This window comes from Amycolatopsis sp. lyj-109 (genome assembly GCF_046548995.1).
GTDB lineage: Bacteria > Actinomycetota > Actinomycetes > Mycobacteriales > Pseudonocardiaceae > Amycolatopsis.
Map to the genome: position 1 here is coordinate 1 of NZ_JAJPWR010000034.1, position 94517 is coordinate 94517.

Here is a 94517-nt window from a genome sequence, read left to right on the forward strand (position 1 = left end):
CGCAGCGGGTCGTGAGTGGTAATTCGGGTTAGAACCCGAATTACCACTCACGACCACCAGCCACGGCAAACGGTGACTTTCCCCAGGTCACGCACACAAGTGTCCCTGTAGTACTAGCTCATCGTCACGGAGAAGTCCGACAGCGTGAACCGGGCCTTGCCGCCGCCCGTCGAGCAGAACTCGATGCCGTAGCCGATCTGGTTGACCGTCGGGTTCGGGGGGATCAGGCCCTTCCCGATCGCCCACGCGATCATCGCCTTCAGGTCGACACTGCCCGAATACTGCGTCGACCGGGACACGAACGCGACATACCCCGCGTCCTCCGCCCAGACGTCGTACGTGAAGCCGCCCGCCGTGTACGTCGTCAGCTTGTCGCCCGCCGGGACCTGCTTGTGGTTCTCCGTCCAGACCATCAGCTCGCTGACGCCGGCGCCGTTGCCCACGCCGTTCAGCCAGAGGTCGTACGCCACGTCGTAGATGCCCGTGCCCGGGCCGCGGCCGGCGAAGGTGGATTTGATCACCGAATAGTCGTTGAACGGTTTGCCGTTCTGGTTGTTGATGTCCTTGTGCACGTTCGGATAGGTTTTCACCGACGTCGAATCGGGCTGGGTGGAATCGACGTACCAGTTGTCGTACGCGCACGCCCGCAGCGTTTCCGGGCCCGCTTCCCCTGCGTTCCACATGTTGTTGTGGACGTAGTAGCCGCCGTCCGACCAGCCGCCGTCCGCGTCGCTGGTGGTGAACTCGGGGGTGCGGCAGTTCCGGACCGGCGTGGTCGACGGCGGGGGCGGCGTCGGTGGCGGCGAAGTCGCAGGTCGGGACGTCGCCGGGGCCGAACTGGACACCGCGGCCGACGAGGGAGCGGCCGAAGGAGGAGCTGCCGGCGAAGGCGGCGGCACCGGCGCGGCCGCCACGCCGTCGACGGGCGTGGCGCCACACCCGGCGAGCACCGGGAAGGAAATCGCCAACAACACGGCCAGCATTCTTCGTCGCATTTTCCCGCCCGCAGCTGCAATTCCGGCAGAACGAGGCGGAACCCTACCCTGTCGATGGTTGCCAATCCAGCCGGCAGTCACGGCGGAACAACGGCACCGGTGCACGGACCTCCAGTCCGCATCCGCCTACTTTCGGCCGGATCGACAACGGGGAAATCCGGGAAATCAGCCGGGGTCGAGGTCGCCGGACGTGATCGCCCGGCCGGGTAGCGGCGAACCCGGCCGCGCGCTGAGGCCGTCGATCATGATGCCGACGCACCGGCGGGCCGCCATCTCCGCGACCTCCGGCGACTTCGCGCGCATCTGGCGCAGCAGCGTCGCGAACAGGATCGCGATGTCGCCGGCGCCGACGTCGTCGCGGAGCTTGCCCTCGGCCTTGGCTCCGGCGACGAAACCGTCGAGGACCGCCAGGATCTCGTCGCGCAGCCGGCGGACCTCGGGGTCCTGCTTGAGGATCACCAGCGCCCGGTGCGACTCCATCGCCAGCTGCACGCTCAACTGCAGCTCCACCGACTGCCGCAGCAGCCGCTCCAGCGCGCGCCACGACGACGTCTCCTCGGCCGCGATCACGCGCGCGTCGATCAGCACCCGCTCGAAGTTGTCCATGGCGACCGCCCTGACCAGGGCGTCACGGTCCGGGAAGCGGCGGTACAGCGTGCCGACGCCGACTCCGGCCGCGCGGGCGATCTCCTCCATCGGTGCCTCGGGACCGGAAACGGCGAAGATGCTCTTCGCGGCGGCCAGGATCTGGTCGCGGTTGCGGCGCGCGTCCGCCCGCAGGGTGGTCTCGGGGTCTGCCGTCATGCCGTTCGCCTTCCACTGAATCGCGCGGGGTGATTCTCGCACGGTCACCCGGCCACACACCGCCTCCTCGAATGGGTAGGCGGCATCTAGTGGACGACTTCCTTCCGCTTCGGTACCTTGGACCAGAGAACCGGAATGTAATCCTCCGCATACTTTCCGTCCGATTTAGGGGGTCCGAAATGACTGAATTGGCCGAGCCCGCGACCCGGGACGAGGTCTTCCCGCTGGCCCGCACCTGCCCGTTCGCGCCGCCGCCGGCGTACGAGAAGCTCCGCGAAGCGGGCCCGGTCCAGCGCGTCGGGCTGCCCGACGGCTCGGAGGCCTGGGCCATCACCCGCCTCGAGGAAGTCCGGCAGATGCTGACCGACCCGCGGTTCAGCTCCGACCGCTTCAACCCCGGCTTCCCGGTGCTGACGAAGGACGGCCGGCCGCAGCGCCGCCGCTTCACCGCGTCACTGATCAACATGGATCCCCCGGAGCACGGCGCCGCGCGCCGCGAGGTCGTCGGCGAGTTCACCGTCAAGCGGATGAAGGCGCTGCAGCCGCGGATCCAGCAGATCGTCGACGAGCACATCGACGCGATGCTGGCCGGCTCGAAGCCCGCCGACCTGGTCTCCGCGCTGAGCCTGCCGGTGCCGTCGCTGGTCATCTGCGAGCAGCTCGGCGTCCCGTACGCCGACCACGACTTCTTCCAGTCGCGCAGCTCCACCCTGCTGAACCGGGAGGTGACGCAGGAAGCGCGGATGCAGTCGGTCGAGGAGATGCAGAGCTACCTCGACGAGCTGGTCGCGGCGAAGGAGGCCGACCCCACCGACGACCTGCTCGGCCGCCAGGTCCTCAAGCAGCGAGAGGAGCACGGCGACGTCGACCACGACTCGCTGGTCTCGCTCGCCTTCCTGCTGCTCCTCGCCGGGCACGAGACGACGGCGAACATGATCTCCCTCGGCACCGTGGCGCTGCTGGAGAACCCGGACCAGCTCGCGATCATCAAGAACGACCCCGGCAAGACCCTCGACGCCGTCGAGGAGTTGCTGCGGTACTTCACCATCGCGGAGTTCGCGACCGCGCGCGTCGCCACCGACGACGTCGAGATCGGCGGGCAGCTGATCCGCGAAGGCGAGGGCGTCCTGGGGCTGAGCTACTCCGGCAACCGCGACGAAGCCGCCTTCGACAACCCGGACGAGCTGGACATCGAACGCGGCGCCCGCCACCACGTCGCCTTCGGGTTCGGCCCGCACCAGTGCCTCGGCCAGAACCTCGCCCGGATGGAACTGCAGATCGTCTTCGACACGCTGTTCCGCCGCATCCCGGACCTCAAGCTGGCCACGCCGGTGGACCAGCTGCCGTTCAAGCACGACTCGTCGATCTTCGGCCTCTACTGCCTGCCCGTGACCTGGTGAGGGAGACACCATGACCGCCGTTCACGAATTCCCGATGACGCGGACCTGCCCGTTCGCGCCGCCGCCGGCCTACGCCGAGATCCGCGAGGAGGATCCGGTCACCCGGGTGGGGCTGCCCGGCGGCAAGCAGGCCTGGGTGGTCAGCAGGCACGAGGACGTCCGGACCGTGCTGAACGACCGGCGGTTCAGCGCCGACCGGCAGCACCCGGACTTCCCGCAGCTGGTGCCGGGGTTCCGGCGGCCGGACGACGAGCGCACCATGATCACCATGGACGCGCCCGAGCACGGGCCGGCTCGCAAGGCCGTGCTCGGCGAGTTCACCGTGCGCCGGATGGAGGCGCTGCGGCCGCGGATCCAGGAGCTCGTCGACGAGCGGATCGACGCGCTGCTGGCCGGCCCGAAGCCGGGCGACCTGGTCGAGACGCTGTCGCTGCCGGTGCCGTCGCTGGTCATCTGCGAGATGCTCGGTGTGCCGTACGCCGACCACGACTTCTTCCAGACGCACACGGCGAAGCTGATCAAGCGCGACACGCCCCCGCAGGAGCGGCGGGCGGCCGTCGAGGCGGTGCGCGAGTACATGAGCGACCTCATCGCCGGGAAGGAAGCGGATCCGCCGGACGACCTGCTCGGGCGGCAGATCGTCAAGCTGCGCGAAGAGGGCACCTACCGGCGGGCCTCGCTGGCCGCGACCGGGTTCCTGCTGCTGGTGGCCGGGCACGAAACGACGGCGAACATGATCTCGCTCGGCACGGTCGGGCTGCTGGAGAACCCGGACCAGCTGGCGCTGATCAAGGACGACCCGGGCAAGACCCTCGAAGCCGTCGAGGAGCTGCTGCGGTACTTCACCATCGTCGACGCCGCCACGGCCCGGCTGTGCGTCGAGGACGCCGAGGTCGGCGGGCAGCTGATCCGGGCCGGCGAAGGTGTGCTGGCGCTGGGCTACGCGGCCAACCGCGACGACACCGCGTTCGAAAATCCCGACGAGCTGGACATCGAGCGCGGCGCCCGCCACCACGTCGCCTTCGGGTTCGGCCCGCATCAGTGCCTCGGCCAGAACCTCGCCCGGATGGAACTGCAGATCGTCTTCGACACGCTCTTCCGCCGGGTTCCCGGCCTGCAGCTGGCCGCGCCGGTCGACGACCTGCCGTTCAAGGACGACGCGGCCATCTACGGCCTGTACCGGTTGCCGGTGACCTGGTAGAGACGAACTGCCACCCCACCACAGGAGAAGAGGACCATGAAGATCATCGCGGACACCGGCAAGTGCGTCGGCGCCGGTCAGTGCGTACTCACCGAGCCTTCGCTGTTCGACCAGAGCGAGGAGGACGGCACGGTGATCGTCCTCGACGACCAGCCGCAGGGCGAGCTGGTCGACAAAGCCCGCGAAGCGGTGCACGTCTGCCCGAGCCAGGCCCTCTCCCTCCAGGAATAGCCCGAAGTTCGTGAAGGCCACCTTGAGGAAGTTCAAGTTCCTCAAGGTGGCCTTCACGAACTTCTACTTGACCGCGCCCATCGACAGGCCGCGGACCAGGTGGTTCTGCGCGATCCAGCCGACGATCATCACCGGCAGGGAGGCCAGCAGCGCCGCCGCCGACAGCTGTGCCCAGTACAGGCCTTCGCTGGTGATGAACCCGACCAGGAACACCGGGACCGTGCCGGCCCGGGCCGCGGTCAGGTTGACCGCGTAGAAGAACTCGGTCCAGGAGAAGATCACGCAGATCAGCGCGGTCGCCGCGATCCCGGGCGCGACCACCGGCATGATGATCTTGCGCAGCAGCGTCGGCAGGTTGGCGCCGTCGATCCGGCCCGCCTCGATCATCTCGTGCGGCACCTCGAGGAAGAACGACCGCATCATCCAGATGGCCAGCGGCAAGTTCATCGACGTGTACAGGATGACCAGCGCCCACACCGTGTCGAGCAGCTCGGTGTTCTGCGAGATGATGTACAGCGGGATGATCGCCGCCACGATCGGCAGCATCTTCGTCGACAGGAAGAACCCGAGCGCGTTCGACGTGCCCTTGACCGGCGCCAGCGACAGCGCGTACGCCGCCGGGACGCCGAAGAGCAGCACCAGCAGCGTCGACAGGATCGTGACGAACGCGGAGTTGGCGGCGTACGGCAGGAACCCGCCGCCCAGGACGTTGCCGATCTGCTCGAACGTCGGGGTGAAGAACAGTTTCGGCGGGTCGGTGTAGGCGTCCGCCTCCTGCTTGAACGCCGTGAGGATCATCCACAGCAGCGGGAAGACGAACAGGATCGCGATGATCCAGGTCGCCACGGTCAGGGCGCCCTTGCCGTACTGGCGTTTACGCGGTGCGGCGGTGGTGGTCACTTGATGCCTCCGCTCACCGAGAAGGTCCGGAACATCAGGCGCAGCGCGAAGGTCGCGACGATCATCGTCAGGATGACCACGACCACGCCCATCGCCGACGACTGGCCGACGTCGAAGCCCTCGAACGCGCGCTGGTAGATGTAGTACGGCAGGTTGGTGCTCGCCGTGCCCGGGCCGCCCTGGGTCATCAGGAAGATCGCGTCGAAGCTGTTCACGATGTAGATCGCGCCCAGCAGGGTGGCCAGCTGCAGGAACCGGGACAGGTGTGGCAGCGTGATGGAGACGAACGTCCGCCAGCGGCCCGCACCGTCCACATCGGCCGCTTCGAGGACGTCCTTGGGCTGGCTCTGCAGGCCGGCCAGGATGAGCAGCATCATGAACGGCGTCCACTGCCACACGATCTGCGCCATCACCGCGGCCAGCGGGAACTCCGAAAGCCAGTCGACGTCGGTGCCGAAGACGAAGTGCAGCAGCCCGTAGGTCGGGTCGAACACCGTCGTCTTCCACAGCAGCGCGCCGGCGGCCGGCAGGATCAGGAACGGCGTGATCAGCAGCGTCCGGACGACGCCGCGGCCGAGGAACTTGCGGTCGAGCAGGATCGCCAGGCCCAGGCCGAGCAGGAGCGCGACGAACACGCACACCACGGTCAGCACGACCGTGTTGAGCAGCGCGACCAGGAACGTCGTGTCACTGAAGACGTCGATGTAGTTGTCCAGGCCGACGAAGTGCCGTGAACCCGGCCGGACCAGGTTCCACGACTGGAACGAGTAGAACACGGTGAGCAGGAACGGCAGCTGCGTCACCGCGATGACGAAGATCAGCGCGGGCAGCAGCGGCAGCCGCCGCTTGGCCGCGGTGCTCAGGCCGCGTTTCTCCTCGACCTTCGCGTGTGTCTGGGACTGGGGCGTGTCTACGGAGAGCGTGGACATCACTGCACCGCCTTGTAGGAGTCGCCCACCGTCTGGGCGTAGTCCTGGGACTGCTTGAGGGCGTCTTCGACGGACTCGCGGCCGGCGATCGCCGCCGACAGCTGCTGGCTCACCCGGGTGCCCAGGTCCTGGAATTCGGGGATGCCGACGAACTGGATGCCGGGGTAGGGCACCGGGTTAGCCATCACCTTCTGCTGGTTCGCGTCCGCGATGCCGTCCAGCGTGGGCTTCGCGTAGGCCTTCGCCGCGTCCGCGTACTCGGGGATCGCGTAGGTCGACTGGCGGACGCCCGGCGGGACGCGGTTCCAGCCGTAGGTCTGGCCGACCTTCTGCACGTACGCCTTGTCGGTCATCCAGGCCATGAACTTCCAGGCCGCGTCCTTGTCCTTCGCGACCTTCGGGATACCGAGCGCCCAGGTGTAGAGCCAGCCGCTGGCCTGCGTCTTGACGACCGGTGCGGGCGCGTAGCCGGACTTGCCGACGATCTTGCTGCTCGACGGGTCTTCGTTGGTGCCCGCCATGACCGTGGCGTCGTACCACATCGCCGCGTTGCCCTGGGTGTAGCGCGTGCCGCACTCGGAGAACCCGGCGCTGGAAGCACCGACCTCACCGTGTTCGCGGATGAGGTTGACGTAGAAGTTCGCGGCTTCCTCGAACTCCGGCGAGGTCAGCTTGGCGTTCCAGTCCTTGTCGAACCACTGCGCGCCGAAGGTGTTGGCCACGGTCGTGAACGGCGCGAGGCTTTCGCCCCAGCCGGGCTTGCCGCGCAGGCAGATGCCCGCGACGCCGTTGGCCTTGTCGTCGAGCTTCGCGGCGAAGTCCGCGATCTGCTGCCAGGTCGGCTTGGCCGGCATGGTGAGCCCGGCCTGCTGGAAGAGATCCTTGCGGTAGGCCAGGAACGACGACTCGCCGTAGAACGGCACCGCGTACATCTGGTTCCGGTACGAAAGCGACGTCTTGATGCTGGGGATGAAGTCGCCTTCGTCGTAGCCGGGCGTGGCCGCCATGTGCGGTTCGAGGTTCTCGAGCCAGCCGTTGGCCGCCCACTGCGGGGCCTCGTAGTTGCTGATCATGACGACATCGAACTCGCCGCCCTCGGTGGCGGTCGACGCGGTGATCTTCGCGCGGGCCTGGTTTTCCGGCAGGGACACGAACTTCAGTCCGATGCCGGTGGCCTTCTCGAACTCCGGTGCGAGCGCGATCGCGTCCTTCATCTGCGGGTTGGACACGATGGCGATGACGAGCGTGCTGCTGCCGGTGCCGAGCGAGCCGGCGCCCGCGCAGCCGGTGGCCAGCAGCGACGTCGCGGCGATGAGGGTGAGGAGCTTACGCACGGCCACCTCCGGGGAGTACCTGCACCTTGAGGCCCGCGCCGCTGCGCATCTTGGCCAGCGCCTCGGGGTACTGCTCCAGCGGCAGGGTGTCGGTGAGCAGCGCGTCGGTGTCGATCGCGCCGCTCGCGACGAGGTCGAGGGCGGCGCCGAAGCTGTGCAGCACGGCCATCGAGCCGACGATGGTGATTTCGTCGTTGTAGATGCGGAACGGCGAAAGCGCGACGCGGGCTTCGGCCGGGGCGACGCCGAAGACGAGCAGCCGTCCCCCGCGCCGGATCGCGTCGAAGGCGGCTTCGATGGCGGGCGCGGCGCCGGTGCAGTCGACGGCGACGTCGAACTTCTCGCCGTTCAGGTCGCTGACGTCCGTTGCGGTCGCGACGGCACCGAGACTGTTTGCGCGGGGCAGCCGGGCTTCGTTGCGGTCGACCACCGTGACCTGCGCGCCCGAGCGCTGCAGCAGCTGCTGCATGATCAGGCCCATGGTGCCGGCGCCGACGACGAGGAAGCGTTCGCCGGCCTCGACGCCGACGCGGCGAACACCGTGCACCGCACAGGAAACCGGTTCGACGAGCGCGCCCTGTTCCCACGTCATCGCGTCGGGCATGCGGTAGCAGGTGGCGGACGGGACAGCGACGTATTCGGCGAAGGCGCCGTTGACGGTGTCGCCGGTGGCGCCCCAGTTCGCGCAGAGGTTGCCGTGGCCGGCGCGGCACGGGCCGCAGTAGCCGCAGAACAGCGACGGGTCGACGGCCACCCGGTCGCCGACCTTCCACTCGCCCGGCACGTCCGCGCCGAGCTCGACGATCTCCCCGGCGAACTCGTGCCCGGGGACGATGGGGTACGGGGTGGGCGGGAAGTGCCCGTCCGCGATGTGCAGGTCGGTGCCGCAGATGCCGCACGCTCCGACCTTGACGACGACCTCGTGTTCCCCGGGTTTCGGATCGGGCACCTCGCCGACCCTGATCTCACCGGGCCGATCGACGATGGCGGCACGCATGCCTTGCCCCTTTCTCGCGCTCAGATGAGCAACATTGACCTATCGCGTCGAGAACATGTGAAGGCATTACAGGTCTGACGTCGGCAGTACGTCAACCTTTCGGCTGGATTTCGCGCTATTATGCTCATATGAGCGCTTCTCGAAAGAGTGCTTCGCTCACTGAAGCGATGCTGCTCGCCACCGTCGCCCGGCGCTTCTACGTGCAGGGACGCTCCAAACTGGAGATCGCCGACGAGTTCGGCGTCAGCCGGTTCAAGGTGGCGCGGATGCTCGACACCGCCATGGAGTCCGGCCTGGTGAGGGTGGAGTTCTCGCTGCCGGCGCCGGTGGACCTGGCCCTGTCGGACGAGGTGCGCTCGGCGTACGGCCTGGAGCGGGCGTTGGTGCTCGAACGCTCAACCGAGCGGGAGCCGCGAGAGGTCGTCCGGGCGAAGATCGGCGCGCTGGCGGCGCAGCTGCTGGAGGAGATCGCGGTCCCGTCGGACGTCATCGGGCTGTCGTGGGCGCGGTCGGTGAACGCGATGACGGAGGCGGTGCGGTCGCTACCGCGCTGCCCGATCGTCCAGCTCTGCGGGGTGCAGGCCGGGATGGACATGCGCGGCCGCTCGGTCGAGACGGTCAGCCGGGTGACGTCGGTGTCCGGCGGCGACGCGTACCCGATCTTCGGCCCGCTGGTGCTGCCCGACCGCCGGACGACGGAGACGCTGCGGCGTCAGCCGGGGATCGCGGAAACGTTCGGCCAGTTCCGGCACCTGACCAAGGCGGTGGTCAGCATCGGCGCGTGGCAGCCGGGCGAGTCGACGGTGTACGACGCGCTGGACGAGGCCGAGCGAGCGGCGATCGCGGCCCGCGGGGCGACGGCGGAGGTCGCGGCCCGCCTCTTCGACGCCTCCGGCAACGCTCTCTCCACCGGCTTGGCCCACCACGTCCTGGCGATCAGCCACGAAGAGCTGATGGCGGTCCCGGAGGTGATCGCCCTCGGCTACAGCCGCCCGAAAGCCGCGGCAGTGGACGCGGTCCTCCGCTCGGGCATGGTCTCCACCCTCATCACCGACGCCGCCGCCGCGGTCCCCCTGCTAGCGCTGGCGGCGAAGAACCCCGTCGTGAGTGGTAATTAGGGTTAGAACCCTAATTACCACTCACGACCACCCGGGGAGTACGGCCGGTGCGGTTGCGTACTCCGGCGGGAGTAGGTGGGCGCGCCTCAGCTCCGGGGCGAAACCGGGGTCGCGCCCGATGTGTCCGCGCCGCCGCTCGGCGAGCCTGGATCCCGTGACCGCAAAGACTTCTCCCCGCTGGCGCCAAGCCGTCGTCTGGCTGCACGTCGTTTCGTCCGTCGCCTGGATGAGCCAGGCCCTCGCCCTCGTCGTGCTGATGTCGGCGGGCGCGCCCGCGATGGCCGAACGCCTCGACTCCGTCCTGCTCGCCCCCATGGCCAACGTCTCGGCGTTCACCGGCCTGCTGCTCGCCGGCGCGACGGCGTGGGGCTACTTCCGGCACTGGTGGGTGCTCACGAAGTTCGCCCTGACGCTGGTTCAGCTCTACGCCGGGATCTTCCTGCTCTCCGCCGCCCTCCGGGAATCCGCGGACACCGGCACCGTCGCCTGGCTGCAGATCGCCGGAGCGTCGCTGATGGCGAGCGCACTCGCGTTCCAGGCCTGGCTCTCGGTCGCGAAGCCGTGGAAGAAGACGTCGTGGTCTCCCGCCGCAAAACCGCCGACCGCGCCGACCTGGGTGTTCGTCGCGGGGCTCGGCGCGCCCGCCGTGGACGTCGCCGCCGGCATCACCCTCGGCTATCCGCTGCCGGCCTTGGAGCTGGTCATGCTGATCGTGTTGCTCGGGTTTGAGCGGCGACGACGTCGTCGCCGTGCTCGGCGGCCCAGCGCCCGAAGCCCTCGATCGGCTCCAGCAGCGTCGAGCCCAGCGGCGTAAGCGCGTACGCGCCTTCGCGCCGCTCGACGAGGCCGTCGAACTCCAGGCGCCGCACGGTTTCCGTGAGCACCTTCGCGCTGATGCCGCCGATGGTGCGCCGCAGGTCGACGTGCCGCTGCGGGCCGTCGCGCAGCGCCCACAGCACTACCGGGTTCCACGTGTTGGCGACCAGGTCGAAGGCGAGCCGCGTGCGGCAATCCGCGAGGAAGTCCATGGTTACCGTTCGGTTCCTTCCCGGGTTCCTACCGTCGTGCTGGTACCAGCCAAGCACAAGGAGGACGCATGCGGATCGGGATCTTCGGGACGGGCGGGATGGCGGACGCGCTCGGCACGCAGTGGGCGCGGGCGGGCCACGAACTCATGGTGAGCGGCCGGTCCGACCCCGGCCCGTTGGCCGGGCGGCTCGGCGCCACGACCGGAACCTGGCGCGAGACGGCCGCTTTCGCCGACGTGCTGCTCCTGGCCGTCCCCGCGGCCGCGATCGGCGAAGTGCTCGCCGAGGCGGGTCCGCCGGCCGGGAAGGTGCTGGTGGACTGCACCAACGACCCCGGCCTGATGGGCGCCCCGGTGGCGTCGCGGATCGCCACGGACGCCCACGTCGTGAAGGCGTTCAACCTCGCGCACGTCGACGTCTGGCGGATGACGCCACCGGTGTTCGACGGCCGCGCCCTGTCGGTCCCGTTGTGCGGCAACGACCCCGCGGCGCTCGACGCCGTGAGCACGCTGGTCCGCGACATCGGCGCCAAGCCGGTCCACGCGGGCGGCCTCGACCGCGCGGCCCTGCTGGAGGCCACCGCGGCGTTCGCCATCGGGCTGTGGTTCGCGGGCGAAGACGCCCAGGCGATCCTGACCCCGATGGGCTGAGCCTCAGAGGCCGTATTCGATGGCGGTGGCGTCGGGGCTCGCCAGCAGCGCGTATTCCACCATCGATGCGGCCGACGCGGCCGGGGCGACGGCCACGACCACTGCCGCGGCGAAGAAGATTCCGGCCAGCAGGCGCTTGAAGTTCCCCATGGTCCCTCCCGGGTCGCGAAGCCTCCACGCTAACCCCAAACCCCACCGCCGGACTGCGCCGTTGGGCGCAACCCGGCTAGTGCGCGCCCACCGCGGTCACCCGGACGACCGCCATCCCGGCCTCGTCCGACGCGGCCAGGTCGACCTCGGCGCTGATGCCCCAGTCGTGGTCGCCGGCCGGGTCGTCGAAGATCTGGCGCACCTTCCAGACGTCCGGCTGCTGGTCGATCATCAGCAGCTGCGGGCCGCGCGCGTCCGGACCGGTGCCGAGCGTCTCGTACTCCTCGAAGTAGTCCTCGATCGCTTCCTGCCACGCGTCGGCGTCCCAGCCCGACTCCGCGTCCAGCTCGCCGAGCACGTTCCACGCCCGCCGCCCGAACAGCTCGACCCGGCGGAACAGCTCGTTGCGGACCAGGACGCGGAACGCGCGCTCGTTGCGGGTGACGCCCGGCGGCTCGGGCGGCGGCCGGTGCGACACCGGGCCTTCCTCCGACGGGTGACGCAGCGCTTCCCACTCGTCGAGCAGGCTGGAGTCGACCTGGCGGACGAGCTCGCCGAGCCACTCGATGAGGTCCTGCAGCGACTCGGTCTTCGCCTCGTCCGGCACCGTGTGACGCAAGGAGTCGTAGACGTCCGTGAGGTAGCGCAGCACCAGGCCCTCGGACCGGGCCAGCTGGTAGAAGCCGATGTACTCGACGAAGTTCATCGCGCGCTCGTACATGTCCCGCACGACCGACTTCGGCGACAGCTCGTAGTCGTCGACCCACGGGTGGCCCTGCCGGTAGCTGTGGAACGCGCCCTGCAGCAGCTCTTCGAGCGGCTTGGGGTAGCTGACGTTCTCGAGCAGCTCCATCCGCTCGTCGTACTCGATGCCCTCGGCCTTCATCGCGTTCACGGCCTCGCCACGGGCCTTGAACTGCTGCTGCGACAGCACCGGCCGCGGATTGTCCACGGTGGACTCCACAGTGGACACGACGTCGAGCGCGTAGCTCGGCGACTCGAGGTCGAACAGCTCGATGGCGGCCAGCGCGAACGGCGAAAGCGGCTGGTTGAGCGCGAAGTCGAACTGCAGGTCGACGGTGAGCCGGATGATCCGGCCCTGTTCGTCCGGTTCGGACAGTCGTTCGACGACGCCGGCGGCGAGCAGCGCGCGGTAGATCGCGATGGCGCGGAGGATGAGCTTGCGCTGCGACGCCCGGTCCTCGTGGTTGTCCTCGAGCAGGTGCCGCATCGAGTCGAAAGCGTTGCCCGGCCGCGAAATCACGTTCAGCAGCATCGAGTGCGTGACCTTGAAGCTGGACGTCAGCGGCTCCGGGTCGGCCGCGATGAGGCGGTCGAAGGTGCTCTCGGTCCAGTTGACGAACCCCTCCGGGGCCTTCTTCCGGACGATCTTCTTTTTCTTCTTCGGGTCGTCGCCCGCCTTTTCGAGGGCCTTGGCGTTCTCGACGACGTGGTCGGGCGCCTGCACGACGACGTAGCCGTCGGTGTCGTAGCCCGCGCGCCCGGCGCGGCCGGCGATCTGGTGGAACTCGCGCGCCTTGAGGTGGCGCTGGCGGACGCCGTCGTACTTCGTGAGCGCCGAGAACACGACCGTCCGGATCGGGACGTTGATGCCGACGCCGAGGGTGTCGGTCCCACAGATCACCTTGAGCAGCCCGGACTGGGCGAGGGTCTCGACCAATCGGCGGTACTTCGGCAGCATGCCGGCGTGGTGGACGCCGATGCCGTGGCGGACCAGCCGCGAGAGCGTCTTGCCGAAGCCGGCGGCGAACCGGAAGTCGCCGATCAGCTCGGCGATGGCCTCCTTTTCGGCCTTCGTGGTGACGTTGATGCTCATCAGCGTCTGCGCCCGCTCGATGGCCGCGGCCTGCGAGAAGTGCACGACGTAGACCGGCGCCTGGCCGCCGTTGAGCAGCTCGGACATGGTCTCGTGCAGCGGCGTCAGCGCGTATCGGAAGGTCAGCGGGACCGGACGCTGCACCGACGTCACCACCGCCGTCGGGCGGCCGGTGCGGCGGGTGAGGTCCTTTTCGAAGAAGGAGACGTCGCCCAGGGTCGCCGACATCAGGACGAACTGGGCGTCCGGCAGTTCGAGCAGCGGCACCTGCCAGGCCCAGCCGCGGTCGGGCTCGGAGTAGAAGTGGAACTCGTCGGCCACGACCTGCCCGACCGGGGCGTCGGCACCGAACCGCAGCGCGATGTTCGCCAGGATTTCGGCCGTGCAGCAGATGATCGGGGCGTCCGGGTTGACGCTGGAGTCACCGGTCATCATCCCGACGTTCTCGGCGCCGAAGATGTCGATGAGCTGGAAGAACTTCTCCGAGACGAGGGCCTTGATGGGCGCGGTGTAATAGCTGCGGCGGCCCTGGGCGAGCGCGGTGAAGTGCGCGCCGACGGCGACGAGGCTCTTCCCGGAGCCGGTCGGCGTCGAGAGGATGACGTTCGATCCGGAGACGACCTCCATCACCGCCTCCTCCTGCGCCGGGTACAGCTCGATGCCCCGTTTGGCCGTCCAGGTCGTGAAGGCTTCGAAGAGGGCGTCGGGGTCGGGATCCGCAGGCAGGAGGTCTGTGAGAGTCATCAGGTGTCCATCGTGCCATCCGCTCGTCGCAAAGTCGGCAGGGGCGATCGCATCGCGAGTGCGAAACCCGTAGGCTTCGCGTTACCGCGCACCGACCGGGGGATACATTCGGTCCCGCGCGCACACGGGCGGTACTCCGGAGGGCTTAGGAATGGCACAGGACATCATCCCGATCGAACTCGGCCTGCCGCAGGGCGACGTCGTCACCCTGTGGGCGCCGCGCTGGCGGGAAGACGGCGAGGAGTGGGAAGCGTTCCTCGGTGACGAGGACGACCTGTACGCCTTCCCCGACGCCGCTCACCTGGCCGCTTTCGTCCGCACGGCCGAGCGGCACGACCTGCTCGACCACCCGGCCTGGGACGCGGTGCCGTCGCTGAACGTGCCCGAGCTGATCCCGGACGAGGACCACACGTACGACCTCGTCGGCGTGCCGGAGCTCGTCGCCGAGGAGCCGGACGTCTGGCACATCGCGGAGCTGGCGGAGATCGTCGGCATCGTGCGCTCTCTCGCCGATGTCTGCGACCTCGAAGAGGTCCACGAGATCCTCGACTCGACCGAGGGCTTCTCGCTGCTCGACCAGGGCACGCTGCCGTTCACCGGGAGCGTCGGCGTGCAGGTGTGGAACGACCTGTCCGAGACGGTGTCGCAGAAGTGGGACACCGTGCTCGACGCGATCGACGGCCTGGTGACCCAGCCGGAGGTCGACGAGAAGGTGCTGGAGCAGACGGCCGAGGAGCTCGCGGCGTTCCACGAGGAGTCCGCGGAAGCCGAGGCCGGCGCCGAGGGCGAAGAGGACCTCGAGGCGATCGACACGCTCGACTCTTCGGACGACGAGGACTCCGACGAAGAAGACGACGCTCCGGTCGGCTTCTGGGCCGAGGTCGGCATCGACCCGATCAAGATCATCACGTCCGGCGCGGAGTACTACACGCTGCGCTGCTACCTCGAAGACGAGCCGGTGTTCCTCGGCAGCGAGGGCGAGATCGACGTCTTCACGTCCGAGAAGGCCCTCGCCCGCGCCCTCGCCGACGGCAAGGACCTGGCCGACACCGACCTCGCCGACGTGTCCACGTGGGACGAGGTGCTGGCGAAGGCGACGGCGGGCGAGCTCGAGATCGAGGTCGACCCGGAGAACACCTACGTCCTGACGGGCCTGGACGCGGACATCGCGGAGGGCCCGGAGGCGATCGACCCGACCCAGCTGGAACTGGCGGTCGAGCTGATCACGGACGCGGCGGACTGGGCCGGCGACGACTCGGCCGAGACGGCACTGGCGGCCAACGAAAGCCTGGGCTGGCTGGTGTCCTTCGTGCTGCGTCCGGACCCGACGCGCCTGGAGCCGTCGGCGCCGTTCGACGCCGAGCAGGGCGCGTGGCGCAAGCTCGTGGAGACGTTCGAGAACCGCCTGACCGTCGCCTGAGTTACCGCTTCCGAAGGCCGCCTCCCGTGCTTGGGGAGGCGGCCTTCGCCGTGTCGTCCCTCCAGACACGCGTGTCGTCCCTCCAGACACGCGTGTCGTCCCTCCAGACACGCGTGTCGTCCCTCCAGACACACGTGTCGTCCGTCTGGGCACACGTGTCGTCCGTCCAAGTACGCGTGTCGTCCGTCCGGATCCGTGCGGAAAGGGTCAACTCACGTGATTGCGGGGTCGACACGCGTGATTGAAGGGTCGACACGCGTACCTGGGTGGACGACACGTCAGTCGGGGGGTTCGGCGCGGACCGGGACCACTGCCACGGCCAGGGCCGGGAAGATCGCTGCCACGCAGAAGGCGAGTGCGTACCTGGTGTCGCCGATCACCAGGCCCAGGAGTGGTGGGGTCAGGGAGGCCGCGATGTTCTGGCCCGTGTTCTGGGTGCCCATCGCGCGGCCCGACCACGCCAGGCCGGCCAGCTCCGCCGAGGCTGTGAAGCCGAGGCCGTTGTCCGCCACCGTGATCACCCCCGCCAGGGCCAGGGCCAGCAGCACCAGCCAGGGCCAAGTGGCGTCGCCGAGGGCCACCAGGAGCATGACGAAACAGCTCAAGACAGCGAGCTGACGCATCGGGCGGAGGCGGCTGCCGACCCGGTCGGACCACCAGCCCGACCCCAGGCGGCCGCCGGCACCCAGGACCTGGACCACCGCCAGGTACCAGCCCGCCGACAGCGGGCTCCAGTGCTGCACCGCCACCAGGTACACCGGCGCGAACGCCGACACCGCGAACTGCGGCACCACCAGCAGCGCGCTGGCCCCGTGCACCCGCCACAGCGCCGCGTGCCGGTACGGCGAAGGCGGCTTGACCCCGCCCGCCGGGCCAGGCGGCCGCGGCGGGTCCGTCACCAGCCACGCCACCAGCAGCGCCACGGCGATCGCCAGCCCGGCCGGCAGCAGGATCGCCGCCCGGTAGCCGAAGTGCGCGGCCAGCGGCGGCAGCCCCAGCGCGGCCACGCCCACGCCGAGCGGCTGGGCCGTCTGGCGGATCCCCATCGCCACGCCTCGCTCGGACTTCGCGAACCAGCCCATCACCACGCGACCGCTCGCCGCGTTCACCGAAGCCGTACAGGCGCCGGCGGTCAAAAACACCCCAAAGAGGAGCCCGACCGGGTGATTTCCTATCCCGGCGTACACGAGGAGTAACCCCGAGATGCCCAGGCCAAGGGCCATGATGAGGCGCTCTCCGTAACGGTCCGCAGCCGCGCCCCACACGATCAGGGTGAACAACAGCCCGATGCTCGGGGCCGCGACGACCGTTCCGGCTTCGGCCAGCGTCAGCCCCTCGGCGGCTCGCATCGCCGGGACCAGGAACGGGATGCCGTACAGGAACGAGCAGCTCGCGGTCTGCGCGGCGAGGCCGAGCGCGAGGATGAGCCACCGGCGTGAACTCCGCTGCAGCTGCTCACCCGCACCGCTCGCGACCTGCACCATCTTCGCCACCGTCTCAAAATCTGAGAAGTTGTTCCTACATGGTGAACGATAGTTGGCATGGCTAAGGACCGCAAGCGAGGTGCGGTCCTCAGCGGGGAGATCAGGTCAGCGCGGCGTACCCGGGCTTGATCACGTCGTCGATCAACGCGAGCCGGGCGTCGAAATCGATGAACGCGGATTTCATCGCGTTGATGGTGAACCAGCGGAAGTCGTCGATACCATAGCCGAACGTCTCGTGCAGCGCGGCAAATTCGCTGGTCATCGTGCATCCGCTCATCAGCCGGTTGTCCGTGTTCACGGTCACCCGGAAGCGCAGCTTGGTGAGCAGGCCGATGGGGTGCTCGGCGATCGAGCGGACCGTGCCTGTTTGGACGTTCGACGTCGGGCAGATCTCCAGGGGGATGCGGCGGTCGCGGACGTACGCGGCCAACCGTCCAAGGTGGACCGTGCCGTCCGCGTCGGTCTTGATGTCCTCGGCGATGCGCACCCCGTGCCCGAGCCGCTCGGCGCCGCAGTGCTGAATCGCTTCCCAAATGGACGGCAAACCGAAGGCTTCGCCCGCATGAATGGTGAAATGCGCATTGTTCTGACGCAGGTATTCGAACGCGTCGAGATTGCGGGTGGGCGGGAATCCGTCCTCCGGACCGGCGATGTCGAACCCGGCGACGCCGGCGTCGCGGTAGCGGACGGCCAGGCTCGCGATCTCGAGCGCCCGGGCGTGCTGGCGCATCGCGCAGAGCAACGTCGCGACGCGGATGGTGCCGCCGTTCGCGGCCACCCGCCGTGTGCCCTCCGTGAACCCCGCCTGGACAGCCTCGACCACCGCATCGAGTGACAGACCGCGTTCGACGAACAACTCCGGTGCGTAGCGCACCTCGGCGTAGACGACGCCGTCGGCGGCCAGGTCCTCGACCGCCTCCGCGGCGACCCTGACCAGCGATTCCTCCGTTTGCATCACTCCACAGGTGTGCGCGAACGTCTCGAGGTAGGAAACGAGTGAGCCGGAGTCGGCCGCTTGGCGGAACCAGTTGCCCAGCTCGGCCGGGTCGGAAGTGGGCAGACCGGCATAACCGGTGACGTCGGCGAGCTCGGCGACGGTGGCCGGGCGCAGGCCACCGTCGAGGTGGTCGTGCAGCAGCACCTTGGGCGCGCGGCGGAGTGTCTCGATGGGCAGAACAGGGCTTTCGTCAGGCATCCCACAACGGTAACCTCGTTGTCATTCCCCTACATGGCCGTAACTCTCAGGCTCGGGTCAACGCTCAGCGTTGACGATCATGCGACGAATCGGCCATCCGGGGGCAGCCTCCGTAATACGCGCTTCACGGGGGCCATACGCACAGCAATTTCGCAATCGTTAAGCTTCGTGGCACGTCCCTCCCATTTCCCCGCCGACGAAGGACACACAGCAGTGACCACTGACAACCACATTGCCGCCCCGTCCTTCGACCGGATGCGCAACATGCTGGTGCGCGCGGCCGAAGTGCGTGAGAGCGAGCAGCAGCAGATCTTCGACGCCCTCGACGACATCTACGCCCGCCTCGCGCCGGTGGACTCGCTGGGCGCGGTCCGCAAGCGCCTCTCCGAGATGCCCGACCGCACCGAGGTCAGCGTCCTGGCCGAGCGCCTCGACGAGACGATGTCCCGCCTCGAGGCGCAGGACTCGGCGCTCGCCGCGCTGACCCGCGCGGTCGAGAGCATCGTCGACAAGCTCGCCAAGCCCTTCGCGCAGCTCGACGGCCGCCTCGACGGCATGGCCGCGCGCTTGGAGGGTGTCGGCGGGCGGATGGACGGGCTCGAGGACAAGCTCCAGAACATCCACCGCCGGATCGACGAGGTCGGCAGCCACCTCGACAAGCAGGACGCGAAGCTCGACTCGATCCCGCAGTCGGTGCACGGCCCGGTCCGCGAGCGGATCGAGCAGGCCGAGTCGGCCCTGCGCGACCGCGTCGACCACGCCGACCACGAACTGCGGGGCAAGGTCGACGAGCTGAGCCGCGTCACGCAGGAGCGGGTCGGCGAGCTGGGCCGCACCACGCACGAGCGGATCGACGCCAACACCGAGGCGCTCAAGGTCGCCCTGACCGAGACCGGCGAGATGATCGACGCGTCCGACCGGCTGGAGAAACTGGGCAGCCGGCTCGAAACGGTCACCACTCGCCTGGACGACCTGGCCTCCCGCCTCGACAAGGTGGAGGACGGCTTCCTGTCCGGCATCGGCGACCTCGACGGCGCGCTCAAGGCCGGGCTGTCGAAGGTCGAGGGCACGCTGTCGAAGCAGCCGGACACCGACTCGGTCGACACGCTGGTCCGCAAGAGCAACGACGAGAGCGTCCGCCGCATCGGCGGCCAGCTCGACGAGGCGATGGCGACGTTCGCGGAGCTGATGCTCGGCGGCGGCCCGGCGGTCCAGCAGATCTCCCCGCCCCCGCCGGCCCCGCGCCAGCCGCGCCGCAGCTCCCGCAACGGCCGCGCCCCGAAGCCGGCCGACGCGAAGGCCAAGACGGGCGAAGGCTCGGAAGAAGCCACGGAGTAAGCAAGCCACACGTGAAGGCCCCCGCCGATCCCGGCGGGGGCCTTCTCGCATGTCGCGGCCCCAGGACGAGATCCGTGAAGGCCACCTTGAGGAACTTGTAGTTCCTCAAGGTGGCCTTCACGAACTTCTGTAGTCACTCGACCGGGTGATCATCTTCGCGATGGTGGTCACATCGGCCGCCGCGAGCGCCGGGTCAGCCTCGGATCGTCTCGCGCACGATCGGGCCCGGGGAGGGTGCCGAGGACGCGATCGTGAAGCCGCCTTCGAGCGCGGCCAGGGCCGGCGGGACCGCGGAAGGCGTGTCCGTGTGCAGCTCCAGCAACGGCTGGCCCGCTGAGACCTCGTCCCCCGGCTTGGCCAGGCACAGGATGCCCGCCGCGGCCTGGACCGGGTCCTCCTTGCGGGCCCGGCCCGCGCCGAGCCGCCACGCCGCGACGCCCACCGCGTACGCGTCCAGCGAAGCCAGCACTCCCGAAGAAGGCGCCGTCACCACGTGGACGTGCGCAGGCGTGGGCAGCGGCGCCGCAGGGTCGCCGCCCTGGGCCGAGATCATCCGGCACCAGACCTCGTACGCCTCCCCCGACGCCAGCACCGCCGCCGGGTCCGTGGCGATGCCGGCCAGCGAAAGCATCTCGCGCGCCAGAGCGAGAGTCAGCTCGACCACGTCCGACGGCCCGCCGCCCTGCAGCACCGAGACCGACTCCGCGACCTCCACCGCGTTCCCGACCGCCCGCCCGAGCGGGACGTTCATGTCGGTCAGCAACGCCGTCGTCGGGACGCCGTGGTCCGCGCCGATCGACGTCAGCGTCGAAGCCAGCGAACGCGCCTGCTCCAGGGTCTTCATGAATGCGCCCGACCCGAACTTCACGTCCAGGACCAGCCCGGACGCGCCCTCCGCGATCTTCTTGCTCATGATCGAGCTGGCGATCAGCGGGATCGACTCCACCGTCGAGGTCACGTCCCGCAGCGCGTACAGCTTCTTGTCCGCCGGTGCCAGCCCGGACGTCGCCGCGCAGATCACCGCGCCGACGTCTTCCAGCTGAGCGGCAATCTCCGAAGTGGACAGTGAAGCGCGCCAGCCCGGGATGGACTCCAGCTTGTCGAGCGTGCCGCCGGTGTGCCCGAGCCCGCGGCCGGACAGCTGCGGCACCGCCGCGCCGCACGCGGCCACCAGCGGCGCCAGCGGCAACGTGATCTTGTCGCCGACCCCGCCCGTCGAGTGCTTGTCCACCGTCGGGCGCGAGACGTCCAGCGACAGCCGCTCGCCGGAGGCGATCATGGCCCCGGTCCACCGCGAGATCTCGCCGGCGTCCATGCCCCGGAGGAAGATCGCCATGGCCAGCGCCGACATCTGCTCCTCGGCCACAAGACCGTGCGTGTAGGCGTCGACGACCCAGTCGATCTGCTCGTCGGAAAGCGTGCCACCGTCCCGCTTCGCCCGGATCACGTCCACTGCCGCGAACGCGCGCTGTGTCAATGGTTCACTCGCAAGCTCGCTCACGGCAGGTCGTCCGGGCCGAAGGCGTCCGGCAGGACGTCGGACATCGGCAGCACGCCACGCGGCGTGTCCACCAGGCACGACGAGCCGCCCAGCTCGAACAGGATCTGCCGGCAGCGCCCGCACGGCATCAGCAGATCACCCGCGCCGCTGCGGCACGCGACGGCGACCAGCCGCCCGCCGCCGGAGAGCCGCAGCTGCCCGGCCATCGTGCACTCGGCACACAGGCCGAGCCCGTAGGAAGCGTTTTCGACGTTGCACCCGGTCACGACCCGGCCGTCGTCGACGATCCCGGCCACCCCGACGTGCAGACCCGAATAAGGCGCGTACGCATGGGAAGCGGCTTCGATCGCCCGGGAACGCAGAGCGTCCCAATCCACAGTGGACATGTCAGGCACTCAGTCCTCACCCCGTCGGTACGGCTGCCCGTCGGCCTTCGGCGGCCGCAGCCGCTGCGACGCCACGGCCAGCACGATCAGCGTCACGAAGTGCGCGGTGTACGGGATCAGGTCCGACGGCAGCGTGTCGTTGGCCCAGTAGATCGCGTACAGCACGCCCGCGCCGACCACGCCGAGCCCGGCCGCGATCCACTGGCGACGGAACAGCTGCACCACGACGATCACGGCAACCAGGATCACCGCGCCGTACAGGAGCGCGAGCACCGCTTCCCCGCCGCCGGCGAGCTGCAGGCCGTCCGCGTAGCCGAACAGCGCCGCGCCGCCGAGCAGGCCACCGGGCCGCCAGTTGCCGAAGATCATCGCCGCGAGACCGATGTACCCGCGGCCGTTGGTCTGGTTCTCCAGGTAGTCCGCGCCGCCGCGCAGCAGCACCAGCGAAGCGCCACCCATGCCGGCGAACGCGCCCGAGATGATCACGGCGACGTACTTGTGCAGGTACACGTTCACGCCGAGGGACTCGGCCGCCACCGGGTTCTCGCCGCAGGAGCGCAGCCGCAGACCGAAGCGGGTCTTCCAGAGCACCCAGAAGCTCACCGGCACCAGGATGATCGCGAGCATCGTCAGCGGCGCCACCTCGGTGACCAGGCCGCGCAGGATGCCGGCGACGTCGGAAATGCCGACGCGCTGCTGCTTTTCCAGGTCGCCGAGCCAGTCCGAGAGGAAGCTCGCCGAGTAGGTGTCGAACTTCGGCACCACCGGCGACTGCCGCGGGTTGCCGGAGATCGGCTCGAAGATCAGTTTCGCCAGGTACTTCGCGACGCCGAGGCCGAGCAGGTTGATCGCGACGCCGGAGACGATGTGGTTGACGTTGAACGTCACCGTCGCCACCGCGTGCAGCAGCCCGCCGAGCGCGCCGAAGACGATCGCGGCCAGCAGCCCGGACCACACGCCACCGTAGTAAGAACCCCAGGCCGCGCCCCAGGTGCCGAGGATCATCATGCCCTCGAGACCGATGTTCACCACGCCCGCGCGCTCGGCCCAGAGGCCGCCCAGCGCGCACAGCAGGATCGGCAGCGCCAGACGCAACGCCGTCTGCGCGGTGTTCGACGACGTCAGCGCGGCGACGCCGGTGGAGTAGGACGCCGTCGAGACGACGGCGATGGCGATCACGGCCCAGATCACGCCGCGCAGCCAGCCGGGGATCCGGCCCCGCTTGCGCCGCACCGGCGTGGTCGAGCCGGATTCGGGAGCGACGTCGGTGATCACACCGCACCCCCTTCGGCGACCGAGGAACCCTTGCCGCCGGCGAGTGCGCGCCCGACCCTGCGTTGTTCGGCGGCGAGGTCGGCCCGGCGCACGATCTCGTACGCCACGACGACCGACAGCACGATGATGCCCTGCATGATCGTCGCGATCTCCTTGGACACGTTGATCTGCTCCAGCGACACCGCGGAGGTGTCGAGGAACGCCCACAGCAGCGCGCCGAGCGCGATGCCGCCGGGGTGGTTGCGGCCGAGCAGCGCGACCGCGATGCCGGTGAAGCCGTACATCTGGGTCGCGGTGATGCCGTAGCTGTAGTCGCGGCCGAGCAGTTCCGGCATGGCGACCAGGCCGGCGACGCCACCGGAGAGCAGCATCGCGATCAGCGTCATCTTCTTGGCGTTGACACCGCCCGCGGCGGCCGCGGTGGTGGATTCGCCGGACGCCTTGAGCTCGAAGCCGAACCGCGTGCGGTTGAGCATGAACCAGTAGGCGCCGCCGACGATGGCGGCGATGAACACGAACCCGAACAGCGTGCCCGAGCCGAGCGGGATGCCCGGGATCCGGCCGGACGGCTCGATCACCCGGGTGCCGATGTTGTTCCCGGTCTGCACGCCGAACTGGTCGGCGTTGATGAGGTAGGCGATGATCCCGGCGACGATCGCGTTGAGCATGATCGTCGAGATGACCTCGCTGACCCCGCGGGTGACCTTGAGGACGGCCGGGATGGCCGCGTAGGCCATGCCCGCGACGACCGCGACCACCAGGATCGCGAGCACGTGGATCACCGGCGGCAGCTTCAGCGCGCCACCGGCGATCGCCGCGACGACGGCGGCGAACCGGTACTGGCCCTCGACGCCGATGTTGAACAGGTTCATCTGGAAGCCGATGGCCACCGCGAGCCCGGACAGGTAGTAGACCGTCGCCAGGTTCGCGGTGTCGACCGCGGTCGAGCCCTTGAACATCTGGCCGATCATCGTGCCGTACGCCTGCAGCGGGTCGGCCCCGGAGATGATCAGCGCGATCGCCGACAGCAGCACGGCGAAGACGATCGCCAGCAGCGGCGGCAGCAGTTTCGTGCGCCAGGAGGTCATTCTTCGTCACCCTCTCCCGCGCCGGTCATCGCGGAGCCCAGTTCCTGCGGGGTCACGGTGGCGGGGTCGGCCTCGGTGACGAGGCGCCCGCGCAGCATGACCCGGATCGTGTCGGACAGGCCGATCAACTCGTCGAGGTCGGCGGAAATGAGCAGCACGGCGAGGCCGTCGGCCCGGGCCTGGCGGATGTTCTCCCAGATCAGCGCCTGCGCGCCGACGTCGACCCCGCGCGTGGGGTGCGACGCGATGAGCAGCACCGGGTTGCCCGAGAGCTCGCGCCCGACGATCAGCTTCTGCTGGTTGCCGCCCGAGAGCGCGGCGGCCGGGACGTCGATGCCCGGCGTGCGGACGTCGTAGTCGCGGACGATCCGCTCGGTGTCGGCGCGGGCGCCGGCGATGTCGAGCAGCTGGCCCTTCGAGACCGGCTCGCGGGTCTGGTAGCCGAGGATCCGGTTGACCCACAACGGTTGCGTGAGCAGCAGGCTGTGCCGGGTGCGGTCTTCGGCGATGTAGCCGATGCCGGCCTCGCGCCGGGCCAGTGTGCCCGCCCTGGTGAGGTCGCGCGCCTTCCCGTCGCCTGTGCTGGTTTCGAACAGCTCGATCGTGCCGCCGGACGGCTTGCGCATGCCCATGATCGTCTCGACGAGCTCGGTCTGGCCGTTGCCCTCGACGCCGGCGACGCCGAGCACCTCGCCCGCGTGCACGGTGAAGGAGACGTCGTCGAGCGCGTTGCGGCCGGAGCCCTCGGCGCCCAGCGTCAGCCCGGTCAGCCGCAGCACGGCGCGGTCGGTGACGGTGGACTCGCGGGTCTCCGGGCTGGGCAGCTCGGAGCCGACCATCATCTCCGCGAGCTGGCGGGAGGTGATGGTCTTCGGGTCGGCGGTGCCGACGGTCGTCCCGCGCCGGATCACCGTGACGGTGTCGGCGATCGCGCGGACCTCGTCGAGCTTGTGCGAGATGAAGAGGAACGTGTAGCCGCCGTCCCGCATCTCCCGCACGGTCTCGAAGAGCGCGTCGACCTCCTGCGGCACGAGAACCGCGGTCGGCTCGTCCAGGATGATGATCTTCGCGCCGCGGTAGAGCACCTTGACGATCTCGACGCGCTGGCGGTCGGCGACACCCAGCTCTTCGAGCAGGGTGTCGGGCTCGGCGCGCAGGCCGGTCCGCTCGGCGAGCTCGGCCAGCCGCGCGCGGGCGGCGCGGCCGATGCCGTGCAGGCCCTCGGCGCCGAGGAAGACGTTCTCGCCGACGGTCAGGTTGTCGGCGAGCATGAAGTGCTGGTGCACCATGCCGATGCCGGCGCGGATGGCGTCCTGCGGGTTGCGCAGTTTCACCTCTTCGCCGTTGATCGCGATGGTGCCCTCGTCCGGCGGCTGCATGCCGTACAGGATTTTCATCAGGGTGGACTTGCCGGCGCCGTTTTCGCCACAGATGGCGTGCACCTCGCCGGCGGCGACGGTGAGGTTGACGTCGGAGTTGGCCACCACGCCGGGAAAGCGCTTGGTGATCCCGGTCAGCTGGACGGCGGGGGCGCCCCGGTCGGGGACGGCCTCGGCCGGGGCCTCGGCTGTGCTCATGGGCGGGAGAATTCCATATCTCGTGTAAACGCGTGAGGGGCCCGGAGGAGAAATTCCTCCGAGCCCCGACGCGCACTGAGTTACTTCTGCGGCTTGTCCGAAACGGTGATCGCGCCCGAGATGATCTGGGCCTTGTACCCCTCGAGGACGTCCTTGATGTCGTCGATCTTGCCACCGGAGGTGGCGTAGCCGACGCCGTCGACCTTGAGGTCGAACCGCTTCGGCAGGCCGCTCGTGTCGCCCTTGGCGACGGCCTGCACGTAGTCGAACACCGCGACGTCGACGCGCTTGAGCATGGACGTGATGATGACGTCCTTGTCGGCCTCGACGGTCTTCTGGTTGTACTGGTCGGAGTCGACACCGATGGCCAGCGCGTTGCCCGCCTTCGCCGCGTCGAACACGCCCTTACCCGAGGCGCCCGCGGCGTGGTAGACGACGTCCGCGCCCTTGGCGATCTCGGCCGCGGCCTTCGCGTTGCCCTTCGGCGGGTCCTGGAACCCGGAGAAGTCACCGGCCGGGGTCAGGTACTCGTCCTCGATCTTGATCTTGGACGAAACGGTCTTCGCGCCCTGCAGGAAGCCGGCCTCGAACTTCTGGATCAGCGGGGTGTTGACACCGCCGACGAAGCCGATGTGGCAGTTCTTGCTCTTGTACGCGGCGGCGACGCCGGCCAGGAACGAACCCTGCTCCTCGGCGAAGACCAGCGGCGTCACGTTCGGCAGCGTGATCGAGTCGTCGTCGACGATCGCGAACTTCGTGTTCGGGTACTTCGCGGCGATGATCTTGACCGACGGCGCGTAGGCGAAGCCGACCGCGACGATCGGGTTCAGGCCCGAGGAGGCCATCTGGTCGAGGCGCTGCTGCTTGGCCGACTCGGCCTCGCTGGCGCTGGCGGTGCTTTCGCTGACCGTCGTCACGCCGAGGTCGGACTTCGCCTTGTCGGTGCCCGCGGCGGCGGCGTCGTTGAACGACGCGTCACCCCGGCCGCCGACGTCGAAGGCCAGGCCGATCTTCAGCTTGCTGCCGTCGACCTTGCCGGTGGCGGCGGTCGAGCTGCTGGCGGCGGCGGGCGCCGCGGGCGGCTTCTGCGCGGTGACGCAGTCGGAACCGCCCGTCGAGGCCGCGGTGTTGTTCGAGCTGTTACCACCGCCGGAATCCTTGGCGCACCCGGCCAGGACGAGCACCCCGGCCATGGCCGCGGCGGCCAGCGCGGTTCCACGCATGCGACGCAACGTGTGTCTCCCTCCCCGCTGATCCAGCGGATGGTCAAGGGCACGACCCGGCCCTACTGCCGAGTCGACCGCCAGACCGTACCCGCCGGACAGGAATGCGCCATAGGAAAGGCACGCTACGTAACACAAACGTTTACTCACGAGTCGCGCGCGCGACGAACTGGACACCGAACGTGATCATCGAGCCCGGCGATGGCTACTTTCGGCGGGTTGCGTCCCTTTGAGACGGCCGCATTGCCGTTCCGCGTCACTCACAGTGCCGGACTGACCCAACGCTGGACCAGCCCAGTCACTCTGTGAGACGAAGTTCGTGAAGGCCACCTTCAGGAACTTTAAGTTCCTCAAGGTGGCCTTCACGAACTTGGGGACTACGCGCAGGTGAGGTGGGCGGAGGCCCAGTCGCTGCGGTCGTAGGAGTTGCCGTCCCCGCCGTCGGTGACGACCAGCCGCAGGTACTGCGCCCCGTGCAGGTCCGCGGTGAGCGGGACCGCCGGGTCCTGCCACGTGCGGACGCCGGTGGAGGCGGCCTTCGCGGCGTCCGCGTAGACCTCGAACGTCGCCGACCCTTGCTTGTTCGTCGCCTCGCGCTCGTCGTCGACGCCGACGTCCGCGGTGAACGCCGTGCAGCGGCCGCCCAGGTAGAAGACGACTTCGCTGGGCGCGTGCGCGCCGAGGCCCTTCGGGTAGACGACGCCGTTGACGGTCAGCGGCTTTCCGTCGCCGGCCGGGATGCTGCCGTTGGACATGTCCCGCTCGACCGGGCCGTAGCCGTTCTTCTCCGCCGCCCAGCGCAGGTCGCTGGCCCACGCGGACGCGGTGGGCGCTGCCGCGGGCACGGTCAGCTGTTGTTCACCGGACCAGGTGACCTGGCCGAACCCGAGCGCGCGGTAGGTGACGCCGCCGCGCAGCACCGCCGTCGTGCCCTCGGTCCCGGCGGGCGGAGTCACCCGCCAGCGCCCTTCGGCCCGCTCACCGGTGCCGAGCACGACGGCCCGCGGTCGCGCCACCTGCTCGACGTGCCACCCCGCGGGCGCCGTGAGCGTCACGCGCGGGTCGAACACCGGGACGCGGGCCTCGTCGGTCGCGGACACCTTCACCTCGAAGGGCTGCCCGGCGGGCGTGATCTCGCCCGGGACACCCGGCACCGACGGGACGACCTCGACGCCGGTGCTCACCAGCGGCGCGTTCCGCCACCACGAGCCGCCCGCGAGGACCCGGTAGACGACCGTCGCGTGCGGCGGGACGACCGCGGAGATCCGCCCCGCCGTCTGGAGATCGCGGTGCGTCCAGAGATCGCGTGCGGTGTACCCGGCGGCCTTCGGCAGCCCGGCGGCGGCCGCGGTGGTGCCGATCGACGCGCTCGACGTCGTCTCGTTGAACAGCGCGATCGCGACATCGCCGCCGGCCAGCGGTTTGGCGAACACCCAGTGTCCGTCCTGGTTGGACAGCACCCGTGCCTGGACGCCGCGGCGGTCCTGGTCGAGCGCGATGACCTCGGCGTTGCGCAGGACGTCGAAGTTCGCTTCCGACACCTTGCGCAGGTCGGCCCCGATGAGCAACGGAGCCGCCATCATCGCCCACAGCGAGAAGTGCGAGCGGTACTCCTCGGTCGTCATCCCGCCGTTGCCGACCTCGAGCATGTCGGGATCGTTCCAGCGCCCCGGCCCGGCGTACGGCGCGAGCGGCGCGTTCGCCTTGAGGATCTGGACCATCTTGGCCCAGTTGTCCTTGATGTCACCGGTGGTGCGCCAGAGGTGCCCGACGTCCGCGCCCCACGCCCACGGCTTGTTCTCGCCCCACTCGCAGAGCGAGTACACGATCGGGCGGCCGGTCTTCTTCAGCGCGTCGCGCATCTTCGTGTAGCGCTCGAGCGCGGGCCGGCCCTGGTTGTTGCAGTTGTCGTACTTGAGGTAGTCCACACCCCAGTCCGCGAACGTCTGCGCGTCGACGTCCTCGTGGTCGAGCGCGCCGGGCATGGTCTTCGCGCAGGTCACCGTGCCCGCACTGGTGTAGATGCCGAACTTCAGCCCCTTGGCGTGGACGTAGTCGGCGAGCGCCTTGATGCCGCCGGGGAACCGGGCCTTGTTGGCCTGCATGCGCCCGTCGGCGTCCCGCTCCGGCTCGGCCCAGCAGTCGTCGACGTTGACGTACTCGTAGCCGGCGGCCTTGAGTCCTTTGTCGACGAAGATGTCGGCGGTGTCGCGGATGAGCCGCTCGTCGACGGCGCAGCCGGTGGTGTTCCAGTTGTTGAAGCCCATCGGAGGTGTCAGCGCCAATCCGTCGGGCAGCGCTTGCGCGGGCGTGACCGACACCACGGGCAGCAGGGCCGCGACGGCGATCACCAGGCCGAGTCGACGCACCAGAACATCACCCCATCGTGAGAGATCCGATGTTTGCCCGAGCGACGCTAGAGACGACGCCCTAGTTGGTCAATGACACACGGTTCGCACCAGCCGTTCGGCGTAGAGCATCAGATATCAGATGTTGCAGAGGTCCGATGACCGGTCACCGGGACACTCCTCGGCGCGGCGCCACCGAGTGCGCTGCACCACACCGCCGGGTGGCGGCGCGGGAGTGCCGGTGTCTGGTCCATCACAGAGGGGAACCCGGAGGTGAGCCGCCTTCCGGGTGCGGGTCTAGCATCCGATTCATCCAGGCTCGATGACGTTGATCTCGGCACAGCCGCCGTTCCCGCGGCGACAGCGGACCTCACCGGCCACCGGGCGCACAGTCAGACGTTGGAGGCCGTTCACCGATGTCCACCACGGCGAGCACTGCCAGCGGGGTGGGATCGCCCCCTCCGGGGGCGGGAACCAACACTGCGGCAGGCGCGAGCGATCGGGCGGGTGCCTCACGCCGGCAGGGGACCTTCTACCGGGGCGACCCCGGCATGTGGTCCTGGGTGCTGCACCGCATCACCGGCGTGCTCACATTCTTCTTCCTGTTCGTGCACGTGCTCGACACCGCGCTGGTGCGCGTGTCGCCGAACACCTACGACCAGGTCATCGAGACCTACAAGACGCCGATCGTCAACCTCCTGGAGGTCGGCCTGGTCGGCGCGGTGCTGTTCCACGCGCTCAACGGCATCCGCGTCATGCTGGTCGACTTCTGGTCGAAGGGCCCGCAGCTGCAGAAGGCCATGACGTGGGTGATCGGCGTGGTCTGGGTCGTGGTGATGGTTCCCGGTGCGTTCTTCATGCTGAAGCGCACCGCCGAGATGCTCTTCGGGGGTAACTGACATGGCCGACCTCGCGCTCGCCAACCCCCGCACCCCGAAGCGCCCCGCCGCGCGGCGGAGCAACTTCGAGCTCTACAGCTGGCTGTTCATGCGGATCTCCGGGATGGCGCTGATCATCCTGGTGCTCGGGCACCTGCTGATCATGAACATCCTCGACGGCGGCGTGCACCGGATCAACTGGGGCTTCGTCGCCGGCCGCTGGGCCTCGCCGTTCTGGCAGTTCTGGGACCTGGCCATGCTGTGGCTCGCCGAGATCCACGGCGGCAACGGCCTGCGCGTCATCATCGACGACTACGCCCGCAAGGACAGCACGCGGTTCTGGCTGAAGATCCTGCTGTACGTCTCGATGGCGCTGATCCTGGCCGTCGGCACGATGGTGATCTTCACGTTCGACCCGAACATGCCCGCGAACTGAAACAGCGTCCGACTCGGAGACTTTTCCATGCAGTTCCACAAGTACGACGTGGTGATCGTCGGCGCCGGGGGCGCCGGGATGCGCGCGGCCATCGAATCCGGCCAGCGCGCCCGCACCGCGGTCCTCACCAAGCTCTACCCCACCCGGTCCCACACCGGCGCGGCCCAGGGCGGCATGTGCGCCGCGCTGGCGAACGTCGAAGAGGACAACTGGGAGTGGCACACCTTCGACACGATCAAGGGCGGCGACTACCTGGTCGACCAGGACGCCGCCGAGATCATGGCGAAGGAGGCCATCGACGCGGTCCTCGACCTCGAGAAGATGGGCCTGCCGTTCAACCGCACGCCCGAGGGCAAGATCGACCAGCGCCGCTTCGGCGGGCACACGCGTGACCACGGCAAGGCCGCGGTCCGCCGCGCCTGCTACGCCGCGGACCGCACCGGGCACATGATCCTGCAGACGCTGTACCAGAACTGCGTCAAGTACGGCACGGAGTTCTTCAACGAGTTCTACGTGCTCGACCTGCTCACCACCCCGGACGAGAACGGCAACCCGGTCGCCTCCGGCGTCGTCGCCTACGAGCTGGCCACCGGCGAGCTGCACGTCTTCCAGGCGAAGTCGATCGTGATGGCCACCGGCGGCGCGGGCAAGATCTTCAAGACGACGTCGAACGCGCACACCCTCACCGGTGACGGCCTCGGCATCATCTTCCGCAAGGGCCTGCCGCTGGAGGACATGGAGTTCTTCCAGTTCCACCCGACCGGCCTCGCGGGCCTGGGGATTCTTATTTCCGAAGCCGTCCGCGGCGAGGGCGGGATCCTGCGCAACGCCTCCGGCGAGCGGTTCATGGAACGCTACGCCCCCACCATCAAGGACCTCGCGCCGCGGGACATCGTGGCGCGGTCGATGGTGCAGGAAGTGCTGCAGGGCCGGGGTTGCGGGCCGAACAAGGACTACGTCGTCCTGGACGTCACGCACATCCCCGAGGAGACGCTGAACGCGAAGCTCCCGGACATCATGGAGTTCTCCCGGACCTACCTGGGCGTCGACCCGGTCAAGGAGCCGGTTCCGGTGTTCCCGACGTGTCACTACGTGATGGGCGGCATCCCGACCAACATCCACGGCGAAGCGTTGCGGGACAACGAGAACGTCATCCCCGGCCTGTACGCCGCGGGCGAGGTCGCGTGCGTGTCCGTGCACGGTTCCAACCGGCTCGGCACGAACTCCCTGCTCGACATCAACGTGTTCGGCCGCCGCGCCGGCATCGCGGCCGCGGAGTACGCGCTGGCGCACGAGCACGTCGAGCTGCCTGCGGATCCGACCACTCTGGTCGAGGAACAGCTGGCGGGCCTGCTGTCGGAGCACGGTGACGAGCGCGTCGCCGACATCCGCAAGGAAATGCAGCAGACGATGGACTCGCACGCGTCGGTGTACCGGACCGAGGACACGCTGAAGCAGGCGCTGACCGACATCCAGGCGCTGAAGGAGCGGTACCAGCGGATCACCGTGGCGGACAAGGGCAAGCGGTACAACACCGACCTGCTCGAGGCCGTCGAGCTGGGCTTCCTGCTGGAGCTGGCCGAGGTCCTGATCGTGGGCGCGCTGGCGCGCAAGGAGTCCCGCGGCGGCCACGCCCGCGAGGACTACCCGACCCGCGACGACACGAACTTCATGCGGCACACCATGGCCTACAAGCAGGGCTCGGGTCTGTCGTCCGACATCCGGCTGGACTACAAGCCGGTCACCTTCACCCGCTACGAGCCGATGGAGCGGAAGTACTGATGACTGCTATTGCGGAAGCTCCGGCCGCCTCTTCGGACTCGGACCACACGCCGATCACGGTCACGCTGAAGATCCTCCGGTTCAACCCGGAGGTGGATTCTGAGCCGCACTGGGAGTCCTACGACGTCCCGGCGCAGCGCACCGACCGGCTGCTGAACCTGCTGTTCTACGTCAAGGACTACATCGACGGGACGTTCTCGTTCCGCCGGTCGTGCGCGCACGGCGTGTGCGGGTCCGACGCGATGCAGATCAACGGCATCAACCGCCTGGCGTGCAAGGTCCTGATGAAGGACCTGCTGTCGCCGTCCGGGAAGCCGACCACGATCACGATCGCCCCGATCAAGGGCCTGACGACGTTGAAGGACCTCTACGTCGACATGGACCCGTTCTTCGAGGCGTACCGCGCGATCAAGCCGTACCTGATCACCTACGGCAACGAGCCGACGCGGGAACGGATCCAGTCCCAGGCGGACCGCGACCGGTTCGACGACACGACGAAGTGCATCCTGTGCGCGTGCTGCACGTCGTCCTGCCCGGTGTACTGGAACGACGGCTCGTACTTCGGCCCGGCGGCGATCGTCAACGCCCACCGGTTCATCTTCGACTCCCGCGACGAGGGGGCCGAGGAGCGCCTGGACATCCTGAACGACGGCGAGGGTGTGTGGCGCTGCCGGACGACGTTCAACTGCACGGACGCCTGCCCGCGCGGGATCCAGGTGACCAAGGCGATCCAGGAAGTGAAGCGCGCGCTGCTGTTCAAGCGCGTTTGAGTGCTGCCACTCACTTCGCGTTCAAGTTCGTGAAGGCCACCTTGAGGAAGTTTAAGTTCCTCAAGGTGGCCTTCACGAACTTCTGGAGTTATCCACATCGGGTGGGTGATCCACAGGTTGTGGATTTGTGGGTGGCATCTGCGTGCGTGGTTGCCGCACGATCGAAAGATGCCGAAAAAAGGGAGATGGGCTGAGCATCCCGAACTGCTGAAGGAGCGAAGCCGAGAAGGTGTGATCCGGGCGCTCACCCTGGAGTCCCTGGGGATGAACAGCAATGTCATCTACCAGAGATGCCTGCCCGGCGGGCCGTGGCAGCGGCTGCTCCCCGGAATCATCGTCCTGCACAGCACGGAACCCACCCTCCGTGAGAGATTGATCGCGGCCCTGCTGTACTGCGGACCGCAGGCCCTGGTCACCGGGTCGGCAGCGTGCCGGCAGTACGGGCTTCGTGTGCCCGCTGAGTTCTCGGATGCCGAGATTCACATGCTCGTGCCGCACGAACGGAAGATTCTCAGTAGCGAGTTCGTCACCGTCGAACGCACCACCCGCCTCCCGGGGGCTTGGATCCGAGCCGGCCTTCCACTGGCGCCTTTGGTCCGTGCGACGACGGACGCGGTACGGCGGACGCGAGCCGAAGAACTCGTTGGCCGGCTCCTGGTCGGGCCGTTCAGCGAGGTCGCTGCCCGCCTGCGTCGATCAGAGCCGAGCTTGACTGCGGTACGAAACGCGGCACAGCCCTGCCACGCCGCCTCCTGGCGGCATGGGTCGATCTCCGTTCGGTGGCAGAAGCGCGAGCCAGACGGCTGAGCCGGCGACTGGCTGCAGCTCCGACCCACTGGAATCCCCTGATCCGCGATGCGGCGGGCCAGTACATCGGACGTCCGGACGGCTGGTGGGAAGATGTCGCGCTGGCTTGGGAAATCGACTCCGTCGACTTCCACTTCTACCGCGAGGACTACGCGAGAACGCTGCACCGGAACAACCGTTACGCCGCGACCGGGATCGTGGTCGTCCAAACTCTGCCCTCGCAGTTGGAGAAAGATCCAGCCCGCGTGCTGGCGGATCTCACGTCGGCTTATCAAGAAGCCAAAGCGCGGCCCAGGCCCGCTGTGTTCCTGGCTCCCGAAGCTGCGTGAAGGCCACCTTGAGGAAGTTCAAGTTCCTCAAGGTGGCCTTCACGAACAACGAACGGTCAGCGCACCGCGTCCAGGGCGTCGACCAGGCCGTGGCCGTAGTACGAGTTGTTCTTCGCCGGGCCCGTGCACGCCGTCTCGGTGGCCGCGCACCTCACCACGTCCGCTTCGCTCTCCAGCAGCTGCTCGATGAACCGCGGCGACGCCCCGCGGAAGCGCGATGCCAGCAGCGCCGCGACACCTGCGGCGTGTGGGGAAGCCATCGACGTGCCGCATTTCTCGCCGTACTGGCCGCCGACCACGGACGACAGCGGGCATTCCGGTCCCGCGCCCTCGGGGGTCGGCTGGTAGAAGTCACCACCGGGCGCCGTCACGTCGACGTCGCCATAATTGCTGAAGCTCGACTTCGTGCCCGCGTAGCCGACCGACGAGACCTTCACGACGCCGTCGAGGCCGCCCGGGAGGATTTCGCAGGACGAGTCCACCGGGTGGTTCGGCCGGATGGGGTCCGTCTCCGGATTGGCCGTGTCGAGGTGGTCGTTGCCCGCCGCGGCCACGTTCAGCACGCCCTTGTTCCTCGAGTACGCCACCGCCCGGCGGACCGCTTCGAACGCCGCCGAGTCGCCCGGCTGCTTCGGGCAGTAGAACATGCCAGGGTCGATGTAGTAGCTGCTGTTCGTCACCGCGAAGCCGTGCTCGGCCGCCCAGACGAAGCCGCAGACCGCCGACTCCGGGAAGATGTAGCCGGCGTCGTTGACGACCTTCACCGAGGCCAGCCGCACACCCGGGGCGACGCCGGTGAAGCCCGCCGCCGGGTCCTTGCCCGCGATCGTGCCCGCCACGTGCGTGCCGTGGTCCGACGTCGTCGGGGCCCAGGACGCCGGGGAAAGGTCCGGCGCGCCCGTCACGCAGCCCGCCGACGAGCGAGCGTCGACGGCCGCCTTCAGCGCCGGGTGCGTCGCCTCGATGCCCGAGTCGAGCACGCCGACCGTCACCGCGCGGCTGCCCTGGTAGATCTTGTTCGCCTCCGGCGCGTGGATCGCCTTCATGTCCCACTGCAGCGCCGACAGGTCACCGGCGGCGGCGACGGACCGCGTGTCCTCCAGCGTCCGCACCGCACCCAGGGAAGTCCGGGCGGAAGAAGCGGGGAAGGCCACGTCCCTGGCACCCGAGTAGGCCCGGTGGACGCCGATCTTCTGCTGGAAGTCCGCGTTGCGCGAGCTGGCGATCGCCACGCCGATCGGGGCGTAGTAGACGACCTTCGTACCGCACTTGGCCGCCAGCTCCTTGTCGACGGCCGACGCGCGGGTGCCCGGCTGGTACGTCACGACATAGGTGTACGGCGTGCTCGTCGTGTCGCAGGCGGCCGGCGCGGCCTCCGCGGCCGGGGCCACCGCGAACAGGCCACCTCCGACGGCCAGCACGAGCGGGGCCGCCATTCGCCGTAAACGGGACATTCCACCTCCTGGTTCGGTGGCGCCAACCTAGACCGGGCCGCCGGGGCGCGCCACCGACCAAGGAGGGAATTCAGGCGTCGACGCGGGAGGACGCGCGCACCCCGCGCCAGCCCAGCACGCCGATGATCGTGCCGAGCACGAACGAAACGACGGTCAGCACGGCGTGCACCACGAAGTAGGCCGTGGGCGAACCGTCGGGGGTCCAGGCCCGGTCGCTGTCCCACAGGTTCTTGGCGAAGGTGATCCAGATGATCCACGACCACACACCGAAGGCCAGCAGGAACAGCGAGGTGCCGCGTGAAATGCGCATGCCCCAGAGTATGCGGCGGCGGTCGCGGCGCTAGATTGCGTGGGTGCACTCCGTTGTCTCCCGGTCGCTCAAGGTCTTCACGACGACGCTCGCCGCCGCCCTCCTGGCCCTGAGCACCCCGGCGCTGGTGTCCGCGGCGCCGCAGCAGGGGGGTGGTCAGTGCGCGAACCGCCAGGCTCCCCCGCCGCCGGTCGACACGTCGGAGAAGCCCGCGCCGGGCAAACAGGTCCCGGCGCCGCTGGCCGTTCCCCCGGTCCCGATCGGCGGCAACCGGATGGCCGAGTGCGGCCTGATCACCCCGGACGGCGCGCTCAACCCGCCGGACGGCAACACCGCGGCGTCGTGGCTGGTGCAGGACCTCGACACCGGCGCGGTCGTCGCGGCGAAGGACCCGCACGCCCGCCAGCGGCCCGCGTCCCTGATCAAGACGCTGCTCGCGCTGGTCGTCGTCACCCAGCTGGACCCGCAGCAGCCGATCGTCGCGACGAAGGAGGACGCGGAGCAGGAGTGCACCTGCGTCGGCCTCGTCGCCGGCGGCCAGTACACCGTCGACCAGCTGCTGCACGGCCTGCTGATGCACTCGGGCAACGACGTCGCGCACGCGTTCGCCACGGCGCTCGGCGGGGTCGACTCCGCGGTGGCGAAGATGAACGCGCTGGCCGCGAAGATCGGCGCGCTCGACACGCGCGCCGCGACGCCCTCGGGCTTGGACGGGCCGGGCATGTCGACCTCGGCCTACGACCTCAGCCTGATCTTCCACTACGCGATGAAGCAGCCGGAGTTCGCGAAGGTCGTCGCGACGAAGAACTTCGAGTTCCCGCCGGTCGGCGGGAAGCCGGCCATCCCGGTCTACAACGACAACAAGCTGCTCGGCGTCTACCCCGGCTTCCTCGGCGGCAAGACGGGCTTCACCGACGACGCCCGCCACACCTACGTCGGCGCGGCGCAGCGCAAGGGCAAGCGCCTCGCGGTCGTCATGCTGCGCGCCGAGCAGAAGCCGACGAAGGTGGTCGACCAGGCGGCGAAGCTGCTCGACTACGGCTTCGCGCTGGAGGACGACCGGGCCGTGCCGGTCGGCCGGATCACCTACCAGGCACCGGCCGCGACGTCGGCGAACGGCGGTGACCCGTCCGTGCTCGCCGACGGCGGCACCGGCAACGGCGGCACGTCGGCGGTCGCGTCGGCGGCGAAGGAAGACCCGTTCGGCGTCACCGGCTGGATCATCACGCTGGTGGTGTTCGTGATCATCGTCGGCGGGTTCGTGGTCGGGTACCAGCGCAAGAGGGCCGCGGGCTAGCGGAAACCGGGCCCCGGCTCCGGCGTCACCCGGTCGGCGGCGATCGCGCCGCCGCAGTGCCCGCAGGCCACGTACGACCCGCCGATTTCACCGCAGTCGTTGTGCCGCAGCAGGATCGGCGGTCCCTCCGGACCGGCGAGGTGCCGGTCGCCCCACTGCATGAGCGTGACGACGGCGCCGAAGAGGTCACGCCCGGCGGCGGTGAGCACGTACTCGGGCACCGGGTCGACGCGCTCGAGCACACCGGCGTCGACGAGGGTCTTCAGCCGCGCGGACAACGTCGGGCGCGGGATGGACAGGTTGCGCGCGAACTCGCCGTAGCGGCGCACGCCGAAGAACGTCTCGCGCAGGATGAGCAGGCTCCACCGCTCGCCGACCAGGTCGAGCGCGCGCCCGACCGAGTCCGCCGTGAACCGGTGGCCGAGGCCGGTCACACTTGGTCCGTCCGGGCCGGGACGCCGAGCAGGAGCTTGCCGGAGAGCTCGTGGCTGGCCGGGTTGACCTGGAAGTGGGCGGTCGCGGTGTGCGCGTCGCGGAACCGGCGCTGCAACGGCGAAGTCTCGTAGATCGCCGCGCCGCCGCCGAGGTCGTACATGCTTCCGGCGACCTTCGCGGCCGTGCGCGTCGCGTGCGTCGCGGCCAGCCGGAGCCCCAGCTTGAGCGCGTCCGGGACCGGTTCGGTGCCCTGCGCGGCCTGCCAGGCGTCGTCGATGCTGCCGTAGAACAAAAGCCGCGCCGCACGCAGGGCCGCTTCCGCCTCCGCGACGGCCGCCTGGGTCGCCGGCCGCTCGGCCAGCGACCGGCTGGAGCCGAGCGGTTGGCGCGTCGAGGCGAGCTCGACGAGGTCGTCGATCGCGCCGCGCGCGTTGCCCAGCGCGGCGGCCGCGACCGACAGCGCGAAGAAGCCGAAGAGCGGGAACCGGTGCAGCGCAACGGCTTCCGCGGGCGGCCCGGCCAGCACCGAGAAGACCCGGTGGTCCGGGACGAACAGCTCGTCGGCGACGCAGTCGTGGCTGCCGGTGCCGCGCAGGCCGGTGGTGTGCCAGGTGTCGAGCACCTCGATTTCGACCTTCGGCAACGCGGCGATGTAAAGCGCCTTCTCGTGCACGAACCCGGCGAAGAGCCAGCCGGCGTGCGGGATGCCGCTGCAGAACGCCCACCGGCCGGTCACGACGTAACCGCCGTCGACCTTCTTGCCGGTGCCGCGCGGCGCCCACACCCCGGCGGCGACCGTCCGCGGGTCCCCGAAAACCTCTTCGGCGCATTTCCGCGGGGCGTAGGCCGAGAGCAGGCTGCTCGTCACGGCGATCGAGACGCACCAGCCGGCCGAGGCGTCCCCGCGCGCGACCGTCTCGGCGGTTTCGAGGCTGACGGCGGGCGGCGCTTCGGGGCCGCCGAGGTAGCCGGGGACGCCGGTGCGGAACAGCTGGGCGTCGGTCAGCTTCGCGACCAGCTCGGGCGGCAGCGCACGCTGCCGCTCGGTGACGGGCGCGAAGGTCTTGGCGAGGTCGGCGCACTCGCGGGCGGCGTCCAGCAGCACGAAACCCTCCGGTTCAGATTTCTTACCGGTTCAGTTTCTTTACCAAGCGGCCGGGTGTCAAGACTTGCGACGGCCACCCAGCCACGCGAGCAGCGCACCGGCGCTGAAGGCACCCGCGACGGCGCCCAGTCCCGGCCCGCGCTGCACGGTGACGTTCTGCTCGAGCCGCACCGGCGGCGGGGGCGCGACGACTTTGTGTTCGTTCTCCTTCGCCGTCGCGGTCCACGCCGTGATGAGCAGGAGGAAGCGCGAAACGAGGTTCGCGAACACGAGCAGCCCGATGACCGGCCCGAACAGCGCGGCCGACGGCGACTTCGTGACGCTGGCCAGGTAGAGCGAGCCGACCTGCTGCAGGATGACGAACCCGACGGCGGCGACCACGGCCCCCTTGACGGCACTGCGCAGCGCAACCTGCTCCCGGGGCAGGCGGGCGATCACCCAGAGGAAGACGAGGGTGTTCGCGGCGAGCCCGAGCACGATGGTGGCCCCGCGCAGCAGCACGATGGCCCAGGTGGCGTTTTCGAGCCCGACGAGTTCGAGCAGGAACTGCCCGACCCCGCCGCCGACGGCGGTCAGCGCGAAGGAGACGACGAGCGCGACCCCGAGCCCGATCAGCGCGACGAGGTCCTTGAGCGTCTGCTTGACGATCGGCTGCGGCTGTTTTTCCTGGCCCCACTGCGCGGTGAGCGCGTCCCGCAGGTTCGACATCCAGCCGATGCCGGAGTAGAGCGCGATGAGCAGACCGAAGATCCCGATCCCGCCGCCGGAGTCGAGCGCGCCCTGGACGATGCCGTTGACGAGGTCCTTGAGGCCTTCGGGAACGGAGCCGTCGATGCTGACGGTGATCTTGTCGATGATCGTCTTGTCGTGGTTGACGACGAGTCCGACGACGGCGAAGGCCACCATGAAGAGCGGAAAGACGGAGAGAACGCTGAAGTACGTGATGGCGGCGGCGTAGTGGTTGCCGTACCGCTCGGTGAAGGCCTCGTTGGCCCGGATGAGGTGATCGAGCCACGGGTACTTCCGCCGCAGCCGCGGCAGGAGCTTTTCCTTCTCTTCGTTCGCCACCGTGAAACGCTAACCACGCTTGGTGAACCCCGCAACGCGAGTGGCGGGTGCGGGGGATGCCGGCAGGCTCTTCCCGACGAGGCTGCCTGTGTTGTCCACAGCGTCGGCCGGTTGTGGACAAGCCGCCCGTTTCCGGCCGCGGAAACCGGGTTCGTCGGTGGGCGCCGATAGACTGGACTTGGGCACGCCCCCCAGGGAGGGCGGGGGAGTTTCGGGTCGGCGCCCGGCACCCGGCACCAGCGCCACTTCGTGGAAGCTCGCCCCGCATTCACTCGCCAGCGCTTCGAGCCGTTCGGGAAAGCCCGCGCGAACCACCAGCTGCGGCACCACCACGTCGTGTCCAGCACCGAGATGCGTGCGCGCGGCCGCCACCGCGATGTCCCGCGCCAGCAGACCGGCTTCGCCCGGGGACGCGCGCCAGCCGCCGAGCATGGCGCGGATCCGGTCCACGTCCAGGGCCAACGCGGGCGGGTGGTGGTCGGCGTAGCGCCGGGCGAGCGTCGACTTGCCGCTGCCCGGCGGGCCGTTGAGCAGGATCAGCTTCACCGCACCGGCGGCAGGAACCCGATCCGCTGGTACGTCTTGGCCAGCGTCTTCGACGCGACCTCGCGCGCGCGTTCGGCACCCGCGGCGAGGACCTTGTCCAGCTCCGCGCGGTCGTCCAAATAGGACTGCGCGCGCTCCTGGATGGGCGTCACCCACTCGACGAACACCTCGCCGAGGTCCTTCTTCAGGTCGCCGTAGCCCTTGCCCTCGTACGCCGCTTCGAGGTCCGGGATCGTGCGGTCGGTCAGGGCCGAGTAGATGGTCAGCAGGTTCGAGACGCCCGCCTTGTTCTCGGCGTCGAACTTGACCTCGCGGCCCGTGTCGGTGACCGCCGAGCGGATCTTCTTCGCCGAGCGCTTCGGGTCCTCGAGCAACTCGATGATCCCGTTGACGTTGGACGCCGACTTGCTCATCTTGGCCGTCGGTTCCTGCAGGTCGTAGATCTTCGCCGTGTCCTTGATGATGTACGGCTCCGGCACCACGAACGTCTTGCCCAGCCGGTTGTTGAAGCGCTGCGCGAGGTCGCGCGTCAGCTCCAGGTGCTGGCGCTGGTCCTCGCCGACCGGGACGGCGTCCGCCTGGTACAGCAGGATGTCCGCCGCCTGCAGGACCGGGTAGGTGAACAGGCCGACACTGGAGCGGTCGGAACCCTGCTTCGCCGACTTGTCCTTGAACTGCGTCATCCGGCCGGCCTCGCCGAAGCCGGTCTGGCACTCCAGGACCCAGCTCAGCTGGGCGTGCTCCGGGACGTGGCTCTGCACGAACAGGGCGCTGCGCTGCGGGTCGATGCCGATGGCCAGCAGCTGCGCGGCCGAAACGCGGGTGCGCTGCCGCAGCACCTTCGGGTCCTGCTCGACCGTGATCGCGTGCAGGTCGACGACGCTGTAGAACGTCTCGTGCGTGTCCTGCAGCCGCACCCACTGGCGCAGCGCACCGAGGTAGTTGCCGAGGTGGAACGAGTCGGCGGTGGGCTGGATCCCGGACAGGACCCGCGGGCGGCGCTCTGCTGCGACGGTCTGCTCTTCGGACACGTCAGGATTCTTCCAGGCCGGGACGATCGGCGGACGCCGAGGGCCCTCAGGCGTTCGGGCGCGGCGCGAGGAACGGCCGCGTCGGTGTGACGTCGGGGTCGGCGAGCACGGCTTCGGCCATCGCGGTGACCGGGCACGGGAGGTCCACCACGACCGTGGTGGCCTCGGCGAGCGCCACGGCGGCGCGGGTCTTGCGGCGCTGGCGCAGCACACCCAGGGTCATGCCGACGATGCCGAGCGCGACCGCGACCAGTCCGACGGGACCGAGCAGGCCGAAGGTCTCCGCGTTGGTGTCGGCCTGCGCCGACGTCGTCACGGCGGCGAACGCGCTGCCGCCGCCGGCCAGGAGCAGGCCGACCGGGACGAGCGCGACCACCACGGCCGCGCGGGAACCGCGCAGGGTGGACCGCAACAGGGTTCGACCTGGGTTGCGCACCGGAGTGCCTCCCGCGAGTACGCTCACCCATCCGAGTGAGACGTTGCGTGCTACTGGTCAAAAAACTACCGAGCGTGTCAAGACCTGCCGGTTCTGATCAACTCGAAAGCGAGGGTAGCGCTCATTCCGTAATACGCTTCCGGCGCCCCCAGGGTTCACTTTCACTACCCGGATGGGTGACACGACTACTACTTGCAGTAGAGCGTGTCCGGAGGGTGTCCGGTCGGGTGTCACCCGTTCTCCGCAGCTTCCGCTCATGCTGCGACATTTACCGCGGTGTCGACTGACCCGATCGTGTCCACCTGTTCGGACAACTTTTCACCGGATAGTGATTGGGTCTATACCTCTTAGAGTAGTTCTCGAGCCTGAAGCGCGCTCGCCAAGGCCGCACTAGCTGCACCGCCCGCGTCCGCCGCGTCGCGTGAAGGAGCAGGAAGCCGCCGCGTACTACGGCCGCGGCCCGATCCAGTTGAGCTGGAACTTCACATACAAGGCCGCCGGCGACGCGCGCGGTCCGCCGGCATCCTCGGTGTCCCGACGGGCGGCAACCTCTCCTGCTAGCCGGGGAAGCCGATGTCGTAGGTCGCGGTGACCGGCGCGTGATCGGACCAGCGCTGGTCGTAGGCGGCGGCACGCTCGACCACGACGTCGACGACCTTCTCGGCAAGACCGGGTGTCGCGAGCTGGCAGTCGATGCGCCAGCCGGAGTCGTTGTCGAAGGCCTGGCCGCGGTACGACCACCAGGTGTACGGGCCGGGGCCTTCGGGGTCGAGGCGGCGCTGGACGTCGGTGAAGCCGGCCTCGGTGTAGACGCGGCCGAGCCAGTAGCGCTCTTCGGGCAGGAAGCCGGAGTTCTTCCGGTTGCCGCGCCAGTTCTTGAGGTCGACGGTGTCGTAGGCGATGTTCCAGTCCCCGACGACAACGGCTTCCCGCCCGGCCGCGGCGGCCTTCGCCCGCAGCTCGACGAGGTAGGGCAGGAACGCGGCCATGAAGCGTTCCTTCTCATCTTGGCGTTCGGTACCGACGTCGCCGCTGGGCAGGTACAGGCTCGCGACGACGACGTTCGGCAGGTGCACCTCGAGGTACCGCCCGCTGTCCTCGAACTCGGGCTCACCGAAGCCGATGCGCACCTCTTCGGGCTCGACGCGGCTGTACACGGCGACGCCGTTGCGCCCCTTGGCGGCCGAGGGGGCGTGCACGGAGAACCACCCATCGGGATCGACGACGGCCGCGGGCAGCTGACTGGCTTCGGCCCGCACCTCCTGGCAGGCGACGACGTCGGCCTTCGTGGCGGCGAGCCACTCGACGAAGCCCTTCTTGGCGGCGGCGCGGAGGCCGTTGACGTTCACGGTGGAGACGGTCAGCACGAACTGCACGCTACCGGCCACGACGCCGCGCCCGAGACATCGGGGCCGAGGCATCCGGGCCCGTCGCCGCGGGTGCCGGAAACCGGTGCGGGGAGCCGAGGCTGCTCTGCCAGACTGCCGCGCATGGGCGAAGCAGGGAGCCGGCTCACGGTGCTGGGCAGCTGCGGTGCGTGGCCGGAGCCCGGCCGGGCCTGCGCCGGATTCCTGCTCGCGCACCACGGCTTCCGCGTGGTGCTCGACCTCGGGTACGGCGCCGCACCGCGGCTGTTCACGCACTGCCGCGACCGGCTGCCCGACGCGGTCGTCGTGACGCACGAGCATCCCGACCACTGCACCGACGTAAGCGCGCTCGGACGGGCGTGGCACCACACGGTCCAGATCGACGCACCCTCGGCACGGCTGCCGCTGCACTGCACGCCCGGCACGGTCCGCCGGCTCGAGGCGATGGAGCCTCGCCCGCACCCGGCGACGCTGTTCGACGTGCACGACCTCGCCGAGCCGGCCGACGTCGGGCCGTTCCGCTTGACGCCGTACGCGCTGCCGCACCACCAGCCGAACTTCGGGGTGCGCCTCACCGCGCCCGGGCTGACCGTGGCGTACACGGGCGACACGGGACCGTCGCCTGCCCTGGCCGACCTCGGGCGCGACGCGGACCTGTTCATCTGCGACGCCACCCTCCGCACCCCACCGCCGGAGGGAGAGCGCCGCTACCTGATGACGGCCGCGGAGGCGGGCCACTGGGCGGAGAAGGCGGGCGCCCGCCGGCTCCTGCTCACCCACTTCTGGCCCGGCACCGACCGCGCCGCGGCCGCCGAGGAGGCCCGGAGCGAGTTCGGCGGCGAGGTGCTGGTCGCGGAGGAGGACCTCGCGATCGCGCTCTGACACCCGCCAGCCAACTCAGGCCGCCCACGTCAGGACGGCCACGTCAAGCCGCCCACGCCAGGCAGGCCGCACGGAGCACCGATCAGATCCGGCCGCTCGAACGCCCTCCGGACAGGCCGACCGCACACCCCGGCCAACCTCCGAAGCGACCTCACCCCGGCCAGGCTCCGAAGCGACCGCACGCGCCGTCAGCCTCCGAAGCAACCGCACGCCCGGCCTACCTCCGGACGGACCACACACCCGGCCGGCCCCGGACCACCAGTCTCCCTGGCCACAGCACCCCGGCACCGACCCGCCGAAGATCTCCCCCACGCGCTCCGACCCCCGTCCGAGCGCGGTCCCCGGGTCTCGATCCCCACCGCTACCGGCACCGCACGCCGCCTGAACGTCTCCGCTCGGCCCGCGAGACTCCCCCTGGAGACCCCGCGGACACCTCCGGCCCATGCCGCGATTCAGTTGTCGCCCGCCCCCGGACGTTCCCTCCTTCCCGGCGGCCCAACGCCGCCACCTGCTCTTTTCGACCTGATCAGTTCTAGCACCGACCACCGACAAAAACCGGCCCTTGACCACCGAGGCTACGAAGCATAGCTTTAAAGCTATGCCAAGTAGCCACCATGTCGCCTAGAGCCGGACTGACCACCGACGCCGTGGTCGATCTCGCCGTCGCCCTCGTCGACGAACTAGGACCCGACCAGCTCACCCTCGCCAAGATCGCCGACCGCGCCGGGGTGGCCGCGCCTTCCCTCTACAAGCACGTCAAGAACCTCGCCGACCTCCGGCGGCTGATCGACCTCCGCGTCGTCAAGGAAATGGCCGAAACCCTCCGCACCGCCGCCACCGGACGCGAAGGCGGGGACGCCGTCGCCGCCCTCGCCGACGCCTACCGCGCCTACCTGCGGCGGCACCCGCACCGCACCCACGCACTGACCGCCGCCCCGGACCGCGGAGACGTCGAACTCAGCACCGCCACCCACGCCGTTGCCGAAGTCGTGTTCGCCGTTCTACGCCCGTTCGGCTTCGACCACGCCCGGTCCGTCCACGCCACGCGCTGCATCCGCGCCGCCGTTCACGGCTTCGCCGGGCTCGAGGCATCCGGCGGCTTCGGACGCCCCGAAGAGGTCGGCGAGAGCTTCGAAGTGCTCAAGAAGATGCTCGTCCAGGGCCTGGAAACCTACGCAGAACAGGAAAACCGATGACCTTCATCCTCGCCGTCCTCCTCTTCACCGTCGGGCTCGGCGTGCTCGACGCCCGCTTCCCCTGGACGGAGGCCCGCAGATGATCGCCGGGCACTTCGGGCTGGCCGCCGCCGTCAAGGCGGGCCGTCCGGCCATTCCCGTCTGGACGCTCATGCTCGCCACCGCCTGGCTCGACGTCGTCTTCGTCCCGCTCTACCTGAGCGGCGTCGAGACGATCGACGGCGAAGGCTACGGCGGCGGCGTCATCCACGCCGACTACACGCACTCCCTCGTCGGCGCGCTCGTGCTCGCCGCGCTCTTCGGCGCCGTCGCGAGCCGATGGCTCGGCCGGGAAGCCGGGCTCGTCCTCGGCGGGGTCGTGTTCTCGCACTGGCTGCTCGACCTCGTCGTGCACCGCGCCGACCTGCCGATCCTGCCCGGCAACGCCGGCGATCTGCCCGTCTTCGGCTTCGGGCTCTGGCGGCTGCCCGCCGTCTCGGCCGTCGTCGAACTGCTGATGCTGGCGATCGGCGTCGGCCTCTACTGGCGCGCCGCCGCGAAGCGGGACCCCAAACGCGCCAGGACGCTCGGCCTGTCGGCCGCGGCTTTCGGCGTCATCACGCTCGCGGCCGACCTGATCGGCGTCTGAGACCTCAGCAGGCGGAGCCGGCGACGGGCTGGGTGAACTCGGCCGCCACCCACTTGTCGTCGGCCACCTTGCGGAAGCCGTTCTGCACGCCCGGCATGGCGTCGAACTGGGCGTCGCGCAGGTACTTGCCGACGATCTTCGCGTTGCCGTCGGCCGCCTCGCGGGCGTTCAGGACGTCCGCGATCACGGTCACCTTGCAGCCGGTCGCCGACGCCCCCGACGCCTGCTTGCCCGTGTTCATGGCGTAGACGATGACGACCAAGGCGAGCGCGCCCAAGATGAGCAGAGTCTTCTTCGACATGCTTTCCTCCAACCCGCGAGCCCCGGCCCCACGCCAAGGGTAGGCAATCCTTTACCCGGGCGGCAGCGCCGGACGTCGCAACCACCCGGAGGCGCCAGCGGTTCACGCCCGCGGTGACAACGCGTGATCAAAGCGAAAGCCCCCTCCCCGGCGAACCGGGAAGGGGGCCTCCACCTGGCAAACTCAGCCCTGGGCGATCTTCTTCGCCAGGTTGTCGTCCAGCGTCGCGAGGAACTCCTCGGTCGTCTGGAACGGCTGGTCCTTGCTGATGAGCAGCGCCAGGTCCTTCGTCATCTGACCGCTTTCGACGGTCTCGACGACGACCTCTTCGAGCTTGTTCGCGAAGCCGATCAGCTCCTGGTTGCCGTCCAGCTTGCCGCGGTGCTCGAGGCCGCGGGTCCAGGCGTAAATCGACGCGATCGGGTTGGTCGACGTCGGCTTGCCCTGCTGGTGCTGGCGGTAGTGCCGGGTGACCGTGCCGTGCGCGGCCTCGGCCTCGACGGTCCGGCCGTCCGGCGTGCGCAGCACCGAGGTCATCAGGCCGAGCGAGCCGAAGCCCTGCGCGACCGTGTCGGACTGGACGTCACCGTCGTAGTTCTTGCACGCCCAGACGTAGCCGCCCTCCCACTTCATCGCCGCGGCGACCATGTCGTCGATCAGGCGGTGCTCGTAGGAGATGCCCTTGGCGTCGAAGTCGGCCTTGAACTCGGCCTGGAAGATCTCCTCGAACACGTCCTTGAACTGGCCGTCGTAGGCCTTGAGGATGGTGTTCTTGGTGGAGAGGTAGACCGGCAGGCCGCGGTCCAGGCCGTACTGCAGCGAGGCGCGCGCGAAGTCCTCGATCGACTTCTTGTAGTTGTACATCCCCATGGCGACGCCGCCGCCCTCGGGGAACTTCGCGACCTCGAACTCCATCGGCTCGGAGCCGTCGTCCGGGGTATAGCTGATGGTCAGCGTGCCCGGGCCGGGGACCTTGAAGTTGGTGGCCTTGTACTGGTCGCCGTGCGCGTGGCGGCCGATGATGATCGGCTTCGTCCACGTCGGCACCAGCCGCGGGATGTTCTGGATGACGATCGGCTCGCGGAAGATCACGCCACCGAGGATGTTGCGGATCGTCCCGTTCGGGGACAGCCACATCTTCTTGAGGCCGAACTCTTCGACGCGCGCCTCGTCCGGGGTGATCGTGGCGCACTTGACGCCGACGCCGTGCTTCTTGATCGCGTTCGCGGAGTCGATCGTGACCTGGTCGTCGGTGCGGTCCCGCTCCTCGATACCCAGGTCGTAGTAGTCCAGGTTCACGTCCAGGTACGGGTGGATCAGCTTGTCCTTGATGAACTGCCAAATGATGCGGGTCATCTCATCGCCGTCGAGTTCGACGACGGTGCCCTGGACCTTGATCTTGGCCATGAGCAGCGGTGCTCCTTCCGCGGATCTTCGCGTTGCTTCATACGTCTCGCCGGTAGCGGTACAAGCGTACTGCTTGACGGAGCTGGATGGTTCCAGTAGTGGTCGGCATCAAGTCTCCACCCGCCCTTTGTGGCACGGATCACCGGGCACTCCCGCCGGTCAGCCGATCCGACCGCTTGCCGAGCGACCGTCGCTTTCGCGAGTGAACCGGGGCACGATGCCACCCGTGAATCCATGATGCGGGAGGTGACGGCATGACGACCCATCGGTACGCCGGCTACGAAGCCGACTACGAGAACGAGTACGAGGAACCGGACGAGCCCGGCGACGTGCTCGACGAGCGGCCTCGCCGTGGCGCGGCGCACGTGGTCAGCGCGCTCGGCGGGCTCGTGCTCACGCCGGTCGCGCTCGGCCTGGTGAGCTGGGGCGGCCTGCGCCAGCAGCAGCTGATCCAGGCCACGCTGAGCACCAACCGCGACGCCCTCGGCATCGCGCTGCTGGCCGGCGGGGCGATCCTGCTGCTCGCCGTCGCCGCGCTCGGCGCGCTGTCGGCGACCGGCCCGATCCTCGGCGGCCTGATCTACGGCGTGCTGCCCGGCGTCGCCGCGATGGCCACGCCCGAATGGGGGTTCCGGCTGGTCAACCTGATGCCGAAGAGCGACATCGCCTACGGCGTCATGGACTTCCTCTTCATCGGCGGCCTGCTCGGCGTGGGCTTCCTGCTGGTCGGCAGCGGGCTGGCCAACGCGCTGGTCCGGCGGCGCCGCGAAGGCTGACGCACGCCGGTGACATCATCGGCGGATGGGACTGTTCACCGTCGCGGAAGCTCGCGACGAACTGGCGCGCCTGCGGCCTGTCCTCGACGAGCTGGTGCGCGTCCGCGCCGACGCCGCCGAGCTCGCGGCGTCGCTCCGGCCGGGCGGCCGGGCCACCGAGCTGGGCGGCCTGCCCGAGTGGAAGGCCGCGCAGGCCCACCTCGACGACCTGATGACGACGGTCCAGCGCACCGGCGCCGAGCTCAAGGGGTTCGCGCCGCTGCTGGTCGACTTCCCGGCCGAGCTGGACGGCACCGACGTCCTCCTGTGCTGGCTCGAAGGCGACCACGACCTCGGCTGGTACCACCGCACCGACCTCGGGTTCGCGGGCCGTCGTCCCCTGAAAACCGCTGGTGGGCCCGGCTAGGTTGGGTCCGTGAGCGACGAATCCCGGGCCGCCTTCTTCGACGGCACAGCCGAGCACTACGACGACGACACGTTCCACGCCTCGGTGGCGGAAGCCCTGGTCGAGCCGCTGCCCTCCGGCCCGGAACTCGTGGTGGACGTCGCCACGGGAACGGGCTTCGCGGCGTACGCGGCGTTGCAGTTGAAGCCCGCGCGCGTGCTGGCCGTCGACCTTTCGCCGGCCATGGTCGCGCGGGCCGAGGCGAAGGCGCCCGCGCAGGATCCGTCAGGCGTGATCACGTGGCAGGTCGGGCCGGCGGTGCCGATGCCGGCGGCGGACCACTCGGCCGACGTGGTGCTGTGCGCGTCCTCGCTGCACTTCCTGGGCGCGGTGGCCTTCGCCGACTGGCTGCGCGTGCTGAAACCGGGCGGGCGGCTGGCGTTCTCGGTGGTGTCCGGGGCGCGGTTCCGGCCGTCGGGCCCGTTCGCCGAGTTCGTGCCGGACGACCTGTCGTTCCCGCTCGACGAGGCCGGGGCGGGAGCCCTGGCCTCGTCGGCGGGCTTCGTGGCGGTCACCGCACGGACGTTCACCGTCGACGGCGGTGACCGGGTCCGGAGCGTCTTCCTGGTGCACGCCACGGCCCCGTGAGGGTCAGCGCGTGAAGTGGACCTCGCCACGGGTCGCCGGGCCGTCGGGGCTGCCGCAGCGCTGGACGAACGTCAGGTCCACGCCCGTCGCGTCGAGGCGATCGATCGTGAAGTCCGCGTAGTCGTCGCCGCAGCCGAAGCCGCGGGTGACCACCAAGATCCCCGGTGTGCCGAGCGCCGGGTCGCTCGGCCCGCGGTAGCGGGCGCCGGTGTACGTCCCGGTGTGCAGGGTTTCCCCCGCCGGTGCGCTCAACTCGATGCGGAGGTAGTCGAAGCCCGCATCGACGTCGACCGTCAGCCGGCCGTCGTACTCCCACACGGCGATCTCGTCACCCGGCGAGGCGTAGTGGGTGCTCCCCTGCATCGGCCAAGCGCCGTCTTCCGAGGTGTAGCTCACCGTCTGCACCGGGTCCGCCGACGCGACCGGCACGAGCACCACACCCAGGCCGGCCGCCGCCGTCAGGACCACGCACGCGCGACGAAGTGAATTCACGGAACCTCCCCATTTCGAGCCGCCCTCCGCGGCGCTGCCGATCATGCTGGCAGCTCACCCACGCGGGTGAAAGAGCAGTTCTACTCAGCGGTGCAGCGACGCCCCTTTGAGGATCTTGTCCACGGCGTTCTTCGGCCCGTGCACCGCCAGCCCGGCCAGCGCCAGCTTCTCCCCCGGTACCTCGCGGACCGCCGCGCGGTTGTCGGCGTCGTTGCCGGTGTGGAACAGCTCGTCGGTGAAGATCGAAAACCGCAGGCCGCGGCCCAGTGCGCGGCCGTGGGCCGCGGTCAGGACGTCCGCCGTGCCGGAGAAGACCAGCACCGGCTGGCCGAACATCGGCAGGTACTGCGTGCCGTCGGCGTCGGCGTACGGCTCGCCCATCAGCTCGGGGGTCACGTGGGCGATCCCGCTCACCAGGAACGCCGTGACGTTGAGCCGCTGCCAGGACGCCAGGTCGTCGCGGAGCAGGACGGCGATCTTCGTGTCGAAGGAACTCATGCCCCGAAGACTCGCCCGGGTGCCACGCCCGCGTCTTGTACGTTCTTGACATGGCGGACGTCGCGGCTTGGCGGCCGGCGGTCCCGGGGATCGCCGAGGTCTTCCACGCGCGCTTCACCACGCACGCCTACCCGCTGCACACGCACGACACGTGGACGCTGCTGATCGTCGACGACGGCGTCATCCGCTACGACCTCGACCGCCACCACCACGGCGCGCTCGGCCCGGCGGTGACGCTGCTGCCGCCGAACGTCGCCCACGACGGCCGGGCCGCGACCAGCCACGGCTTCCGCAAGCGCGTGCTCTACCTGGACACACCGGTGCTGGGCGAAGACCTGATCGGCGCGGCGGTCGACCGGCCGAGCCTCGCCGACGGCCTGCTGCGCACCCGCATCCACCAGCTCCACGAGTCCCTGGCCGAACCCGGCGACACGCTCGAGGCCGAGAGCCGGCTCGTGCTGGTGGCCGACCGCCTGCGCACGCACCTGGGGAAACCGGCGACGCACGAGCCGAAGCGCGGCCTCGCCGACGACCTTCGGAACCTCCTCGACGCGCGCCTGCCGGAAGCGCTGACGCTGGCCGAGGCGGGCGAGACGCTCGGCGCGCACCCGGCGTACCTCGTCCGCTGCTTCGGGGCGCGGTTCGGCCTGCCACCGCACCGGTACCTGACCGGCCGCCGGGTGGACCGGGCCCGCCGGCTGCTGCTCGACGGCACCCCGGCCGCGGAAGTCGCGGCGGCGGCCGGCTTCTCCGATCAAGCTCACTTGACTCGGCACTTCAAGCGGTACCTGGGCACGACGCCGTCGCGCTACGCGAAATCCCGGTGACGGATGAGGAAGCCGGCGGCGCGGGCTGTGTCAAAATGACGGCATGCTGCGCGAACTGCACCTGACCGGCGACCCGGCGGCCGACAAGCTGCTGAACGACGACCCGTTCGCCCTGCTCGTCGGGATGCTCCTGGACCAGCAGTTCCCGATGGAGCACGCCTTCGCCGGCCCGCGGAAGATCGCGGACCGGATGGACGGCTTCGACCTGGCGAAGATCGCCGCGACCGACGTCGAGACGTTCGTCGAGCTGTGCGTGGTGCCGCCGGCGATCCACCGCTACGGCGGTTCGATGGCCCGCCGCGTCCACGCGCTCGCCCAGCACATCATCGAGAACTACGACGGCCGCACCGAGGGCATCTGGCTCGACGGCCGCCCGAAGCCCGACGGCCCGGAAGTCCTGAAGCGGCTGCGGGCCCTCCCCGGGTTCGGGGAGCAGAAGGCCAAGATCTTCCTGGCCCTGCTGGGAAAGCAGCGCGGCGTCCAGCCGAAGGGCTGGCGCGAGGCGGCCGGCGCGTACGGCGACCGCGGCTCGCGCCGGTCGATCGCCGACGTCACGAGCGCCGAGACCCTCGGCCAGGTCCGCGCGTTCAAGAAGGCCGCCAAGGCCGCCCAGCCGGGCTAACGCACCCAGACGCGCAGCGGGCCCAGCGGCTCGGCGCCGTGGTCCAGCGCGGTCCGCAGCTCGTCGCCGAGCCGCGGGACAGCACGGCCACCCGCCCGCACTCGATCCACGTCGCTTCGAACAGGATCGAGAACTCCGGCAGGTCCAGCGTCGCGAAGCTGTCCTTCACGGAACACCCCGCGGGGCCGTCGACGAGCGGGAGGTTTTCCGCGACCGTCCACTTGAGACTGCTCACAGCAGACCGGCGAGCTTGTAGAGCACGAGACTCCCTGCCACCGCGACGTTCAGGCTGGCGCCGGTGCCGACCATCGGGATTTCGACGACGCTGTCGAGCAGATCGAGCGCCTCCGGCGGGATCCCGGTCTGCTCGTGGCCGAGCACGGCGATCGTGCGGCCGCGGGCGGCGGGCAGGTCGGCCAGCCGGACGGCTTCCTCGGCCAGTTCGACGCCGACCACCCGGGTACCCGCTGCCCGCTCGCGCGCCAGCCAGCCCGGTGGGTCGTGCACCCAGTGCACGCAGGCCGGACGCCGCAGCGTGTTGCCCCTCCGCAGCGCTTCGGGCACCCACGGGAACCGCGGTACGGCCAGACACGCACCGACGGCGTCACAAGTGCGCAGCAAAGTGCCGAGGTTCGCGCCGTGCAACGGCCACAGCGGGGCGGCCACCAGGTGACCCCAACAGGAATGTGCGGTGCTCCGCCGGGTCTTCCGCAGCTCCCGTGGCGTGCGGACCCGGACCGAAGGGCTCACCGGCGCCGAGGCGCGGCGCCTCCGAATTCGCTGATCATGCCTCGGATTCTAACCCGTTCGCGGGGTCCACGGGACGAGTTTCCGCTCCTACCCTGGACACGGAGGTGAAGCCCATGCACGCAGGAGTAGGAGACGAAATCCAGGTGCACGGCCGGACCGTCGGGTCGGCCGAGCAGCACGGCGAGATCCTCGAAGTCCGTGGTCCCGACGGCGCCCCGCCGTATCTGGTGCGGTTCGCCGACGGGCACGAAGGGCTCGTGTACCCCGGGCCCGACTGTGAGGTCCAGGCGCACGCCGACTAGCCGACGGCGACCTGTTCCCGAGGCTCGCGGACCCGCCCCCACGCCGCGCCCACCAGCAGCAGGGCCACCAGCGTCAGCGCGGCCGCGACCTCGGGCAGCAGGCGCGGGCCGCCCGAAGCGAGCACCGCTCCCCCGACCAGGCCGGACAGGCCGACGCCGAGGTAGATCGCGGACGCGTTGAGCGAGAGCACCAGCCCGGCGTGGCCCGGCGACAGTTCGATCAGGCGATGCTGCACCGGCGGGTTGAACGACCAGGTCGCCAGCCCCCAGACGAACAGCGAGATGCCGGCCGCGACCGGTGTCACCGTCGTCAGCGGCAGCAGCGCCATCACGGCGGTGATGGCCACGGTGACCACGAGCAGCGGCCTGCGCGAGCCCCAGCGGTCGGTCGCCCGGCCGCCCGCGAAGTTGCCGATCGCGCCGCCGACGCCATAGCAGAAGAGCAGCACCGTCACGGTCGTGCCGTGCACGCCCGCGGTCGCGGCCAGCAGCGGTGAGACGAACGTGTAGACCATGAAGGCGGCGAGGCAGGCGAGCACCGTCGTGGCCAGCATGACGAGCACCCGCGGGTCGCGGCCCGCGGCGAACCGCTCGGCCAGGCCGACCCGCGGCGGCGCGACGACCGTGGGCAGCGCGAACCGCACGGCCAGCGCGCTCACCAGTGAGAACGCGGCGACCAGCGCGAACGCCGTCCGGTAGCCGAGGTGCTGCGAAATGAGGCTGCCGAGCGGGACGCCGAAGATGAGTGCGACCGTCAGGCCGCCGAACACCAGCGCGACGGCGCGGCCCCGGCGTTCCGGCGCGGTCAGCTCGGCCGCCACGGCGCTCGCCGCCGGCGTGAACACCGCGGCGCCGACCGCGGTCACCACCCGGGCGACCAGGAGGGAGCCGTAGCCGGGCGCGAGCGCGGCGAACAGGTTGCCGGCGGCGGTGACGGCAAGCGCGGCGACCAGCAGCGTCCGGCGCTCCCAGGTGCCGGTGGCCGCGGCGAACAGGGGCGAGCCGATCGCGTACGCGATGGCGAAAGCGGTCACGAGCTGCGCCGCGGCCGTGGCCGAGACGTGCAGCTCGCCGGTCAGCGCGGGCAGCAGCCCGGCGACGATGTAACCGCTGGTCCCGACGCCGAAGGCGCCGAAGGCGAGGACCGAGATCCTCGAAGGAGCAGGTGCGGACATGGGCTGAGCCCCCAAGCGAAGCAGGGATTGGTTCGACGAACGTCGTAGTTCGACAGTCACCGTACTACGACCCGGCCACCAATTTCGACCGGCGTCGTACAATGGGCTCATGGCCAAGCACGCGACCCTGCCGCCGCTCTACTACCCGGCGCAGGAGGAGATCACCGTCGAAGGCGTGCTCCGCGCCCTCGCCGACCCGGTGCGGCTGGCCATCGTCCGCCAGCTCGCGGCGAGCGATCGGGAAATCTCCTGCAGCGGCCTGACCGTGCCGGTGACGAAGTCCACAATCACCCACCACCTGAGCATCCTGCGCCAGGCCGGTGTCGTGGCCGGCCGCCAGGAAGGCACCACGCGGTTCAACTCGTTGCGGCGCAACGATCTTGACGCCCTGTTCCCGGGCCTGCTGAACGGCGTCCTGGCCGCTCCGCGCTGATCATCGCGCCCGCGGTGTGGATCGTCACGCGATATCGGGATGACAACGACCCCCCTCGCTTGTTGGACTAGGGCGTAGGCAGCTCACGGCGCTGGGGCCGAATGGCTGCCTCTCTTTATGCCCCCTTACTGAACCGATCCAGAGATCGGCCAAGTAATCGTTTACTCACCCTGGAAGGAGTGCCGTGCCCGTCGCGCTGCTCGCGCTCGCCATCGGAGCTTTCGGCATCGGGACCACCGAGTTCGTCATGATGGGCGTGCTGCCCCAGGCGGCCGCCGACTTCGGCGTCGACATCCCGACCGCCGGCCATCTCATCTCCGCTTACGCCCTCGGCGTCGTCGTCGGCGCCCCGCTGCTCACCGCGGTCGCCGTGCGGCTGCCGCGCAAAACCATGCTGCTGGCCATGATGGGCCTGTTCACGGTCGGCAATGCCCTCTTCGCGCTGTCCCCGAACCAGGAGTTCGGCATCGCGTTCCGGTTCCTCGCCGGCCTGCCCCACGGCGCGTTCTTCGGCGCCGGGGCCGTCGTCGCCTCCAGCCTCGTCGGCCACGGCGAGCGCGCCAAGGCCGTGTCGATGATGTTCCTCGGCCTGACCCTGGCGAACGTCATCGGCGTGCCGCTGGGCACGCTGCTCGGCCAGCAGGTCGGCTGGCGCGCCACCTTCGGCGTCGTCGCCGTGATCGGGCTGGTCGCCATCGCGGCCATCGCGAAGCTCGTCCCGCACCAGGGCAAGCCCGCCGCCGAAGCGTCGCTGCGCAACGAGATCGGCGCGTTCAAGCGGCCGCAGGTGCACCTCGCGCTGGCCATCGTCACGTTCGGGCTGGGCGGCGTGTTCGCCTGCCTGTCCTACATCACGCCGATGCTGACCGACGTCGCCGGCTACTCGCCGTCGAACGTCACCCTGCTGCTGTCGCTGGCCGGGGTCGGCATGACGATCGGCAACCTGCTCGGCGGCCGGCTGGCCGACCGCGCGCTGATGCCGAGCCTGTACATCGCGCTGCTGGCGCTGGCGTCCGTGCTGGGCATCTTCACGATCACCGCCCAGGGCAAGATCGGCGCGGCGATCACGATCTTCTTCGTCGGCGTCGCCGGGTTCATGATCGGCCCGATGATGCAGGCGCGGATCATGGAGAAGGCGGGCGGCACGCCGTCCCTGGTGTCGGCCGCCGTCCAGTCCGCGTTCAACATCGCCAACTCGATCGGGGCCTACCTCGGCGGCCTGGTGATCGCCGGCGGGCTCGGCCTGGTCGCCCCCAACTGGGTCGGCGCCCTGCTCGCGGTCTTCGGCCTCACCTTGGCCGTCGTCTCGGGCACGCTGGACCGCCGCGAGGCCCGCGCCGAACAGCGCGAACTCGCACTCGCCTCCTGACCCTGCCGCAGTTGTCGTGAGTGGTAATTCGGGTTCTAACCCGAATTACCACTCACGAGCGGTCAACCGGAGCCGAGGGGGCCGCCGGTGATCGTCAGGGCGACGTACAGCACCGCGGTGGCCAGCGACGTGAACGTCACGACGTCGACGAGCTTGCCGCGGATCGCCAGCAGGCCCGCCCTGGGCGTCGGCAGCACGGCCCGCAACACCGCGGCGAGGAGGAGCGCGGCGCCGATCAGCGCCGCGCCCTCCCGCCAGTGGTACTGGAAGATCCGCAGCGCCGCAACGGCCACCACCAGCAGCACCGCCGCGAACGGCAGCTGGGCGAACCGGGCCGGGCCGCTCCGGCGGTCGCCCACGTCCCGCCGGTCCTCGGTCATCGTCATCGGCCCTGTACCGAGCGTTCCGCCGCCTCGACGACGTTGCTGACCAGCATCGCCCGGGTCATCGGACCCACCCCGCCCGGGTTCGGCGAGATCCAGCCGGCGACCTCGGCCACTCCCGGGTGGACGTCCCCGGTGAGCTTGCCGTCCACATGGGACACGCCGACGTCGAGCACCGCGGCGCCCGGGGCCACCATGTCCGGCGTGATGATCCCCGGCACCCCGGCCGCGGCGACCACGACGTCGGCGCGGCGGACCTCGGCGGCGAGATCGCGGGTGCCGGTGTGGCACAGCGTCACGGTGGCGTTCTCGCTGCGGCGGGTCAGCAGCAGGCCCAGCGTCCGGCCGACGGTGATGCCGCGGCCGACCACGGTGACGCGCGCGCCGTTCAGCTCGACGCCGTGGCGCTTGAGCAGCTCGATGATCCCGTACGGCGTGCACGGCAGCGCGCCCTGCTGGCCGAGCACGAGCCGGCCGAGGCTGACCGGCGCGAGGCCGTCGGCGTCCTTCTCCGGGTCGATCCGCTCCAGCACGCGGTTCGCGTCGAGGTGCTTCGGCAGCGGCAGCTGCACGATGTAGCCGTGGCAGGCCGGGTCGGCGTTCAGCTCGTCGACGACGGCTTCGAGCTTCTCCTGGGTGATGTCGGCCGGCAGGTCGCGGCGGATCGAGTTGATCCCGATCTTGCCGCTGTCGGCGTGCTTCATCCGCACGTACGAGTGCGACCCCGGGTCGTCGCCGACCAGGACGGTGCCGAGGCCGGGCGTCACCCCCTTCGCGGCGAGGGCCGCGACGCGGGGTTCGAGCTCCGCGAAAATGGCGTTCTTGGTGGCCTTGCCGTCGAGAATCTTCGCCGTCACGCACCCCATTCTGGCAAAGCGGCCCCCGCGCGTCGCTTCCAGGCGCGGGTGGTCGCAGCCCGTAGAGTGATCGCTACCCCACACGGTCCACTCGCGACGATGACCGCGATCAAGCTGTGATCTACCGCACGTCGCATCACCCGAGGTCAGGCAGTGTGCCACCGGGTGCTTGAGCGGCAAAACCCACATGCGGGGTGCACTCGCGCGCGCGAACAGTCAAAATGTGCGGGTGGCACAACCGACGACGCAGCTGAACGCGACCGAGCAGGACACCCTGGTCAAGCAGATCGGACTTGCCCTGCTCCGTGCCGCCCCGCGCGACTGGCGCAAGGTCTCCGCGGAATACCGAGCGGTCGGCAGGTACCACGAGCTGACCGGCGAGATCGTCACCGAGGACGGAACGGTGCACGAGTGGCTCGCCACCCACGACATCGCGACCCTGTTCGGCAGGCTCCGCGGTGGCATGTACCGCGACGGCCGCGGAACGTGGTTCAACGCGCGCTACCAGCTCGACCACCCGTCCAGCTACAACCTCGAGTACAACCGCGACGAACCGGTGTGGAACCTCGCGCCGCCGCCGATGGCCTACTCCGACGAGCTGCGGATGTTCCCGCGCACCGAGGAGAACGTGCCCGAGTGGCTGATCCGGCGGATGTCCGGCCTCAGCCCGGAGCAGCCGGGACCGCACTTCCGGATCGCCCGGATCTTCGACACCGTCGGCCCGGCCGGCCGCCCGGTGCTCAACCGGCCCGACCTCGAGGTCGACGAGCAGGACCGGCTGCTGGAGTACCTGGAGCACGCCCCGCTGGTGGTGCCCGAGCGCGGCTACGACATCGACCGGCTGGCCGCGGCACCGGAAGCGACCGTCCCGGTCGCCTTCCACAGCGACGGCCAGTGGGTCTGGCCCGCCGCTGTCAACTTCTACCTCCACAAGTACGGCGTTTCGCCCGAACCGGACCTGGTCGAGCACGTCCGCGCGGTCGGCTTCACGCTGCCGCCGGTGGACGAGCCGACGCTGCAGGCCGCGGCCGCGTACCTGACCCGGGGCAACCAGCCGCCACCGCAGCAGCGCCCGGCCGGGCCGCCTCCGCAGGGCCCGCCGCCCCAGGGGCTGCCGCCGCAGGGACCGCCGCCCCAGCCGCCGGTGCAGCAGCAGGCGCCCCCCGGCCCGCCGCCTGTCGCACCCCCGCCCGTCGCGCCGCCGCCGCAGCATCAGGAACCGCCCGCGCTGGTGGAAGAGCCCCTGTCGGTGCACACCCCGGCCGAACCGGAGGCTCCGGCCGAAGAGCACGAGTACGCCGAAGAGAGCTTCGACGAGCAGGAGTTCGACGACCGCTTCGCCGAAGAGGACCACCAGTACGGCGAAGAGGAGTACCCGCAGCAGCCCGAGCACGCGGTCGGGACGAACGGCTCGGCACCGGAGCCGGGCCGGGTGCCCGACCTCGAGGAGACCGCGGAGTACGTCCCCGACCAGCCGATCGGGCAGGAGCCGCAGCCGCCGCGGGACGACGAGCCGTTCCCGCGGCACGACGCCGAGCACGCGGCCTTCCAGCCCCCGCGGGAGGACGACCACGCCTTCCCGCCCGCGCCGGCCGTCGAAGAGGAACCGGCGGACCACCGGGAGGAGGAGCCGGCACACGCGGCGTTCGACCCCGGTCCGGCCGACGAGGCGGGACACGCCTTCGACACCGGCCAGGCGGACGAACCGGCGCACGCCTTCCAGGCGGCGGGCCAGGACGGCGCCTTCCAGCCCGGCCAGCCGCCGCGGCACGACGACGCATTCCAGCCCGGCCAGCCGCCGAGGCACGACGACGAGCCGTCGCACGCGGCCTTCCAGCCGCCACGCCACGACGAGGAGCCGTCGCTCGGGGCCTTCCAGCCGCCACGCCACGACGAGGAGCCGTCGCTCGGGGCCTTCCAGCCTCGGCACGAGGACGAGCACGCCTTCCAGCCCCCGGCCCGGCCGGAAGACGAGCCGGCGTTCCAGCCGCCGCGGCGTGAGCAGCCCGCGTTCGACCCGGGCCCGCCGACCATGATCACCCAGCCCGAGGTGCCCGGCGTGCTGCCGGTGCCGGAACCGCCGGCCCCCCAGGCCCAGGCCCAGGCCGAGCCGCCCGCTCCGCCGCGTCCGGGCCGCCGGGCGCTGCGCCGCGAGACCCCGGACCACCCGGTGCTCGCCGGCCTGCAGACCAAGCTCGACGAGCTCGACGTCCCCGAAAGCGGCTACAAGCTGGGCGAACCCGCCGAACACGGGTGGAGCGTCGAGGAAGTCGAGGACGGCTGGCGCGTCGGCTGGTACGACGGCAAGCTCAGCAACCCCGCGGTGTTCGGCGACGCCGAGGACGCGGCCGCGTTCATGCTCGGCAAGGTGCTGCTCAACCCGGAGGGCCACCTGCCCCCCGAGGAGCCGCCCGCGCCGGAGCCGGAACCCGAGCCCGAACCGGAACCGGCGCCGCGGCGGGTCGTCGCGACGCTGTCGCCCGAGATCGCGACCGGCTCGTACCCGGTCCGCAAGCCCGAGCCGGTCCCGCCGCAGGAGCAGACGGCGTTCACCAGCGCCGAAGAGCTCTTCGGCGACATCGAGGACGACGAGCCGCCGGCTCCCCCGCGCCAGCCCGCCCCGGTCCCGGCCGGGCCGCCGCCGGTCGCCCAGCAGGCCGGCCCGCCGCCCGCGCCGCCCCGGCGCGAACCGCCGTCGGCGCCGACCGTCCTGGCTCCGGTGCCGCAGGGTGTCCTGCCGGTGCCGCCGCCCCCTCCGGTGGCTCCGCCCGCACCGCCGCGCCGGGAGGAACCGGTCCGCCCGGCCGTCAACGGCGGCGGGGGCGGTGGCCAGCAGCAGTGGCCGATCGGCCCGATGGCCGGCGAGCCGCCGCTGACCCTGTTCCGCGGCAAGGAACTGCGCGAGCTGCCCGCGGGCAGCGAGCTGGACCGCTTCGGCGGCCCGAACGGCAACCTGACGTACGCGGCGGGCACGCCGTTCGCCGAGCGGTCGCTGGTGCCGGAGTGGATCAACCGCCCGTACCACGTCTACCGGGTGCAGCGGCCCCTGGAGACTCTGGCCGGCGTCGCGATCCCGTGGTTCAACCAGCCGGGCGGCGGGGCGGCGTACCTGCTGCCGGCGTCGATCGAGGAGCTCTTGGCCGAGGGCGACCTGATCGAGCTCGACCCGGGCGAACCCCCGATCGACTGAGTGCTTCGAAGGCCCCGGCGCTGCCGGGGCCTTCGTCGTTTCAGCGGATGACGAGCCCGTGCGCGGCGGCGAAGGCGATCGCCGTTTCGACGTCGACCTCCGCGCCGCGCAGGTCGGCCTGGACCAGGGCGTTCGCGTCGAGACGCGCGCCGCGCAGGTCGGCACCTTCGAGCTTCGCGCCCTGCAGCCGGGCGCCGGTCAGGTCACTGCCGCGCAGGTCGGCGCCGGAGAGGTCGGCGTCCATCAGGTTGGCCTCCCGCAGCCGCATCCCGGACAGCCCGAGCTTGCGCAGCCGCGCCTTCGCCAGCGACGCGAGGGAGAGATCGCACTCGGTGAGCGCGATCCCGCCGAACCCGCTCTCGGTGAACGACGAGCCCAGCAGCGAGCACGCCGTCCAGCGGCTCTCGGCGAGCACCGTCCGGTCGAAGGTGCACGAGCGGAACGCCGAAGCGTCGTGTCGGGAGCGCGCCAAGTCGGCCCGGCTGAACACGCAGTCGTCGAAGGTGCAGCCACGCGTCCGCAGCCCGCTCAGGTCCGCGCCGGTGAAGTCGCAGCCGGTGAACCGCCGCTTTTCCCACCACTGCCCCGACAACACCGCTTCGCGGTAGTCCTCCCCGGTCTCCAGCACGGGCCCAGGGTGCCACACCCGCGACTAGGGCTTCGCACCCTGGACGTAGTTCATCGCCTCGATGTACTCGGGCAACCGAGGAACAGCACCGTCTGCCGGGTTACCTCGGTGGCGCCTCGATCGCGCGCCGCTGGGTTTCCTCGCTGTCCGGCACGTAGAAGCCGCAGGAAGGCGGGGGTGGCAGCCCAGCCGTCCGGCGAGTCGAACGCCATCACGACCGCGTCGCCGATGCGTACTTCCGCGTGGCCGATCTTGCCGTCCTCGCCGACGACCCGGCCGAGCTCCTCGGAATCGAAGGCGCGCTTCAGGAAGTCGAGCAGGCCGTCGGTGTCGCGGCCGATGATCCACGGGGTGACCGTCGTGTAGCCGCCGGGAACCGGGGCTGACCATGTTTCCTCCTCGGTTCGTCGCGCCGAACCCAGAAACGAAATAGGTCAGCTGCTGACCGCTGCATACTGGGGCCATGGGAGTTCCGCTGCGGCCGGTGGCAGCGCGGTCGGTGTACCGCGAAGTGGCGCCGCCACCCGCGCTCGCGGACGTCCTCGCCTGCGGCTGGCACGGACGCACCGGCTGGGCGCGGCCGTTGCGGGTGCTGCCCGACGGCTGCGCGGACCTCGTCTGGGACGGTGCCACCCTGACCGTGGTCGTCACCATCGGGGCTCCGCTGCGGCTGTGGGTTCCGGCGTCGTCGTCGCGGGTCGGTGTGCGGCTGCGGTGCGGTGCCGCGGCCGCCGTGCTCGGCACGTCCATGCCGGAGCTGCCCGCGGTGACCAGGCTGAGCGACCTCTGGGGCACCGACGCCCAGTTCGCCGAAGAACAGCTCGCGTCGTCCGATCCCGAAGCACAGCGCGGACTTCTCGAATCACTCGTCGCGCGCCGTGGCGCGACGCCGGACCGGCGGGTGCTGGCGGCCGTCCGCGCGTTCGGCACGGCCGCGCGGACGTCCGATGTCGCCGTGGGGATCAGCGAACGCTCGTTGCGGCGTCACTTCGTCCACTCCGTCGGCGCCGGGCCGAAGCAACTGCACCGCGTCCGGCGGTTCCAGCGCTTCCTGCGCCGGCTCGACGCGCTGGCCGCGCACCGGACGTCGCTGGCTCGGGCCGCCGCCGACCTCGGGTACGCCGACCAGTCCCACCTCGGCCGCGAGTGCCGCCGCCTGTCGGGCTCCTCGCCCGCGGCCCTCGTGCGGGTGGCCGAAAAGTTCCAGACTCCGGCCGCGGCTCTGAGCCACGATCACGGGCATGACCTTCCACGTGACCATCCCGGTGCGCTGTGACGACATCGACGCCAACGGGCACGTCCGCGGCCCGGCCTACCTCGCTTACGCCGACCACGCGCGCTGGGCGTGCGTGCAGGCCGCGGGGATCGATCCGGCCGAGCTGACCGCGCGCCGGATCGGCCCGGTCAATCTGGAGACGACCGTGCGGTTCCATCGAGAGCTCCGCCCGCGCGCCGAAGTCTCGGTCAGCTGCGTGTTCCAGTGGGGCACCGGCAAGACTTCGCGCGTCACGCAGGAGCTCCGCACGCCGGAGGGCACGCTGGTCGCCGAGGTGACGAGCGTGTCCGGCCTGCTGGACCTGGACCGGCGGCGGCTGTTGGCCGACCCCGGCGCGTACTGGCGGGAGCTGGCCGCGCATCCCGAACTGCTCGGCCTCGGCTCGAAACCCGCGTGATCTTTCCCAGTCCGCTCGCTACCGTGGCGCCGTGCCCGACCACGACTACGTCGATCCCTACCTCGCCTCGCTCTACGACGCGATGAACCCGCGAGAGAGCAGCGGCGACTTCGAGTTCTACCTGCCGATGATCATGGCCCTCGAGTCCGTCCTCGACGTCGGGTGCGGCACCGGTTCCCTGCTGCACTGGGCGCGCGAGTCCGGCCACGAAGGACGGCTGGTCGGGCTCGACCCGGCCGAGGGCATGCTCATCCAGGCCCGCCGCCGCACCGACATCGAGTGGGTGAACGGCGATTTGTCGACCGCGTCCTGGGACGGCGAGTTCGACTTCGCCGTGATGACCGGGCACGCGTTCCAGGTGCTGCTGACCGACGACGAACTGCGCACGGCGTTCTCGGCTGTTCGCCGCGCGCTGAAGCCGGGCGGCCGGTTCGGCTTCGAGACGCGCAACCCGGCCGCCCGCGGCTGGGAGCGCTGGACAGCTTCGAACGTCTGGGAGGCCGGGGACGTCCGCTCGTGGAACGACGCCGGGCCATTCGAGAACGGGTACGTCAGGTTCAAGACGACGTACGAAAGCCCGAGCTGGGACGCGCCGCAATACAGCGAGAGCACCTTGCGCTTCCTCGACGTTCCCTCGCTGAACGAGTTCGTCGCGGAAGCCGGGCTGGTCGTCGACGAGCAGTACGGCTACTGGGACCGCACCCCGGTGACGGACACCAGCCCGGAAATCATCACCCTCGTCCGGCGTCCCCTCACCTGAAGTCCCGCGACTTCGCCTTGATGCGCATCGGCAACGGCTCGACGCGGTGGGCGAGAACGCTGACCACGCCGTCGGCCTTCTCCACCACCCCGCGGATCAGCAGCGCCGGGCTGCCGCGCGCGACGCGGTGGTAGCGCTGCCAGAGGCCGAGCGTGCAGATCACGTTGACCATCCCCGTTTCGTCCTCGATGTTGAGGAAGGTGACGCCGCCCGCGGTCGCGGGGCGCTGCCGGTGCGTGACCGCGCCGCCGACCAGCACGCGCGCGCCGTCTTCGAGGTCCGCCAAGCCGCTCGCCGGGACGACGCCGAGCTCGTCGAGGCGGTCACGGATGAACTCGGTCGGGTAGCTGTCCGGCGACACGCCGGTGGCCCAGACGTCCGCCGCCGCGACGTCGAGCCCGTCCATCCCCGGCAGCACCGGCGCCGACGCGCCGACCAGGCCGGGCAGCTTCTCCGGGCGTTCGCCCGCGACGGCACCCGCGGTCCACAGCGCCTGACGGCGATCCCCGCCGAAACCGGCGAACGCGCCGGCCGTGGCCAGCGCCTCGATCTGCGGCGTGGTCAGCCGCACGCGGCGGGCGACGTCGGCCATGTCGCGGAACTCGCCGTTGTCCGCGCGCTCGGCCACGATCCGCTTCGCGAGGTCCTCGCCGATCTTGCGCACGGTGCTCAGCCCGGTGCGTACGTCGTGGAACTTCCCGCTGCCCGCCTCCAGGGTGGCGTGCGGCAGGCTGCGGTTGATGTCCGGGCCGTGCACGGTGACGCCGTGGCGCCGCGCGTCGGCGACCAGCGACTGCGGCGAGTAGAAGCCCATCGGCTGCGCGCGCAGCAGGCCCGCCAGGAACGCGTCCGGGTGGTAGAACTTGAAGTAGGCACTCGAAAAGACCAGGTGCGCGAAGCTCAGCGCGTGGCTCTCCGGGAAGCCGAAGTTCGCGAACGCCTTCAGCTTCAGGAAGATCTTCTGCGCGAGTTCGTCGTCGACCCCGTTCGCGGCGGCGCCTTCGAGGAACCGCTGCCGCAGCCGGTCCATCTTCCGGTCCGACCGCTTCGAGCCCATCGCGTGCCGCAGCTGGTCGGCCTCCGCCGCGGTGAAGTTCGCGACGTCCAGCGCGATCTGCATCATCTGTTCCTGGAACAGCGGTACGCCCTTGGTCTTGTGCAGCGCCTTCTCCAGCAGCGGGTGGTCGTAGGTCCACTTTTCGCGGCCCTGCTTGCGGCGGATGTACGGGTGCACCGAGCCGCCCTGGATCGGACCCGGCCGGATCAGGGCGACCTCGACGGCGAGGTCGTAGAACTCGCGAGGTTGCAGCCGCGGCAGCGTCGCCAGCTGGGCGCGGCTCTCCACCTGGAAGACGCCGATCGCGTCCGCGCGGCACAGCATGTCGTAGATCTTCTCGTCGGCGAGGTCCAGCTCGGCGAGGTCGATTTCTAGGTTCTTGTACTCGCTGACGAGGTCGATCATGTAGTGCAGCGCTGAAAGCATGCCGAGGCCGAGCAGGTCGAACTTGACCAGCCCGGCGGCGGCGCAGTCTTCCTTTTCCCACTGGATCACGCTGCGGTCGGCCATCCGCGCCCACTCGACCGGGACGACCTGGCTCACCGGCTCGGCGCACATGACCATCCCGCCGGAGTGGATGCCGAGGTGCCGCGGGAAGTCCTCGAGCGCGAAGGCGAGCTGCACGACGTCGTCCGGGATGTCGTGGTCGTGGTCCTTTTCGGTGCTTTGGAGCGGGCCCCAGCGGTCGATCTGCTTGCTCCAGGCGTCCTGCTGGCCCGGTGAGTAGCCCAGCGCCCGGGCGGCGTCGCGGACGGCGGACCGGGCGCGGTAGGTGATCACGTTCGCGACCTGGGCGGTTCTGAGGCGGCCGTGTTTCCGGAAGACGTACTGGATGGCCTCCTCGCGCCGGTCGGACTCGATGTCGAGGTCGATGTCGGGGTAGCCGTCCCGGTCCGGGGCGAGGAAGCGTTCGAAGAGCAGCTCGTAGGAGACGGAGTCGACCTTGGTGATGCCCAGCGCGTAGCAGACGGCCGAGTTCGCGGCCGAGCCGCGGCCCTGGCACAGGATGTCGTTCTCGCGGCAGAAGCGCACGATGTCCCAGACGATCAGGAAGTAGCCGGGGAAGCCGAGCTCTTCGATGATGGCGAGCTCGTGCTTGATCTGTTCGTTCGCCTTTTCTTCGTGCGGCTTGCCTTTGAAGCGTTCCTCAGCGCCTTTTTTTGTGAGTTCCCGGAGGTAGGTGGTTTCGGTGTAGCCCTCGGGGACGCCGAAGGGCGGCAGTTCGGGGGCGATCAGCTTCAGCGGGAACGCGCATTCCATGCCCAGCAGGGCACTGCGCCGGACCGCGCCGGGGTACCGCCGGAACAGGACGTCCATTTCGGCGCCGCTGCGCAGGAAGGCCGTCCCGGCGGCGGGCAGCCAGCCCTCGAGCTCGTCGATCCCCCGCCGCGCCCGGATCGCGGCGAGCGCGTCGGCGAGCGGAGCGCGTTCGGGCCGCGCGTAGTGGGCGGCGGTGGTGGCGACGGTCGGGAGGCCCAGGTCGTCGGCGAGCTGCGTCAGGAGGTCGTTGTGGGTGCTGTCCAGGGGCTGGCGGTGGTCGGTGAGCTCGACGTAGACGTTGTCGCGGCCGAAGCGGTCCACGAGGTTTTTCAGTTGTTCCGCGGCGGCCGCCGGGCCGTGCGCGACGAGGGCCGAGCGCACCGCGCCTTTGCGGCAGCCCGTCAGCACCACGCACTGCCCGGCGACCTCCTCGGCGACCGCACCGAGGTCGTAACTGGGCCGGCCCTTTTCGGCCTCGTGGTGGATCTGGCCGGCGGTGATGGCGCGGCAGAGGGCCCGGTAGCCCTGGTCGCCGCGGGCGAGCAGGAGGAGGTGCTCGCCTTCGGGGTCGGGGACGCCGTTCTGCGGGCGGTGCAGGCCGAAGCTGAGCTCGGTGCCGAAGACGGTGTCGACGCCGAGTTCCCGCGCGGCCTCGGCGAAGCGCACGACGCCGTACATGCCGTCGTGATCGGTGAGGGCGATGGCGTCGAGTTCGAGGCGCGCGGCCTCTTCGACGAGTTCTTCGGGGTGGCTGGCGCCGTCGAGGAAGCTGAAGTTGGAGTGGCAGTGCAGCTCGGCGTAGGGGACGCGGACGGTCTCGGCGCCATCGTCGTTGCGGCGGGCGGGGAGGTCTTTCGGCCGCCGGTAGCCGTCGCGGTGACGGCCCCAGGCGGGGCTGTCGCCGTGGTCTCCGACCGGGACCCCGCCGGCCAGGGTGCGGGCGAGGTCCTTCCAGCGGACGGGTGGGTTGTTCCAGCCCATTCAGTGGCTCCCGGGCTGGTCGCGCCGATGCTCTTCGGCGGCGCGGCGGCGGTGCCAGTTGCTGGGGTGGTTCCAGCGGCTGCGGGCCTCGGCTTCGGTCATGGGACTGGTGTCCGGCGCCTCGGGTTCGGCCGAGGGGCTGGGATCCGGCGCCTGCGCGCGACGGCCCGCGTTTGTGGGGTGGTTCCAACGGGAGTGAGCCTCGGCATCGCTCATGCGGCTCGCGTCCCCAGTGCGGCCGTCCACCCTCGCCGGCGGGCTCCAGCGGATCTCGATTCCGCTGACGCGGCAGCCGTTCTCCCGCGACGAGCGCGGGACCGGAAGCGCGATCACCGGGCAGACCCAGTCGTCGTCGGCGGGGGTCTGCGGGAGCCGGCCGCGGACCGTCCACCGGTCGGGCGTGTCCGCCTGCTCGTCCGTTGCGGGCTCGGGAATCTCGCGCAGCCACTCGCGTTCCTCCGATGCCCCGCGGGGCGTGTCCCCGGGCTCGGCTCGCAGCCAGTTGCGCAGCTTTCGTGCGTAGTCCTCGTCCATGCTCAGTCGTACACTCCCTCGACCGTCCACAGTGGATTTTCCGTGCCTGCGCAGTGCACCAGCACCGCTTCGGGCGGCTCGTCCCCCTCGCCGGCCAGTACCAGCTGCAGCCGCGCCCTTCGCGGACCGGGCCGCCGTCGATCACCCGTCAGGGGCCACGGGCCCGCCCAGCCCACGACCTCCCGCCCCGCGCCGCCCGCGATGCTGAGCCGCCGCGGGGGCGAGGTCACCTGATCCCGCGCCGTGATCCCGACGGCGCGGCCGCCGTCGTCGAAGACCTGCGCCGGGACGGGCCGGGCGAGGACCGTCGCCGGGGACGGGGACGGCAGCCGCCCCGGCCAGGTGGCGTCCGTCGGCGTCGTCCGCTCGCGCGGGTCGCCCCAGGGCACGAGCCGGACGCGGCCCGCGGGGTCGCGGCCGCCGTCGAGCACGGGGGTGAGCACACCTTCGGGCCCGAGCAGGCCCTGGACCCGCACGAACGCGCGGGCCGCGCGCTCGTCGCCCTCGTCGGAACCGCCGTTGCGCCAGAGGTCGAGCTGCAGCGACCGCCCCTCGACGACCTCCTCGGGCTCCAGCCGCAGCCGCACGACACCGGACGTCGGACGCTGTCCGGGCGCGGCGCGCAGCCAGCCTTCGAACTGCCAGCGCACCCGATCGGCGACGCCGGCGGGGGTCAGCGGTTCGGCGCACCGCCACGCCCGGCCGAGGTGTTCGCCTCCTTCGGTGACGGCATAGATGCCGAGCCGGGTACAGGCGAGGCCGTGCGCGGCGAGGCCCGCGCAGAACCGCGCCGCGAGCCCTTTGGCGAGGAACGCCGCGACGTCGACTCGCTCGACAACGGGGTCGAACTCCTCGGCCAGGGTCAGTTCGGGCGGCGGCCGGCGACGCAGCGGCGGCCGTTCGGAGCGGCCGCGCGCCAGCCGGTGGGCCAGTAGCCCGGCCGCACCGAAGCGGTGAGCGACGTCGCGTTCCGGCAGGGCGGCGAACGCGCCGAGCGTCTTCAGCCCGAGGCGGCGCAGCAGGTCGACCAACTCGGCACGATCGGCGCCGGGCTGGTCGAGTTCGGTGACCGGAAGCGGCGCGAGGAATTCGGCTGCCCGCCCGGGTTCGACGAACTCACCGCACCGCGCGGCGAGCGTCGCGGCGAAGAGCCCGTCGGCGACGCCGACCTGGCATTCGACCCCGGCCGCGACGGCGACCTCGTCGAGAAGCCGTTCGACGAGCGCGTGTTCCCCGCCGAAGTATCCGGCGGCACCGTCGACGGGGACGGCGATCAGGCCGGGCCGCACGACCTCGACCCCGACGACGAGCCCTTCGACCGCCCCCGCGACGGCTTCGAAGAGCCGCGCGTCCCGCCCGTCGTCGGCGGCGAAGACGGCGAGTTCCGGGCAGTTCGACTGAGCATCCCGCCGCCGCATCCCCCGCCGGACGCCATTCCGCCGGGCGACGGCGTTGCAGGCAACGACCCGGTTGGCGCTGAAGACGCCAACGGGCTGGTCGGCAGCCACCCCGCCGACGGCGGCGGCCGCGACGGTGGGCCAGTCCGGGCACCACAGGACCAGCATGCGAGTGGGCGCGCCGGGGACGCCGCGTTGGGCCGGGACGGTCATGTGACCTCCCGGACCCGGCCGCCGCCCCGACGTGGACGGAGGTGATCGTGTGGCCGGCTCGCGCACCCGGACGGTCGACCCGCGCACCCGAAGCGTTGGCCCGCGTGCGCAGGCGGTCGGCTCGCGCACTTATAGGGCCGGTTCGCGTGGCCGCAAGGTCGGCTCGCGTGATCGGAGACGCGACTCGCGTGATTGAGCGTGGATCTCGCGTGATTGGCGGGGTATCTCGCGTGATTGAGGGGGCATCTCGCGTGATTGAGGGGGTGACACGGGTGGGGCGGGGGGACTGTCCGCTTGGGACTGCTGGCCGGGGTCATGCGGTGGCCTCGCGAAGCGAGGGTGATGGGGCCGGGGCGGGGGTCACCGAGCCGTCGGGGGCCGGGAGGTGGAGACCGGCTGTGGACGGGCGGGCCGCGGGACCGCGGCCGTGGGCTCGGACCTGCACCCGGCGGGACTGGAGGTGGCCGTAACCGTGGGACGGGCCCGACCACGGCTCACGACGGCACGAAAGCTCCACGTCCGCCCCGGGCCAGGCACCGGCCGACAGCAGCACCGCGCCGCGGTGACGGGCGCGGGCCGACAGGCGCCGTGCCACGGAAGGCTGGACCGTCTCCGGCTGAACCGCCACCAGGTCGACGCCGTCCAGTAACGCCGCGATCACCGCCGGGAGCTCCGGCCCCGGACGCGGGACCAGCGCCAGGCGGGTGACGTCCACTCCGTACTCGGCCGCCGCCGCGACGCCCAGGGATGGCATGCCGACCACCGCCGCCCACGAGCCCGCGGTCGTGGCCGCGGCGAGGAGGGCGAGCAGCAGCGACGTTCCCCCGTGGACCGCCACCGTGCTCCCGCGCCGGAGCCCGGTGTCGGGCAACAGCCCGGCCAGCGCCGGGACGACCGGGAGCACCCTTCCCGCCGCCCTGGCCCGCTCGGCCTGGGCCGCCACCCGGCTCGCCGTGCTGACCCCGGGCAGGGCCGCCAGCCGGGCCACCGGCGGCTCCACCACAGCAGTCACCGCACGCACCTCCCCACCACGGACTAGGCCGGCGGTCGTGCCTCTCCCAAAACTCGACCGACGACGCTGGTTCGCCGCGGGGAAGGCGGCGGTTCCATGTCGAACACCTGTTCGACGTAATCCAGTCAACCGCGAACCACCGGAGCTGTCAAGTCACCCACTAGTGGGGCATGCGGCGATCCGTTCGAGCTCGTCGTCGAGGCTCCGGCAGCCGTAATCAAGTTGCCCGCGCGACAGCCGGTCACTAGACAGACGGCGTGGAGCTCACCGACGCCGGCCCCGAAGACGTCCCGGAACTGTTGGTCCTGCAACGCTGCTGCTGGGTCCAGGAGGCCGTCCTCAACGACACCCTCGACATCCCGGCCCTGCACGAAACCCTCGAAGACGTGCGCGACTGGACGAAGACGTGGTCGGTGTGGGTGCTGCGGCAGGACCACCGGCTGATCGGCGCCGTGCGCGCCCGCCTGGACGGGGACCGCTGGGAACTCGGCAGGCTGATGGTGGCGCCGGACCTCGCCGGACGCGGGCTGGGCCGGCGGCTGCTCGCCCACGCCGAAGCGCAGGCGCCCGCCGAAGCCCGCCGGTTCGCCCTCTTCACCGGCGCGCGCAGCGCCCGCAACATCGCGCTGTACCAGCGGGCCGGCTACCGGCGCACCGACGTGCCGCCCGCCGACGGCCACATCCGCGGCGCGGTTTACCTGGAGAAGGACGTCACGCTGCGCGAAAAAGCCGGTCCGGCCGCCTGACGCTGCGGCGTCGGCTAGATTCCCCGGTGGACTTTGGGGGTGGCGATGACCGAACCGCGGAGACGGCTGATCCTGGGGATCGCCGGCGTGCTGGTGGCGGTGGGCGCGGCGGCCTGCGGAGTGCCCGGCGCCACCGCCGCGGCCCCGGCGCCGACGACCATCGGCGCGGAGTGGCGCTCGTTCCGCGCCGACGTCACCGGGATCCGCCCCGGCGCGGACGACCACAGCCTCTTCGTGCAGGTCGCCCTGCCCGGCAAGGATCCCGGCTGCGTCCGCGAGCCGCGGATCGAACAGGTCGTGGAGGCGAAGACCGACATCCGCGCCGACGTCGTCTACTCGACCCGGCCCGCGGCGGGCGGCTGCCAGGACAGGGTGCCCGCGGAGCTGCATCTGACGACGGCGGACCCGATCGCGAACCGGACGGTCATCCTCAACGCCGACGCCGGAAACGCCTGGCGCAAGCTCGGCGCGGGCTGGAGCCATTGCGACAGCCAGGGCGGCTGCGCCGCGCCCGCCGACCACTGCGCTCCCGCGTGGATCGGGGCCGCGGTGTCCGCCGCGGGGGCCGAAAACCCGGGCACCACCCGCGCCTGCGAGCCGGGCTGGCTGATCCTGGACCTCGTGAAGCACCAGCCCGAACCGCCGTCCCGCACCGCTTTCCGCTGGAGCGACACCGGCTGGACGTCGTTCGCGCAGGCCCGGTCCGGCGGCTGCGCGGAGATCCTCGCGGCCGAGCCGAAGTTCCCGGTCGCGCTGTGCCGGGCGCTGCCCGCGCCCGCCTAGCCTGCCAGCTTCTTGACGATCTCCGCGCCGACCGCCTGCACCGCGGCGTCGGTCTCCTCCTGCGGCATCGGCGAGTTCGAGAAGAACCCCTTGTCCCAGCCGGACACCTCGAGGACGACGACGGTCGTGCCCTTCAGGACGTGCAGTTCGGACCCGCTGAACGCGCTGTCGGTGGCCAGCCGGACCAGGACCGCCTTGTCGCCGATGCCGCGCACGTCCGTCGGCGGGATCGGCGGCGCCTTCGGCTTGAACAGGTCGTTCGCCTGCTCGCGCGCGCTCTGCCCGGAGTACCGCGTGATCTGGACGTGCATGGTGGCGTCGCGAACGTTCTCGTCCGGCCCCGGCTTCCAGCTGCAGCCCTGCTGCTTGATGCCCGGCAGGTCCTGGTCGCCCTGCCCGGCCAGGACGAAACTCGGGAAGCCGGCCTTCTCCAGCACCGGCGCCGGGACCTGGCACTCGGCGGGCACCGGCGACGACGACGGTGCCGCGCCGGTGCTCGCGAAGTAGTCGCCCGCCACGGTGCCCAGCGGGATGCCCGCGCCGAGCAGCACCACGACGCCGCCGACGATGCCGAAGATCAGCCCGGTCCGCTTCTTCTTCGGCGGCTGCACCGGCGCGCCGTACCCGGCGGGCGGGTACCCGGGCGGCGGCGGGTACCCCTGCTGCTGCGGAGGCCCCTGTTGTGGATAGCCCGGTTGCGGATAACCCTGCTGAGGCGGGTACCCGGGCTGCTGCTGCGGGTAGCCCGGGTACCCCTGCTGACCTTGGCCGTACGGCGGTTGCTGCATCGAGCCCTCCCTCTCGAAGCGCGAGTCGGTGACATCCGGGGCTTCGCCCCGGAGCCGGGGGCTCCGCCACCCGGAGCCCCCGAAAGCAGTCAGTGACATCCGGGGCTTCGCCCCGGAGCCGGGGGCTCCGCCACCCGGAACCCCCGAAAGCAGTCAGTGACATCCGGGGCTTCGCCCCGGAGCCGGGGGCTCCGCCACCCGGAACCCCCGAAAGCAGTCAGTGACATCCGGGGCTTCGCCCCGGGGCCGGGGGCTCCGCCACCCGGAGCCCCCGAAAGCGGTCAGTGCGCGAAGTGGCGCGTCCCCGTCAGGTACATGGTGACGCCCGCCTTCTCCGCGGCCGCGATGACCTCGGCGTCGCGAACCGAGCCGCCGGGCTGCACGATCGCGCGGACGCCCGCCTCGACCAGCACCTCGAGGCCGTCCGGGAACGGGAAGAACGCGTCCGACGCGCCGACCGAGCCCTTGGCCCGGTCGCCCGCACGGGCCACCGCGAGCCGCGACGAGTCGACCCGGTTGACCTGGCCCATGCCGACGCCGACGGTCGCGCCGTCGGCGGCGAGCAGGATGGCGTTGGACTTGACCGCGCGCAGCGAGCGCCACGCGAACTCGAGGTCGCGCAGGGTCTGCTCGTCGGCCGCGGCGCCGGTGGCGAGCGTCCAGTTCGCCGGGTCGTCGCCGGAGGCGTCGATCGCGTCGACCGTCTGCAGCAGGACACCGCCGGAGATCGGGCGGAACTCGACCGGGAAGGCCGGGGCCGCCGGCAGCTTCAGCAGGCGGATGTTCTTCTTGCGCTGCAGGATTTCCAGCGCTTCGGCGTCGAAGTCCGGGGCCAGCACGACCTCGGTGAAGACCTCGGCGATCTGCTCGGCGGCCTCGCGGCTGACCGGGCGGTTCGTCGCGATGACGCCGCCGTAGGCCGAAACCGGGTCGCAGGCGTGGGCCTTGCGGTGCGCCTCGGCGATGTCCGCGCCGATCGCGATGCCGCACGGGTTGGCGTGCTTGATGATCGCGACGGCGGGCCCGGCGAAGTCGTACGCGGCGCGGCGGGCGGCGTCGGTGTCGACGTAGTTGTTGTACGACATGGCCTTGCCGTGCAGCTGCTCGGCGTGCGCCAGGCCCGGGTTCTGGCTCTTGTACAGCGCGGCCTTCTGGTGCGGGTTCTCGCCGTAGCGCAGGACGTCGGCGCGTTCCCAGGTGGCGCCGAGGAAGTCCGGGAAGCCGGCGTCGACTGCGTCCTCGTCGGGGGCGTATGCGCTGGCGAACCACGACGCGACGGCCGTGTCGTACGCCGCCGTGTGCGCGTACGCCCGGGCGGCGAGGCGCTTGCGGTCTTCGAACTCGAAGCCGCCGCCGGCGACGCGCTCGAGCACCCAGCCGTAGCGGGCCGGGTCGACGACGACCGCGACGCTGCCGTGGTTCTTCGCCGCCGCGCGGACCATGGCCGGGCCGCCGATGTCGATGTTCTCGACGCAGTCCTCGGGGCTCGCTCCGGAGGCGACGGTCTGCGCGAACGGGTACAGGTTCACGACGAGCAGGTCGAACGCGGCGATGTCCAGCTTGCGCAGCTGCTCGACGTGGTCGGGGTTGCCCTGGTCGGCCAGCAGCCCGGCGTGCACGTTCGGGTGCAGCGTCTTGACGCGGCCGTCCAGCGACTCCGGGAAGCCGGTGACCTGCTCGACCGGCGTGACCGGGACGCCGGCGTCGGCGATGGCCTTCGCCGTCCCGCCGGTGGAGACGATCTCGACGCCGGCCGCGTGCAGGCCGGTCGCGAGGTCCAGGAGGCCCGCCTTGTCCGAGACGCCGATCAGCGCCCGGCGGACCGGACGCCGTCCCAGGTCAGTGCTCACGAAATGTCACCTTTCGTCCGTCCACGGTGCAGCCACCGCGGCCGAGTCGCTCGATCGTTTCCACCAGCAGCCTGCGTTCGACGGCCTTGATCCGTTCGTGCAGGACGTTTTCGTCGTCGTCGCTCTCCACGACGACCGCTTCCTGGGCGATGATCGGCCCGGTGTCGACCCCGGCGTCCGCGAAGTGCACGGTCGAGCCGGTGACCTTGACGCCGGCTTCGAGAGCGTCGCGGACCGCGTGCATCCCGGGGAAGGACGGGAGCAGCGCGGGATGCGTGTTGATCACCGTGAAGCGGCCGAGGAACTCACTCCCGAGGATCTTCATGAACCCGGCGGAGACGACCAGGTCGGGCCGGTACGCCGCGACGGCCTCGGTCAGCGCCTTGTCCCACTCGGCGCGATCGGGGTGGTCGGCGACGCGGACGGTGAACGACGGGATGCTCAGGCGCTCGGCGCGGGCAAGGGCTTCGATGCCGGTGCGGTCGGCGCCGACGGCGACGACCTTGGCCGGGAAGCCGGACCGCCCGGTGGCGTCCAGCACCGACTGCAAGAGGGTGCCGGAGCCCGACGCGAGCACGACGAGCTTCACCGGAGTGGGCAGGTCCAACCGTTGAGACAGAGCGGGCTCCTTGCCGCGGGCGGTGCGCAGCCGGGCGCACGGCGCTTCACCAGGGTCGCGTCAACCCTAACGGTCGGTCTCGTCCGGCTCGACGTCGCCGCAGGTCTCGGTGCCTCCGGTCACAGCTCCGTCCTCCCCAGGGGCACTTTCACGTGAAAGTGCCCCGTCCTCGGGGGTGACTTCGGCTGGTTCGGCGTCGGCCTCGGCTTCGAATTCCGCGTCCTTGGCGGCGAGCTCCTCGTCCTCTTCGGACGCTTCGAGTTCCTCGACGGCTTCGGCGGCTTCTTCGGGGTCGATGTCGTCGGCGTCCTCGAAGGCTTCGTTGTCTTCGAGCGCTTCCGGTGGTGGCGCGGGCGGCTCGTGCTCGCCCGCGAAGAACGCGACGAACGACCCCGGGATGACGATCCAGCAGAACGCGACGATCGAGGCGACGCCGACGGGGACGCTCACCGGGTCGAACGGGCCGTCGCCGAGCCGGCCGCCGGAGAGGGTGCCCAGCACGACGCAGCCGAGCGCGACCACCGCACCGGCGACGGCGACGGTGCGGATGCGCTGCGCCGGATCGGGGTCGACCTTGCGCAGCGACCAGCCGGCCAGCGCGCCGGCCGCCGCGGGCAGCACCAGCAGCGCCGGCCACCAGGCCGCGTGGTGCTCGGGCAGGCCGCCGAGCAGCGGGACAGCGGGCACGGCGCCGCCGCGGTAGCCGAACATGCCGACGGCGAGCGGCCCGATCGAGAACCCGGGCCCGGTGACGAAGGACAGCGCGGCCGTCACGGCGTTCGGCAGGTACAGCATTGAAAGCAGGAAGAGCCCGGAACTGGTGCCGAACCCGGGTTCGTAGGTGCCGGACACCGTCGCCCACGACAGCCCGGTCGCGACGGTGAACACGGCGGCACCGCAGGCCACCAGGACGGCCAGGCTCATCGCGCCGGCCCGCAGCCCGCGCAGGGCGAGCGGGTCGAGGCGGTCCGCGACGGCGTCCGGCAGCCCGCACGATCGGGTGATTCCGGCCGCCGACGCCGCGGCGGCGAGCAGACCGGGCACGACGAAGGCCGTCAGGGGGTTCGCCGTCACCGGTGAGCCCTGCGCGCAGAGCGCGATGACGAGCCCGAACACCGCGTGCGCACCGGTGATCGTGATCAGCACCGGCACGGCTTCGCCGAACGACCGGCAGCCGAGGCGGCGGGCGGCGCCGGACGCCGTCCGCACGGCGAGCGTGACCACGCCCAGCGTCGGCAGCAGCGGCAGCATCCCGAGCGGGTGACCGCCGATGTCGAGGCGCACCTGGTGCGCGGCGAGCCAGCCCGGGCCGGCGGCCAGCAGCACGCCGGTGCCGGAGAAGGCGGTGCGCCCGGCGGTGAGGGCGACCAGGGCCAGCACGGTCGCGACGGCGGCGTAGCCGGTGACCAGCGGGCCGAGGGCGGCGGCGAGGAGCGTCCGCAGCCGGGACGCCGGGGCGGGCGCGACACCGGGGCCGGGACCGGCCACCGCTTCACCCGGCGGCTGGGGGTCGTCGGTGAGCAGCTCCATGATCCGCACCCTGACATCCGCGCTGCTCCGTCCGGGTGAGCCACGCCGCCGCCGGGCGGACCGGCTCACCCGGACGGGTCACCTCGAACGCGAAACACCCGCTGTGACACACAGCGTCACAGCGGGTGTTCGAGGTGGGGCTGCCTCAGTGTGTCTTGCCGAAGCCACCGGGCGGCGTGCCCGGGTTCTCCGGCGGCGGCTGCTGGAAGAACTGGCCCTGCTGCGGGGCGTACGTCGTGGCCTGCTGGGTCGGCGGCGGGGTGGTCGCCGGCGGGTTCGGCGAGCCGTACTGGCCCGGCTGCGAGAACGGCGCCGACGGCTCACCGGTCGCGGCGACCGGCCCCGGCCCGTGGCCCGGCTGGCCGAACTGCTGACCGGGCTGACCCTGCTGGCCGTACTGCTGCTGTCCCGGCTGGCCGTATTGGCCGCCGTAGGACGGCGCGGCGGGCTTGGGCGACGGCGGCTTGATCACGTCGTGCGCGATCAGCAGCGCGCCGGCCGCGGCGAGCATCTGCAGGATCGCCAGGATCAGGATGACGGTGACGATGCCGGGCGAGGTCTGCATCCCGACGAGGGTGTCCAGGACCTCGAGCGCGCCGAGGACGCTGAACAGCGCCGCGAACGGCAGCGTCTTCGGGCCCTTGGGCAGCGCGTGCATCGCGGCGAGCAGGCCGCCGCCGAGCAGGAACGTCCCGCCGAGACCGACTTCGCCGTTGTCGGAGAAGCCGAGGAAGTACTGCACGAGGCCGAGGCCGGCGACGACCAGGGCGAGCAGCAGCGGCAGGTTCTGCGGCAGGCCGGCACCGCCGGAGGACGCCTGGTGCGAATGCGGCTGCTGCTGCTGCGACGGGAAGCCACTGGACGGCGGTCCGGGGGGCTGCTGGCCGCCACCCTGCTGGGGGTAGCCGGGCCCACCGCTGGGGAAGGTCATCGGATGCACTCCTGTCGGTTCGACCGGCACTCCGGGCGCGCACGGGCGCCCGGAAGAAAGACGAGGCGGCTTGTGTGCGCAGAACGCTAGCGCACTCCGAGGCCGTCAGCCCACCAGACGTGTGAATCCCCCGCCCGGTTTCGTGCCGGAACGAGGAAAGGCCGGGCACCGTGTGCGGTGCCCGGCCCTACCAGGAGTTACTCCCCAACCTCAGCCGAGGTTGTTGTACAGCTCACGCGCGAGGACGGCGGTCTCGCTCGGGGTCTTGCCGACCTTGACGCCGGCGGCCTCGAGGGCCTCCTTCTTCGCGGCGGCCGTGCCGGAGGAGCCGGAGACGATGGCGCCGGCGTGGCCCATGGTCTTGCCCTCGGGCGCGGTGAAGCCCGCGACGTAGCCGACGACCGGCTTCGTCACGTTGTCCTTGATGTAGGCCGCGGCGCGCTCTTCGGCGTCGCCACCGATCTCGCCGATCATCACGATGACCTTGGTCTCGGGGTCCGCCTCGAACGCCTCGAGGGCGTCGATGTGCGTGGTGCCGATGATCGGGTCACCGCCGATGCCGACCGCGGTGGAGAAACCGATGTCCCGCAGCTCGTACATCATCTGGTAAGTCAGCGTGCCGGACTTCGACACGAGACCGATCTGGCCCGGGCCGGAGATGTCGGCCGGGATGATGCCGGCGTTCGACTTGCCCGGGCTGATCACGCCGGGGCAGTTCGGGCCGATGATGCGGGTCGTGCCGCCCTTGGCGACGGCGTGGGCCCAGAAGTAGGCCGAGTCGTGCACCGGGATGCCCTCGGTGATCACCACGGCGAGCGGGATCTCGGCGTCGATCGCCTCGAGGACCGCGTCCTTGGCGAACTTCGGCGGCACGAAGATGACCGACACGTCGGCGCCGGTCTCCTTGATCGCCTCTTCGACGGTGCCGAAGACCTTGAGGTCCTTGCCCTCGATGGTGACGGTCTGGCCGGCCTTGCGGGCGTTGACGCCACCCACGATGTTCGTGCCGGACTTCAGCATCTTGGTCGCGTGCTTCATGCCCTCGGAGCCGGTGAGCCCCTGCACGATGACCTTGCTGTTCTCGTTCAGGAAGATCGACATCTTCACGCACCTGCCGCGGCGAGCTCGGCAGCCTTGTCGGCCGCGTTGTCCATTGTGTCCACCACGGTGACCAGCGGGTGGTTCGCGTCGGCCAGGATCTGGCGACCCTCGACGACGTTGTTGCCGTCCAGGCGGACGACCAGCGGCTTGGCGGCCTCGTCACCCAGGATCTTCAGGGCCTCGACGATGCCGTTCGCCACCGCGTCGCAGGCGGTGATGCCGCCGAAGACGTTGACGAAGACGCTCTTCACGTCGGGGTCGTTGAGGATGACGTCCAGCCCGGCCGCCATGACCTCGGCCGACGCGCCGCCGCCGATGTCGAGGAAGTTCGCCGGCTTCACGCCGCCGTGCTTCTCGCCCGCGTACGCCACGACGTCCAAAGTGGACATCACGAGGCCCGCGCCGTTGCCGATGATGCCGACCTGGCCGTCGAGCTTGACGTAGTTGAGGTTCTTGGCCTTGGCCTTCGCCTCGAGCGGGTTCTCCGCGTCCTTGTCCACCAGGGCCTCGTGGCCCGGCTGGCGGAAGTCCGCGTTCTCGTCGAGGGTGACCTTGCCGTCGAGGGCGATGATCTTGTCCTGCGGGTCACGGACCAGCGGGTTGACCTCGACCAGGGTGGCGTCCTCGGAGACGAAGGTCTCCCAGAGCTTCACGACGACGTCGGCGGCTTCGTCGATGATGTCGGCCGGGAAGTTGCCGGCCTTCAGGATCTCGAGCGCCTTCGCCTTGTCCACACCGGCGATCGCGTCGACGGGGATCTTCGCGAGCGCTTCGGGGCGCTCGACCGCGAGCTGCTCGATCTCCATGCCGCCCTCGGAGGACGCCATCGCCAGGAAGGTCCGGTTGGACCGGTCCAGCAGGAAGGAGAAGTAGTACTCGGACGCGATGTCCGAGGCTTCGGCCACGAGCACGCGACGCGTGATGTGGCCCTTGATGTCGAGGCCGAGGATGGCTTCCGCCTTCTCCTTCGCCTCGTCCGGCGTCTGGGCCAGCTTGACGCCGCCCGCCTTACCGCGGCCGCCGACCTTCACCTGCGCCTTGACGACGACCTGGTTACCGATCTGCTCCGCGGCGGCCTTGGCTTCTTCGGGGGTGCTTGCCACGGCACCCGGCAGAACCGGTACTCCGTGGGCGGCGAAGAGATCCCTCGCCTGGTACTCGTAGAGGTCCACTACTCCAGTCTCCTGACGACACGCCACTGCAGGTGGTCCGCGACCGGACCGCGCTGTCGGACCAGTCGAGGTTAGCGACCTGCGCAGACGCAGGGGACTCCGCACCTGGTGAAGTCCGTCACCGTGCGCGGTCAGACGGTGCGTCACCGGTGTGAGTCCGCCCACCGGCAAGCCGTTTCACCACTTCCGGAGCGGTCTCGGCCGTGAAGACGGGGACGCCGCCGAGCGCGTCTTCGAGGTCTTCGGGCGGAGCGGCGCCGAGCACGCCGACCGCGTCCGGATCCTCCTGTTCGGCGGTGCGGAGGATCTGCTCGACGGTGGCGACGGGGCCGGCGTGGACGACCTCCACGCCGTCGTCGCGCAGGACACGGGCCAGTGCGGCGGCGGCCGGGTCGGGCCCCTCGAACTCCACGAGCAGCACCCGGAGGCACGCACGGCTCACGGGCGTCCCCGGTGACTCACTGCCATCCCGGCCGCGAGCAGGAGGGCGCCCGTGGCGGCGAGCGCGACCCAGAACCCGGTGGCGGGGCCGGCACTGCCGAGCGAGCCGCCGACGAGCGGCAGCTCCGCGGCGTGCAGGGCGGTGAGCAGGGCGGCGCCGGCGAGCAGGGCGGCCGCGGGCTTCGGCCGCGACCGCGTCGCGAGCGCGGCCGCGCCGGCGACGACCACGGCGGCGGTCAGCAGCCCCCACGACGGCGTGTCGAGGTGGGACCAGAGGCCGGCGGCGACGTACCCGGGGACGGCGAAGACGGGCAGCCCGAACGCGGCGACGGCCAGGACCGCGCCGGCCACGACGGGGGCGAGCACGGTGCTCCGGGTGGCGCCTTCTCCGGCGTCTTCGCGTTCGACGACACCGGTGCCGACAGCGGCGAGCGCGGTCAGGGCGGCGAGCACGAGCGCGGCGAACGTCCAGGCGGCGCCGGCCCCGAGGTCGTAGGTGAAAACGGGAGCGGCCGTGCCCCCGAAGCCGGCGAGGTTGCCGGCCTGGGTGGCGGTCAGGGCGGTGTTGAGGACGGCCGTGCCGGCCAGGAGGATCCCGGCCCAGGCGACCCCGAGCACCGGCCGCGCGACGGCGGCGGTCTTCGGGAGGAGCACGCCGGCGGCGGGAACGGCCAGCACGATCGCGGCGACGAGCAGGAACCACCGGGCGGGACTGTCGGCGGCGCCACTGACCGGCGCGGTGGCGCCCGGGTTCAGCGCGGTGACGGCGACCTGCGGCGCGAAGGCGCCGATGAGCGCGGCGACCGCGGTGGCGAGGCCGAGCAGGCCGGTGGTGAGGCGCCACCAGAAGAGACCGGGGAGGGTGGCGCTGCCGGCGAGGTCGGTTTTTTCGGTGCTGTCACCGCTTTCGGTGAGCCGGGTGCCGGCCAGGCCGGCGACGACGGCCATCGCGACGAGCACGAGCGCGGGTCCCCAGGTGACACTCAGATCATCCCGGAAGAGCCCGGCGAGAACGGGCGGCAGGGCCACCCCGAAGGCGGCGGCGGCCAGCCCGCCGAGCGCACCCCGGGCCACGTGCTCGGCCGGAGCGGCGAGCGCGAGCACGGCGGCCAGCGGCAGGGCGGCGGCTAGGAGGAGGTACCCGCCGAGGGCGAGCCCCGGCCCTTCGAAGGCGCCGCGGGCGAGCAGGAAGCCGTTGGCGGAGTGGACGGGAGCGGTGAGCAGCCCGGCCCCGGCGACGACGGCGAGCAGCGGGACGAGCAACCGCCAGCGCCGCCGTTCGGGTTCGTCCTGGCTCCGGAGGGCCCGCCAGGCGACAACGCCGGCAGCCGCGGTCAGGACGTGCCCGGCGACGAGCAGCCAGAACCCGGCACCGACGGCGGAGCCGCCGACGAACCGATCGGCGAGGTAGAGCTCCGGCCGGATGGCGAGGGGGCCGTTGACGGCGAACTGGAGGTCGAGCAGCAGACGGCCGGGGGCGAGGGCGGCCAAGCCGAGGATGAGACCGCCGCCGAGGCCGGGCTTTCCGGAGGTGGCGAACCAGCCGGCGACGATGGCGGGCGCGAGCGCGAGGAGGCCGAGCCACGGCCAGCTGGTGAACCCGGGAGCGGCGGCGGGCGAGACGTGGACGACGGCGGCGGCGGTGAGAGCGACGGCGCCGAGGACGGCCAGGGCGAGGGCGGCTTTCAAGACGCCGGAGGGCTGGGTTTCGGTGTCGTCGGCCCAGGGCTCACTCTGATTGCCGGCTGAGGTGTCGGGGGTTTGCGGCCGGCCGGGAGTGGGCCGGGTAGCCCGGCTTGGCTGCGCCGGGTTGCCGGGTGGTTGAGCGGTTCGGCCCGCCGACGTGGGTTTGGCGGAACCGCCTGTGGCGGCTTGTGGGGCTCCGGCAATTCTGCCGGCGGCGGCAGGGACGGGCCGGGTCGGCTCACCGGACTGGACGGCGTTCCTGGCATCACCCGCGGAGGCGGCGGAGTTTTCGGGCGCTCCCGGTATGCCTCCCGCAGCAGGCACCGGCCGCGTCGGCTCACCGGACTGGACGGCGCTCCCGGCATCACCCGCGGAAGCAGCGGGCTCTTCGGGCGCTCCCGGTATGCCTCCCGCAGCAGGCACCGGCCGCGTCGGCTCACCGGACTGGTCGGCGCCGGCAGAAGCTGCGGAAATTCCGGAAGCACGCGCGGGCCCGCCTGCAGGGGCGGCGGAGACTCCGGGCACACCTCCGCCGGCAGGCACGGGGCGCGTCGGTGCGTCGGAACCCGGTGCGCTCGCGCCCGGGGCGGCGGATGCCGGCGCAGGCTCGGCCGGACCGGCCGCCGGGGCTTGGCCGGTGGGGTGGTTCGGGGCTGTGTTGCCCGAACCGTGGTTGCCCGAACCGTGCGCCTCGGGTTCTTGGCGGGGGCCGGGGGTGCTTCCGGTGGGGGGCTCTGCGCGTGGGGGCATATTGCCCGCGACGCTAGCAAGGCCGGACCACCCGGGAGCCGTCGGCGGGCGCGAGTCGTCGGATGCGCTTCAACCCTCCTCCGCAATCCGTTATTCCGCCCTTCGAGGGCTACGGGAGGGTCGTTGGGCCCTTTGGGGGACGTTCACCATCCGTTCAGCCTGTAAGGCAAGTCACACCGAACGCCGTAAACCCCCTCTAACTTTAGGTGATTGCCACAGGTGAGCGCGCTGTCGGCGCCACCCGATCGGCCCACAGCGAGGGCACGCCTTGCCGACAGCGGTACCCCTTCGTTACTGTCCCGGGGTCCCCATTACAGTCAGGTCACGAAGTAGGACGCCGAGCAAACCACCCCCGAGGTTGGCTCACCGGGTTCCCCCGCCCGCAGTCCTCGACCCGGCTCCCCGACGATGGAAGGCCCTGTCTTGGCTTCACACCGCTCCCCCGGCGGCCAAGCTCCTTCCCCGGCATTGAAGGACGCACTGGAAGGTGCGGTCGTTCGTGTCCGGGGTGCGCACCGCATCGCCCCGCCCTCTTCGGCCCTTCGCGGCCGTGTCGTGGTTGCCGCCGTTGCGGCTGGTGCGTTCGCCGCTGCTGCTGCGGGCTCGACCCTCAAGACAGTCACCGATTCCGACACCGCCATCACCCCCCTGGCCAACAGCCAGGACGCCAGCGCTTCGCTGACCGCGGGAGGTGCGGGCTCCGGGGGCGCCCCGGAACTCCTGCCGACCGGCCACGCCGCCGACGCCTCCGCCGAGGCCGCCAAGCTCGCCGACAGCGCCTCCGTCACGCAGGCCCGCGAGCAGCGCGAAGCCGACGCCGCCAAGAAGGCCGCCGAAGAAGCCGCTCGTCCCAAGACCTGCCTGCCCGCGCACGGCACCTTCACCTCGGGCTTCGGTGCCCGGTGGGGCACGAGCCACCTCGGCATCGACATCGCCAACGCCATCGGCACCCCGATCTACGCCGCTTCGGACGGCACCGTGATCGAGGCCGGCCCCGCCAGCGGTTTCGGCCTCTGGGTGCGGGTCCAGCTCGACGACGGCACGATCCAGGTCTACGGCCACATGAACAGCTTCTCCGTCAAGGAGGGCCAGAAGGTCAAGTGCGGCCAGCAGATCGCCGAGATCGGCAACCGCGGCCAGAGCACCGGCCCGCACCTGCACTTCGAGGTGTGGCAGAACGGCACCAAGAAGATCGACCCCCGGCCCTGGCTGGCCCAGCGCGGCATCGTCCTCTGATCCGTTCGCTCCCAGCACGGAAGCAAGCACCACTCGCCGAAACCCGGCCGTAGAGCGACCATCCGCTCCGGCCGGGACATCGCGGGCAGCACCGGCCGCCGAAGAGCGCTGAAGGCACTCGCTCCGCCGAGCCGCTCGAGTGCTGGAACCGGTCACAAGATCAAGGTTCACCACTGCGGGCCAAACACAAACACCCGGATCGGGTACGTCTCCGCCGTCCGGCGAAAGCGCCTCGGACGGCTCGGACAACCGAGGCGACCGGACGGCATCGAACGGTTCCGGCAAGATCGTTTCCCCGCGAGCGCCGGCCGCGCGAAGCCTCTCCGGGCCCGGCTCGAACTCGACGCCGAAAGCAAACTCGACGCCGAAAGCATCGGTCACCGGAACCGCCTCAGACCGAGCCGAGACCCGCCGGACGACCGGAACCACCCCCAGGCCGGGAAAAACCGCCCACAGACGCCTCAGCGCCCGCAACCACCTACCGCTGTCCGTCCGGTAAACGCCGGATGAAGTACGCCACCGCGACCTGCCACACCGTGCACAGTTCCGCCGGGCGGCGGACCGGCAGCCGGCCCCAGGGCACCTCTCCCCGCGCGACTCCCGCGGAGCGGACACGCCCGGCACTCCGGGCCCTGGTCGTCCAGCGGCGTCCCCGGCCGCAGGTGACACAGCGCCAACAGGTGACGCATTGCCCGTCCGCGCCGAGCTCGTGCTGCCTGAGCAACGCTCGCCAGGCGGCGGCCAGCCGGCACGCCTCCGCTCCTGCACGCGAAGGAACTCCTGAAGTCCCCGCAGGTTCCCGACCCCGATCCGGAACCGTCGTCCCCAGGACTCCTCGCAGGTATTTTTGTACCCCTTCGGCCAGCAGCCCAAACAGCACCGCGTCCACACCACACTACCCCCTCCGTCGAACCTTTGTTCGATCGCAGAGTCAGTTCTACCGGGTGGGTACGACGATTCCGGCGGCGATCGGGGAGATCGCCGCCGGGTTCACTCGGACGAGTGGCGCTAGTTAGAGCTTCACCATCGGGACGCTGCCGATGAGCATCAGGCGGACCTTGCCCGCCGCACCGAAGTCGATGGTCGCCGTCGCGCGCGGGCCGACGCCGTCACAGGAGACCACCGTGCCGAGGCCGTACTTGTCGTGGCTGACGCGGTCGCCGACGTCCAGCTTCAGCGCCACCGTGTCCTTCCAGCCCTTGCCGAACGACGGCGTGCCCGACGACGAAGACGGCGAGGAAGACCGCCGGCCGCCCCAGGTGGTCGCCGCCCGCGGGGTGCCACGCGAGCCCGAACCGAACGAACCGAAGCCGCTGCTGGACGGCTCCAGCCGCCGCCAGTCGACCAAGTCCGGTGGCAGCTCGTCGAGGAACCGCGAAGCCGGGTTCATCGACGGCTGGCCCCACGCCGACCGCGTGATCGCGCGCGAGACGTACAACCGCTTCCTGGCGCGCGTGATCGCGACGTACGCGAGCCGTCGTTCCTCGGCCAGCTCCGTCGGGTCGCCCAGCGCGCGCATGTGCGGGAAGACGCCGTCTTCCCAGCCGGTGCAGAACACCACCGGGTACTCCAGGCCCTTCGCGGTGTGCACGGTCATCAGCGTGACCACGCCCGCACCGCCGTCGCCTTCCTCGCCGCCGTCGGGCGACGGCACCGAGTCGGCGTCCGCGACCAGCGACACGCGCTCCAGGAACGCCGGCAGCGAGCCTGGCGCCGGGACGCCGTCCTCGACGACCAGCTCGGCGTTCTCGTCCGCGACGACCGCGGCGGTGATTTCGGTGAACTCGCGGGCCACGGTGACGAGCTCGTCCAGGTTCTCCACGCGGGTGTGGTCCTGCGGGTCTTCCGACTCCTCGAGTTCCACGCGGTAGCCGGTCTTCTCCAGCACGGCTTCCAGGACGTCGTGCACCTCGGCGCCGTCCGAAATCAGCGTGCCCAGCTCGTCGAGCAGCCCCACGAAGCCGCCGATCGCCTTGACCGAGCGCGGGTTCAGCAGCGGCACCCGGCCCTCGACCGCGTCCCGCAGCGCCTGCGCGAAGGAGATGCGCTCGCGCTCGGCGTGCGTCGCCACGACGGCTTCGGCGCGGTCGCCGATGCCGCGCTTGGGCACGTTCAGCACGCGTCGCAGGCTGACCGTGTCCTCCGGGTTCGCCAGCACGCGCAGGTAGGCGATCATGTCGCGGACTTCGCGCCGCTCGTAGAACCGCACGCCGCCGACGACCTTGTACGGCAGGCCGAGCCGGATGAAGATCTCTTCGAAAACGCGGGACTGGTTGTTGGTGCGGTAGAAGACGGCGACGTCGGAGTAGTCCGTTTCGCCCTTCTCCGCCAGCGCGTCGATCTCGCCCGCGACGAACGCGGCTTCGTCGTGGTCGTTGTCCGCGACGTAGCCGACGATCTTCTCGCCGTCGCCCGCGTCCGTCCACAGCCGCTTCGCGCGGCGGTTGGGGTTCCGCTCGATGACGGCGTTGGCCGCGTTCAGGATCGTCTGCGTGGAACGGTAGTTCTGCTCCAGCAGGATGGTGTGCGCGTTCGGGAAGTCCCGCTCGAACTCCTCGATGTTGCGGATCGTCGCGCCGCGGAAGGCGTAGATCGACTGGTCCGCGTCACCGACGACGACCAACTCGGCCGGCTCGACGCCCGATTCGTTCGGCGCGGTCCCGGCCAGTTCGCGGACCAGCGTGTACTGCGCGTGGTTCGTGTCCTGGTACTCGTCGACCAGCACGTGGCGGAACCGCCGCCGGTAGTACTCGGCGACGTCCGGGAACGCCTGCAGCAGCGAGACCGTGCGCATGATGAGGTCGTCGAAGTCGAAGGCGTTGGCCTGGTTGAGCCGCCGCTGGTACTCGACGTAGACCTCGGCGACGCGGCGCTCGAGGTCGTTGCCCGCGTTCGCCGCCGCGGTCTCCGGGTCGGTGAGCTCGTTCTTCAGGTTCGAGATGTGCACGGCGAGCGTGCGCGCGGCGTAGCGCTTCGGGTCGATGTCCAGATCCCGGGCCACCAGGGTGATCAGCCGCTTGGTGTCGTCGGAGTCGTAGATGGAGAAGCTCGACGACATGTCCAGGATTTTGGCTTCACGGCGCAGGATCCGGACGCACATCGAGTGGAACGTCGACACCCACATCGCGTTCGCGCGGCGCCCCACGAGCGCGGCGACGCGCTCGCGCATTTCGGCGGCGGCCTTGTTGGTGAACGTGATCGCCATGATTTCGCCGGGGTGCACGCGGCGCTGCCCGAGCAGGTAGGCGATCCGGCGGGTCAGCACCCGGGTCTTGCCCGATCCCGCGCCCGCCACCACCAGCAGCGGGCCACCGGCGTGGGTGACGGCTTCGCGCTGGGCGGGGTTGAGGTCGTCGAGCAGCTCGGCCTGCCCGCCGGCGGCGGGCTTGCGCACAGGGGTCGCGGCGGGGAGATCGAAGAGGGTGTCCATCGTGGCGTCCACGCTACCCCGGGCGGGTGGGAGTGCGGCACAGCGTCCGAGCCCGCGGGCCGGTGCTTCGGCGGGGGTGCTCGGCCAGGGACGGGCCGGGGCGGCTACGGCGGTGGGCGTAGCGCCGGATGTCGCCTGCCGTCCGACGCGCCGCGCCCGTTCCGCGCGGAGCATCGGCGGACATGGAAGACACCAGCTCCGCCCGCATCCGGGCCGCCGACGCCGATCGCGAACGCGTCGCCACCGCCGTCCAGACCGCCGGTTCCGAAGGCCGGCTCACCCTCGACGAGGTCGAAGAGCGCCTCAGCAGCGTCTACGCCGCGCGGTTCACCGACGAACTCGCCGCGCTCACCACCGACCTGCCGCGGCCCGCGCCGCCGTCACCCGGTTTCCCGCTGAGCCGGGCGGCGCTGCGGCGCCATCCCGCGCTGCGCGGGCACCTCGCCGTCGTGGTCGCGATCGCCGTGCTGTTGGTCGTCCGCTGGGCGGTGCTGGGCGCCGGGTTCTTCTGGCCGGCGTTCCCACTGTTCTGGCTCGGGGTGAGCCTTCTGGTGCACGCCCGGGTGCGCTCGGTCCGGGAGCTGCCCCGCGCCGCTGTGCCATACTGACTGCATGCGGCACCACGCGATGCGATTTTTCTACGGGATCCGGACTCCGGCTCCCGTGATCGCGTAGTGCCCGAACCGCCATCACGCCAGCCCCGGAGTCCACGGACCCGGGGCTGTCGTCGTCCCTGGGGCCGGGTCCGGGCTTCGAGGAAGAGGTCCCGATGAACGCACACGCGACGAACGCCGACGGCCAGCCCACCGAGCACACCCCCGCGGGCGACGACATCGCGTCGCTCCGGGAGGAGATCGACTGGCTGGACAAGGAGATCCTGCGGTTGGTCAAACGCCGGGTCGAGGTGTCCAAGACGATCGGGGCCGCGCGGATGGCCGCGGGTGGCACGCGCATCGTCTACAACCGCGAGATGGACGTGCTCGCGCGCTACCGCGAGCTCGGCCCGGAAGGCCGGCAGTTGGCCATGGCGCTGCTGAACCTGGGCCGCGGGCGGCTCGGCCGGTAACGGTTGCTCGAATTCGGGGACTTCCCCGAGGCACCGGTGGCCCCGGTGCAGGCAGACTGGGGTCATGGACTGGCTCGTGAACCTCATCGCCGTCATCGTCGCGCTCGTGAGCGTGCTGGCCGCGCTGGGCCATGTGGGGTATCTGGCGTTGCTCAACAACGCGGCGGGTAAGCGGGCCGGGGGTGCTCCGGTCGCGCAGTACGTCAAGAGCCGGTGGGCCGTTGCGGGCGGTACCACCGCGGCCTCGCTGTTCGCCTGGTTGCTCACGGCCGGAGGACCGACGCTGGACGTTTTCGCGATCATCGTCGCGGCCGGTAGCGGCGTGGTGGCGACGAAGGCGCTGCAATCCACGCGGGACCGTTACCGCACGGGAGGCTGAAACTCCTGATCAGGGGCGATGGCACTGCGTGAAACTTCGCAGCGTCACCATCGCCCGTTCGGTCGCGCCCGACCGAGTGAAACCTCTGCAACTTGCAGGTTTGGGGGCGACTTTCTCCGCCGGATGCTCCTAGGGTTGACGTCGTGAGGACCCTTGCGTCTGGGTCGGGCGATGCCCGTTGTCGGACGCGCGGGGGCATCGGCCCCGCGCGTCCGCAGTCGCGTGCGCGTGCATTTGCGCAGGATTCCGAACAGGATTCCGCGCGTGAGGGTGCTCCGATCGGGTCGTCCTGCCGCCGGATGGCGTCAGGACCGCACCGCCGGGTGGTCGAGCTCACATGAGCCAAGGCACGGAGTTCCACGGACGCGCGACGGCGCCCGCGCATCCCGGGCGGCACCGGCGCGGCAGCGCGGAGAGCTGGACGCCACCGCTGCCGCAGCACCGCCCGGTGCGCCACCACGCGGCCGGGGGTGCACCGGGGCCCGATTCTCCGGGCTCGCGCCAGCACGAGCCGGGCGAGCCGCCGGAGGGAGGCGCCTACCCGTTGCGGCACTACGGATCGCCGGAATCCGGCCCCCATCCACTGCGGCGCTACGGAGCGGCCGAACCGCACGAATCCGGCCCCCGGCCCCTGCGGCACCGCGGACCGGCCGACCCACCCGGATCCGGGTCACTTCCGCGGCAGCACCACGCCCCGGCCGAGCCGCACGAATCCGGCTCCCACCCTCGGCAGCACCACGCCCCGGCCGGGGCGTCGGAGGGCGACAGCCACCCTTTCCGGCGCCGCACCGCCGAGCCCGCACCGGGCGGGCCGTCGATGTCCGGTTCCCTTCCCCGGCCGCACCACGCACCGGGTGAACCGCCGGAGGACGGCAACCACCCTTTTCGGCGCGGGAGCACCGAGCCCGCTCCGGCCGATCCGCCGGTGTCCGGATTGCTGCCGCTGCCGCAGCCGCGTGACCGGCGGCCCGGGGCCCCGCTCTTCCCCGCCTCGCACGGGAGTCTCCCGCTGGACACCTTCGAAGATCCCGAAGACCCCGAAGACGGCGAGCCCGCTCCGGACGAGCCGGTGGTCGCCGAAAGCCATGCCGAGCAGGTCGCCCGGCGTACCCGGGTCTCGCTGGCCGCGCCCGCGCCTCGGTGCGTCGACCTCGACGAAGACGACGTCCGCGTCTACTCCGCTCCTCCCCTCGACGGCCTCGGCGGCTTCACCATCGGGTCCGTTCCCGCGTCGGTGACGCCGCCGAAGACGTGGCGGAAGGCGGCCTGGTTCGCCACCGGTGCGTCCGGTGCCGTGGTCGTCGGGCTGCTCTGCGCCGGGTCCTTCCTGGTCGGGAAACCGCCGATGGACCAGGCCGTGCAGGGTGCCTGGCCGGGCTACCAGGGCGTGCCGACGATCGCCGATCCCACCGGTGAGCACCGGCCGCCCACACAGGGCGGCTCGGCGGCCGGACCGGAGAGCGCGTCCCGGCCGGACGACGCCTCCGGGAAGACCGCGAGCGGCGGCGGTGCCGGGCCGGTCGACGACGCGGCCGCCCCGGCCGCCGGGGACACCGCCGCCCCCGAGACGGCGACGACCGGGCCCGCCGGCCCGAGCGCGACGCCGCGGAAGCCGCCGGTGACGCCCGCCCAGCGCGAAACCCCGGTCAAGCCACCGTGGTGGTACTCCTTCCCGCCGGACGCCCAGACCATGGGGGACAACTCGGAGAAGTTCTTCAACACCGTCACCACCGACCCGGCCGCGGCGTCGTCGGTGACCACCGGTCACCTGCACGACCAGGGGCCGCAGGCGCTCGCCGACCGGTACGCCGGCGTCGCCTACTTCGAAGTCAAGAAGGTCAGCATCGACCAGCAGCGCGGCGTCACGGTCAACACCGTCGAGGTCACCCACACCGACGGGACCAAGACGCTCGAGGAGCGCACGCTGACCTTCGGCGATGGCGACAAGATCACCTCTGACGGCCAGTAACCGATCCTGCACGTGCGGTTCGCCCGTTCTGATGCACGTGCGGTGCGCCGAGCGGTTATGCCTGGTCCGGGTGGGTGACATAAGCTGCCGCTCGTCGTGTTGCGACGGCATTCCGGCGACAGAGCCTGGTGGTCGCCGTCCGCACAGGGTTACCTGACGACAGCGAATCCGACAGTGAATCCCAAGACCGGCCACGAGCCGGCCGACCGGACCAACGGCAGCCCGGCCGAACGGCCGAGTGACCGTCCCCGGAACCCAGAGCGAGGACTTTCGTGCTTGATCGGCAGCGCACACGGCGTGAGTCACCCCACGCCGTCCGCGTCGAGGACGTCATCCCGGCCGAGATCCTGGACGGCGTCGCCGACGCCGACCGTGACCATCTCGAGCAGGTCTTCCGCGACCCGCAACGGTTCCTGCCGGCGCGCACCGAGCCGGTCCGCGAACCGGCGCAGGCCGAAGACGCCGGCGAGCCGGAAAGCCGGTTCGCGCGCCGCGCGAAGCTGACCGGACTGGTCGCCGCGGGTGCGCTCGTCGCCGGCGCCGTGATCGCCGCGCCGATGCTGACCAGCTCCCACCGCGCCGTCTCCTCTTCCGGCGGCCAGTCCACGCCCGCCGGGTTCACCGGCGCGGCGGAGCTCGGCGGCCTCGCCGTCCCGCAGCACCAGGCCGGCGGCAGCGCGCCGGAGCGGCACAGCCCGGCGACGCCGGGCACGCAGGCCGAGGACACCTCAGCCGACCGGCCGGCGAACGGCACCCCGCGCACCCAGCCGCCGTCGGACGCGGCCACCCCGGTCCCGGACAAGGCCGCCGACGCGCGCAGCGCGAGCCGCAAGATCCAGGCCGTCAAGGACTTCTACGCCAAGATCGCGCGTGACTCGGCGGGCGCGCTGGCGCTGCTGAGCCCGGCGCTGGTCGACGGCACGGCAGGCGAGCTGGTCCGCACCTGGAGCGCGATGGACGCCATCGACGTCCAGGAAGCCGACACGCAGATCAAGCCGGACGGCTCGATCCTCGCGGTCGCGACGCTGCACCGGCCGGACGGCGCGCTGGTGCGCGTCACCCAGCTGTTCCGCGTCGCCGACACCGGTGGGTTGATCACCGAAGCCGAGCTCGTCTCGGCTCAGTACATGTAGCCCACCGCGATCACCCGTTCACCCGTGGCTCAAGTGCCTGTGCCGGATTCGTGTGCGCAGAGTGAGCGCCTAGCCTAGTCACGGGCCGGTCTCGGAATAGCCGGTTCAGAGCCCACGACATGTGCATACGCTCCAGCGAAGTGGCGTGCTCGTGGCCGCGTCACCAGGCACGATCCTCACGCCCTGGTGAACTCGGAGCCCAAAGGGAGGTCGCGTGAGCGACGAGGGTCGTCTGGTCGCCGACAGGTACCGCATCGTCGGCCGGATCGGCACGGGCGCGATGGGTGCCGTCTGGCAGGCGCACGACGAGGTCCTTGGCCGCACCGTGGCCATCAAGCAGCTCCTGCTCCAGCCGCACCTGGACCAGCACGACGCCGAGGACGCCCGTCAGCGGACGATGCGCGAGGGCCGGATCGCGGCCCGGCTGCACCACCCCAACGCGATCTCCGTGTTCGACGTCGTCACCGACGACAACGGGCAGCCGTGCCTGATCATGGAGTACCTCAACTCCACCAGCCTGGCCGCCGTGCTGCAGGAACGCCGCACGCTGCCGCCGACCGAGGTGGCGCGCATCGGCGCCCAGGTCGCCGCGGCGCTGCGCGAGGCGCACGCGGTCGGCATCGTGCACCGCGACATCAAGCCGGGCAACATCCTCCTCGGCGCCAACGGCGTCGTGAAGATCACCGACTTCGGCATCTCGCGGGCCAAGGACGACGTCACGGTCACCAAGACCGGGATGATCGCCGGCACCCCGGCCTACCTGGCCCCCGAAGTCGCCATCGGCGGCGACCCCGGGCCGGAGTCCGACGTCTTTTCCCTCGGCTCCACGCTCTACGCGGCGTGCGAGGGCCAGCCGCCGTTCGGGCTCTCCGAGAACACGCTGAGCCTGCTGCACGCGGTCGCGGCCGGGCAGATCAACCCGCCGCGCCAGTCCGGGCCGCTGGCCAGCGTGCTGGCCGTGCTGCTGCACCCGGAAATCGAGCACCGGCCGACCGCCGAAGAGTGCGAAGAGCTGCTTGCGGCCGTCGCCCGGGGCGAGCTGCCGCTCGGCGGCCCGGCCGACGAGACCATGATGGCGCCGTCCGCCGGCGTCCTCGGCGCGGCCGCCGTCGCCGACCCGAACGCGACGCAGATGTTCGACGAGATCCCCGCGGGCCACTCGGGCACGCTGCTCGGCGGCAGCGCCCCGACGCAGGCCGTGCCGTTCTACGACGATGACGACTACCCGGAGGCCACCGGCTACCCGGAGGACGACTACGACGGGTACGACCACTACCGCGAGGACGACCGCCACGCGGCCGGGGGCGTGCCGCCCGGGCTGGCCGCGACCCGCGCCGTGCCGGTGCCGCCGCACGAGCAGCACGGGTACGAGGACGACTACGACGATTACGACGACGAGCCCGAGCCGCCCCCGGTCCGGTCGCGTCCGCAGGTGAGCCCGGTCGACGAGGACGACGACGGGAAGCCCGGCGCGTGGAAGCGCCCGGCGATCATCGGCGGCATCGTGGTCGTGGGCCTGGTCGCGCTCGTCGTCTGGTTGCTGAGCCCGAACAACCCGGAGGCGCCGGCCTCGCCGGTGTCCACCCCCAAGCCGTCGCCCGTCGCGACGTCGGAGACGCCGCCGCCGACGACGGAGGACGACGTCAGCACGGCCGATGTGCCGCCTCCGGTGACGGAGTCGACGTCGTCGTCGAAGCGGGCGACGACGTCGCGGAACACCGAACCGGCGCAGACATCCACGCCGAAGTCGACTCCGAAGACGACGCCGCCTACGGAGTCGACTCCGGAAACGACGCCCACCACGCCGGTGCCGCCAACCACTCCCACGACGCCGTAACCCGAGGTATGTGTTGAGTTCCGAAGGCACCATCGTCGGCGGCCGATTCCGGCTGGACCAGCCGATCGGCCGCGGCCGCGCGGGCATCGTGTGGCTCGCGTTCGACACGCGGCTGTTCCGCACCGTCGCGATGAAGCGGATGTACCTGCCGGTCGGCGCGGGCGAGCGCGCCGAGCAAGCGCGCGCCGCCGCGATGCAGGAGGGCAAGGACGCGGCGCGGATCGAGCACCCGTCCGCGATCAAGGTGTTCGACGTGCTGCCGGAAGGCCAGGACGTCTGGCTGGTGATGGAGTACATCCCGTCGCGCAGCATGGCGACGTTCCTCGCCGAGCACGGCCGGCTCACCCCCGACCAGGCGGCGCAGCTGGGCATCCAGCTCGGGAACGCACTGGCGGCCATCCACGCGGCCGGGTTCGTGCACCGCACCCTCGAGCCGGGCACCGTGCTGCTGGCCGACGACGGCGGCGTCAAGCTCACCGACATCGGGATCAGCGGCGGCGGGCCGAGCCCGGCGTACGTGGCGCCCGAGGTCGCGCGCGGCCTGCCGGGCACGCCGGCGGCGGACGTCTTCTCCCTCGGCGCGACGCTCTACACCTCGGTGGAGGGCGTGCCGCCGTTCGGGGACGACGGCCAGTCGTCCGAACGCCCGCCGCAGAACTCGGGCGTCCTGACCGAGGCGCTGCGCAAGATGCTGCGCACGGACCCGGTCACGCGGCCGACGATGGCCGACACCGTCCACTCGATGCAGGCGATCACCGAAGGCCGCGAAACGGCGTTCATCCCGCCGACCGCGCCCGGCATGCCGCCGCCCCCGCCACCGCCCTTCAACCCGGGCCTGGCGCCCGCGGCGCCGCCGATGCCGCCGTCGGGACCGCAGTTCCAGCAGGCGATCCCGGTCGCCGCCCCCGGCTGGTCCGGGGCGGAGGAGACGCAGCGGATGCAGCCGGTGCCGCCGCCGACGCAGTACGCGCCGCCGCCGGTGCCGGCCGCCGGGCCGCAGGCCCAGGCGTGGAACCTGCCGGTGTCGAAGAAGACGCTGGTCACCGTGGCCGCGATCCTCGTCGCGGTGCTGGTCGGCATCCTCGTCACGGAGCTGTTCTTCGTCTAGTGCCGTGGCTGGTGGTCGTGAGTGGTAATTCGGGTTCTAACCCGAATTACCACTCACGACCAGCTGCGGCAGATCGGCAGGCCGGCGTCCAGGATTGTCCTGGCAGGCTGTCTTCGGCCGCA

At 70.8% G+C, this 94517-nt stretch carries 90 protein-coding genes and 1 pseudogene; 41 read left to right on the forward strand and 50 right to left on the reverse strand.

The window, feature by feature from the left end; all coding sequences use genetic code 11:
- Positions 1-113 precede the first annotated feature (113 nt).
- Together ACLJQF_RS43525 and ACLJQF_RS43530 are read right to left on the reverse strand one after the other, a co-directional pair.
- Positions 114-983 (reverse strand): GH12 family glycosyl hydrolase domain-containing protein, encoded by an 870-nt coding sequence (locus ACLJQF_RS43525; protein WP_410616179.1) that lies wholly within the window; start codon positions 981-983, stop codon positions 114-116.
- A 177-nt stretch (positions 984-1160) separates the two neighbouring features.
- The gene (locus ACLJQF_RS43530; RefSeq protein ID WP_410616180.1) at positions 1161-1799 is read right to left on the reverse strand and encodes a TetR/AcrR family transcriptional regulator; all 639 of its coding nucleotides are present in this window, start codon (positions 1797-1799) and stop codon (positions 1161-1163) included.
- A gap of 179 nt (positions 1800-1978) precedes the next feature.
- On the opposite strand from ACLJQF_RS43530, the gene ACLJQF_RS43535 reads away from it, so the two are divergent.
- The 3 genes from ACLJQF_RS43535 to ACLJQF_RS43545 are packed head-to-tail and all read left to right on the forward strand — an operon-like array spanning position 1979 to position 4631.
- Positions 1979-3199 carry a cytochrome P450 gene (locus ACLJQF_RS43535; protein WP_410616181.1) on the forward strand — a complete coding sequence of 407 codons (1221 nt, stop codon included), beginning with the start codon at positions 1979-1981 and terminating at the stop codon, positions 3197-3199.
- Positions 3200-3209: 10 nt separating this feature from the next.
- On the forward strand, positions 3210-4400 hold the full coding sequence (locus tag ACLJQF_RS43540) for a cytochrome P450 (protein ID WP_410616182.1): 1191 nt from the start codon (positions 3210-3212) through the stop codon (positions 4398-4400).
- A 36-nt stretch (positions 4401-4436) separates the two neighbouring features.
- The gene (locus tag ACLJQF_RS43545) at positions 4437-4631 is read left to right on the forward strand and encodes a ferredoxin (protein WP_086847791.1); all 195 of its coding nucleotides are present in this window, start codon (positions 4437-4439) and stop codon (positions 4629-4631) included.
- A 63-nt stretch (positions 4632-4694) separates the two neighbouring features.
- Here ACLJQF_RS43545 and ACLJQF_RS43550 read toward each other — a convergent pair whose 3' ends face one another.
- Genes ACLJQF_RS43550 through ACLJQF_RS43565 form a run of 4 tightly spaced genes read right to left on the reverse strand, consistent with a single transcriptional unit; the run spans position 4695 to position 8791 of the window.
- Positions 4695-5531 carry a carbohydrate ABC transporter permease gene (locus ACLJQF_RS43550; protein ID WP_410616183.1) on the reverse strand — a complete coding sequence of 279 codons (837 nt, stop codon included), beginning with the start codon at positions 5529-5531 and terminating at the stop codon, positions 4695-4697.
- Complete coding sequence (locus ACLJQF_RS43555; RefSeq protein WP_410616184.1) at positions 5528-6460, reverse strand: carbohydrate ABC transporter permease; 933 nt, start codon at positions 6458-6460, stop codon at positions 5528-5530. The genes ACLJQF_RS43550 and ACLJQF_RS43555 overlap by 4 nt, the downstream gene beginning before the upstream one ends.
- Complete coding sequence (locus ACLJQF_RS43560) at positions 6460-7800, reverse strand: ABC transporter substrate-binding protein (RefSeq protein WP_410616185.1); 1341 nt, start codon at positions 7798-7800, stop codon at positions 6460-6462. Before ACLJQF_RS43560 ends, ACLJQF_RS43555 begins: the two co-directional genes overlap by 1 nt.
- Entirely contained in the window at positions 7787-8791 is a 1005-nt protein-coding gene (locus tag ACLJQF_RS43565) for a zinc-dependent alcohol dehydrogenase family protein (protein ID WP_410616186.1), read from the reverse strand. The genes ACLJQF_RS43560 and ACLJQF_RS43565 overlap by 14 nt, the downstream gene beginning before the upstream one ends.
- 128 nt (positions 8792-8919) lie before the next feature.
- Here ACLJQF_RS43565 and ACLJQF_RS43570 point away from each other — a divergent pair, with 128 nt between their 5' ends.
- Together ACLJQF_RS43570 and ACLJQF_RS43575 are read left to right on the forward strand one after the other, a co-directional pair.
- On the forward strand, positions 8920-9909 hold the full coding sequence (locus tag ACLJQF_RS43570; RefSeq protein WP_410616187.1) for a sugar-binding transcriptional regulator: 990 nt from the start codon (positions 8920-8922) through the stop codon (positions 9907-9909).
- 154 nt (positions 9910-10063) lie between these two features.
- Positions 10064-10723 carry a hypothetical protein gene (locus tag ACLJQF_RS43575; RefSeq protein WP_410616188.1) on the forward strand — a complete coding sequence of 220 codons (660 nt, stop codon included), beginning with the start codon at positions 10064-10066 and terminating at the stop codon, positions 10721-10723.
- On the opposite strand, the gene ACLJQF_RS43580 is transcribed toward ACLJQF_RS43575, so the two are convergent.
- A complete protein-coding gene (locus tag ACLJQF_RS43580) occupies positions 10611-10937 on the reverse strand; it encodes a winged helix-turn-helix transcriptional regulator (RefSeq protein WP_410616189.1) in 327 nt (108 codons plus the stop codon). The two genes, ACLJQF_RS43575 and ACLJQF_RS43580, sit on opposite strands and share 113 nt — an antisense overlap.
- Positions 10938-11005: 68 nt before the next feature.
- On the opposite strand from ACLJQF_RS43580, the gene ACLJQF_RS43585 reads away from it, so the two are divergent.
- Complete coding sequence (locus ACLJQF_RS43585; RefSeq protein WP_410616190.1) at positions 11006-11587, forward strand: NADPH-dependent F420 reductase; 582 nt, start codon at positions 11006-11008, stop codon at positions 11585-11587.
- Positions 11588-11590: 3 nt separating this feature from the next.
- Here the strand turns inward: ACLJQF_RS43585 and ACLJQF_RS43590 are convergent, their stop codons facing one another.
- Together ACLJQF_RS43590 and ACLJQF_RS43595 are read right to left on the reverse strand one after the other, a co-directional pair.
- Positions 11591-11737, reverse strand: a complete 147-nt coding sequence (locus ACLJQF_RS43590; RefSeq protein ID WP_410616191.1) for a hypothetical protein — start codon at positions 11735-11737, stop codon at positions 11591-11593.
- Positions 11738-11813: 76 nt separating this feature from the next.
- A complete protein-coding gene (locus tag ACLJQF_RS43595; RefSeq protein ID WP_410616192.1) occupies positions 11814-14318 on the reverse strand; it encodes a DEAD/DEAH box helicase in 2505 nt (834 codons plus the stop codon).
- A 151-nt stretch (positions 14319-14469) separates the two neighbouring features.
- Here ACLJQF_RS43595 and ACLJQF_RS43600 point away from each other — a divergent pair, with 151 nt between their 5' ends.
- Positions 14470-15738 (forward strand): primosomal protein, encoded by a 1269-nt coding sequence (locus tag ACLJQF_RS43600; protein ID WP_410616193.1) that lies wholly within the window; start codon positions 14470-14472, stop codon positions 15736-15738.
- Positions 15739-16016: 278 nt separating this feature from the next.
- On the opposite strand, the gene ACLJQF_RS43605 is transcribed toward ACLJQF_RS43600, so the two are convergent.
- Positions 16017-17222, reverse strand: coding sequence for an MFS transporter (locus ACLJQF_RS43605; RefSeq protein WP_410616260.1), 1206 nt, complete (start codon positions 17220-17222; stop codon positions 16017-16019).
- 100 nt (positions 17223-17322) lie between these two features.
- The gene (locus ACLJQF_RS43610; RefSeq protein WP_410616194.1) at positions 17323-18417 is read right to left on the reverse strand and encodes an adenosine deaminase; all 1095 of its coding nucleotides are present in this window, start codon (positions 18415-18417) and stop codon (positions 17323-17325) included.
- A gap of 213 nt (positions 18418-18630) precedes the next feature.
- On the opposite strand from ACLJQF_RS43610, the gene ACLJQF_RS43615 reads away from it, so the two are divergent.
- Entirely contained in the window at positions 18631-19755 is a 1125-nt protein-coding gene (locus ACLJQF_RS43615) for a PA containing protein (RefSeq protein WP_410616195.1), read from the forward strand.
- 193 nt (positions 19756-19948) lie between these two features.
- Here ACLJQF_RS43615 and ACLJQF_RS43620 read toward each other — a convergent pair whose 3' ends face one another.
- The 7 genes from ACLJQF_RS43620 to ACLJQF_RS43650 all read right to left on the reverse strand — a co-directional run bounded on the left by ACLJQF_RS43620 (position 19949) and on the right by ACLJQF_RS43650 (position 29174).
- Positions 19949-21256, reverse strand: coding sequence for a thymidine phosphorylase (locus tag ACLJQF_RS43620; protein ID WP_410616196.1), 1308 nt, complete (start codon positions 21254-21256; stop codon positions 19949-19951).
- Positions 21253-21642 (reverse strand): cytidine deaminase, encoded by a 390-nt coding sequence (locus ACLJQF_RS43625; RefSeq protein ID WP_410616197.1) that lies wholly within the window; start codon positions 21640-21642, stop codon positions 21253-21255. The genes ACLJQF_RS43620 and ACLJQF_RS43625 overlap by 4 nt, the downstream gene beginning before the upstream one ends.
- Positions 21643-21651: 9 nt before the next feature.
- Complete coding sequence (locus ACLJQF_RS43630; RefSeq protein WP_410616198.1) at positions 21652-22917, reverse strand: ABC transporter permease; 1266 nt, start codon at positions 22915-22917, stop codon at positions 21652-21654.
- On the reverse strand, positions 22914-24005 hold the full coding sequence (locus ACLJQF_RS43635; RefSeq protein ID WP_410616199.1) for an ABC transporter permease: 1092 nt from the start codon (positions 24003-24005) through the stop codon (positions 22914-22916). Before ACLJQF_RS43635 ends, ACLJQF_RS43630 begins: the two co-directional genes overlap by 4 nt.
- Positions 24002-25582: an ABC transporter ATP-binding protein gene (locus ACLJQF_RS43640; protein ID WP_410616200.1), complete on the reverse strand. Its 1581-nt coding sequence runs from the start codon at positions 25580-25582 to the stop codon at positions 24002-24004. The genes ACLJQF_RS43635 and ACLJQF_RS43640 overlap by 4 nt, the downstream gene beginning before the upstream one ends.
- An 80-nt stretch (positions 25583-25662) precedes the next feature.
- A complete protein-coding gene (locus ACLJQF_RS43645; RefSeq protein WP_410616201.1) occupies positions 25663-26805 on the reverse strand; it encodes a BMP family lipoprotein in 1143 nt (380 codons plus the stop codon).
- 377 nt (positions 26806-27182) lie between these two features.
- Complete coding sequence (locus tag ACLJQF_RS43650; protein ID WP_410616202.1) at positions 27183-29174, reverse strand: NPCBM/NEW2 domain-containing protein; 1992 nt, start codon at positions 29172-29174, stop codon at positions 27183-27185.
- Between the two features lie 395 nt (positions 29175-29569).
- On the opposite strand from ACLJQF_RS43650, the gene sdhC reads away from it, so the two are divergent.
- From sdhC to ACLJQF_RS43680, 6 genes are all read left to right on the forward strand, one after another.
- Positions 29570-30052 (forward strand): succinate dehydrogenase, cytochrome b556 subunit, encoded by a 483-nt coding sequence (gene sdhC / locus ACLJQF_RS43655; protein ID WP_387043092.1) that lies wholly within the window; start codon positions 29570-29572, stop codon positions 30050-30052.
- A 1-nt stretch (position 30053) separates the two neighbouring features.
- Complete coding sequence (locus ACLJQF_RS43660) at positions 30054-30467, forward strand: succinate dehydrogenase hydrophobic membrane anchor subunit (protein WP_410616203.1); 414 nt, start codon at positions 30054-30056, stop codon at positions 30465-30467.
- A 27-nt stretch (positions 30468-30494) separates the two neighbouring features.
- On the forward strand, positions 30495-32249 hold the full coding sequence (sdhA, locus tag ACLJQF_RS43665) for a succinate dehydrogenase flavoprotein subunit (protein ID WP_410616204.1): 1755 nt from the start codon (positions 30495-30497) through the stop codon (positions 32247-32249).
- A complete protein-coding gene (locus ACLJQF_RS43670) occupies positions 32249-33019 on the forward strand; it encodes a succinate dehydrogenase iron-sulfur subunit (RefSeq protein ID WP_410616205.1) in 771 nt (256 codons plus the stop codon). The genes sdhA and ACLJQF_RS43670 overlap by 1 nt, the downstream gene beginning before the upstream one ends.
- Positions 33020-33187: 168 nt before the next feature.
- On the forward strand, positions 33188-33826 hold the full coding sequence (locus ACLJQF_RS43675) for a hypothetical protein (RefSeq protein WP_410616206.1): 639 nt from the start codon (positions 33188-33190) through the stop codon (positions 33824-33826).
- The gene (locus tag ACLJQF_RS43680) at positions 33799-34155 is read left to right on the forward strand and encodes a hypothetical protein (protein ID WP_410616207.1); all 357 of its coding nucleotides are present in this window, start codon (positions 33799-33801) and stop codon (positions 34153-34155) included. Before ACLJQF_RS43675 ends, ACLJQF_RS43680 begins: the two co-directional genes overlap by 28 nt.
- A 56-nt stretch (positions 34156-34211) precedes the next feature.
- On the opposite strand, the gene ACLJQF_RS43685 is transcribed toward ACLJQF_RS43680, so the two are convergent.
- Together ACLJQF_RS43685 and ACLJQF_RS43690 are read right to left on the reverse strand one after the other, a co-directional pair.
- A complete protein-coding gene (locus tag ACLJQF_RS43685) occupies positions 34212-35609 on the reverse strand; it encodes a S8 family peptidase (protein WP_410616208.1) in 1398 nt (465 codons plus the stop codon).
- A 70-nt stretch (positions 35610-35679) separates the two neighbouring features.
- Complete coding sequence (locus ACLJQF_RS43690; protein WP_410616209.1) at positions 35680-35919, reverse strand: SCO4848 family membrane protein; 240 nt, start codon at positions 35917-35919, stop codon at positions 35680-35682.
- Positions 35920-35962: 43 nt separating this feature from the next.
- Here ACLJQF_RS43690 and ACLJQF_RS43695 point away from each other — a divergent pair, with 43 nt between their 5' ends.
- Complete coding sequence (locus ACLJQF_RS43695) at positions 35963-37216, forward strand: D-alanyl-D-alanine carboxypeptidase family protein (protein WP_410616210.1); 1254 nt, start codon at positions 35963-35965, stop codon at positions 37214-37216.
- Here the strand turns inward: ACLJQF_RS43695 and ACLJQF_RS43700 are convergent.
- Genes ACLJQF_RS43700 through ACLJQF_RS43725 form a run of 6 tightly spaced genes read right to left on the reverse strand, consistent with a single transcriptional unit; the run spans position 37213 to position 41837 of the window.
- Complete coding sequence (locus tag ACLJQF_RS43700) at positions 37213-37650, reverse strand: winged helix-turn-helix transcriptional regulator (protein ID WP_410616211.1); 438 nt, start codon at positions 37648-37650, stop codon at positions 37213-37215. The genes ACLJQF_RS43695 and ACLJQF_RS43700 overlap by 4 nt on opposite strands.
- Positions 37647-38756 carry an acyl-CoA dehydrogenase family protein gene (locus ACLJQF_RS43705; RefSeq protein WP_410616212.1) on the reverse strand — a complete coding sequence of 370 codons (1110 nt, stop codon included), beginning with the start codon at positions 38754-38756 and terminating at the stop codon, positions 37647-37649. Before ACLJQF_RS43705 ends, ACLJQF_RS43700 begins: the two co-directional genes overlap by 4 nt.
- Before the next feature lie 57 nt (positions 38757-38813).
- Positions 38814-39824 carry an inner membrane protein YhjD gene (gene yhjD / locus ACLJQF_RS43710; RefSeq protein ID WP_410616213.1) on the reverse strand — a complete coding sequence of 337 codons (1011 nt, stop codon included), beginning with the start codon at positions 39822-39824 and terminating at the stop codon, positions 38814-38816.
- Positions 39825-39833: 9 nt separating this feature from the next.
- Positions 39834-40370 (reverse strand): AAA family ATPase, encoded by a 537-nt coding sequence (locus ACLJQF_RS43715; RefSeq protein ID WP_410616214.1) that lies wholly within the window; start codon positions 40368-40370, stop codon positions 39834-39836.
- Positions 40367-41401, reverse strand: a complete 1035-nt coding sequence (gene trpS / locus ACLJQF_RS43720) for a tryptophan--tRNA ligase (protein ID WP_410616215.1) — start codon at positions 41399-41401, stop codon at positions 40367-40369. The genes ACLJQF_RS43715 and trpS overlap by 4 nt, the downstream gene beginning before the upstream one ends.
- Before the next feature lie 46 nt (positions 41402-41447).
- Positions 41448-41837 (reverse strand): hypothetical protein, encoded by a 390-nt coding sequence (locus ACLJQF_RS43725; protein ID WP_410616216.1) that lies wholly within the window; start codon positions 41835-41837, stop codon positions 41448-41450.
- Positions 41838-42276: 439 nt separating this feature from the next.
- Here ACLJQF_RS43725 and ACLJQF_RS43730 point away from each other — a divergent pair.
- Positions 42277-42351: pseudogene (locus ACLJQF_RS43730) on the forward strand (glycoside hydrolase family 19 protein); the annotation flags it as partial.
- A gap of 43 nt (positions 42352-42394) precedes the next feature.
- Here ACLJQF_RS43730 and ACLJQF_RS43735 read toward each other — a convergent pair.
- Positions 42395-43213 carry an exodeoxyribonuclease III gene (locus ACLJQF_RS43735; protein WP_410616261.1) on the reverse strand — a complete coding sequence of 273 codons (819 nt, stop codon included), beginning with the start codon at positions 43211-43213 and terminating at the stop codon, positions 42395-42397.
- A 114-nt stretch (positions 43214-43327) separates the two neighbouring features.
- On the opposite strand from ACLJQF_RS43735, the gene ACLJQF_RS43740 reads away from it, so the two are divergent.
- The 3 genes from ACLJQF_RS43740 to ACLJQF_RS43750 all read left to right on the forward strand — a co-directional run bounded on the left by ACLJQF_RS43740 (position 43328) and on the right by ACLJQF_RS43750 (position 45910).
- Positions 43328-44086, forward strand: coding sequence for an MBL fold metallo-hydrolase (locus ACLJQF_RS43740; RefSeq protein ID WP_410616217.1), 759 nt, complete (start codon positions 43328-43330; stop codon positions 44084-44086).
- A 614-nt stretch (positions 44087-44700) separates the two neighbouring features.
- The gene (locus ACLJQF_RS43745) at positions 44701-45282 is read left to right on the forward strand and encodes a TetR/AcrR family transcriptional regulator (RefSeq protein WP_410616218.1); all 582 of its coding nucleotides are present in this window, start codon (positions 44701-44703) and stop codon (positions 45280-45282) included.
- A gap of 79 nt (positions 45283-45361) precedes the next feature.
- Positions 45362-45910 carry a permease gene (locus ACLJQF_RS43750; protein WP_410616219.1) on the forward strand — a complete coding sequence of 183 codons (549 nt, stop codon included), beginning with the start codon at positions 45362-45364 and terminating at the stop codon, positions 45908-45910.
- A 4-nt stretch (positions 45911-45914) separates the two neighbouring features.
- Here the strand turns inward: ACLJQF_RS43750 and ACLJQF_RS43755 are convergent, their stop codons facing one another.
- Complete coding sequence (locus ACLJQF_RS43755; protein ID WP_410616220.1) at positions 45915-46211, reverse strand: SH3 domain-containing protein; 297 nt, start codon at positions 46209-46211, stop codon at positions 45915-45917.
- Between the two features lie 183 nt (positions 46212-46394).
- Positions 46395-47618 carry an NADP-dependent isocitrate dehydrogenase gene (locus tag ACLJQF_RS43760; RefSeq protein WP_247060730.1) on the reverse strand — a complete coding sequence of 408 codons (1224 nt, stop codon included), beginning with the start codon at positions 47616-47618 and terminating at the stop codon, positions 46395-46397.
- 254 nt (positions 47619-47872) lie between these two features.
- Here ACLJQF_RS43760 and ACLJQF_RS43765 point away from each other — a divergent pair, with 254 nt between their 5' ends.
- From ACLJQF_RS43765 to ACLJQF_RS43775, 3 genes are read left to right on the forward strand one after another with little or no spacing between them, the layout of a single operon-like run.
- A complete protein-coding gene (locus tag ACLJQF_RS43765; RefSeq protein WP_410616221.1) occupies positions 47873-48394 on the forward strand; it encodes a hypothetical protein in 522 nt (173 codons plus the stop codon).
- A gap of 25 nt (positions 48395-48419) precedes the next feature.
- The gene (locus tag ACLJQF_RS43770) at positions 48420-48800 is read left to right on the forward strand and encodes a DUF2203 domain-containing protein (protein ID WP_410616222.1); all 381 of its coding nucleotides are present in this window, start codon (positions 48420-48422) and stop codon (positions 48798-48800) included.
- Positions 48801-48809: 9 nt separating this feature from the next.
- Positions 48810-49427, forward strand: coding sequence for a class I SAM-dependent methyltransferase (locus ACLJQF_RS43775; protein ID WP_410616223.1), 618 nt, complete (start codon positions 48810-48812; stop codon positions 49425-49427).
- Positions 49428-49430: 3 nt separating this feature from the next.
- Here the strand turns inward: ACLJQF_RS43775 and ACLJQF_RS43780 are convergent, their stop codons facing one another.
- Both ACLJQF_RS43780 and ACLJQF_RS43785 read right to left on the reverse strand, forming a co-directional pair.
- A complete protein-coding gene (locus ACLJQF_RS43780; RefSeq protein WP_410616224.1) occupies positions 49431-49919 on the reverse strand; it encodes a hypothetical protein in 489 nt (162 codons plus the stop codon).
- A gap of 84 nt (positions 49920-50003) precedes the next feature.
- Positions 50004-50417 (reverse strand): DUF2000 family protein, encoded by a 414-nt coding sequence (locus ACLJQF_RS43785; RefSeq protein WP_410616225.1) that lies wholly within the window; start codon positions 50415-50417, stop codon positions 50004-50006.
- Positions 50418-50467: 50 nt separating this feature from the next.
- Here ACLJQF_RS43785 and ACLJQF_RS43790 point away from each other — a divergent pair, with 50 nt between their 5' ends.
- Complete coding sequence (locus ACLJQF_RS43790) at positions 50468-51244, forward strand: helix-turn-helix domain-containing protein (protein WP_410616226.1); 777 nt, start codon at positions 50468-50470, stop codon at positions 51242-51244.
- A gap of 43 nt (positions 51245-51287) precedes the next feature.
- A complete protein-coding gene (locus ACLJQF_RS43795) occupies positions 51288-51866 on the forward strand; it encodes an HhH-GPD-type base excision DNA repair protein (RefSeq protein ID WP_410616227.1) in 579 nt (192 codons plus the stop codon).
- Between the two features lie 231 nt (positions 51867-52097).
- On the opposite strand, the gene ACLJQF_RS43800 is transcribed toward ACLJQF_RS43795, so the two are convergent.
- On the reverse strand, positions 52098-52532 hold the full coding sequence (locus ACLJQF_RS43800) for a TrmH family RNA methyltransferase (protein WP_091304590.1): 435 nt from the start codon (positions 52530-52532) through the stop codon (positions 52098-52100).
- A 197-nt stretch (positions 52533-52729) separates the two neighbouring features.
- Here ACLJQF_RS43800 and ACLJQF_RS43805 point away from each other — a divergent pair, with 197 nt between their 5' ends.
- Positions 52730-52918 (forward strand): DUF1918 domain-containing protein, encoded by a 189-nt coding sequence (locus ACLJQF_RS43805; RefSeq protein WP_410616228.1) that lies wholly within the window; start codon positions 52730-52732, stop codon positions 52916-52918.
- Here the strand turns inward: ACLJQF_RS43805 and ACLJQF_RS43810 are convergent.
- Positions 52915-54093, reverse strand: coding sequence for an MFS transporter (locus tag ACLJQF_RS43810; RefSeq protein WP_410616229.1), 1179 nt, complete (start codon positions 54091-54093; stop codon positions 52915-52917). The two genes, ACLJQF_RS43805 and ACLJQF_RS43810, sit on opposite strands and share 4 nt — an antisense overlap.
- A 109-nt stretch (positions 54094-54202) precedes the next feature.
- On the opposite strand from ACLJQF_RS43810, the gene ACLJQF_RS43815 reads away from it, so the two are divergent.
- Entirely contained in the window at positions 54203-54526 is a 324-nt protein-coding gene (locus ACLJQF_RS43815) for an ArsR/SmtB family transcription factor (RefSeq protein WP_410616230.1), read from the forward strand.
- Between the two features lie 184 nt (positions 54527-54710).
- Positions 54711-55895 carry an MFS transporter gene (locus tag ACLJQF_RS43820; protein WP_410616231.1) on the forward strand — a complete coding sequence of 395 codons (1185 nt, stop codon included), beginning with the start codon at positions 54711-54713 and terminating at the stop codon, positions 55893-55895.
- 62 nt (positions 55896-55957) lie between these two features.
- On the opposite strand, the gene ACLJQF_RS43825 is transcribed toward ACLJQF_RS43820, so the two are convergent.
- Both ACLJQF_RS43825 and ACLJQF_RS43830 read right to left on the reverse strand, forming a co-directional pair.
- A complete protein-coding gene (locus tag ACLJQF_RS43825) occupies positions 55958-56281 on the reverse strand; it encodes a DUF3017 domain-containing protein (RefSeq protein WP_410616232.1) in 324 nt (107 codons plus the stop codon).
- Entirely contained in the window at positions 56278-57135 is an 858-nt protein-coding gene (locus tag ACLJQF_RS43830) for a bifunctional methylenetetrahydrofolate dehydrogenase/methenyltetrahydrofolate cyclohydrolase (RefSeq protein WP_410616233.1), read from the reverse strand. Before ACLJQF_RS43830 ends, ACLJQF_RS43825 begins: the two co-directional genes overlap by 4 nt.
- A 223-nt stretch (positions 57136-57358) precedes the next feature.
- On the opposite strand from ACLJQF_RS43830, the gene ACLJQF_RS43835 reads away from it, so the two are divergent.
- A complete protein-coding gene (locus ACLJQF_RS43835; protein ID WP_410616234.1) occupies positions 57359-60325 on the forward strand; it encodes a glycohydrolase toxin TNT-related protein in 2967 nt (988 codons plus the stop codon).
- Between the two features lie 40 nt (positions 60326-60365).
- On the opposite strand, the gene ACLJQF_RS43840 is transcribed toward ACLJQF_RS43835, so the two are convergent.
- Complete coding sequence (locus tag ACLJQF_RS43840; protein ID WP_410616235.1) at positions 60366-60953, reverse strand: pentapeptide repeat-containing protein; 588 nt, start codon at positions 60951-60953, stop codon at positions 60366-60368.
- Positions 60954-61416: 463 nt separating this feature from the next.
- Here ACLJQF_RS43840 and ACLJQF_RS43845 point away from each other — a divergent pair, with 463 nt between their 5' ends.
- From ACLJQF_RS43845 to ACLJQF_RS43855, 3 genes are read left to right on the forward strand one after another with little or no spacing between them, the layout of a single operon-like run.
- Positions 61417-62229, forward strand: coding sequence for a helix-turn-helix domain-containing protein (locus tag ACLJQF_RS43845; protein ID WP_410616236.1), 813 nt, complete (start codon positions 61417-61419; stop codon positions 62227-62229).
- On the forward strand, positions 62195-62626 hold the full coding sequence (locus tag ACLJQF_RS43850) for an acyl-CoA thioesterase (RefSeq protein WP_410616237.1): 432 nt from the start codon (positions 62195-62197) through the stop codon (positions 62624-62626). Before ACLJQF_RS43845 ends, ACLJQF_RS43850 begins: the two co-directional genes overlap by 35 nt.
- Positions 62627-62657: 31 nt before the next feature.
- Complete coding sequence (locus tag ACLJQF_RS43855) at positions 62658-63386, forward strand: class I SAM-dependent methyltransferase (RefSeq protein WP_410616238.1); 729 nt, start codon at positions 62658-62660, stop codon at positions 63384-63386.
- Here ACLJQF_RS43855 and ACLJQF_RS43860 read toward each other — a convergent pair.
- The 4 genes from ACLJQF_RS43860 to ACLJQF_RS43875 all read right to left on the reverse strand — a co-directional run bounded on the left by ACLJQF_RS43860 (position 63379) and on the right by ACLJQF_RS43875 (position 69840).
- Complete coding sequence (locus ACLJQF_RS43860; RefSeq protein ID WP_410616239.1) at positions 63379-66684, reverse strand: error-prone DNA polymerase; 3306 nt, start codon at positions 66682-66684, stop codon at positions 63379-63381. The two genes, ACLJQF_RS43855 and ACLJQF_RS43860, sit on opposite strands and share 8 nt — an antisense overlap.
- Positions 66685-67218 (reverse strand): hypothetical protein, encoded by a 534-nt coding sequence (locus ACLJQF_RS43865; protein WP_410616240.1) that lies wholly within the window; start codon positions 67216-67218, stop codon positions 66685-66687.
- Positions 67219-67220: 2 nt separating this feature from the next.
- Entirely contained in the window at positions 67221-68783 is a 1563-nt protein-coding gene (locus ACLJQF_RS43870) for a DNA polymerase Y family protein (RefSeq protein ID WP_410616262.1), read from the reverse strand.
- A 358-nt stretch (positions 68784-69141) separates the two neighbouring features.
- Positions 69142-69840 (reverse strand): hypothetical protein, encoded by a 699-nt coding sequence (locus tag ACLJQF_RS43875; RefSeq protein ID WP_410616241.1) that lies wholly within the window; start codon positions 69838-69840, stop codon positions 69142-69144.
- 257 nt (positions 69841-70097) lie between these two features.
- On the opposite strand from ACLJQF_RS43875, the gene ACLJQF_RS43880 reads away from it, so the two are divergent.
- Together ACLJQF_RS43880 and ACLJQF_RS43885 are read left to right on the forward strand one after the other, a co-directional pair.
- Positions 70098-70586, forward strand: a complete 489-nt coding sequence (locus tag ACLJQF_RS43880; RefSeq protein WP_410616242.1) for a GNAT family N-acetyltransferase — start codon at positions 70098-70100, stop codon at positions 70584-70586.
- A 45-nt stretch (positions 70587-70631) separates the two neighbouring features.
- On the forward strand, positions 70632-71369 hold the full coding sequence (locus ACLJQF_RS43885) for a hypothetical protein (RefSeq protein WP_410616243.1): 738 nt from the start codon (positions 70632-70634) through the stop codon (positions 71367-71369).
- Here ACLJQF_RS43885 and ACLJQF_RS43890 read toward each other — a convergent pair.
- The 9 genes from ACLJQF_RS43890 to ACLJQF_RS43930 all read right to left on the reverse strand — a co-directional run bounded on the left by ACLJQF_RS43890 (position 71366) and on the right by ACLJQF_RS43930 (position 81490).
- Entirely contained in the window at positions 71366-72157 is a 792-nt protein-coding gene (locus ACLJQF_RS43890) for a hypothetical protein (RefSeq protein ID WP_410616244.1), read from the reverse strand. The two genes, ACLJQF_RS43885 and ACLJQF_RS43890, sit on opposite strands and share 4 nt — an antisense overlap.
- A gap of 281 nt (positions 72158-72438) precedes the next feature.
- A complete protein-coding gene (purH, locus tag ACLJQF_RS43895) occupies positions 72439-74007 on the reverse strand; it encodes a bifunctional phosphoribosylaminoimidazolecarboxamide formyltransferase/IMP cyclohydrolase (protein WP_410616245.1) in 1569 nt (522 codons plus the stop codon).
- The gene (gene purN / locus ACLJQF_RS43900) at positions 73997-74614 is read right to left on the reverse strand and encodes a phosphoribosylglycinamide formyltransferase (RefSeq protein WP_410616246.1); all 618 of its coding nucleotides are present in this window, start codon (positions 74612-74614) and stop codon (positions 73997-73999) included. Before purN ends, purH begins: the two co-directional genes overlap by 11 nt.
- 78 nt (positions 74615-74692) lie before the next feature.
- The gene (locus ACLJQF_RS43905) at positions 74693-76165 is read right to left on the reverse strand and encodes a DUF6350 family protein (RefSeq protein ID WP_410616247.1); all 1473 of its coding nucleotides are present in this window, start codon (positions 76163-76165) and stop codon (positions 74693-74695) included.
- A 136-nt stretch (positions 76166-76301) separates the two neighbouring features.
- Positions 76302-77087, reverse strand: a complete 786-nt coding sequence (locus ACLJQF_RS43910) for a DUF5336 domain-containing protein (protein WP_410616248.1) — start codon at positions 77085-77087, stop codon at positions 76302-76304.
- Positions 77088-77297: 210 nt separating this feature from the next.
- Positions 77298-78188, reverse strand: coding sequence for a succinate--CoA ligase subunit alpha (sucD, locus tag ACLJQF_RS43915; protein ID WP_410616249.1), 891 nt, complete (start codon positions 78186-78188; stop codon positions 77298-77300).
- Positions 78189-78190: 2 nt separating this feature from the next.
- Positions 78191-79360, reverse strand: a complete 1170-nt coding sequence (gene sucC / locus ACLJQF_RS43920) for an ADP-forming succinate--CoA ligase subunit beta (protein WP_410616250.1) — start codon at positions 79358-79360, stop codon at positions 78191-78193.
- 118 nt (positions 79361-79478) lie between these two features.
- Positions 79479-79802 (reverse strand): cobalamin-dependent protein, encoded by a 324-nt coding sequence (locus ACLJQF_RS43925; protein WP_410616251.1) that lies wholly within the window; start codon positions 79800-79802, stop codon positions 79479-79481.
- On the reverse strand, positions 79799-81490 hold the full coding sequence (locus ACLJQF_RS43930; protein WP_410616252.1) for a hypothetical protein: 1692 nt from the start codon (positions 81488-81490) through the stop codon (positions 79799-79801). Before ACLJQF_RS43930 ends, ACLJQF_RS43925 begins: the two co-directional genes overlap by 4 nt.
- Positions 81491-82792: 1302 nt before the next feature.
- On the opposite strand from ACLJQF_RS43930, the gene ACLJQF_RS43935 reads away from it, so the two are divergent.
- Positions 82793-83473 (forward strand): M23 family metallopeptidase, encoded by a 681-nt coding sequence (locus tag ACLJQF_RS43935; protein WP_410616253.1) that lies wholly within the window; start codon positions 82793-82795, stop codon positions 83471-83473.
- Between the two features lie 1012 nt (positions 83474-84485).
- Here the strand turns inward: ACLJQF_RS43935 and pcrA are convergent.
- Complete coding sequence (pcrA, locus tag ACLJQF_RS43940) at positions 84486-86903, reverse strand: DNA helicase PcrA (protein WP_410616254.1); 2418 nt, start codon at positions 86901-86903, stop codon at positions 84486-84488.
- Between the two features lie 182 nt (positions 86904-87085).
- Here pcrA and ACLJQF_RS43945 point away from each other — a divergent pair, with 182 nt between their 5' ends.
- The 7 genes from ACLJQF_RS43945 to ACLJQF_RS43975 all read left to right on the forward strand — a co-directional run bounded on the left by ACLJQF_RS43945 (position 87086) and on the right by ACLJQF_RS43975 (position 94395).
- Complete coding sequence (locus ACLJQF_RS43945; protein ID WP_410616255.1) at positions 87086-87511, forward strand: DUF1707 domain-containing protein; 426 nt, start codon at positions 87086-87088, stop codon at positions 87509-87511.
- A 161-nt stretch (positions 87512-87672) separates the two neighbouring features.
- Positions 87673-87969, forward strand: a complete 297-nt coding sequence (locus ACLJQF_RS43950; protein ID WP_410616256.1) for a chorismate mutase — start codon at positions 87673-87675, stop codon at positions 87967-87969.
- A 64-nt stretch (positions 87970-88033) separates the two neighbouring features.
- The gene (locus ACLJQF_RS43955; protein ID WP_043786325.1) at positions 88034-88348 is read left to right on the forward strand and encodes a hypothetical protein; all 315 of its coding nucleotides are present in this window, start codon (positions 88034-88036) and stop codon (positions 88346-88348) included.
- Between the two features lie 337 nt (positions 88349-88685).
- Positions 88686-90317 carry a hypothetical protein gene (locus tag ACLJQF_RS43960; RefSeq protein WP_410616257.1) on the forward strand — a complete coding sequence of 544 codons (1632 nt, stop codon included), beginning with the start codon at positions 88686-88688 and terminating at the stop codon, positions 90315-90317.
- A 272-nt stretch (positions 90318-90589) separates the two neighbouring features.
- Positions 90590-91450 (forward strand): hypothetical protein, encoded by an 861-nt coding sequence (locus tag ACLJQF_RS43965; protein ID WP_410616258.1) that lies wholly within the window; start codon positions 90590-90592, stop codon positions 91448-91450.
- Positions 91451-91664: 214 nt separating this feature from the next.
- Positions 91665-93287 carry a protein kinase domain-containing protein gene (locus tag ACLJQF_RS43970; protein WP_410616259.1) on the forward strand — a complete coding sequence of 541 codons (1623 nt, stop codon included), beginning with the start codon at positions 91665-91667 and terminating at the stop codon, positions 93285-93287.
- A 13-nt stretch (positions 93288-93300) separates the two neighbouring features.
- Positions 93301-94395, forward strand: coding sequence for a serine/threonine-protein kinase (locus ACLJQF_RS43975; RefSeq protein WP_410616263.1), 1095 nt, complete (start codon positions 93301-93303; stop codon positions 94393-94395).
- The last annotated feature ends 122 nt before the right edge of the window (positions 94396-94517 follow it).

Coding starts and splice junctions, on each gene's coding strand:
- ACLJQF_RS43770 (WP_410616222.1), top strand. CDS start 48,420: ATGGGACTGTTCACCGTCGCGGAAGCTCGCGACGAACTGGCGCGCCTG.
- pcrA (WP_410616254.1), bottom strand. CDS start 86,903: ATGGACACCCTCTTCGATCTCCCCGCCGCGACCCCTGTGCGCAAGCCC.
- ACLJQF_RS43570 (WP_410616187.1), top strand. CDS start 8,920: ATGAGCGCTTCTCGAAAGAGTGCTTCGCTCACTGAAGCGATGCTGCTC.
- ACLJQF_RS43850 (WP_410616237.1), top strand. CDS start 62,195: ATGACCTTCCACGTGACCATCCCGGTGCGCTGTGACGACATCGACGCC.
- ACLJQF_RS43675 (WP_410616206.1), top strand. CDS start 33,188: ATGCCGAAAAAAGGGAGATGGGCTGAGCATCCCGAACTGCTGAAGGAG.
- ACLJQF_RS43590 (WP_410616191.1), bottom strand. CDS start 11,737: ATGGGGAACTTCAAGCGCCTGCTGGCCGGAATCTTCTTCGCCGCGGCA.
- ACLJQF_RS43870 (WP_410616262.1), bottom strand. CDS start 68,783: ATGCTGGTCCTGTGGTGCCCGGACTGGCCCACCGTCGCGGCCGCCGCC.
- ACLJQF_RS43860 (WP_410616239.1), bottom strand. CDS start 66,684: ATGGGCTGGAACAACCCACCCGTCCGCTGGAAGGACCTCGCCCGCACC.
- ACLJQF_RS43785 (WP_410616225.1), bottom strand. CDS start 50,417: ATGAGTTCCTTCGACACGAAGATCGCCGTCCTGCTCCGCGACGACCTG.
- ACLJQF_RS43530 (WP_410616180.1), bottom strand. CDS start 1,799: ATGACGGCAGACCCCGAGACCACCCTGCGGGCGGACGCGCGCCGCAAC.
- ACLJQF_RS43585 (WP_410616190.1), top strand. CDS start 11,006: ATGCGGATCGGGATCTTCGGGACGGGCGGGATGGCGGACGCGCTCGGC.
- ACLJQF_RS43580 (WP_410616189.1), bottom strand. CDS start 10,937: ATGGACTTCCTCGCGGATTGCCGCACGCGGCTCGCCTTCGACCTGGTC.
- ACLJQF_RS43645 (WP_410616201.1), bottom strand. CDS start 26,805: ATGCGTGGAACCGCGCTGGCCGCCGCGGCCATGGCCGGGGTGCTCGTC.
- ACLJQF_RS43685 (WP_410616208.1), bottom strand. CDS start 35,609: ATGTCCCGTTTACGGCGAATGGCGGCCCCGCTCGTGCTGGCCGTCGGA.
- ACLJQF_RS43950 (WP_410616256.1), top strand. CDS start 87,673: ATGAACGCACACGCGACGAACGCCGACGGCCAGCCCACCGAGCACACC.
- ACLJQF_RS43610 (WP_410616194.1), bottom strand. CDS start 18,417: ATGCCTGACGAAAGCCCTGTTCTGCCCATCGAGACACTCCGCCGCGCG.
- ACLJQF_RS43565 (WP_410616186.1), bottom strand. CDS start 8,791: ATGCGTGCCGCCATCGTCGATCGGCCCGGTGAGATCAGGGTCGGCGAG.
- ACLJQF_RS43670 (WP_410616205.1), top strand. CDS start 32,249: ATGACTGCTATTGCGGAAGCTCCGGCCGCCTCTTCGGACTCGGACCAC.
- ACLJQF_RS43745 (WP_410616218.1), top strand. CDS start 44,701: ATGTCGCCTAGAGCCGGACTGACCACCGACGCCGTGGTCGATCTCGCC.
- ACLJQF_RS43640 (WP_410616200.1), bottom strand. CDS start 25,582: ATGAGCACAGCCGAGGCCCCGGCCGAGGCCGTCCCCGACCGGGGCGCC.
- ACLJQF_RS43750 (WP_410616219.1), top strand. CDS start 45,362: ATGATCGCCGGGCACTTCGGGCTGGCCGCCGCCGTCAAGGCGGGCCGT.
- ACLJQF_RS43795 (WP_410616227.1), top strand. CDS start 51,288: ATGCTGCGCGAACTGCACCTGACCGGCGACCCGGCGGCCGACAAGCTG.
- ACLJQF_RS43625 (WP_410616197.1), bottom strand. CDS start 21,642: ATGTCCACTGTGGATTGGGACGCTCTGCGTTCCCGGGCGATCGAAGCC.
- ACLJQF_RS43535 (WP_410616181.1), top strand. CDS start 1,979: ATGACTGAATTGGCCGAGCCCGCGACCCGGGACGAGGTCTTCCCGCTG.
- ACLJQF_RS43825 (WP_410616232.1), bottom strand. CDS start 56,281: ATGACGATGACCGAGGACCGGCGGGACGTGGGCGACCGCCGGAGCGGC.
- ACLJQF_RS43545 (WP_086847791.1), top strand. CDS start 4,437: ATGAAGATCATCGCGGACACCGGCAAGTGCGTCGGCGCCGGTCAGTGC.
- ACLJQF_RS43525 (WP_410616179.1), bottom strand. CDS start 983: ATGCTGGCCGTGTTGTTGGCGATTTCCTTCCCGGTGCTCGCCGGGTGT.
- ACLJQF_RS43960 (WP_410616257.1), top strand. CDS start 88,686: ATGAGCCAAGGCACGGAGTTCCACGGACGCGCGACGGCGCCCGCGCAT.
- ACLJQF_RS43765 (WP_410616221.1), top strand. CDS start 47,873: ATGACGACCCATCGGTACGCCGGCTACGAAGCCGACTACGAGAACGAG.
- sucD (WP_410616249.1), bottom strand. CDS start 78,188: ATGTCGATCTTCCTGAACGAGAACAGCAAGGTCATCGTGCAGGGGCTC.
- ACLJQF_RS43605 (WP_410616260.1), bottom strand. CDS start 17,222: ATGGTGCAGGTCGCGAGCGGTGCGGGTGAGCAGCTGCAGCGGAGTTCA.
- sdhC (WP_387043092.1), top strand. CDS start 29,570: ATGTCCACCACGGCGAGCACTGCCAGCGGGGTGGGATCGCCCCCTCCG.
- ACLJQF_RS43865 (WP_410616240.1), bottom strand. CDS start 67,218: ATGGACGAGGACTACGCACGAAAGCTGCGCAACTGGCTGCGAGCCGAG.
- ACLJQF_RS43740 (WP_410616217.1), top strand. CDS start 43,328: ATGGGCGAAGCAGGGAGCCGGCTCACGGTGCTGGGCAGCTGCGGTGCG.
- ACLJQF_RS43910 (WP_410616248.1), bottom strand. CDS start 77,087: ATGACCTTCCCCAGCGGTGGGCCCGGCTACCCCCAGCAGGGTGGCGGC.
- ACLJQF_RS43690 (WP_410616209.1), bottom strand. CDS start 35,919: ATGCGCATTTCACGCGGCACCTCGCTGTTCCTGCTGGCCTTCGGTGTG.
- ACLJQF_RS43540 (WP_410616182.1), top strand. CDS start 3,210: ATGACCGCCGTTCACGAATTCCCGATGACGCGGACCTGCCCGTTCGCG.
- ACLJQF_RS43760 (WP_247060730.1), bottom strand. CDS start 47,618: ATGGCCAAGATCAAGGTCCAGGGCACCGTCGTCGAACTCGACGGCGAT.
- ACLJQF_RS43955 (WP_043786325.1), top strand. CDS start 88,034: ATGGACTGGCTCGTGAACCTCATCGCCGTCATCGTCGCGCTCGTGAGC.
- ACLJQF_RS43790 (WP_410616226.1), top strand. CDS start 50,468: ATGGCGGACGTCGCGGCTTGGCGGCCGGCGGTCCCGGGGATCGCCGAG.
- ACLJQF_RS43755 (WP_410616220.1), bottom strand. CDS start 46,211: ATGTCGAAGAAGACTCTGCTCATCTTGGGCGCGCTCGCCTTGGTCGTC.
- ACLJQF_RS43890 (WP_410616244.1), bottom strand. CDS start 72,157: ATGCAGCAACCGCCGTACGGCCAAGGTCAGCAGGGGTACCCGGGCTAC.
- ACLJQF_RS43595 (WP_410616192.1), bottom strand. CDS start 14,318: ATGACTCTCACAGACCTCCTGCCTGCGGATCCCGACCCCGACGCCCTC.
- ACLJQF_RS43635 (WP_410616199.1), bottom strand. CDS start 24,005: ATGACCTCCTGGCGCACGAAACTGCTGCCGCCGCTGCTGGCGATCGTC.
- ACLJQF_RS43810 (WP_410616229.1), bottom strand. CDS start 54,093: ATGTCCGCACCTGCTCCTTCGAGGATCTCGGTCCTCGCCTTCGGCGCC.
- ACLJQF_RS43600 (WP_410616193.1), top strand. CDS start 14,470: ATGGCACAGGACATCATCCCGATCGAACTCGGCCTGCCGCAGGGCGAC.
- ACLJQF_RS43660 (WP_410616203.1), top strand. CDS start 30,054: ATGGCCGACCTCGCGCTCGCCAACCCCCGCACCCCGAAGCGCCCCGCC.
- ACLJQF_RS43815 (WP_410616230.1), top strand. CDS start 54,203: ATGGCCAAGCACGCGACCCTGCCGCCGCTCTACTACCCGGCGCAGGAG.
- ACLJQF_RS43885 (WP_410616243.1), top strand. CDS start 70,632: ATGACCGAACCGCGGAGACGGCTGATCCTGGGGATCGCCGGCGTGCTG.
- ACLJQF_RS43945 (WP_410616255.1), top strand. CDS start 87,086: ATGGAAGACACCAGCTCCGCCCGCATCCGGGCCGCCGACGCCGATCGC.
- ACLJQF_RS43805 (WP_410616228.1), top strand. CDS start 52,730: ATGCACGCAGGAGTAGGAGACGAAATCCAGGTGCACGGCCGGACCGTC.
- ACLJQF_RS43845 (WP_410616236.1), top strand. CDS start 61,417: ATGGGAGTTCCGCTGCGGCCGGTGGCAGCGCGGTCGGTGTACCGCGAA.
- sdhA (WP_410616204.1), top strand. CDS start 30,495: ATGCAGTTCCACAAGTACGACGTGGTGATCGTCGGCGCCGGGGGCGCC.
- ACLJQF_RS43555 (WP_410616184.1), bottom strand. CDS start 6,460: ATGTCCACGCTCTCCGTAGACACGCCCCAGTCCCAGACACACGCGAAG.